This is a genomic window from Enterococcus termitis (assembly GCF_001730305.1).
GTDB lineage: Bacteria > Bacillota > Bacilli > Lactobacillales > Enterococcaceae > Enterococcus_L > Enterococcus_L termitis.
Map to the genome: position 1 here is coordinate 57672 of NZ_MIJY01000002.1, position 85044 is coordinate 142715.

86 protein-coding genes (1 of these 86 cut by a window edge) are annotated in these 85044 nt (G+C 37.6%); 74 read left to right on the top strand and 12 right to left on the bottom strand.

The window, feature by feature from the left end; all coding sequences use genetic code 11:
- The 5 genes from BCR25_RS03290 to BCR25_RS03310 form a co-directional block, all read left to right on the top strand.
- Positions 1-44, top strand: partial view of an AcpB/EbpR/MafR family transcriptional regulator gene (locus BCR25_RS03290; protein ID WP_069662193.1) — the final stretch only. 1462 nt of this gene lie to the left of the window's left edge; 44 of the gene's 1506 nt are visible here — the last part of the coding sequence; its start codon lies off the left edge, out of view; its stop codon occupies positions 42-44.
- Between the two features lie 375 nt (positions 45-419).
- Positions 420-1928: a glycerol kinase GlpK gene (gene glpK, locus BCR25_RS03295; RefSeq protein WP_069662194.1), complete on the top strand. Its 1509-nt coding sequence runs from the start codon at positions 420-422 to the stop codon at positions 1926-1928.
- A gap of 19 nt (positions 1929-1947) precedes the next feature.
- Entirely contained in the window at positions 1948-3780 is a 1833-nt protein-coding gene (glpO, locus tag BCR25_RS03300; RefSeq protein WP_069662195.1) for a type 1 glycerol-3-phosphate oxidase, read from the top strand.
- A gap of 1 nt (position 3781) precedes the next feature.
- Positions 3782-4501: an MIP/aquaporin family protein gene (locus BCR25_RS03305; protein ID WP_069662196.1), complete on the top strand. Its 720-nt coding sequence runs from the start codon at positions 3782-3784 to the stop codon at positions 4499-4501.
- A 302-nt stretch (positions 4502-4803) separates the two neighbouring features.
- Positions 4804-6534: a Na/Pi cotransporter family protein gene (locus BCR25_RS03310; RefSeq protein ID WP_069662197.1), complete on the top strand. Its 1731-nt coding sequence runs from the start codon at positions 4804-4806 to the stop codon at positions 6532-6534.
- Between the two features lie 86 nt (positions 6535-6620).
- On the opposite strand, the gene BCR25_RS03315 is transcribed toward BCR25_RS03310, so the two are convergent.
- Positions 6621-7166, bottom strand: coding sequence for a shikimate kinase (locus BCR25_RS03315; RefSeq protein WP_069662198.1), 546 nt, complete (start codon positions 7164-7166; stop codon positions 6621-6623).
- 261 nt (positions 7167-7427) lie between these two features.
- Here BCR25_RS03315 and BCR25_RS03320 point away from each other — a divergent pair, with 261 nt between their 5' ends.
- The 9 genes from BCR25_RS03320 to BCR25_RS03360 all read left to right on the top strand — a co-directional run bounded on the left by BCR25_RS03320 (position 7428) and on the right by BCR25_RS03360 (position 14053).
- Entirely contained in the window at positions 7428-8348 is a 921-nt protein-coding gene (locus tag BCR25_RS03320) for an alpha/beta fold hydrolase (protein WP_069662199.1), read from the top strand.
- 112 nt (positions 8349-8460) lie between these two features.
- Positions 8461-9000, top strand: a complete 540-nt coding sequence (locus tag BCR25_RS03325) for a 5-formyltetrahydrofolate cyclo-ligase (RefSeq protein ID WP_069662200.1) — start codon at positions 8461-8463, stop codon at positions 8998-9000.
- A 9-nt stretch (positions 9001-9009) separates the two neighbouring features.
- Complete coding sequence (locus BCR25_RS03330; RefSeq protein ID WP_069662201.1) at positions 9010-9720, top strand: rhomboid family intramembrane serine protease; 711 nt, start codon at positions 9010-9012, stop codon at positions 9718-9720.
- 82 nt (positions 9721-9802) lie between these two features.
- Entirely contained in the window at positions 9803-10021 is a 219-nt protein-coding gene (locus BCR25_RS03335; RefSeq protein WP_069662202.1) for a YqgQ family protein, read from the top strand.
- Positions 10022-10993 carry an ROK family glucokinase gene (locus BCR25_RS03340; protein ID WP_069662203.1) on the top strand — a complete coding sequence of 324 codons (972 nt, stop codon included), beginning with the start codon at positions 10022-10024 and terminating at the stop codon, positions 10991-10993. It begins immediately after the preceding gene.
- A 15-nt stretch (positions 10994-11008) separates the two neighbouring features.
- Positions 11009-11407, top strand: a complete 399-nt coding sequence (locus BCR25_RS03345) for a rhodanese-like domain-containing protein (RefSeq protein ID WP_069662204.1) — start codon at positions 11009-11011, stop codon at positions 11405-11407.
- A 139-nt stretch (positions 11408-11546) separates the two neighbouring features.
- Complete coding sequence (locus tag BCR25_RS03350) at positions 11547-11900, top strand: DUF488 domain-containing protein (protein ID WP_069662205.1); 354 nt, start codon at positions 11547-11549, stop codon at positions 11898-11900.
- 40 nt (positions 11901-11940) lie between these two features.
- Positions 11941-13794 (top strand): FAD/NAD(P)-binding protein, encoded by a 1854-nt coding sequence (locus tag BCR25_RS03355; RefSeq protein WP_069662206.1) that lies wholly within the window; start codon positions 11941-11943, stop codon positions 13792-13794.
- Between the two features lie 28 nt (positions 13795-13822).
- Entirely contained in the window at positions 13823-14053 is a 231-nt protein-coding gene (locus tag BCR25_RS03360; RefSeq protein ID WP_069662207.1) for a hypothetical protein, read from the top strand.
- 152 nt (positions 14054-14205) lie between these two features.
- Here the strand turns inward: BCR25_RS03360 and BCR25_RS03365 are convergent, their stop codons facing one another.
- Together BCR25_RS03365 and BCR25_RS03370 are read right to left on the bottom strand one after the other, a co-directional pair.
- Positions 14206-14373: a DUF3042 family protein gene (locus BCR25_RS03365; protein ID WP_069662208.1), complete on the bottom strand. Its 168-nt coding sequence runs from the start codon at positions 14371-14373 to the stop codon at positions 14206-14208.
- 95 nt (positions 14374-14468) lie between these two features.
- Positions 14469-15386, bottom strand: coding sequence for an ArsR/SmtB family transcription factor (locus BCR25_RS03370; RefSeq protein ID WP_069662209.1), 918 nt, complete (start codon positions 15384-15386; stop codon positions 14469-14471).
- A gap of 242 nt (positions 15387-15628) precedes the next feature.
- Between BCR25_RS03370 and BCR25_RS03375 the strand changes: the two genes are divergently transcribed.
- The 11 genes from BCR25_RS03375 (at position 15629) to BCR25_RS03425 (ending at position 28807) form a co-directional block, all read left to right on the top strand.
- Positions 15629-16894: an extracellular solute-binding protein gene (locus tag BCR25_RS03375; RefSeq protein WP_069662210.1), complete on the top strand. Its 1266-nt coding sequence runs from the start codon at positions 15629-15631 to the stop codon at positions 16892-16894.
- Between the two features lie 129 nt (positions 16895-17023).
- Positions 17024-17929 carry a carbohydrate ABC transporter permease gene (locus BCR25_RS03380; RefSeq protein ID WP_069662211.1) on the top strand — a complete coding sequence of 302 codons (906 nt, stop codon included), beginning with the start codon at positions 17024-17026 and terminating at the stop codon, positions 17927-17929.
- Positions 17930-17939: 10 nt separating this feature from the next.
- The gene (locus BCR25_RS03385) at positions 17940-18782 is read left to right on the top strand and encodes a carbohydrate ABC transporter permease (protein ID WP_069662212.1); all 843 of its coding nucleotides are present in this window, start codon (positions 17940-17942) and stop codon (positions 18780-18782) included.
- A complete protein-coding gene (locus BCR25_RS03390; protein WP_069662213.1) occupies positions 18782-19198 on the top strand; it encodes a hypothetical protein in 417 nt (138 codons plus the stop codon). Before BCR25_RS03385 ends, BCR25_RS03390 begins: the two co-directional genes overlap by 1 nt.
- 25 nt (positions 19199-19223) lie before the next feature.
- A complete protein-coding gene (locus tag BCR25_RS03395; protein WP_069662214.1) occupies positions 19224-21014 on the top strand; it encodes a glycoside hydrolase family 2 protein in 1791 nt (596 codons plus the stop codon).
- Between the two features lie 69 nt (positions 21015-21083).
- Positions 21084-22871 (top strand): glycoside hydrolase family 2 protein, encoded by a 1788-nt coding sequence (locus tag BCR25_RS03400; RefSeq protein ID WP_069662215.1) that lies wholly within the window; start codon positions 21084-21086, stop codon positions 22869-22871.
- 86 nt (positions 22872-22957) lie between these two features.
- Positions 22958-24007 carry an aldose epimerase family protein gene (locus BCR25_RS03405; protein ID WP_245792211.1) on the top strand — a complete coding sequence of 350 codons (1050 nt, stop codon included), beginning with the start codon at positions 22958-22960 and terminating at the stop codon, positions 24005-24007.
- Positions 24008-24094: 87 nt separating this feature from the next.
- Positions 24095-25255, top strand: a complete 1161-nt coding sequence (locus BCR25_RS03410) for a galactokinase (RefSeq protein ID WP_069662216.1) — start codon at positions 24095-24097, stop codon at positions 25253-25255.
- A gap of 66 nt (positions 25256-25321) precedes the next feature.
- A complete protein-coding gene (gene galE / locus BCR25_RS03415) occupies positions 25322-26311 on the top strand; it encodes a UDP-glucose 4-epimerase GalE (RefSeq protein ID WP_069662217.1) in 990 nt (329 codons plus the stop codon).
- Positions 26312-26322: 11 nt separating this feature from the next.
- Positions 26323-27804, top strand: coding sequence for a UDP-glucose--hexose-1-phosphate uridylyltransferase (gene galT, locus BCR25_RS03420; RefSeq protein WP_069662218.1), 1482 nt, complete (start codon positions 26323-26325; stop codon positions 27802-27804).
- Positions 27805-27820: 16 nt separating this feature from the next.
- Positions 27821-28807 (top strand): LacI family DNA-binding transcriptional regulator, encoded by a 987-nt coding sequence (locus tag BCR25_RS03425; protein WP_069662219.1) that lies wholly within the window; start codon positions 27821-27823, stop codon positions 28805-28807.
- Positions 28808-28936: 129 nt separating this feature from the next.
- Here the strand turns inward: BCR25_RS03425 and BCR25_RS03430 are convergent, their stop codons facing one another.
- Entirely contained in the window at positions 28937-29956 is a 1020-nt protein-coding gene (locus tag BCR25_RS03430; protein ID WP_069662220.1) for an immunoglobulin-like domain-containing protein, read from the bottom strand.
- A 241-nt stretch (positions 29957-30197) separates the two neighbouring features.
- Here BCR25_RS03430 and BCR25_RS03435 point away from each other — a divergent pair, with 241 nt between their 5' ends.
- The 18 genes from BCR25_RS03435 (at position 30198) to BCR25_RS03520 (ending at position 46843) form a co-directional block, all read left to right on the top strand.
- The gene (locus tag BCR25_RS03435) at positions 30198-31691 is read left to right on the top strand and encodes an AcpB/EbpR/MafR family transcriptional regulator (protein WP_069662221.1); all 1494 of its coding nucleotides are present in this window, start codon (positions 30198-30200) and stop codon (positions 31689-31691) included.
- Positions 31692-31889: 198 nt separating this feature from the next.
- A complete protein-coding gene (dnaX, locus tag BCR25_RS03440) occupies positions 31890-33638 on the top strand; it encodes a DNA polymerase III subunit gamma/tau (protein WP_069662222.1) in 1749 nt (582 codons plus the stop codon).
- A gap of 15 nt (positions 33639-33653) precedes the next feature.
- Positions 33654-33968 carry a YbaB/EbfC family nucleoid-associated protein gene (locus BCR25_RS03445; protein WP_069662223.1) on the top strand — a complete coding sequence of 105 codons (315 nt, stop codon included), beginning with the start codon at positions 33654-33656 and terminating at the stop codon, positions 33966-33968.
- A 113-nt stretch (positions 33969-34081) separates the two neighbouring features.
- Entirely contained in the window at positions 34082-34450 is a 369-nt protein-coding gene (locus tag BCR25_RS03450; protein WP_069662224.1) for a PTS sugar transporter subunit IIB, read from the top strand.
- Between the two features lie 151 nt (positions 34451-34601).
- Entirely contained in the window at positions 34602-35252 is a 651-nt protein-coding gene (locus BCR25_RS03455; protein ID WP_069662225.1) for an HAD family hydrolase, read from the top strand.
- Positions 35253-35311: 59 nt separating this feature from the next.
- Complete coding sequence (locus BCR25_RS03460) at positions 35312-35863, top strand: DUF1697 domain-containing protein (RefSeq protein WP_342715873.1); 552 nt, start codon at positions 35312-35314, stop codon at positions 35861-35863.
- 265 nt (positions 35864-36128) lie between these two features.
- The gene (gene recR, locus BCR25_RS03465; RefSeq protein WP_069662226.1) at positions 36129-36725 is read left to right on the top strand and encodes a recombination mediator RecR; all 597 of its coding nucleotides are present in this window, start codon (positions 36129-36131) and stop codon (positions 36723-36725) included.
- Between the two features lie 239 nt (positions 36726-36964).
- The gene (tmk, locus tag BCR25_RS03470) at positions 36965-37609 is read left to right on the top strand and encodes a dTMP kinase (protein ID WP_069662227.1); all 645 of its coding nucleotides are present in this window, start codon (positions 36965-36967) and stop codon (positions 37607-37609) included.
- A gap of 14 nt (positions 37610-37623) precedes the next feature.
- Positions 37624-37953, top strand: coding sequence for a cyclic-di-AMP receptor (locus tag BCR25_RS03475; RefSeq protein ID WP_069662228.1), 330 nt, complete (start codon positions 37624-37626; stop codon positions 37951-37953).
- Between the two features lies 1 nt (position 37954).
- Positions 37955-38905, top strand: a complete 951-nt coding sequence (gene holB / locus BCR25_RS03480; protein WP_069662279.1) for a DNA polymerase III subunit delta' — start codon at positions 37955-37957, stop codon at positions 38903-38905.
- Positions 38906-38920: 15 nt separating this feature from the next.
- Positions 38921-39760: a PSP1 domain-containing protein gene (locus tag BCR25_RS03485; RefSeq protein WP_069662229.1), complete on the top strand. Its 840-nt coding sequence runs from the start codon at positions 38921-38923 to the stop codon at positions 39758-39760.
- Positions 39753-40109, top strand: coding sequence for a DNA replication initiation control protein YabA (locus BCR25_RS03490; protein ID WP_069662230.1), 357 nt, complete (start codon positions 39753-39755; stop codon positions 40107-40109). The genes BCR25_RS03485 and BCR25_RS03490 overlap by 8 nt, the downstream gene beginning before the upstream one ends.
- A 158-nt stretch (positions 40110-40267) precedes the next feature.
- A complete protein-coding gene (gene rsmI / locus BCR25_RS03495; protein WP_069662231.1) occupies positions 40268-41131 on the top strand; it encodes a 16S rRNA (cytidine(1402)-2'-O)-methyltransferase in 864 nt (287 codons plus the stop codon).
- Between the two features lie 292 nt (positions 41132-41423).
- On the top strand, positions 41424-42641 hold the full coding sequence (locus BCR25_RS03500; RefSeq protein WP_069662232.1) for an ammonium transporter: 1218 nt from the start codon (positions 41424-41426) through the stop codon (positions 42639-42641).
- An 11-nt stretch (positions 42642-42652) separates the two neighbouring features.
- Entirely contained in the window at positions 42653-42994 is a 342-nt protein-coding gene (locus BCR25_RS03505) for a P-II family nitrogen regulator (RefSeq protein WP_069662233.1), read from the top strand.
- A gap of 232 nt (positions 42995-43226) precedes the next feature.
- The gene (locus BCR25_RS03510; RefSeq protein ID WP_069662234.1) at positions 43227-44204 is read left to right on the top strand and encodes an HD domain-containing protein; all 978 of its coding nucleotides are present in this window, start codon (positions 43227-43229) and stop codon (positions 44202-44204) included.
- Positions 44205-44243: 39 nt separating this feature from the next.
- On the top strand, positions 44244-45368 hold the full coding sequence (dinB, locus tag BCR25_RS03515) for a DNA polymerase IV (protein WP_069662235.1): 1125 nt from the start codon (positions 44244-44246) through the stop codon (positions 45366-45368).
- Between the two features lie 62 nt (positions 45369-45430).
- Positions 45431-46843: a cryptochrome/photolyase family protein gene (locus tag BCR25_RS03520; protein ID WP_069662236.1), complete on the top strand. Its 1413-nt coding sequence runs from the start codon at positions 45431-45433 to the stop codon at positions 46841-46843.
- A gap of 45 nt (positions 46844-46888) precedes the next feature.
- On the opposite strand, the gene BCR25_RS03525 is transcribed toward BCR25_RS03520, so the two are convergent.
- The 3 genes from BCR25_RS03525 to nrdD form a co-directional block, all read right to left on the bottom strand.
- A complete protein-coding gene (locus BCR25_RS03525) occupies positions 46889-47662 on the bottom strand; it encodes an SDR family oxidoreductase (protein ID WP_069662237.1) in 774 nt (257 codons plus the stop codon).
- A gap of 308 nt (positions 47663-47970) precedes the next feature.
- Entirely contained in the window at positions 47971-48573 is a 603-nt protein-coding gene (gene nrdG / locus BCR25_RS03535; protein WP_069662239.1) for an anaerobic ribonucleoside-triphosphate reductase activating protein, read from the bottom strand.
- Between the two features lie 153 nt (positions 48574-48726).
- Positions 48727-50919, bottom strand: coding sequence for an anaerobic ribonucleoside-triphosphate reductase (gene nrdD, locus BCR25_RS03540; protein WP_069662240.1), 2193 nt, complete (start codon positions 50917-50919; stop codon positions 48727-48729).
- A gap of 308 nt (positions 50920-51227) precedes the next feature.
- Here nrdD and BCR25_RS03545 point away from each other — a divergent pair, with 308 nt between their 5' ends.
- From BCR25_RS03545 to BCR25_RS03625, 17 genes are all read left to right on the top strand, one after another.
- Positions 51228-51995 (top strand): ABC transporter ATP-binding protein, encoded by a 768-nt coding sequence (locus BCR25_RS03545; protein ID WP_069662241.1) that lies wholly within the window; start codon positions 51228-51230, stop codon positions 51993-51995.
- Positions 51985-54066 (top strand): ABC transporter permease, encoded by a 2082-nt coding sequence (locus tag BCR25_RS03550; protein WP_069662242.1) that lies wholly within the window; start codon positions 51985-51987, stop codon positions 54064-54066. The genes BCR25_RS03545 and BCR25_RS03550 overlap by 11 nt, the downstream gene beginning before the upstream one ends.
- A gap of 404 nt (positions 54067-54470) precedes the next feature.
- Entirely contained in the window at positions 54471-54620 is a 150-nt protein-coding gene (locus BCR25_RS03555) for a teichoic acid D-Ala incorporation-associated protein DltX (protein ID WP_069662243.1), read from the top strand.
- Positions 54621-54637: 17 nt separating this feature from the next.
- Positions 54638-56149, top strand: coding sequence for a D-alanine--poly(phosphoribitol) ligase subunit DltA (dltA, locus tag BCR25_RS03560; RefSeq protein WP_069662244.1), 1512 nt, complete (start codon positions 54638-54640; stop codon positions 56147-56149).
- On the top strand, positions 56146-57351 hold the full coding sequence (dltB, locus tag BCR25_RS03565) for a D-alanyl-lipoteichoic acid biosynthesis protein DltB (protein ID WP_069662245.1): 1206 nt from the start codon (positions 56146-56148) through the stop codon (positions 57349-57351). The genes dltA and dltB overlap by 4 nt, the downstream gene beginning before the upstream one ends.
- A 28-nt stretch (positions 57352-57379) precedes the next feature.
- Complete coding sequence (dltC, locus tag BCR25_RS03570) at positions 57380-57616, top strand: D-alanine--poly(phosphoribitol) ligase subunit DltC (protein WP_069662246.1); 237 nt, start codon at positions 57380-57382, stop codon at positions 57614-57616.
- Entirely contained in the window at positions 57616-58881 is a 1266-nt protein-coding gene (dltD, locus tag BCR25_RS03575; protein WP_139124512.1) for a D-alanyl-lipoteichoic acid biosynthesis protein DltD, read from the top strand. The genes dltC and dltD overlap by 1 nt, the downstream gene beginning before the upstream one ends.
- Positions 58882-59064: 183 nt before the next feature.
- On the top strand, positions 59065-60147 hold the full coding sequence (locus BCR25_RS03580) for a M42 family metallopeptidase (protein WP_069662247.1): 1083 nt from the start codon (positions 59065-59067) through the stop codon (positions 60145-60147).
- An 18-nt stretch (positions 60148-60165) separates the two neighbouring features.
- Positions 60166-60963, top strand: coding sequence for a DUF975 family protein (locus tag BCR25_RS03585; protein ID WP_069662248.1), 798 nt, complete (start codon positions 60166-60168; stop codon positions 60961-60963).
- Positions 60964-61195: 232 nt separating this feature from the next.
- A complete protein-coding gene (locus tag BCR25_RS03590) occupies positions 61196-61936 on the top strand; it encodes an MBL fold metallo-hydrolase (protein ID WP_069662281.1) in 741 nt (246 codons plus the stop codon).
- 13 nt (positions 61937-61949) lie between these two features.
- Positions 61950-62954, top strand: a complete 1005-nt coding sequence (lplA, locus tag BCR25_RS03595; RefSeq protein WP_069662249.1) for a lipoate--protein ligase — start codon at positions 61950-61952, stop codon at positions 62952-62954.
- A 268-nt stretch (positions 62955-63222) separates the two neighbouring features.
- Positions 63223-63903, top strand: coding sequence for an O-methyltransferase (locus BCR25_RS03600; RefSeq protein ID WP_069662250.1), 681 nt, complete (start codon positions 63223-63225; stop codon positions 63901-63903).
- Positions 63904-63982: 79 nt separating this feature from the next.
- A complete protein-coding gene (locus tag BCR25_RS03605) occupies positions 63983-64963 on the top strand; it encodes a zinc-binding dehydrogenase (RefSeq protein WP_069662251.1) in 981 nt (326 codons plus the stop codon).
- Complete coding sequence (locus BCR25_RS03610; protein ID WP_069662252.1) at positions 64950-65576, top strand: endonuclease III domain-containing protein; 627 nt, start codon at positions 64950-64952, stop codon at positions 65574-65576. The genes BCR25_RS03605 and BCR25_RS03610 overlap by 14 nt, the downstream gene beginning before the upstream one ends.
- A gap of 80 nt (positions 65577-65656) precedes the next feature.
- Positions 65657-66514, top strand: coding sequence for an alpha/beta hydrolase (locus BCR25_RS03615; protein ID WP_069662253.1), 858 nt, complete (start codon positions 65657-65659; stop codon positions 66512-66514).
- Between the two features lie 335 nt (positions 66515-66849).
- The gene (gene ahpC, locus BCR25_RS03620) at positions 66850-67413 is read left to right on the top strand and encodes an alkyl hydroperoxide reductase subunit C (RefSeq protein ID WP_069662254.1); all 564 of its coding nucleotides are present in this window, start codon (positions 66850-66852) and stop codon (positions 67411-67413) included.
- A 90-nt stretch (positions 67414-67503) separates the two neighbouring features.
- Positions 67504-69186, top strand: a complete 1683-nt coding sequence (locus tag BCR25_RS03625; RefSeq protein WP_069662255.1) for an FAD-dependent oxidoreductase — start codon at positions 67504-67506, stop codon at positions 69184-69186.
- 197 nt (positions 69187-69383) lie between these two features.
- Here the strand turns inward: BCR25_RS03625 and BCR25_RS03630 are convergent, their stop codons facing one another.
- The 3 genes from BCR25_RS03630 to BCR25_RS03640 all read right to left on the bottom strand — a co-directional run bounded on the left by BCR25_RS03630 (position 69384) and on the right by BCR25_RS03640 (position 71705).
- Complete coding sequence (locus BCR25_RS03630) at positions 69384-70187, bottom strand: SGNH/GDSL hydrolase family protein (protein WP_069662256.1); 804 nt, start codon at positions 70185-70187, stop codon at positions 69384-69386.
- Between the two features lie 103 nt (positions 70188-70290).
- Entirely contained in the window at positions 70291-70824 is a 534-nt protein-coding gene (locus tag BCR25_RS03635; protein WP_069662257.1) for a 3'-5' exonuclease, read from the bottom strand.
- A 122-nt stretch (positions 70825-70946) separates the two neighbouring features.
- A complete protein-coding gene (locus BCR25_RS03640; RefSeq protein WP_069662258.1) occupies positions 70947-71705 on the bottom strand; it encodes an exodeoxyribonuclease III in 759 nt (252 codons plus the stop codon).
- Positions 71706-71891: 186 nt separating this feature from the next.
- Here BCR25_RS03640 and BCR25_RS03645 point away from each other — a divergent pair, with 186 nt between their 5' ends.
- Positions 71892-72806: a Gfo/Idh/MocA family protein gene (locus BCR25_RS03645; RefSeq protein WP_069662259.1), complete on the top strand. Its 915-nt coding sequence runs from the start codon at positions 71892-71894 to the stop codon at positions 72804-72806.
- 71 nt (positions 72807-72877) lie between these two features.
- On the top strand, positions 72878-73780 hold the full coding sequence (murB, locus tag BCR25_RS03650; RefSeq protein WP_069662260.1) for a UDP-N-acetylmuramate dehydrogenase: 903 nt from the start codon (positions 72878-72880) through the stop codon (positions 73778-73780).
- Positions 73781-73857: 77 nt separating this feature from the next.
- On the opposite strand, the gene cbpA is transcribed toward murB, so the two are convergent.
- Positions 73858-74502, bottom strand: a complete 645-nt coding sequence (gene cbpA / locus BCR25_RS03655) for a cyclic di-AMP binding protein CbpA (protein WP_069662261.1) — start codon at positions 74500-74502, stop codon at positions 73858-73860.
- A 1005-nt stretch (positions 74503-75507) separates the two neighbouring features.
- Here cbpA and BCR25_RS03665 point away from each other — a divergent pair.
- Entirely contained in the window at positions 75508-75714 is a 207-nt protein-coding gene (locus BCR25_RS03665; RefSeq protein ID WP_069662263.1) for a hypothetical protein, read from the top strand.
- A gap of 140 nt (positions 75715-75854) precedes the next feature.
- Here BCR25_RS03665 and BCR25_RS03670 read toward each other — a convergent pair whose 3' ends face one another.
- Positions 75855-76085 carry a hypothetical protein gene (locus BCR25_RS03670; RefSeq protein ID WP_069662264.1) on the bottom strand — a complete coding sequence of 77 codons (231 nt, stop codon included), beginning with the start codon at positions 76083-76085 and terminating at the stop codon, positions 75855-75857.
- Between the two features lie 179 nt (positions 76086-76264).
- Between BCR25_RS03670 and BCR25_RS03675 the strand changes: the two genes are divergently transcribed.
- The 11 genes from BCR25_RS03675 (at position 76265) to BCR25_RS03725 (ending at position 84980) form a co-directional block, all read left to right on the top strand.
- Positions 76265-77026 carry a DnaD domain protein gene (locus BCR25_RS03675; protein WP_069662265.1) on the top strand — a complete coding sequence of 254 codons (762 nt, stop codon included), beginning with the start codon at positions 76265-76267 and terminating at the stop codon, positions 77024-77026.
- Positions 77023-77361, top strand: a complete 339-nt coding sequence (locus tag BCR25_RS03680; protein WP_069662266.1) for a hypothetical protein — start codon at positions 77023-77025, stop codon at positions 77359-77361. Before BCR25_RS03675 ends, BCR25_RS03680 begins: the two co-directional genes overlap by 4 nt.
- Positions 77348-77533, top strand: coding sequence for a hypothetical protein (locus tag BCR25_RS03685; protein ID WP_069662267.1), 186 nt, complete (start codon positions 77348-77350; stop codon positions 77531-77533). The genes BCR25_RS03680 and BCR25_RS03685 overlap by 14 nt, the downstream gene beginning before the upstream one ends.
- A 519-nt stretch (positions 77534-78052) precedes the next feature.
- The gene (locus BCR25_RS03690) at positions 78053-78628 is read left to right on the top strand and encodes a recombinase family protein (RefSeq protein ID WP_069662268.1); all 576 of its coding nucleotides are present in this window, start codon (positions 78053-78055) and stop codon (positions 78626-78628) included.
- Between the two features lie 515 nt (positions 78629-79143).
- Complete coding sequence (locus BCR25_RS19770) at positions 79144-80397, top strand: AbiH family protein (RefSeq protein WP_071879552.1); 1254 nt, start codon at positions 79144-79146, stop codon at positions 80395-80397.
- A 97-nt stretch (positions 80398-80494) separates the two neighbouring features.
- Entirely contained in the window at positions 80495-80761 is a 267-nt protein-coding gene (locus BCR25_RS03700; RefSeq protein ID WP_069662269.1) for a DUF3130 family protein, read from the top strand.
- On the top strand, positions 80754-81128 hold the full coding sequence (locus BCR25_RS03705; RefSeq protein ID WP_069662270.1) for a hypothetical protein: 375 nt from the start codon (positions 80754-80756) through the stop codon (positions 81126-81128). The genes BCR25_RS03700 and BCR25_RS03705 overlap by 8 nt, the downstream gene beginning before the upstream one ends.
- Positions 81115-82662, top strand: a complete 1548-nt coding sequence (locus BCR25_RS19775) for a DNA/RNA non-specific endonuclease (protein ID WP_083242577.1) — start codon at positions 81115-81117, stop codon at positions 82660-82662. Before BCR25_RS03705 ends, BCR25_RS19775 begins: the two co-directional genes overlap by 14 nt.
- Positions 82663-82674: 12 nt before the next feature.
- Positions 82675-83136, top strand: a complete 462-nt coding sequence (locus BCR25_RS03715) for a hypothetical protein (protein WP_069662271.1) — start codon at positions 82675-82677, stop codon at positions 83134-83136.
- Between the two features lie 42 nt (positions 83137-83178).
- Positions 83179-83928 (top strand): hypothetical protein, encoded by a 750-nt coding sequence (locus tag BCR25_RS03720; RefSeq protein ID WP_069662272.1) that lies wholly within the window; start codon positions 83179-83181, stop codon positions 83926-83928.
- A 170-nt stretch (positions 83929-84098) separates the two neighbouring features.
- A complete protein-coding gene (locus tag BCR25_RS03725) occupies positions 84099-84980 on the top strand; it encodes a hypothetical protein (protein WP_069662273.1) in 882 nt (293 codons plus the stop codon).
- Positions 84981-85044 lie beyond the last annotated feature (64 nt).

The window sequence follows — 85044 nt, forward strand, 5'->3', positions numbered from 1 at the left end:
GCAGTAGAAGAAACTGGGACGAAAACGATGAACGTGAGAAATAAATTGAAATCAAAGCGCAGTGTAGCAGGAAGTGTTTGCTTCTTTTCCGCGGTTTGTTTGTATTTTAAGTGACTGGGCTGTAACTGGTAGAGTTATGTCACAGTCACTTTAGCTTTGTCCTTATTGAGATTTTGTTAAAAACTTTCAATTATTTTAAAAATAAAAAAAAAGCTGACGTTTTTATGAATCACTTTGCGGTTATGATAAGTTCATAAAAGATAAAGCGTTTTCAAAAAGGCTTGTTAAGCTATAAAATAAACGTTAAGCAAGTCTGGAACATCTGCTTTGAAACGCAACAAATAAATTGGGTTGCTGTTGAAAAGCATATGACTTTAACTGAAGCTGTTGACCATTACCATTATTTAGGAGGAATTACAATGTCAGAACAAAAGTACATCATGGCGATCGATCAAGGAACGACTTCTTCAAGAGCAATTATTTTTGATAAGAAGGGGAACAATGTTGGAAGTTCGCAAAAAGAATTTACGCAGTATTTTCCAAAGGCAGGCTGGGTCGAACATAATGCAAACGAAATTTGGAACTCTGTTCAATCGGTGATTGCTGGCGCTTTGATCGAATCTGGCGTTCGTCCGACCGATATTGCTGGGATCGGAATCACGAATCAGCGTGAAACAACGGTTGTTTGGGATAAGCAGACAGGACTTCCGATTCACAATGCTGTGGTATGGCAATCTCGTCAGTCTTCTCCTATTGCTGATCAGTTAAAAGAAGACGGTCATGAAGAAATGATCCATGAAAAAACAGGATTGATCGTCGATGCATATTTCTCAGCAACAAAAATTCGTTGGATTTTGGATAATGTCGAAGGCGCACAGGAACGTGCTGAAAAAGGTGAACTACTTTTTGGTACGATCGATACTTGGCTCGTTTGGAAATTGACTGGTGGAGATACCCACGTGACCGATTACTCCAACGCCAGCAGAACGATGCTCTTTAATATTCACGATCTAGATTGGGATCAAGATATTCTGGATACCTTAAATATTCCGCGCGTGATGCTGCCAAAAGCAACTTCTAACTCTGAAGTGTATGGTATGACGAAAAACTATCATTTTTATGGCAGTGAAATCCCAATTTCAGGAATGGCAGGAGATCAGCAGGCGGCGTTATTCGGTCAAATGGCATTTGAACCCGGAATGGTCAAAAACACGTATGGTACAGGTTCATTTATTGTTATGAATACAGGAGAAAAACCACAGCTTTCTGAAAATAATTTGCTAACGACTATTGGTTACGGCATTAACGGTAAAGTGTACTATGCATTAGAAGGAAGTATCTTTGTGGCAGGCTCTGCCGTTCAATGGTTGCGTGATGGATTGAAGATGATCCAGACAGCAGCAGAATCTGAAGCAGTCGCAAACGAGTCACACAATAAAAATGAAGTTTATGTTGTTCCAGCTTTCACAGGCTTAGGCGCTCCTTATTGGGATTCAGATGCAAGAGGTGCAGTGTTTGGCCTAACACGTGGAACAACGAGAGAAGATTTCGTTAAAGCAACCTTACAATCAGTGGCGTATCAAGTACGTGATATTATCGACACGATGAAAAATGATACAGGAATCGATATTCCTATCTTAAAAGTAGATGGCGGTGCAGCGAATAACGATTTATTGATGCAATTCCAAGCAGATATTTTAAATACTTCTGTTCAAAAAGCGCAAAACTTAGAAACCACAGCCTTAGGTGCAGCATTCTTAGCTGGTCTTGCAGTTGGTTTCTGGAAAGATTTAGACGAACTAAAAGAATTTTATGAAGAAGGCCAAATTTTCGAAGCTAAAATGTCTGATGAGGAACGTGATGATTTATACGATGGTTGGAAGCAGGCAGTCGCAGCAACACAGATGTTCAAACACAAATCAAAATAAAAGGAAGAAGTGAACAGCTATGGCATTTTCAATAAAAACACGAGAAAAATCGATTGAAACATTGAAAACAGAGCAATTAGATTTGTTGATCATCGGCGGCGGTATTACAGGAGCCGGTGTTGCGTTACAGGCGAGTGCAGCTGGAATGAAAACCGGTCTGATCGAGATGCAGGATTTTGCTGAAGGCACCTCTTCACGTTCGACTAAATTAGTTCACGGTGGCATTCGTTATTTGAAAAATTTTGACGTAGAAGTTGTAGCAGATACGGTACAGGAGAGAGCAGTTGTACAGGCAATTGCTCCTCATATTCCCAAACCGGATCCGATGCTTTTACCGATTTATGATGAGCCTAAAGCAACCTTCAATATGTTTTCTGTGAAAGTTGCGATGGATCTTTATGATCGTTTGGCCAATGTGATCGGAACGAAATACGAAAATTACACATTAACGAAAGAAGAAGTTTTAGAGCGTGAACCGCAGCTTAAAAGTGAAGGACTGCAAGGCGGCGGTGTCTATCTCGATTTTAGAAACAATGATGCCCGACTTGTGATCGAAAATATCAAACGCGCGGCGCACGATGGCGGAGCTATGGTCAGTAAAGTCAAAGCAATCGGTTTTATCTATGATGATGGAAAAATCAGTGGTGTGAAAGCGAAAGACCTATTGACGGATGAAGAATTCGATATCAAAGCGGATGTCGTGATCAATACGACAGGACCATGGTCTGATAAAGTTCGCGGACTGGATGAAAAAGAAAAAATGACACCACAAATGCGTCCGACAAAAGGGGTTCATCTAGTGGTAGACAGCAGTAAGTTATACGTTCCTCAACCAACTTATTTTGATACTGGAAAACATGATGGACGAATGGTCTTTGTAGTTCCTAGAGAAAAGAAAACATATTTCGGTACAACAGATACGGATTACAAGGGCGATTATGAACATCCGACAGTGACACAAGAAGATGTGGATTACTTGCTGGAAATCGTCAATAATCGCTATCCGGAAGCACATGTGACAATCGATGATATTGAAGCAAGCTGGGCAGGATTGCGTCCATTGATTTCAGAAAATGGCGGTTCAGATTACAACGGCGGCAACAATGGAAAAGTTTCTGATCAAAGTTTCGATCAAGTCATTGATATTGTGGAAAAATACCAACAACATTCAGCTACTCGCTTTGACGTAGAAAATGTCTTGAATCACTTAGAAGATTCACTATCTGAAAGCAAAGAAAATCCATCAGCGGTTTCAAGAGGCAGCTTACTGGAACGCTCAGAAGATGGGCTTTTGACTCTATCAGGTGGGAAAATCACAGATTACCGTAAAATGGCAGAGGGTGCGCTTAAAGAAATTCAACGAATCTTAAAAGACGAATTTAATAAGTCGTTTGAGTTGATTGATTCTAAAACATATCCAGTATCAGGAGGAGAAATTGATGCAGGCAACGTTGAAGCAGAATTGGAAGCGTTGACAAAAAATGGTGTGGAACAAGGATTGACCCAAGAAGAGGCTGCATATTTAGCACATCTCTATGGTTCTAACGTGTCACAACTCTTTGAAAAAATCCCAGAAACACAAGCTGTAGAAGGGTTGACCTTAGCTGAAACACTTGGACTGCATTATGCACTTGAAAATGAAATGACGTTAACACCTGCTGATTATCTGTTACGCAGAACGAATCATGTGTTGTTTATGCGAGATACACTTGATACCGTGAAGCAAGGTGTGATTGCTGAAATGACAAATTATTTTGGCTGGTCTGAGCAGCAAAAAGCAGACTATGCACAAGAATTAGATGATTTGATTGCTGAATCTGATTTAACCACATTAAAAGAAGGAGCGAAGTAAAATGGATACTTCCAGTATGACGCAGATTTTTAGTGAATTTTTAGGAACAATGATTCTGATTCTTTTAGGTGACGGTGTGTGTGCTGCGGTTAATTTGAAAAAAAGTAAAGCAGAAGCTTCTGGTTGGATCGTAATTGCTTTTGGCTGGGCGATGGCTGTAACAATGGCGGTCTATATATCTGGCTTTATGGGACCTGCTCATTTGAATCCGGCAGTAACGATTGCGATGGCAATGGCAGGAAACTTTGCTTGGAATTTAGTTGTTCCATTTATTATTGCACAAGTTCTTGGCGCACTTGTGGGAGCTTTCTTAGTTTGGCTGGCTTATTTGCCACATTGGAATCAAACGGAAGATCAAGGGGCGGTACTAGGAACTTTTGCCACAGGACCTGCTATTCGTAATTATTCCGCGAACATGATTACTGAGGTGATTGGTACATTTGTGTTAGTTTTAGGACTTTTATCTTTCTCACAAAACAGTATTGCAGATGGATTGACACCACTGATCGTAGGAGCATTGATTTTAGCAATCGGCTTGTCATTAGGCGGTCCTACAGGTTATGCAATCAATCCAGCCCGAGACTTTGGTCCTCGTTTAGCTCACCAATTATTACCAATTGCGACTAAAGGCGATTCAGATTGGGCCTATTCATGGGTACCGATCGTCGGTCCGGTTATTGGCGCTGCGATTGCTGCGGGTGTGTATATGCTGATGGTTTAAGTGTAAAGATGTGGTAGCAAAAAAATGAAATAAGTGCATTTAGCTTCGAAAAGTAAGTGGAAATTCCTTCTTACTTTTCGGAGTTTTTGGGTTTTAGAATCAGTATTATCTCTCATAGCGTTATACTCTAGTCTCTCTTTTTTATATGCTTCGTCTACTCAAAAGAAGTGGCAGGATGAATTTTTAATGAAAATGCCAAGAATATATTTACAACGCCTTCATTTTTCTGTACTCTTAAAAGGTGAAAACGTTTTTTAGGTGATTTGAAACGAGAAGAAGTTTATTTTAAGGGAGGAACAGGCGTGTCCTATCAAGAAGTACTATTCCCTTTTCTGGGTGGTTTAGGAATTTTTCTGTTTGGCATGAAGTATATGGGGGATGGGCTGCAAAAGTCTGCAGGAGATTCTTTACGAGAAATTTTAAATACGTTTACATCCACACCACTGCGTTCAGTGTTGGCTGGGCTGATCGTAACTGCTATTATTCAAAGTAGTTCGGGTACAACTGTTTTAACGGTAGGGTTAGTTAGTGTTGGTTTTATGTCCTTGCGTCAGGCTATCGGTGTTATCATGGGTGCCAATGTTGGGACAACAGTCACTGCGTTTATTATTGGTTTTAACTTAAGTTCATATGCTTTGCCGATCATTGGTGTCGGTTCTATCTTGCTGTTCTTTTCAAAGCGAGAAACGATCAATACGATCGGTCAAATCCTTTTTGGTTTTGGCTGTTTGTTCTATGGACTAAAATTGATGGGAGACGGCATGGCGCCGTTAAGTGAACTGCCACAGTTTTCCGCATTGATGGTAGATGTTTCTCATCATCCTGTTTTAGGTGTCGGGATTGGAACATTATTGACGATGGTGCTTCAAAGCTCCAGTGCGACGATCGGTATTTTACAGCAGTTGTATAGTCAGGGAAGCTTGGCAATCGGTTCAGTATTGCCGATTTTGTTTGGTGATAACATTGGAACAACGATCACCGCTGTGATTGCTGCCTTAGGTGTGAGTGTTGCTGCCAAGCGGACAGCCGCAGCACATGTGATCTTTAACTTGATCGGAGCCATTATTTTTACTACGTTATTGACGCCTTTCACTGCTGTTGTGGTTCAGATTTCAAATGTATTCAATTTGAAACCAGCGATGCAGATTGCCGTTGCTCATGGCTTGTTCAATGTCTCGAATTTATTGATTCAATTTTGGTTTATCGATAAAATCGAGTTGCTTGTACGTAAAATTATTCCAGGGAAAGATCAAAGTATTGATTTCAAACCTTCAAATCTTAACGAATCTATTATCCAAAATTCAACAACACTGGCCCTTAATCAGGCGAAGATCGAATTACTGCAGATGGGTGACTATGTCATGGGCGCTTTTGAATCGACAAAAGCCTATTATGAAAATCAGAATGCGATCGATAAAGAAAATGCTGGTCAATATGAAACGGCGATTAATGATATGGATAATCGTTTAACTGAATACCTCGTTCAACTGTCAGCTGCTGAGCTGTCGATTTCAGAAAGTCATGAGCAAACCATGCTGCTGGAATTGACCAAAGATCTTGAACGAATTGGGGATCACTGTCGCAATATTATCCAAAACCTAACGGAAGCGATTCATTTAGAGAAGAAACAAAAGGCGAAGGATAAAAAAGCTGGTAAAGTTTCTGAACGAGATTCATTGATTCTACACGATGAAGATGTTATCGATCTATTTGAGAAAGTGATGAAAAACATTCGTGATTCGTTGATCGTTTTTGAAAAAGACGATAAAGAAATGGCTGCCCATATGCTGGATCGAGAAGAACAAATTGATCAAATGGTCAAAAAATTAAGGAAGAAATACATTGCCACGATGAACAGCGGCAAAGGTCGTGCAGCGGATGGTGTTCTGTTCATCGATATTGCATCAAATCTAGAGCGGATGAGTGATCGAACGATCCATATCGCCAAATATATTTTAGGTGAACGTTATGGAACAGAAGAGATTGCAGTAGATCAATCGGTGAGTCCGGTGATCACATTACAATCAGAGTAACAGTTAAATCACTCCTTAAACCACAAGAGAACGAGACAAATTTAGAACTTGAAACAAAACTGATTTTAGTTTTGTTTCAAGTTCTTTTATTGCTTTAATTTCTGGAATTCATCTAGAATGATCTGATACAAAGAAGCTAAGGATTGATCGCTGTTCACTCTTAAAATTGGACTTTTGGAATGTTCCATTTGATAGGCATGTTCTGCGTAAGTTCCTATGTCAGAAGGATTTTCTGCTGTGTGATAGGTTTTACACCATTCTAAAAATTCATTGGTCTGATTTCCTTGATCATCAAGAGATAAGGCAGACTCACCACCTCTAATGATTTCTCTTTTGATTAAACGCTCAAATCGGATATTTTCCTCTAAATAAAGAAAAACCAATAAATCACGATCCATAAATCCGTCAGGGTTCCAAGCAAAAACTGAACCAGAAACGATAAAATCGAAAAAACGCTCGCGGTCTTTTTTATACATGTTCAAGCGCTCTGGAATGGGATAACTATCTGTAAATGTATTGTTTTTCCAAATGTAATGATCTGTATCGATCCATTTTATCTTTTCTTTTTCAGCAATATAGTGTCCTAAGGTACTTTTTCCAGTTCCACTGGCACCGATGATCTGTATTTTCATGATAGGCCTCCTCCTGTCTCAAATGACTATTTATGATTATACGATACCTGGATGATGATTTTCAAACAGCAATTTTTCAATCGTGTGATCAAAAAAATCTGCGGAATCCTGGCTTAAAATTTTAAACGATCACGATGCCCGATTCATTCAAAAGGAAGTGGATTTTAAACAAGATATCTTTGGCGGGAAAATCTTGACTGAGTAGTAATTAATACGTAGATACTTTATAATGGACAATATCAATCGAGAAGAGGGAAGGCAATGAAACATCATACTTTTTTGTCAGCAGATCAAAAAACGGACAGTCATTTTATTTGCTGGCCTACCGATCAAGAACCAATCGCAACGATTCAGCTGATTCATGGCATGGCAGAATATGTCGAACGTTATCATGAGTTTGCCAAATATTTGAATACGTTAGGTTTTGTGGTTGTCGGTCATGATCATTTAGGTCACGGAGAATCACTGGCAGAAAACGGAGCACCACATGGCTATTTCGGCAAAGGAGATTCGGTCAAATTTGTCCTTGAAGACATTGAGCAAGTCAAATTATGGATCGAAGAGCATTATCCGACGCTGCCGCATTTTATGCTTGGTCACAGTATGGGCTCGTTTGCATTACGTACATACTTGCAGGAGTATAAACCGACGATTAGCGGGGCTATTTTTATGGGAACAGGGGCAAAAGCGGCCATGTTGCCTGTAGCATTGTCAATAACAAAGGGATTGAATAAAACTATGCCTAAGAAGGTCAATAACTGGTTGGATCAGCTGGCATTTGGTTCTTTTAGCAAGCAATTTCCAGAAGCGAGCTCGTTTAATTGGTTAAGTAAAAATCAAGAAAATGTCCGCATGTATGAAGCAGACCCATTGACAGGTTTTACTTTTACCAATAATGGTTTCTATACACTTTTCAGATTAGTAGACAGAGCAAATCGACAAGGGTGGGCAGAGCGTTTTGAGCATGACATCCCTGTTTTAGTAATCAGTGGGGAACAAGATCCAGTTGGAGACTTTGGTAAAGGAACAAGAAAAGTAGCGAAAGAATTGGATCAGGCGGGGATCAAGGTTTCGTTGGTTCTATTCGCTGAATTACGTCATGAAATTTTACTGGAAAAAGAGAAAAAGAATGTCTATACAGCGATTGGCAGTTGGCTGAAAAAAAGACTGAAGGATCTTTAAAATCACTGTGGATCTGTTTGCTATTTCATGTATTTTTCTATAAACTACAAGGTAAGGTTAAAAAGAGAAAGAGGAGCAATAGATTAGGAGATTTTTATGTAGGAGGGGTTGGATGGACAAGGCACGTTTAAGAAAAATAGGACTGGCGAATTTAAAATGGCTCCATCAACATCCAGCACTAAAAGAACAAAAAGAACAGGCGATCAGTCTTGAATTATTCCAGGATCCGATGTGGCAGAAAGCGCAGACGATTGCGATCACGAAGCCGCTGGATTTTGAGTTTGATACGCATATTTTGCTGACTGAGGGTTGGTCAGCGGAGAAGCAACTACTAATGCCTGTTACCAATAGTGAACGTCGTTTGACTTTTCACCAGGTAACGCCTGAGACCGTCTTTGAAAAAACTGCTTTTGGAGTTGAAGAACCTGTAAATGGTCTGGAAGTAGGAATTGACAAGATCGATTTATTGGTTGTGCCGGGAATTGTGTTTACACGTTTAGGGTTTCGTATTGGATTTGGCGGTGGTTTTTATGATCGTTTGCTTCAACAGTATCAAGGGGAAACGTGTAGTTTGGTATTCAGCGAACAAATTCAAGAACATTGGACAATCGAATCATTTGATTTACCGGTGAAACGACTATTTATCAGCTAGGAGGAACACATGAACTATCAAACACAAATGAAAATAAAGCGAATACTTAATCAACCATTAATAACGTATATACTACTGGCTATTACCACCGTTGTATTTTTAGGGATGGAATTATCTGGAGGTTCAACAACCAATCAGGTACTGGTCGACTGGGGAGCGATGTCACGTGCCGAGATTTTATTTAGACAGGAATACTGGCGTTTTTTCACTCCAATGTTTTTACATATCGGCTGGCTGCATTTTGCTGTAAACATGGTGACATTGTATTATATCGGTTCTCAAGTCGAAGGCATTTATGGACATTGGCGTTACTTAGTAATTTATTTGCTTAGCGGGATCGCAGGAAATATTCTCAGCTTCACCTTTGGTTCACAGTACAGTATTTCAGCAGGTGCAAGTACATCCTTATTTGGACTGTTCGGTGCATTTGTGATTTTGGGTCGTCATTTTAAAAACAATCCAGCCATTTCGTTTATGGTCCAGCGTTATGCGACGTTTATCGGTATCAATCTAATTTTTAATTTATTTAGCAGTCAAGTGGATATTATGGGGCATATCGGCGGATTGATCGGCGGACTTTTAGTAGCTTCGACTTTAGCTGTTCCAGACCGCTCCGAAGAGTTCAATATTCATGAACGGATTATTTCCGGGATCGTATTTGTATTTTTATTAGGCGTTTGTTTAGCCTTGGGTTTTAAAAAATACGGTTTACTTGTATAATAGTAGAGTGAGTCAATAGCGAGACAGAAGCAGCAGCTCTTTGGTGATTTTTGCCCTAATTTTTATGAGGATGTGCATGTAAATGGAAACGTTATATGATGTGCAGCAGTTATTTAAACAATTCGGTATTTACATTTATGTAGGTGCAAGAATCTACGATATCGAGCTGATGATGATCGAGCTGAAAAATATTTATGAGAGTCACCTGATCGACAAAGACACCTATCTTCACGCAAGAAGTGTGTTGCAAAGAGAGCATCGGATTGAAGAAAGCAGAGCAACTGAGAAAGGAACCGAGTAAATGGATAAGAAACTGATAGGGATTGATTTAGGCGGAACAACGATTAAGTTTGCGATTTTAACTGTAGATGGAGAGATCCAGCAAAAATGGAGCATTGAGACCAATATTCAAGAAGAAGGCAGTCATATTGTTCCAGATATTATTGCATCGATCAACCATCGTATCTCGCTTTACGGAATGAAACATGAAGATTTCGTAGGGATCGGTATGGGGACTCCCGGCAGCGTAGATATTAAAAAAGGAACAGTTGTTGGGGCATATAACCTTAACTGGACGAAAAAACAAAAAGTAAAAGATCAAATCGAAGAAGCAACAGGCATTCCATTTGTTTTAGACAACGATGCCAATGTAGCGGCACTAGGTGAACGCTGGAAAGGTGCCGGAGAAAATAATCCTGATGTTGTTTTTATTACGCTCGGCACAGGAGTAGGCGGAGGAATCATCGCAGAGGGCAATCTTTTACATGGTGTGAACGGTTGTGCTGGGGAGATCGGTCATGTAACAGTTGATCCAGGAGGGTTTGAATGTACCTGTGGAAAACGCGGTTGTTTAGAAACAGTATCCAGTGCAACTGGTGTTGTTCGAGTTGCCCGTCATATGTCTGAAGAATATGCAGGGGATTCTCAATTGAAGCAAGCAATCGATGATGGTCAGGATGTTTCTAGTAAAGATATTTTTGAGTATGCACAGGCAGAGGATCCGTTTGGTTTGATGGTTGTTGACCGTGTGTGTTACTTCCTAGGCTTAGCAGTTGGCAATGTCGGAAATACCTTGAATCCATCGAGCATTGTTATCGGCGGTGGTGTTTCTGCGGCAGGAGAGTTCTTACGCAGTCGTGTTCAAGCTTATTTCGAAGAGTTTACGTTCCCGGAAGTTCGTAATAGTACACAGGTCAAACTAGCTGAATTAGGAAACGAAGCTGGAGTTATCGGAGCGGCTTCTTTAGCATTACAATTTATGGAGAAACAGTAGGAGAGGGATTTTGGAATGAATGTTTTATGGATTATCAATATTGTTTTATTAACGATTTTATTAGCAATGGGAGCTAATGAACTGTATCTTCGAATTATGGCGAAACGTTCTGCCAAAACAATCACCGAAGAAGAGTTCAAAGAGGGCATGAGAAAAGCACAGATCATTGATGTCCGCGAAAAAGATTCTTTTGATGCAGGCCATATTCTTGGTGCTCGCAGTATGCCGTATACAACGATCAAGACAACCTTGAATTCGATCCGTAAAGATCAGCCTGTTTATATTTATGATCAAAAGAAATCATTGAGTATTCGTACAGCGAATCAATTACGTAAAAATGGCTACACTGATCTTTATATCCTAAAAGGCGGCTATGAAGGCTGGTCTGGAAAAACGAAAAAGAAAAATATGTGATAAATAAAAACACAGAAGCAGCAAACGGTGACTCTCTTTCAGAACGGCGTTTGTTTCTCTGTGTTTTTTTTATTTAGCCAATAATCATAATCATTTCTTTTTTTTGTAATTACGATAAAATAAAGAAGAGGTGTTTGGCATGATTCAATTAAAACGAGCGTACGCTTCGGTAGAAAAGAAAGACAGCTATCGAATCCTGATCGATCGATTGTGGCCTAGAGGAATGTCGAAAGAAAAAGAACAGCTTGATTTATGGTTGAAAGATATTGCACCCAGCAAAGAGCTAAGAAAATGGTTCAATCACGAAGCAGATAAGTTTCCAGAATTTGAGGAGAAGTATCGAGCAGAATTGCAAAGTGGTGAAGCCCAGCTTGCTTTACACAAGCTGGAACAAGTCATCAAGGAACATTCCATCATTACGCTGGTATATGGAGCAAAAGATCCTGTACATAACAATGCGGTTGTGCTGAAAAAAGTATTAGAAGATAAATAGGATTAAGATAGACAAGGCATATTGAAAGGAGGGAGAAGAAATGAAAATTGCAATTGTTGGCGGTGGTCCGCGAGGGCTTTCAGCGTTAGAGCGTATTATTGAGTGGTCGAGAGATGAACAAGTGGTGCAGATTACTATGTTTGATCCTTATGGTCCCGGCGGAAAAGTTTGGCGAATTGATCAACCACTATCATTATTGATGAATTCTGTTGTATCCCATGTTACGTTATTTACAGATGAAACACTAAGTACGAATGGACCTGTTGCTAAAGGACCGAATCTGTACGAATGGATAAAAGAAGAAGCCATTTCCTTCATCAGAGACAAAAATATTGAAAATAGTACAGCTTTCATTGAAGAGTGTGAGCAATTAGGTCCAAATGATCACTGCTCCCGCGCACTTTATGGTGTATATCAACAATGGTTTTACCACCATGTACAAACAAGAATGACGGAGCAGACATCCGTAAAGTTTTTCAAAGATACTGTGCGTGCGGTAAGAAGCGAAGCGGATTTCTTTCAGGTGTACACAAGAGCTGTGGAAACGACAGCTGATCAGGTCATCTTAGCTTTGGGACACCAAGAAAATGAATTGACTGGGGAAACGAAAACCTTAGCTGCTTATGCCAGTGAACATCGTCTATATTATTCTTCTCCCAAAAATGCTGCAGATGCTCCTACAGAAGCGATTAAAGAAGGAGAACCTTTGATTATTAGAGGGTTAGGATTGGCCTTTTTTGATTACCTCACATTACTAACCAGTGATCGTGGCGGATTTTATGAGGAAAAGGCAGGTAAGTTAGTGTACCATCCTTCTGGTAAAGAGCCAAAAATTATTGCAGGATCAAGACGAGGGGTTCCTCATCATGCCAGAGGTTTAAATCAAAAAGGCTATGGAGAAGAATACCAGCCACGTTTTTTAAAAGAAAAAAGTTTGAATCGTTTTAAACGTAAAAATAATCTATCTGCAGAACAATTCTTTTTTTTACTAAAGAAAGAAGTTGAATTTGCATATTATTCTACATTGCTCAAGGAACAATACCCTCATGCGAATTTAAAGAAATTTACAGAAGAGTTTACGAGAGCAAAAGGAGCAGCAGCTGTCTTGAAAAAATTTGGTATAAAAGAAGAGGCATACTGGGATTGGACAGTTGTTGAACAGCCGAAGCGATTGGTGAAATCTGAAGAGTCTTTTCAAACATTTTTGCTGGACTATCTATCGTGGGATTTTGAAACTGCTAAAAAAGGAAATTTGTTTGGTCCATTTGCGGCTGCTTTAGATAGTTTGAAAGATTTACGGGATGAAGTACGATTTATGCTGGATCATGATCTTTTTACGGATGATGAGTATAAAAGCTGGCTTTTAGATTGGTTTACACCGTTGAATGCATTTTTATCGATCGGTCCACCGCTTGAAAGAATCGCTGAGTTAGAGGCATTGATCGAAGCTGGGGTTGTAACGATTTTATCTGATGTGATGGAAATTAAAGCACAAAATGAGAAGTTCATTGCTTTTTCACAGAGACAGAAAAAAGAATATGCGGCCCATTTTCTAATCGAAGCGCGTTTGTCATCCACAACGAATCAGCTGAGTTTAAATCCGTTGGTACAGCAGCTTTTGAATGATGAGCTGGCAACGATTCATCAACTAAGACTAGCTTCTGGTGAGGTCTATCAAACAGGAGCGCTGTTAGTAGAACGAAAAACCAATCAGTTGATCGGAAAAAACGGTAAAATGATAGCAGGCTTGTTCTGTTACGGAATTCCAACAGAAGGCGTTCACTGGCTGACAGCTGCAACGGCTAGACCTGGAACGGATCCGTGGAATTTAAGAGAAGCAGATCTAATAGCTGAAACAATCTTTAATCATTTTGATTCACTAAGCAAACGATAGTTACTTGAAAATGAAAGAGAGAGTTTTTATGCACAGTGGACAACAGAAATTTTTAGGATTTTTCTTAGATAATACCTTGCCAGAAAAACAAGACGAGGCAAAAAAATTACTTATGCAAAGCTTTGCTGATCAGCAAAGCCGAAAAATGACGCTGGCTGATTTTAATGAACTACAAGCAAAAGTTTTACCTTTAGTTAAGCCTGAGAAATTGGAAGAAGTCAAAGGAGCAATGGCACATTTTTCAAGAAATCTATCATAAATAATAGCAAAAATCAGCAGATCAAAATAATGATCTGCTGATTTTTTGCTTTGTAAGTAAGTGAAATGAGCTGATGTTGAAAAGTACGAGACTTTCGAAGAAAGTGTCGATCATATCTTTTGAGATCAAAACGCTTCATTCCGCTTTTCTTTTTAACGTGAAATGCGTTTGCGCATTGCTTTTTTACGGTTTTCCTCAATCATATCTTCTTTTTCTTCAATCGGATCGATAACCGTCTTTTTGATTGTTGTAGCAAGACCGACAACTGCGGCACATGTTACGGCAGTTCCGACAAGCATACCTGAAATGAATTTTTTCATACGTATTCTCCTTTCATAACTTTTACACACCTCTATTATGAACCAAAAGTGAGAAAAAATCCAATGGATAGAAATAAATGCTTCAATTTTTCCAGTTATAAAACAGAATCAGAATAATAAAGGTTTAAAAGAATATTTTGCTTATGATTTCCAAAGTTTTCACCAAACAAAGTAATCCCCCCTTTATTAGCTGCATCTTGTTCAATTTCAAACCGTAATTTGATAAAAGGATTATTTTCCAAATCTAGATCCTTGATTGTGATATCAGAATGCTTTTCTCCGTCAATACCAGTGTCTAAGCTGTTGATCCGTAGGTGTTTTAACAAACCATACTGACTGAAATGATCATCCCACCAGTCAGGTGTATAGTTTCCTCTAGTATCTGAAAAATTACCTGGAACTGTATAAACAGCGACTTTTTGATCATTGATATAAATCGAAATATCACTAGGCCAAATATTATTGGACAAAGGAAATTCAGAAGAGACTTCAAAGCTGATATCCAAAAGTTCGGGAATTTGATGTTCTTGAAGTAAATTGGGTACTTTGTATTCCACAAACCCTTCAGAAAACCAAAGCAAAGAAGCATCCACACGGTGACTATCCATAAAATATTTCGGTTCATCTGCCTTACCAACAATCGCTGTGGCAGTAGCAAGTCCGCAGGTGGGCTTGATCTCAAAATCAGTGAAATGACCAATTTTTAAATCGGTTGTGTGAAGTTTATACGCATGATAAATCTGTTCAGGAAAACGAATATGAATATCGTCGATACTCAAAAAAATCATTTTTTGCACACCTGATTTTCCTGGTATTCTCTCTGATTTAACAATACCTGCTTGTTCTAATTTTTGAATATGGCGTGTGATAATGGCATTACTTAAGCCCATTTTTTCTGCCAATTGACTCATGTTCATCTTCTTTTTCCCAATCAATTGAATCATTGTTAAGCGGGTTTCGCTGGCGAGTGCTTCGTAGACCTTTAATGAATGTTTACTGATATCCAACTCCATAAAGAACCTCCTCGATTATTTATTTTACTTTTTAGTTAAATAAACGTTTGTTTTATATAGTGTACCATATCTCTTGTTTAACTTCAATGTAAATCATAGGAAATATTGTTTTAATAGTGTTGACAACGCTTTCTTTAAGTGGTATTTTATTATCGAGTTAACGTTTTTGTTTTTATTTAACTTAATTGTTAATCATTATTTTTTTTGTTATATCTATTAGTTAAAGAAAGGTGAGGAAAAGCGTGAGAAGAAAATTGATTTTGGGAGTATCGATAGCTTTATTAGGAGGATTATTGCTTGCTGGTTGCGGCGGTTCTAAAGGAGATGGAGCCAGTGGTGCAAAAGAGATCACATTTTGGAATCCGTTCACGGGTGCGGATGGCTCAAACATGAAAAAAATGATTGATGAGTACAATAAGACGAATCCAGAATTTAAGATAAAAAATGTGTCACTTAAAGAAACTGATTTATACGCAAAAATCCCGACTGTTGTGAATTCTGGAAAGAATATCCCAGATTTAACGATTGTTCATGCGGAACGAATCAAACAGTTTAAAGATAATGGAATGCTAAAAACTTATGATGGAGTTTTGCAGGAATTTCCAGACATCAAGGCTGAAAATTATGTGGCAGAAGCTTGGAATTTAGGAGAGATCGATGGTGAGCGCTATAGTTTACCTTTAGATATCCATAGTTGGGGAACCTATTATAATAAGGATTTATTGAAAAAATATGCTCCAGATGCTCTAGATGATGATATTTTAACTTATGATGAGATAATCGCTGCTGGTGAAAAAGCGAAAGCTGATGATGTTCGTGGAATTGCAGTTACTTGGGTAAAACCCAATTATTTATCCTTGATGGCACAATACGGCGGGGAACTGACAAGTGATGGGACAGCACCAACGTTAGATATTACAGAAGGAAAGCAAGCGTTTGATATGTGGAATAACATGTATGAAAAAGGTGTAACTACACAAGACGGTGAAGATCCAACACAATTGTTTTTAAGTGAAAAATTACTCTTTTTCCCAGAAGGTATTTGGATCCAAAATAATATCAAAAACGCTACATTCGAGTGGGGCTTGACCAATTCGCCTCAATTAAGTAACGACCTTTCAAAAACAATCAATTGGGCATCCTCGCATCAATTTGTGATGTTTAATTCTAAAGACAGAAGTGAAGATAAAGAAAAAGGGATCGGAAACTTTATCGACTGGCTACGTGATAATTCTCTGGAATGGGCAAAAGCTGGACAAAATCCTGCAACCCTAAGTCTTTTAGAGGATTCAGAATATATGGAAATGCCGCAATCTTTATTCTTAAAAACAAAAGAAGAGCAGGAAACATTAAAGATTTTCGACTACAAATACAATGGCTATGTTTCTGAATACTTAGATGCACATGGTTTTGATACGATTTTTGGCAAAGTACCCGTTGCAGATACGATGAAAGATATGCAAAAAGAAATTTCAGATAAAATCGCTAAAGATGACTCGGGCAAGTAAATGCTGTGTTGATGTGAATCGATAAAAATCAAAGGCTGAGATAAAAGCTGAATGCACGAACTGTATGTGAATTGAAAGATCTTTTGTCTTAGCCTTTGTATGTAAGATTATAGAAAAGGAGTCATTTTTATGCAGTCTGCTATCCGGTTAAAAGGAAAAACAAGCAAGAAGGAACGAAAATTTTTACCTTGGCTTTTTTTAGCACCTCATTTGTTGATATTTGCGATTTTCTTTTTGATTCCAGTATTATTCGGAATTTATATTTCGTTAACAAATTGGGATTTAGTGAATGCGCCAACATTTGTTGGTTTAGATAACTATAAGGAGCTATTACTTAATCAAGACTCGACATTCTATACCCAATTTCATAATGGCTTCAAGAATACATTTTTATTTGTGCTCTTTTCAGTCCCGTTTTGTATCATGGTCCCGTTGCTGATTGCAGCAGCTTTAAATGCGAAACCTAAATTAGGTAAATTATTCCAATCTATTTTTTATTTGCCTTCTCTGTTTGCGATTTCGGCAGTAGTGATTATTTGGACACTGATTTTTAATGTAACGTATGGACCAGTTAATAATATATTCAATGTAGATACGGTTTGGCTGGGAACACAGCCTTATGCTTGGATTACTTTAGTTGTGGTGACAGTTTGGTGGACGATTGGTGGAAATATGGTGATTTATCAGGCGGCTTTGAACGGAATTTCAAAAGATTTTTATGAAGCTGCAGATATTGATGGTGCAACCTCGGTTCAGAAATTTTTTAAAATCACCTTGCCTAGCATCAAAGGTCAAATTCTTTATACAGTAGTTATGACAACGATTGCTCAGTTTAATGTTTATGGACAACCGCTGATGCTGACAGCTGGCGGACCGAATAATTCAACCCGGGTACTGTTGATGTATATTCAGCAAAATGCGTTTGGCTCTGGCCAATCGATTGCTGGGATTGCATCAGCAATGGCTGTTCTTCTGGGGATCTGTATTATGATCGTGGCAGCTCTTCAATTTAAGATTTTAAATAAAAAAGATTAGGAGCTTTCATATGAAAAAGAAAAAAGTTTTAAGCTCAAAAGTTTTATCATTACTCTTTTTACTCTTGATGGCTATTATCTGGCTGATACCGATTTTATGGGGTGTGGTTACATCTTTTAAATCTGAAATGGAATTAATGACTGCTGGATTTAGATTTTTACCTATTGAATGGGTAATGAGTAATTATACAGAGTTGCTCTTTGATAATTCTAGTACTCCTTTAGTACGGTGGTTTATGAATTCATTGCTTATCTCGGTCAGTCACACGTTACTTGTTTTAATTGTCGTTTCATTATCGGCCTTTTCGTATAGCCGGCTGAATTTTAAAGGAAAGAATGTGCTGTTTTCATTTTTGATGGCAACTATGATGTTTCCAAGTGTTGTAAATTTGATTCCGCTATATAAAATCATCGATATTTTTGGCTGGGTCAATTCACCGTTGGCCATGATCGTACCTGGAGCAGCCGGTGTGTTTAATATTTTCTTAGTGAAACAATTCATGGATAATATTCCCAAAGAATTCGATGAAGCAGCACGAATTGATGGAGCAGGTGAGTTCTCTATCTTTTTGAAAGTTATTTTACCATTGATGAAACCAGTGTTGTTGGTCGTGGCACTATTCTCATTTACAGGATCATGGAATGATTTTTTATGGCCGTCGATCGTTTTTAATGATATAGATAAAATGCCAATCACCCCAGGGCTGCAACTTCTTCAAGGAATGTATCAAGCGCAGCCGACCTTATTGATGGCCGGAGCATTAGTTGCAATCATACCGACATTTGTCTTGTATTTATTTGCCCAGAAGTATTTCTTAGAATCTATGTCATTATCAGCAGGAGTGAAAGGATAATGAGTCGAAAAACAGAACGAATCTTGGTTAGGTTGTTAGGCTGCTGGCAAGTGATCGATGGTGTGATCACCATTCTCTTATACAGCATGTATAAAAGAAATCAATTAAGCGGAGTTACTAATCTATCAAATGAACACGCGAAAGCGATCGATGCAGCGTTTGGCAATATATTTATTTTTATCGCAATGTTTGGAACGTTGCTGATCGGCTGTGGTTTGTTTAATTTAGTAGTTGCAAAAAGATATATCAAAGATAATCAAATGAATCAAAAAGTTGGTATCTGGTTGATCGCCTTAAGTATCTTTTCTTATTTTTCAATGGATCTGTTGAGTGTTGTGTTAGGAATGAGCGCGGCAGTTATTTTACTATCGAAAAATAAAGGAATTCGGCGGCACCAAGAGCTTACAACCGGCTGATTTAAAAGAAAGTTGAGTGCAGTTGATGATGAGAAAAGAATACCCAAGACCACAGTTTGTAAGAGAGCAGTGGCAAAATTTGAATGGTACATGGCGATTTGCATATGATGATCACAATGTTGGTAAAAAACAAAGATGGTATTTGAGTGAAAAAAACTTCACGAAAGAAATCCAAGTTCCTTTTGTTTATCAAACTGAATTAAGCGGAATCAATGACCGAACTATTCATGAATGTGTCTGGTACCAAAAAGAGTTTGAGTTAGCTTCTTTAGAAGAAAATCAACGAGTGCTTCTACATTTTGGCGCAGTGGATTATGAAGCAGAGGTCTATATCAATCAGCAGTTTGTCGGACGTCATGAGGGCGGACATACTTCATTTTCCTTTGATATTACGGAGGCGCTTACAGCACAAGGCCAAATAGTGACAGTCCGAGTTTGGGATCCGCATGAAGATGAAACGATTCCGAGAGGCAAACAATTTTGGGAAACTGAATCACGCGGGATTTGGTATACAAATTCAACAGGTATTTGGCAAACAGTCTGGCTGGAAATCGTCGATCAAACATTTATTGAAAGTGTGACCTTCACACCAGATCTAGACCGAGGTATTGTCGATTTTTTAATGAATATCTCTGATTTAGTCGATAATCTATTTTTGCATTATAAAATCAGCTATAAAGGGCTGTTGCTCCTTGATGAAACGATGAAAGTCATGACTAAAACCAGTCGAGTTGGTTTAGATGTTTATCAAAATCGAATTTTCAGAAGTAATTTTCATGATAAAGGCTGGACCTGGAGTCCAGAAGAACCCAATCTCTTCGATGTAGAGCTAACATTGAGTAAGAATGAACAAATCATCGATCAAGTGACCAGCTATTTTGGAATGAGAAAAATCCATACGGAATCAGGAATGACCTTTTTAAATAATCAACCGTATTATCAAAAATTAGTTCTTGATCAAGGCTATTGGGAAAAAGGACTATTAACAGCTCCAACAGATGAAGATTACAAAAAAGATATTTTGTTGGCAAAAGAAATGGGCTTCAACGGCTGCCGAAAACATCAAAAAACATCTGATCCACGATTTCTCTATTGGGCTGATGTCTTGGGTTTTATCGTATGGGGAGAATGTGCTTCCGCTCCGAGCTATACAGAAAAAGCAGCAGAACGTTTAACAAAAGAATGGCTAGAAATCATTAGTCGTGATTACAACCATCCATCGATCATTACATGGGTTCCGCTTAACGAAAGCTGGGGCGTACCGGAGATTCATCATGATCAACAGCAGCAGCATTTTTCCGAAGGGCTGTATCATTTGCTTCATGCATTAGACAAAACCAGATTAGTGATTTCAAATGATGGCTGGGAAATGACTATTTCAGATATCTGTGCGATCCACAATTATAATCATGGCTCGAAAGAGGAAACCAAAAAATATGAATGGTATAAAGAAACATTAGCAACAAAACAAAATTTACTCATGTATCCTGCTGGGAAATGGGCAATTTATGCGAAGGGATACCAACATCAAGGAGAGCCGATATTATTAACCGAATTTGGCGGAATCGGTTATCGTATTTCTGAACAAAAAGGGTGGGGCTACACCTCTGTAGAATCCTCAGAGGAATTTATTGAAGAATACCGCCGAATCATGGCAGCTATTTATGCATCTAAGGGACTTTGGGGCTTTTGTTATACGCAACTGACTGATGTTGAGCAAGAAATCAACGGGCTTTTAGGGTATGATCGCAAACCAAAGTGTGATTTGTCAGAAATCAAGAAGATCAACGATCAGTTTTTTCCAGAACGAATTTAAGCAAATACGTAAGCTCGTTGAACGTTGCTGATCGTCTATATAATTGTATAGGATGAAAGGAAGTAAGTTATGCAAGAATTAAGAAAAATCCACCCAAGACCTCAATTTATCCGGAAAAATTGGCTATCTTTAGATGGAGAATGGGACTTTAGTTTTGATGATAGTGATAGTGGCTTGGACGAGCAATGGCACAATCACTTTCCAGAGAGTGAAAAAATTATTGTACCCTATACGTATGAAACGAAAATGAGTGGAATTGCTGATTCAACGCATCACTCGATCGTTTGGTATCGAAAAAAGCTTGAACTTGAGAATCAAGAAAATTGGGTGCTTTATTTTGAAGGAGTAGACTATCAAGCCAAAGTCTGGGTCAATGGGCAAATGGTTGGCGAACATAGCGGTGGATACGAGCGTTTTTACTTTGATATTTCTACGTATCTCACGGCTGCTGATAATGAAGTTGTTGTTCGTGTCGAAGATTCCTTAGCGTGTGAACAGCCTAGAGGGAAACAGCGTTGGTTAAAAGATAATTTTGGCTGTTGGTATGTTCAGACTACGGGGATTTGGAAAAGTGTTTGGCTAGAACAAGCGAACGCTCAGCGTTTGGGTCATGTAAAAATGACACCGCAGCTGGATGAGGATCAGATACGCTGTGAAATAGAGCTGCATGATCAAAAAGTAACGCCAGAGCCTGAGGAATTATGGCTTGAAATTGAAGTGTTTTTTGAATCACAAAAAGTTCAAGCATATAAAGGTCTACTTTATCATGAAATGACGCCAATCACTCTTGATACGCGAGTTAAAGAAGATGCCTGCTGGGGCACGAAAGTTTGGCGACCAGAAACGCCGCATTTATATGATATTGTTTTTAAATTATACGATGAGAATCAGCAGTTGATCGATGAAGTAACTTCTTATTTTGGCATGCGAAAAATTTCGATTGAACATGGTCGAGTTCTGCTTAATAACACTGAATTATATCAACGATTGATTCTGGATCAAGGGTATTGGGAGGAATCTGGTTTGACTCCTCCATCAGTTGAAAAATTAGAATTGGACATCGATAGAATTCTTGAAATGGGCTACAACGGCTTACGTAAACATCAAAAAATCGAAGATGAGCGGTTTCTTTATTTGTGCGATTCTAAGGGGGTATTGGTTTGGTCAGAAATGCCTTCTACCTATATATTCAATGATACAGCAATAAGGAAATTTACAGACGAGTGGCTAGAGATCGTTAAACAAAATTATAACCATCCCTCAATCATTACCTGGGTTCCATTCAATGAATCATGGGGAATTAAAAATATTGGACGTGTAAAAGAACAGCAGCGTTTTACAGAGGGAATCTATTATTTAACAAAAGCAATTGATTCTGACCGACCTGTGATCACAAATGATGGCTGGCAGCATACTGTTTCAGATATCATTACATTGCACGACTATGAAGAAAATAGTGAAGCCTTTTTTGACCGATATCACGATGTATCAGCTATTTTACCAGAACAAACTGTCCCAAATAGCAAGGCAACGAAGCAGTTCAACAAAGATTTTTTTGCCTTTGCAGATGGCTTCAACTATCAAGGGCAGCCTGTTATTATTTCTGAATTTGGTGGGATTGCGTTCAATTCTGATGAGGGCTGGGGCTATGGAAATACTGTGAAAGATGAAAAAGAATTCTTAAAGCGGTTTGAAGCGATTCATCAAGTGATCCAGGATATGCCTTATATCAGTGGTTTTTGTTATACGCAGCTGACGGATGTGGAGCAGGAAGTGAACGGTCTACTGACGACGCAACGTGAGGCTAAAGTTGACTTGGAAGAAGTGAAACGAATCAATTTAAAAAGAGTGGATTAAGTATTGAAATGAATGAAGTTATTGGGAAATAAGAACCAATAACTTCTTTTTTTAGCAAAAATAAAGTAGTGAAGGGACTCAATAAAATGATAAAAATACAACAAAAAGCATTTGGTAAAGGTAGTACATTATATACGCTTCAAAATAAAAACGGGTTGGTTTTAGAGGTAACTAATTTTGGTGCTAGGATCGTCCGTTTATCTGTACCCACTACCAAGGGACAAAAAAATATCGTACTAGGCTTTGACTCTGCAGAAGAATACGCTGAAAAGGATTTGTATTTTGGTGCAACGATCGGCCGTGTAGCTGGAAGAATCAAAAAAGGAACTTTTTCGATAGATGAGCAAGAGTATCAATTAGAAGTAGATCCGATTTATGGAAATGTACTTCATGGTGGTGCGTCTAGCTTTGAAGAACGACTTTGGTCGGCTCGTGTAGTAGCAGAAGAAAAAAGTAGTTCAGTGATTTTCACGTATGTCAGTCCAGCTGGTGAAAATGGATTTCCAGGACGATTAACAGTGTCCGTTCAGTATACGCTAAATGCTCTTAACGAATGGTCGGTCGCTTATTCTGCAGTAACGGATCAGCCGACGTTGTTTAATCCGACCAATCATGTGTATTTCAATTTATCAGGGGATGCAGCGACATCAATAGCGGAACATGAACTCTTCATTGATGCAGATCATTTTGCTGTTGTTGCAGAGGATACAACAGCAACAGGAGAAATCCGTTCAGTATCAGGTACGCCATTTGATTTTCGGAGGTCTCAAAAGATCAAGCAGGTATTTGAGACGAGTTATCAGCAAAATCTTTTAGTCGATGGATTGGATCATCCGTTTCTATTCAATAAAACAAGGAAAGACCGACCGAACGCCATATTAAGCTATCCTGAAACAGGAATTTCTGTAGAACTTTATACAGATCAGCCCGCAGTAGTTATTTTCACTGGACAATTCGGAAGTGCTGGACCGGTTGTTTCTGGGGGAAAAATGATCAATCATGGTGGCATAACATTGGAAACGCAGGTCAGCCCAGGAGCTGTGGAATTTGATGAACTTGGGTCGATCATTTTGAGACCAGAAGAAGTGTTTAAAAGCAAAACGATTTATAAAATCTGTATGAATGCGGATGGTTAAATGATTGAAGGTATGTAAAAACACCTTGTAAAAATTTAGTAAATATTTTATAATTAATTTACTAAATAAAGTGAGAGGAGAAATAGAATGAATAATGAACTGAAACAATTATTTCAAACGATTTTTGGAGAAGGAGAGCAGGGGCACTATTTTGCTCCCGGGCGAATCAATTTGATCGGTGAGCATACTGACTATAATGGTGGTCATGTATTTCCAGCCGCAATTACGATCGGAACGTATGGTTTAGCACGAAAACGAGAGGATCAGCTGATTCGGTTTTATTCAGAAAATTTTTCAGATAGGGGAATCATTGAAGTTTCCTTAGACGAACTGACTTATGCTGATATTCACGATTGGGCGAATTATCCTAAAGGGATGATCCATTATTTGATAGAAGCCGGAAGCCAGATCGATCAGGGTATGGACATTCTATTTTATGGAACGATCCCCAATGGTGCTGGATTGTCGTCTTCTGCTTCGATCGAACTATTAACAGGTGTTATTGTAAACGATTTATTCGACTTAAATATTCCGATGCTGGACTTGGTAAAAACAGGAAAAAAAGTAGAAAACCAATTTATTGGAGTCAATTCAGGAATCATGGATCAGTTTGCGATCGGGATGGGGAAAAAAGATCAGGCTATTTTATTAGATACGAATACATTAGCCTACGAATTGGTTCCCGCTGCTTTTGGAGAATATGTGATCGTGATCATGAATACCAATAAACGTAGAGAGCTGGCAGATTCTAAATACAACGAGCGTCGTTCAGAATGTGAAACAGCGCTCGAACGTTTACAGAAGCAATTACCGATCAGCTCATTAGGAGAACTGTCAGAAGAGACGTTTGAGGCAAACAAAGCACTTATAGGAGAAGACATCTTGATCAAGCGCGCCAAGCATGCAGTTACTGAAAATCAACGAACGATCAAAGCGAAAAAAGCGCTGGTACAAAATGATTTGGCAGCCTTTGGTCAACTACTAAATGCCTCTCATGCTTCTTTAAAAGACGATTACGAAGTGACTGGTGTAGAATTGGATACATTAGTCGAAGCAGCGCAAAAACAAGCTGGTGTCCTTGGTGCACGTATGACAGGTGCTGGTTTTGGTGGCTGTAGTATTGCTTTAGTAAAAGAAAGCCACGTCGAAGCTTTTATTCAGCAAGTAGGACAAACATATTCAGACCAGATTGGTTATGCAGCCGACTTTTATGTAGCAAATATTGATGATGGTGCGAGAAAGCTGTAAAATAGGATGTATGTTACTATTAGAAAAAATAGATAAGCGACTAAAGCTTATTAAGGAGGCAATAATATGTCAATTTTAGTTTTAGGTGGTGCAGGATATATTGGTTCACATGCAGTGGATCAGTTGATTCATAAAAATTACGAAGTTGTGGTGATCGATAATCTTCAAACTGGACACAAACAAGCAGTTCATGACAAAGCAGTCTTTTATCAAGGGGATATTCGAGATAAAGCGTTCATGCAAGAAATTTTTACAAAGGAATCCATTGATGGGGTTATTCATTTTGCCGCAAGCTCACTTGTCGGGGAATCTGTTGAAAAACCATTGATGTATTTTAATAACAATGTTTACGGCACACAAGTTTTATTAGAAGTAATGGAAGAATTTGGCGTGAAACAAATCGTATTTTCTTCAACTGCGGCAACCTATGGAGAACCAAAAGAAATGCCGATCGTTGAAACAATGCCTACAAATCCGGAAAATCCTTATGGAGAAAGTAAGCTGATGATGGAAAAAATGATGAAATGGTGCGACCGAGCTTATGGCATGCGCTATGTTGCTTTGCGTTATTTCAATGTAGCTGGAGCGAAGTCTGACGCATCGATTGGTGAAGACCATGATCCAGAAACACATTTAGTTCCGATCATTTTACAAGCTGCGCTAGGACAAAGAGAATATTTAGGCATTTACGGTGATGATTACGACACACCAGATGGCACGTGTATTCGTGATTATGTTTATATCGAAGATTTGATCGCTGCTCATATTGCCGCTTTAGAATATTTACAAAAGGGCAATGAAAGTAATATTTTCAATTTAGGCAGCAATAATGGCTATTCAGTAAAAGAAATGCTAGAGGCAGCCCGTGAGGTCACAGGCAAAGAAATCCCAGCTAAAATTTTACCCCGCCGTGCCGGTGATCCTAGTAAATTAGTTGCTTCTAGTGAAAAAGCCAAACAAGTATTAGGCTGGCAGCCAAAAGTGACGGACATCAAAGAAATCATCAAAACTGCCTGGGACTGGCATATCAGTCATCCAAAAGGATACGAAGACTAGGAGGAACTGTAATGTCGATAAGTCAAACAATTACCGATTTTGTGACATTAGCGATCCAAGCAGGCGGCTGGATGGAATTAGACCGTCTGTATTTACAAAATAGAATACTTGGTATGATCGGAGCGGACTCTTTTGAAACAGTTGCCCCACAACGTGTTTCTAGAAGTTCCTTAGACTTGCTGGATGAATTGGTCGATGCGGCAGTAAAGCATGAAGCTGTAAAAGATGAACCAGCAGCGCTAGAAATTTTTGAAGCCCAACTGATGGACTTTTTAACTCCGCCTCCATCAGTGGTCAATGCTTTTTTTGCTAAACATTACGAAAAAGAACCTAAAGCTGCAACAGATTACTTCTTTAAACTGAGTAAAGAAAACGATTATATTAAAACACGTGCGATTGCTAAAAATATTATTTTTCCAGCAGAAACAGAGTATGGAGAGCTTGAGATCACCATCAATTTATCCAGACCGGAAAAAGATCCTAAACAAATCATGGCTGAACGTCAAGCGGTTCATGTTGATTATCCTAAATGCTTATTATGTATGGAAAATGAAGGGTATAAAGGTCGTCTTAATCATCCCGCAAGAACCAATCATCGAATCATTCGGATGAATTTAGATGGAGAAAGCTGGGGTTTTCAGTATTCTCCTTATGCTTATTATAATGAGCATTCGATTATCTTGTCAGAAGAACATCGTCCGATGGTGATTTCAAAAGCAACCTTTCAACGTCTTCTGAAAATCACAGAAGTGTTACCGCATTATTTTGTAGGCTCCAATGCAGATTTACCTATTGTTGGCGGTTCGATTTTAAGCCATGATCATTATCAAGCTGGCAGACATGTATTTCCCATGGAAAAAGCAGAAATCGAACAGTATTTTGAGCTAAGTGATTATCCTTTGATGAATGCAGGAATCGTAAAATGGCCAATGTCAGTCATTCGGCTGCAAAGTCCTGATGCTGAAGAGTTGATCAATGCTGCCACTGACATTTTAGAAAAATGGCGTAACTATTCTGATGAAACTGTATCGATTCAAGCCTTTTCAGCAGACGGTACTCCCCATCATACAATCACGCCGATTGCTAGGCGTAAGGGGCAGTTATTTGAGCTGGATCTAGTTTTACGTGATAACTCTATTTCAGATGAGCATCCAGATGGTATTTTTCATCCGCATAAAGACGTACAGCACATCAAAAAAGAAAATATTGGCTTGATCGAAGTTATGGGGTTAGCAGTATTGCCGCCGCGTTTAAATAATGAACTGAAAGAAGTAGAAAAATACGTTCTTGGTGAATCTAATCAGATGGCTGATCACCACAAAGAATGGGCAAACCAGATGAAGATGACGTACTCATTTGATACTACAAATGTGACAGAGATCATTCAAAAAGAAGTAGGACAAATTTTTGCCCGTGTTTTGGCGGACGCAGGAGTGTATAAACGAACGACAGAAGGACAAGCTGCCTTTAACCGATTTATTGATACCTTATGAGAAGGCAGGTGAAAAAATGGCAACAATCAAAGATATCGCAGCCTTAGCAGGTGTTTCACCGGCAACGGTGTCCAGAGTATTGAATTATGATCCTGACCTTTCCGCAGGCTTTGAAACAAAGCAAAAAATATTCGAAGCAGCCGAAAAGTTAAATTATACAAAGCATAAAAAAAATAGTAAAAAAGCAAAGGCAAAGCTTCTCTTTGTTCAGTGGTATGATGAAGCGGAGGAATTAGAAGATATCTATTATCTATCGATTCGGTTAGGGATCGAGAAAAAAGCGGAAGAACTTGGCATTGAACTGATCAAACGATCACTGGAAGAACGGACGGATGAAAACGTGGATGGAATTTTGGCTTTAGGGAAATTTGATAAGGAACAAGCGGATTTTCTATTCAAACAAAATGCTATTCTTTTATTTGTTGATTTTGATGCGCTAGCCTGGGGATATAACTCGTTAGTTATTGATTTTCAGCAAAGTGTATCGAATGTTTTAAATCATTTTATTGAGCATGGGCACCGAGAGATCGGAATTCTATCAGGAGAAGAGTTCACGAAAGGAAATCCGAAGCCTCTTGAAGATAAACGTTTGACAGTGTTTAAAGAAATTCTTGCATCTAAAGATTTGCTGAATGAGCGTTATATCTTAAAGGCAGCCTTTACTGTGACCAGCGGTTATGAAGCGATGAAGCATTTCTTGAAGCAGCATCCCAACGATCATCCAACAGCTTTCTTTGCCTCAAGTGATGCACTTGCAGTTGGAGCCTTGAAAGCTATTCAAGAATTGGGGTATCAAGTACCAAAAGATATTTCGATCATAGGTTTTAATGATATTAGTGTTGCCAAATATGTTAGCCCGCCGTTGACAACAGTCAAAATCCATACAGAATGGCTGGGAGAGTTAGCAGTAGAAACGATGGGGGCAATGATCCGAGAAACCGCCCCAACAGCTAGAAAAATAACCATTGCAACCGAATTAATTGAAAGAGACTCAACGAGATAAACGTAGGAAATGGGTGGGACATAACTCGAAGAGTTATGTCCCACCCATTTTAAAACGTAATAAACGGTATCAAAAGTCAAGTTTTTCAGCAATTGCTCAAACCTAGTCGACTTTTGCTTCAACCTATTTTTATTTATAAGCTATGACAAACAAATTGATATCATCATTGATACAGCTTTGTAGTGTGATTCGTTCACCGCCGCCAGTACCCACAGTGAAATCCCAATAGCTTGTACCAGTGCCAACTTCATTTCCATAATCATCTAGTTGAAGTAATGTCTGTACAGTATAAGTGGTTGGTGTGCCGTTAGCATCTGTAACAACGATCTGACTGCCAGCTCCTAAAGAGAATACGGCTGAGAAAATACCAGGATTATGACCAATGAAATGAGTGTTTTGACCATCATCACCGGATTGAACAGCAGCTCCGCCCCAGGTAGAAGCGACACCGCTAGGATTTGAATCGATAATACTTTGACCACTGCCTTGACCGCCGTTTTGATAAGGGATGCTTTGACCGTTCATAGTAAGAGTCATCGGTGCATAACTAGGTTCAGCAGGCGTTTCAGGAATTGGTGCAGAAGCAGTAGCTGGTTGTACTACTGGAGCTGTTTCAGCAGGTGTTTCTTCTGGTTGAACAGGTGCTTCTGCTACAGGTTCACTTTTGGCTACGATAGTAAATAGTCGATCTGCACTACCTGTATTGCCGCTTTGATCAGTCACAGAGAAATGGATCGTTTGAGTCCCGACGACTGAAGTATCGATCATATCTGCTGTAGCTATTTTTGCAGAAACGTCTCCATCACGGTCATCTGTCGCTGTAACTCCCTCATATATATCGACAAGAGCATCTTGTTCAACTATTACCTCAGGAGCATCGATAGTAGGTGCTTTAGTATCTTTGACGTCGACGGTAGGAACGAGATTTTGTTTTGCTGATTTTTTATTTGCTGTTGCTACTAATTGACTTAAATCTTTATCTGTCGGCACAGTGTTTTTTTGACTGACTTTTTCTGTTTTGGCGGATTGATTCAGAGGATTGGCTCTACTAACGCTGTCTGTCCAAATGTAACCACTGATAAATAAGGCAACACCTAAGATACTGATGAAACCGATAATAATTGTTTGTTTGATTGTGTTTTTTTCCATGTCGAATCCCTCCAAAAAAAGTGGTGAGATTTTCCATTTATCGATAAACGTTAAATCCTTGTTTCTATACTTCTATAATAAAAGCTGTTTTTAAATAAACCAATCGAGTTGCGCTTTCAATTGATTCAAAAAAAGGCAATAAGATGCTATACTTATTGTTAAATAAGGATTTCTTCAAAAAAATCTTCATGATTGGAAAAATTTGAAGAACAACATCATTGGCAAGAAAGAGGAGTGGAAAATGGAACGATTATTGTCTCCAGCGATGCATCGCAGAGTCCTGTTGTTGAATTTATTAAATGAACCAAATGGTTGGGTAACCTCAGAAGAACTGGCTGAAAAGATCAAATGTTCCAAAAAAACGGTAATATTAGATTGCCAATATATAGAGGATCGTTGGTCTGATTATTTTACCTTGGAAGTTTCGAGAAAATACGGCATTCGTTTGATTGCCTCGCCGTATCAATCGATCCATGAGATTTACATAGAAATCATCAAAGAATCAAATGCGTTTAGCTTCTTAGAGTCAATCTTTTTTTCACCAAATCAGTCGGCGGCATACTGGGAAGAAAAATTTTATTTGAGTAACTCAAGCTTGTATCGTTTATCTAATTTGATTTTGTCCGCTTTAAAAGAACGAAAAATCGAGTTGAGCCGGTCACCTTACTATGTGTATGGAAAAGATGAGAGAAAGGTTCGCTATTTTTTTACTTCTTATTTCATTGAAGTTTATGGAAACAGGGATTGGCCGTTTCCATTTGATAAAGACAAACTTTTTGCACTAGCAGATAAAATTGCAGCAAAATTTGAATTAGAATTGAATGATGGTCAAATTGTTCATTTAGTCAATTCGATAGCAGTCACGATTATTCGTGAGTCACAAGGCTTTTTGATCAAAAAGAAAAGAGACCCGATTAATAATTATGTAAAAAAAATGATCGATATTAAAAAATATCAAAAAGAAGTGGAAGAAATATTGGCCCCTCTTGAAATCGTCTTGCCTAAAAATTGGTATGAAGATTTTTGTTATTCCCTTTTCTGGTGGGACTTCGGCTGGGATAATCTGCAAGAAAAAGAAAATGTCCTCACTCAGGCGAATCAGTTGGTCGATACGATCAAAGAGGCGTTGACCATTGAAATTTCTGACAGCAGTAGAGAAAGTATTGTCCGTTTGATCGAACATGTTTATGCAAAACACAAAATGTTTCCTTATAAAAAATATATGGTTTATGATCGATTTTTGTATTCAAGTAAAATCATTAGGCAAACCTATTTGGTTTTAGGTGCTGTTGTAACAAAAGCGTTGAGAGATCTGGAGAAAAAAATGAAATTTCCTTGGGAGTCGATGTATTTGAATGAACTTTTACATGAGATATCCATTCGTTGGGATCAGCTGACTGAACAATCAGATGCCAAACGTCATCAAATTTCTGTTTTAGTTCTTAGTGATTTGGGAAAAGATCATGCCAAATTATTAGGCTCGATTCTGGCTGACAACTTTAGGGACAAGATCGCTATCACTGTGCAAAAATACCCATATTATGATCAACCGGCGCAAACAATAGATAACACATTTGATTTATATGTATCAAATTATGCGCTGAATCATATAGATGCTGGCATCAATATGATTGTCGAAGATATTCCTTCCTTTAAAAACATTATGGATTTGCGAGGATTTATTGATAAGAAACGACTAGTTTTACCAAAAGATGTTCCTTACTTAAATGTTTAGGTCTATTTTATTGATCTTAAAATAACGTTTGTCATTTTTCGCAGAATTTTTAGGTATCAAAGGCTGGGAGAACGATAGAAATAAGAATCCTAAAGTTGTTGTTGGGAAAACTCTCGCTCATTTAACATTTTTTTAATGCCTTATCTGAAAAAATCACGTATAATAGTAACTAGTGAAAATTCGAGGGAGGGGTAAATCATGGCTTATCAAGCTTTGTATCGTGTTTGGCGTTCACAGCGCTTTGATGATGTGGTAGGACAAAAAGCAATTACTCAAACATTAAAAAATGCGATCGTACAACAGAAAACCTCGCATGCCTATTTATTTACCGGCCCAAGAGGAACAGGAAAAACCAGTGCAGCAAAGATTTTTGCGAAGGCGATCAATTGTAAACATAGCGTTGATGGTGAACCATGTAATGAATGTGAAACGTGTATCGCGATTACAGAAGGTCGTTTGAACGATGTCATTGAAATCGATGCAGCAAGTAATAATGGTGTCGAGGAAATCCGTGATATCCGTGATAAAGCAAAATATGCACCCACACAGGCTGAATATAAAGTTTATATCATCGATGAAGTCCATATGCTGTCAACAGGTGCGTTCAATGCCCTATTAAAAACATTGGAGGAACCGCCGCAAAACGTGATTTTTATTTTGGCGACGACTGAACCGCATAAGATTCCATTGACGATTATCTCTAGAACCCAACGATTTGATTTCAAACGTATTGGTACACAGGATATTGTCGATCATATGGCATATATCCTAAAGCAAATTAATGTAGACTTTGAAGAGCAAGCGTTGTACGTGATTGGACGGGCTGCAGAAGGCGGAATGCGTGATGCATTAAGTATTTTGGATCAAACCATTTCCTTCAGTGATGAAAAAGTGACCCTAGCTGATGCCATGCAGGTGACTGGAAGTCTAACGTATGAAATGATGGATCAATACATTTCTAGTTGTGCAACAGGTGATGTGGAAGCCGCTCTTGAAACATTAGAAAGTATTTTGAGCTCTGGAAAAGAAGCTCGTCGCTTTTTAGAAGATCTGTTACTATATTGCCGTGATCTGTTGATGTTTCAACAAGCACCTAAGCTATTAGCTGAGAAAGTCGGTCACTTGACAGATCGCTTTAAGGAACTAGCTGGACAAACTGCAGCTGAAAAAATCTATCAAATGATCCAAATTCTGAGCGAAACTCAAAATGATATTCGTTTTACCAATAACGCGAATATTTATTTAGAAGTTGCAACCGTTAAATTAGCAAAATCAGTCAACCCTGTAGCCATTTCGAGTGAAACGGCACCACAAGCAGCAACTGAAGATATCGCAGCATTGCAGCAGCAGATCGAGCATCTTCAAAAAGAATTGATCGACTTAAAGAAAAATGGCGTAGCTGCAAAAGAGTCAGAACCAGCGAAACCAACTCGAACAGTGAGCAATAAAAGCACGTTGCGGATTCCAACTGAGATGGTCTACAAGGTCTTGAATGAAGCAACGAAAGATCATTTATTGAATGTCAAAAATGTCTGGGATGATCTGTTGCAAATGATGTCAGTGACACAAAGAGCTATGTTAAAAGCCAGTGAACCTGTTGCTGCAGGACCAAAAGGATTAGTCATTGCCTTTGAATATGAAATCGTCTGTGGTAGAGCGATGGAAGATGAGGAGCTTCAACTAGCGGTTCATAACAATCTCAGCCGCTTAGTCAACTATGCCCCGGATATGGTGTGCATCACAAAAGAAAGCTGGCCAAAATTACGCCAATCATTTATCCATCAGAACAAAGATACAAGTAGCGAACAGTCGACGAATGAGCAACCCGCAGCAGATGAAAATCATTTATTGGCAGATGAACAACCGCCGCAAGAAGTAAATAATCAAGTAGTAGACGAAGCGATTGCCATCTTTGGCTCAGAGCTCGTTGAAGTAATAAACGATTAAGAGGAGACGATAATAATGATGCGAGGCATGGGAAATATGCAAGGGATGATGAAACAAGTCCAAAAAATGCAAAAAGATATGGAAAAGGCACAGGCTGAACTAAACGAAAGAGAATTTGTTGGTGCTTCAACGAATGACTTAGTGACGGCAACTTTTACAGGCGATCGTAAAATGAAGGATATTTCAATCAAAGAAGAGGTTGTAGATCCGGAAGACGTAGAGATGCTACAAGATCTTGTGATCATGGCAGTCAATGACGCTTTAGCTAAAGTTGACAAGGAATCAGAAGCAACAATGGGCAAGTATACGAAAGGTTTACCAGGATTTTAATATAAAGTAGATAAAAATGTAGAACAGATTATGTAGTTGATCTTGTTCTGCATTTTTTTGCTACTGTGCAACGAATGGGTTAAAAATCCTACTAATAGAGAGGAAGAAAAAAGATGAAAGATTTTAATAATCAAGAAAAACAACCTACAGCTGCTGTTTCTAATGAAGCTAGTAAAAAGAAAATCGTTATCTTTGGCATAACTTCGATGAGTACGGAAAGTTCACCACATACCAATTTATTAGTGACAAAAATGAATAATGAAGCAAAAAAAAGAAAGTTAAACGTAATCGTTCAAGCGCATAGTATTTCCAAACTCAACGAAAAAGCTCAGGAAGCAGATGTATTATTGTTATCACCAGAACTCTATTCTGAAGCAAAAGATATCAAGCAACGATTTCCAGAAAAGATAGTAGCTGTCATCGATAAAAAAGAGTACGGATTGTTAGATGCAGCAAATATACTGCTGTCTGTAAATTCGTGATTTGATAGATAAATAAGTATCTATCAGTGGAAAAAGAGAGTGCTCTGATTGACTAACAACATTATCCCCAATTTTGCTGTTGTAGTTTTTTACTACGCGTTTGTATTATAATGAAGCAAACGATATATTTTTAATTAAAAGGAGAACGAAAATGAAGGTTAATTGTGTGATTTTTGATTTTGATGGAACATTAGGCGACTCTAAAGAGTGCGGCTTTGAAGCAACAAAAGAAGCTTTTAAAGCATTACAGCTGAAAGCTCCTGAACATGATGTCATTGAGTATTATATGGGGATTCCAATTGAAAAATCCTTTAAAGAAATGGCAGATCGTGCACTTTCTCAGTCGGAATTTGATCAACTACTGAAACTTTTTCGGGAATATTATAAAAAATATGAAGATAAATATCTTAACATATTTCCCGGCATCAAAGAGCTATTGGACGAATTGAAATTGAAAAAAATATTGATGTTTGTCGTATCAAGCAAAAAAACGAATGTCTTGCGAAGAAACTTAGAGTCATTAGAAATTAGTGACTATTTTGAAGAAATTGTCGGATCAGATAAGGTAACAAACTATAAGCCAGATCCAGAAGGAATCAACTATCTCATAAATAAATACAGCTTAAGTGCTGATGACACGTTGATGATTGGCGATGCAACCTTCGATATGCAAATGGGAAAAGCTGCGAAAGTCAATACATGTGCCGTAACATGGGGGAGTCATACCCGTGAAGAACTAGCAAAGGAACAACCAAATTGTTTAGTCGACAAACCTGAAGAAATTAATTCTTGGATCAGTTAAGCAGGAGAAAAATAGTACTAGCTAAGAAAAACTTAAAAGGAAGATACTAAGATAGGAGGGTGTTATTGTTGGAGAAATATGTTGCGCTATTACGAGGTGTAAATGTCGGAGGTAAAAATAAAATAGCGATGCCAGTGTTAAAAAAGGCATTTGAAGATCATGGATTTTTAGATGTCGTCACGTATATCAATAGTGGGAATATAGTTTTTACAAGTCCCAGTCAAGAAATCAGGACATTGATAAAGAAAAGCGAGAGGATCATAAAAGAGACCTTTGGGTTAGATATTCCTGTTATGATCGTGTCAAAAAATGAGTTAGAGGATCTTTTACAGCATACACCAAAATGGTGGGGAGATTCGAATAAGGAGATTATTCACTATGCTATTTTTTTGATTCCGCCGATTTGTATAGAAGAAGTATTTGAAGCAGTCGGTGAAATAAAACCAGAATATGAACAAATTACTCATCACAATAATGTCATATTTTGGTCTGCACCGCGCGAAACGTTTTCTAAAGCAAGATGGTCAAAAATTGCTAGCTCATCAGTAAACAATCATGTGACGATCAGAAATGCTAATACGATCTCTAAATTGTTGTCTTTAACAAAGTAGAAAAGATTGTTAATGAGCAATGTTGCAAAGAAGTTAAAAGTTGAATAAATAAAAACAAAAAAGTATTCTGAAAAATGTGGAATGCTTTTTTGTTTTTGGTAATGAGAGTGTGTTAAAATGAAATCCGTAACTAAAAGCAAACAGATAGATGATTAGACCTTCAAATATTTATAGATGAAAAAATGATCGGATAAGAGGCACTAGCTATTCTGTGCCTAAGCGATTATAGACTAGCTACGTTTTACGAAAGGAAGTATAAAGAAATATGCATTATCCTGAACCTATTGCTAAATTAGTTGAAAGCTATATGAAATTACCGGGTATTGGTCAAAAGACAGCGGTTCGTTTGGCTTTTTATACACTTGATATGAAAGAAGAAGATGTTAATGCTTTTGCCAAAGCCTTGATCAGTGTGAAACGTGATCTGCATTTTTGTAGTATTTGTGGAAATATAACAGAAGAAGATCCCTGTGAAATTTGTCAGGATAAATCTAGAGACCGCAGTATTATTTTAGTTGTCGAAGAGCCGAAAGATGTGATGGCGATGGAAAAAATGCGGGAATATCATGGATTGTATCATGTATTGCATGGTGTTTTGTCTCCAATGGAAGGAACTGGACCGGAAGATATCAACATTGCTCCCTTGATCCAGCGCTTGCATGATGATGAAGTGAAAGAAGTGATTATTGCAACAAATGCAACGACAGAAGGAGAAGCGACAGCTATGTATCTTTCTCGTTTGATCAAGCCAGCAGGTATCATTGTTACTAGGCTAGCACATGGCTTATCTGTAGGCAGCGATATTGAATATGCGGATGAAGTGACACTTTTAAAAGCAGTCGAAGGACGACGAGAGCTTTAAAAAAACAGCAGCCGAAAGACTGGCGGCTGTTTTTTATTTTTTAACTTAATTAGAGAAGTAGTTGTGTTTGTAATACGTTTTCAATTAGTGTAAAGTCAGATGCTCGCTTCTATTTTTGCTTCATCCTCGTCCCTGTGTTCATCAATAAATTTTTAATAATAAGGAATTCAATTAGACTGATTGTGACAGATAAAGTATAATAGATAAAAGGAATCAAAGTAAGTTAGGGGATTAGTAAAGTGCAAGGTATTTTTATAACGATCGAAGGACCAGATGGTGCTGGAAAAACAAGTGTGTTAAATGAATTATACCCAAGATTGGATCTAGCAGCAGAAAAGAGTATTGTCAAGACGAGAGAGCCAGGCGGGATTCCGATTGCTGAGAAGATCCGTAAAATCATTTTAGACCCAAAAAATCAAGAGATGGATGAACGGACAGAGGCATTATTGTATGCTGCAGCTAGACGTCAGCATTTGATGGAAAAAGTATTACCTGCACTTGAACAAGGAAAAATCGTTCTATGCGATAGATTCGTAGACAGCTCTTTGGCTTATCAAGGAGCAGGACGGCGGATCGGAGTTGAGGCGATTGCATCGATCAACGAATTCGCGATCGAAGGAACTGTTCCAGATTTTACCATCTACTTAGATGTAGATTCTGATACGGGGCTAAACCGAATAAGAAATAATCGACAGCAGCAGATTGATCGATTGGATTCTGAAGGTTTGGAATTTCATCAGCGTGTACGCCATGAATATTTAAAACTAGTTGAAGACAATCCACAGAGAATCACAAAAATCGATGCGAGAATGAGTTTAGAGAATGTAGTAGAAGCAACATTCCAAGCAATTGTAAATCGTTATCCAGAATATTTTAGAAATTAGGAAGGTGTTTGATTATGAAAATTATTTTAGCGATTGTTCAAGACAAAGACAGCAACCGTTTAGCCAATGAATTTATTGATGCTAATATTCGTGCAACAAAACTTTCTTCAACCGGCGGCTTTTTAAAAGCTGGAAATAGCACATTTATCGTTGGGATCGACGATGAGCGTGTAGAAGAAGCGTTAGAATTGATCAAGCAAACCTGCCAGTCTCGTAAACAATATGTGTCCACTCCTGTGACCTTAGATATTACGATGGACGGTCAAGTACCTTATCCTGTAGAGGTCGAAGTTGGAGGCGCAACAGTGTTTGTCCTTCCAGTTGAAGGATTCCATCAATATTAATATGAGTGAAGCGAAATGTTTAAGTGAGCAGCAGCCGTTACTTTACCAACAACTTCAAAAAAGTTTTGAGCATGGTCGTCTTGCCCATGCTTATCTTTTTGAAGGAGATACAGGAACTGGTAAACAAGAATTCGGTTTGTGGATGGCGAAGCATGTTTTTTGTACTAATTTAATCGAAAATACTCCTTGCAATCAATGCAACAACTGTTTACGAATCAATGAAAATGAACATCCAGATGTTCTGCGAGTGGCGCCGGACGGTCAAACAATCAAAGTAGATCAAATCCGTGCCTTAAAAGCCGAATTTAGCAAAAGCGGTGTAGAAACAGCTCAAAAAGTTTTTTTGATTGAACAGGCAGATAAAATGAGTGTTGGTGCAGCCAACAGCTTATTGAAATTTTTAGAAGAGCCCGAAGGAAAAATACTGGCTATTTTAGAAACTACGTCGCTGGCAAAAATTTTACCAACGATTCAGTCCCGCTGTCAGGTGTTGCATTTTCAGCCGCTTGTGAAAGAGAAATTAGTTAATACTTTAATAGAATCAGGCATCAGCAAAAATAGTGCAACTCTTTTAGCAGAACTCACAAATAGTTTCGACAAAGCAGTTGAAATATCGCAGGATGAATGGTTTAATGAAGCTAGGGAAATTACGCAGCAATGGTTTGATTATATGATCAAAGATGATCTACAAGCCTTTGTTTATGTTCAAAAAAAGATGGTCAAAGTCTTTAAGGAAAAAGAACAGCAAGCGTTGAGTTTCGATTTATTACTTGCATATTACCGTAAACAACTCGTTGATAGTGTGTCTCAAGAACAGCTGAAACGTGTGATTGAACAACAAGCACAACGGATAGAACTGATTTTAAAGGCACGTCAAAAATGGGAAGCCAATGTTAGTTGGCAAAGTGTTTGCGAGCAATTAGTGATACGAATGATCCACCCTAAAACCTAAATTAGGAGGAAGAAAATGGTAGAAGTAGTAGGAGTTCGCTTCCGTGAAGCTGGTCATATCTATTATTTTGCTCCTGGAAAATCAGAGTATTTTTATAACGAAAAAGTTCTTGTGGAATCGCAGCAGTCTAAACAGCTGGCCACAGTTGCAGTACCTAAAAAAACAGTCGATCCAGAAGACTTACCAGAAGAGTTAAAACCCATTTTAAATAAAGCATCCGAATCTGATTTGGAAAAAGAACAGAAAAATGTGGATGATGCTCAAGCTGCGTTAAGCGTAGCCAAAGAAAAGATTCGTGCGCATGAATTAGAAATGAAATTGATCCGTGTGGAGTATACCTTTGACCGCAGCAAAATGATTTTCTATTTTACAGCGGATGGACGAATCGATTTTCGTGAGTTAGTTAAAGATTTAGCGGCGATTTTCCGTACAAGGATCGAATTGCGCCAAATCGGAGTTAGAGATGAAGCGAAAATTTTAGGCGGCATTGGACCTTGTGGTAGACAGTTATGCTGTTCGACATTTTTAGGTGATTTTATGCCAGTTTCGATCAAAATGGCAAAAGATCAAGGACTGTCATTGAATCCTGTGAAAATTTCTGGTTTATGCGGGCGCTTGATGTGTTGTTTAAAATACGAAAATGACGAGTACGAAGCAGCGAAAAAAGAACTGCCGGATTACGGCAAAGATGTAATGACACCAGATGGAAAAGGCCGAGTAGTTGGGCTAAATCTTTTAAGCAGAATCATTAAAGTACGTTTAGTTGGACGTGAAATTGCGGTCGAATATGAGTACGAAGAGATCAAAGAAGCAACAGAAAAAGCTCAAGCTGAAAAAGGTGATCAGAATGGATAAGCGTTCTTTATATGATGGACTGAGTTCTCTTGAAACAGATTTACAAGGAACGTTGGGACAATTATCCGAAATCAAAGAAGCATTGCATGAGTTAGTTGAAAAAAATACCACACTTGAAATAGAGAATCAGCGCTTGCGGGAGCATTTGCAGGAAGTGACGAAGCTAGCAGCAGATGCTAACGATCTTACTGATCCAGCGAAGCAAGAACTTTCTAAGTCTCGTATGAACTTGGAAAAACTCTATGAAGAGGGGTTTCATGTATGCAATATTTTGTACGGCTCTCGTCGTGAAAACGATGAAGAATGTGCCTTTTGTCTAGATGTTATTTATGGTGAACGTTACAAATAAATCATTGAAATGGATAGTGTGGGGCAAAACGATTGAATCGTTTTGACTCACACTTTAAATCTGAATAAGGGATGAAAGAAAGAGATTTTCTTCAGAACGAATTACTTTTGTCCCGACCGTATTCTGCATGGAATCTATAATACAAAAAAGGAGACAGTATGCAAAAGCAAAAAAGTTTCGATTCATCTGGTCTCGGACAACTATATTTAGTACCTACACCGATCGGAAATCTGGAAGATATGAGTGTTCGCTGCATCCGGATGTTGAAAGAGGCAACTATAATTGCGAGTGAAGATACTAGAAATACACAAAAATTATTGAATCATTTTGAGATTTCCACTCCTCAAATCAGTTTTCATGAACATAACTATAAAGAACGGATTCCCCAGTTTATTGCGCGATTAGAAGCAGGAGAAATAATTGCTCAAGTCAGTGATGCAGGGATGCCGTCAATCAGCGACCCAGGGCACGAGCTAGTAGCAGCGTGTATTCAACACAATATCAAGGTAGTTGCTTTGCCTGGACCAACCGCAGGAATCACAGCCTTGATCGCATCAGGTTTATTACCGCAGCCGTTTACTTTCTATGGCTTTTTACCTAGAAAGAAAAAAGAGCAGATGGATACGTTAGAGCAGTTAAAGCAAAATAAGCCGACTCAAATCTTTTATGAATCGCCTCATCGAATTGGAACAACTGTCAAACATTTTGCGGAGGTTTTTGGAGAAGAGCGCCATGCGGTAATTTGTCGAGAGTTGACAAAGCTGCATGAAGAATATTTGAGAGGTACATTGGCAGAATTGAGCGATTATTTGTCAGAGCATACGTTAAAAGGTGAATGCTGTCTATTGGTTGAAGGATTTACAGGAGAAGTAATAGAGCATGAAGAGCTTAATTTATCGGTGAGAGAACACATAGAGCATTTAATCAATGAAGGATTCTCATCTAAGGAAGCAATTAAGGAAGTCGCGAAACAGAGAAAATTGAAAAAGCAGGACGTTTATAAAGAATATCATGTGGATTAGGATAGAGGCGAGAGAAAAGCATTTAGCTCCGAAGGGGTTGCTTTTTTCTCGTTTTTTATATTGTCCTAGAGTTTGTTTTGCTTGTGAGAAAAAAATCCTGATTTACTAGATATTAAAGATGAAACCGTTCTATTGGTATAGATGTCACTTTTCATTACTTAAATTGTCAGAAAAATGAAATTATTTTTCATTTTCAAGATATTTTCATTAGGAAAATGAAAAGAAGGGTGCTAAAATAACCCACAAAGCTAAAGTGAAGGTTGGCTTAATCTAGAATAATGGAGGGTTTGTTATGGAAGCGGGAAATAGTGCATTTATTTTGATTTGTTCGGGAATGGTATTTTTGATGACACCAGCCTTAGCCTTTTTCTATGGTGGTTTAGAGCGTCGCAAAAATATCCTGAATACGATGATGATGGTAATTTGTGTCATGGGATTGGCATCTGTTTTGTGGATCATGGTTGGCTATACCTTGTCGTTTAGTGGAGAAAATGAGTTTATCGGGAATTTAGATAAGTTGTTTTTCAATCAAGTGTCATTGACAGAAGGAGAGCAAATCCCGGAAGCTCTGTTTGCGGCTTTTCAAATGATGTTTGCATTGATCACGACAGCGATCATCACAGGTTCTGTTGTTGGCAGAATGCGTTTTTCAGCGATATTTTTATTCATCGGAATTTGGTCTCTTGTTGTCTATTATCCAATGGCTCATATGGTTTGGGGCGGCGGTTTCTTAGATAAAATTGGGTCGATCGATTTTGCTGGAGGAAATGTCGTTCATATTAGTTCAGGCATTTCAGGTTTAGTTTTGGCATTGGTTTTAGGACAGCGGCGAGAATATAGGCAAACAGAATATCGACCACACAACATTCCATTTGTTGTTTTAGGGGCAGGGTTACTTTGGTTCGGCTGGTTTGGCTTTAATGCAGGGTCTGCTTTGGCTGCGGATAGCTTGGCAATTCATGCGATGTTGACCACAAACACCGCAGCAGCTAGTGGAATGCTTTCATGGATGCTGTTGGAAAAATGGAAGATTGGTAAGCCAACTGTTGTAGGTGCCTGTACAGGAGCAGTTGTTGGACTCGTTGCTATCACACCGGGAGCGGGCTTCGTATCTCTTTGGAGTTCGTTTGTGCTAGGTGCACTGGTCAGTCCGTTTTGTTATTTCTTTATTTCATTCGTCAAACATAAAATCGGTTATGATGATGCATTGGATGCCTTTGGCTGCCATGGAGTTGGCGGGATTTTTGGCGGCATCATGACAGGGATTTTTGCTGATCCGGCGATTGGTGGAAAAACAGGCCTACTTTACGGCGGAACTGAATTATTTTTGGCACAAATTGAAAGTATCGTGTTTACGGTAGTGTTTGCAGGTGCAGCTAGCTTTTTAATCATTAAAGGAATTCAATTGTTGATGCCGATTCGTGTTTCTGCAAAAGAAGAAGCAGTTGGTCTAGACAGGATCGAGCATGACGAAACAGCCTATCCAACATTTATGGGATTAGATTCATAGGAGGAATTGAAATGAAAAAAGTAGAAGCAATCATTCAATTAGAAAAGTTGGAAGAATTAAAATGGAGCTTAGATAAAAATTTTGATACGACAGGGATGACTGTGACCCAAGTCTTAGGTTGCGGTAATCAAAAAGGCTTAAAGGAATATGTACGTGGTCAAGAAATCATTACGACTCTACTACCAAAGATCAATGTCAGTTTTGTTGTTTTAGATGAAGAAGTAGACACGATCGTTGCGTTGATTTTAGCTATCTGTCAAACAGGAGAAGTTGGGGACGGAAAAATTTTTGTTTCTTCAATAGAAGAAGCGATTCGAATTAGAACAGGCGAACGAGGAAAAGAAGCAATATAGCTTAAAAAGTAAGCAAGGTTACAGAATTCAGCTCCGAGAGGTAAGTTGAAGAAGTGAATTTTTATTACCGTTTATTCGGATTTCAGGTGAGTAGGATATGACTCGAAGAGTGATGTCCCGCTCATCTTTTTTTATTTTCCAGGCTATTTTCTGGAATCAGCTATAGTTGATAATGAACAAACGTTCGTATATAATGGATATAATAATAAGGAAAAGATCAGGAGAGTAGTCGATGATAGTTGGAGATAGTTTATATGGGGATGTTGAAATAGAAGAAGTTCTTGAAAAATTGATCTTATCTGATGAGATCCAGCGTTTGAAAGATGTACATATGGCGGGGCCTGCTTTTTTACTCAACCCTTTATGGAATGAGACACGTTACGAACATTCGATTGGTGTTATGTTGTTGATCAGAAAATTAGGCGGTTCACTTGAAGAGCAGATCGCGGGCTTGCTTCACGATGTATCTCATACTGCTTTTTCACATGTGATCGATTTAGCTTTAGAAAATGAAGCAGATGATTATCATGAACATATCAAGTCTGAATTACTTACACAATCAACGATCCCTGAATTGTTGTTAACATATGGCTATGATTATGAAGAGCTGCTAGTTGACGATACGAAATGGACACTTCTAGAGCAATCAGCGCCGTTATTGTGTTGCGATCGTATCGATTATACCCTAAGAGAAGTCCAGCGTTATTTTGATGTACCTGTTTCTGAAATAAAGCAATTTTTACAAGATATCAAAATAGTTGAAGGGAAAATCGTATTAAGAACAACCAAGTGGGCACTTTGGTTTATCGATCAGTATCGAAAAGTAGTGATTGACTTTTTTTATGATCCCAAAAATATTTGCAGCTATGAATGGATGGCTGATATTATTCGCCTTGCTTTAGCTGATCATCTGATTTCATTAGCTGATTTGATGGTGACAGATTCAGCATTTATGCAAACGATTCGAGCAATTGATTCACCGAATATTCAACAACTGATTCAAAAGTTAGAGGCTCCAGTTTCTTGTCTCCGTTGTACAGAAGAGGATTCCTATGATATTTATCAAAAAAAGAAAACCCGAGTTGTTGATCCATTGATTGTGAGAGATGGGAAATTAATTGCAGTATCGTTGGTTTCAGATGAAGCAAAAGAAAAAATCGAGCAGCTACGCTCTGATAGTGAAAAAGGGATTTATCTTAAGATTACGTAATAGTCGTTTAGTCAAGTTTGAGTGAAGGGAGAGAGTACGATGATCAGTGAATTACGTTTTCCCTTGAAAAAGGATACATCGCGTAAAATCATTCATATTGATATGGATGCCTTTTTTGCCTCAGTTGAAGAACGTGATCATCCCGAATTGGTTGGTCACCCGTTGGTCATCGCTCGTCATCCCAGTGATACAGGCGGCAAGGGCGTTGTGACTACGGCAAACTATGAAGCTAGAAAGTTCGGCATCCATTCTGCTATGAGTGCTCAAAAGGCCTTTGAGCTTTGTCCTCAGGCTATTTTTAAAGCTGGTAATCATCAAAAATATTCTGAAATTTCTCAGCAGATCCGTGCTATTTTTCGTAGATACACAGATGTGATTGAGCCAGTTTCGATCGATGAGGCTTATTTAGATGTTACTGTCAATAAAATCAATAGTAGATCAGCAATCAAAATCGCTAAGCTGATTCAATTTGATATTTGGAACGAGCTGCACTTAACTTGTTCGGCGGGTGTCAGCTACAATAAATTTTTGGCAAAATTGGCTTCCGATTTTCAAAAACCTAAAGGCTTGACTGTGGTGATGCCTGATGAAGCAGAAGCGTTTTTGAAAGCTTTGCCGATTGAAAAATTTCACGGTGTGGGGAAAAAGACTGTTCCTAAAATGCATGATATGGGCATTTTTACAGGAGCCGATCTTTACGATAAAGCTGAAATGGAATTGATCCGCGCATTTGGTAAAATGGGCTATTCGCTGTATCGAAAAGTGCGCGGCATCCATGATTCGCCAGTAAATATCACAAGAGATCGTAAATCAGTGGGTAAAGAACATACCTATGGGACGCCATTGACTACCCAAGCTCAAGTAACTGCCCAATTACGACAACTGGCAGAACGAGTTGAAGCATCTTTAGAACATGTTCAAAAGCATGGGAAAACAGTTGTTTTAAAAGTACGGTATGCAGATTATACAACAGTGACCAGACGTCAAACTTTACCAGAATATATTTCAAAAAAGGAGGAATTATTTTATCAGGCGAACTTGATTTGGGAAGAAGTTCTAGGCTTGGAACAAGGGATTCGTTTGTTAGGAATAACGCTAACCAATTTAGATCCGATGGCATACGAAAATATTGTTTTACCTCTATGGGAAAACGATGAAAAATAAAGCTAAGATTTCGTTAGATGTGATTTTTTATGCTAAACTCCATAATAAAGGTGGGGAACTAAATGAGTAAAATAGTTATGTGGTTTCGTAAAGATCTTCGCTTAGATGATAATACTGCATTCAGCCATTTGTTAAAGCAAAGTAAAGAAACAGATGAGGTTATGTGTATCTTTCAACTGAACCCAAGTCAGTTTATAAAAAAGAGTTACAATCATGATGCTTTCTTTTTAAGCGTGCAGACATTTTATAAAGAGCTTAGAAAAAGACAGATTCCGCTTCATTTTTTATATGGAGATCCAGAAGAAAATTTTACAGCTTTAAAAGAAACTTTTGATGATTGGGATGCTGTATATTTCAATAAAGATGAACGAGGATTTGGTAGAGTAAGAGATCAAAAACTGGCAGACTTTTTTGAGCAGCACCAGATTCAAATACATGCATATCAAGATAGTCACTTGCATGGTGTTGAAGAAATCACAAAGCCTACTGGTGAGAGCTATAAAGTATTTACACCGTATTATAAGCAATGGCAGTTGCGGTCTAAGAGACCTTACAAAAAACAGCAGGTGATCGAAAGAATTTTCCCTGAAATTGGTCATCCATTATTTGATGAAGGGAAAAAGCAATTCAATGAAATCATAAAACAAATAAAATTACCTTTTGATTATGAATGTGGTGAAACAGTAGCAGAGGATTATTTGAAAAAATTTATAACGAATGGCTTGCATGAGTACCAAAGTAAACGAGACTATCCATTAGCAGATCAAACTAGCAAATTATCTCGATTTCTGAGAACGGGTGAATTATCTATTCGTAAAGTATGGCATGCCATTCAAGCAGAACCAGAATCAACTGGCCGTCAAACATTTATCTCTGAACTTTGCTGGCGGGATTTTTATAATATGATCTATTTTAATCATCCAAAGCAAAAGGATCAAGAAATCAAAGAGCAGTACCGTGAGCTTCAATGGCATTATGATGAGCAGCTATTTGAAAAGTGGCGGGAAGGAAAAACAGGATATCCAATCGTCGATGCAGGCATGAGGCAGCTTAATCAGACTGGCTGGATGCACAATCGCTTACGTATGATCGTGGCTTCTTTTTTGACAAAAGATTTAATGATCGATTGGCGAATGGGGGAACGCTATTTTCAAGAAAAATTGATTGATTATGATTCTGCCAGTAACATCGGCGGCTGGCAATGGGCTGCTTCAACTGGAACAGATGCAGTTCCGTATTTTCGGATTTTTAATCCTACGACTCAAGGCGAAAAGTTTGATCCAACTGGGGCTTTTATTCGAATGTACCTTCCAGAGTTAAATGATTTGCCGAATGAATATATTCATTGTCCAAGTAAAATGTCAAAAAAAGTGCAAGAATCTCTAGGCTTTTATTTGGGCGATCATTATCCTAAACCCATGGTGGATCATCAAAAGATTCGTCCTGAAATACTTGCTTTTTTTAAAAACAGTTAACTCGTTGGCAGACTAAAATAAGAAAATGGAGCAGAATCTTTAGTTTTAAAGCAAAGATTCTGCTCCATCAATATATAGTTCAGTTCCAGTAATATTTTCTGCTGCTTCACTTGCTAAAAAAAATACTGCTTCAGCGACTTGCTTTGCTGTACCTGTTTCTTTTTTTAAGGGGCGATTTCCTTCTGGATATTCAACCTTTATTTGAACTTCTTTTAAGGTTTCAGCATAAGTGGTTTGCTCATTGATCGCCGTATCGATAGCACCTGGACAAATAGCATTAACTCGGATATTGTAACGGGCTAACTCTAAGGCTGCCATTTTTGTAAAGGCGATTTGTCCAGCTTTTGAAGTACTGTAGGCAGAGGCACCAAAATTATTGAAAATCCTTGTTCCGTTAATCGAACTTGTTATGATGATTGAGCCACCATTTTCTTTCAAATGAGGAATGACAAATTTAGTGCAAAGAAAAGTGCTTCTTAAATTGGTCTTCAGTGTTTGATCCCATTCGTCTATGGATAAGGACTCAATGGGAGCCCAGGTTCCATTGATCCCAGCATTACTGAAAAAGACATCCAGCCCATGTAAGCTTTCTGTTAACGCATCAAGTGCTGCTTTTAAGTCTACTTCGTTGGTTACATCGACACTGCGGCAAAAACAATCTTGTCCGTCTTTTTTTAATTCTTTAGCGATCTTTTTCAATTTTGCTTGATCTGCATCAATTAAACCGACAGAAAATCCTTTTTTAAAAAATAATTTAGCAGCCGCATAACCAATTCCGGAGGCGGCACCAGTGATAATGATCTTTTTGGGTGAACGCATAGCAGTCTATCCTTTCAAAAAAATTTTTGTCTTAATAACGAAGAAGGGTTGTTTGATTTATTGTAATATAGCAGCTAAAGGAGTGCTAGCGATATGATCAAAGAAGCCTTGACCGCAACTTTACTAGTCGTATTCCAGAATCTTAAATTTCAAGTAAGTGATGAGACAAAAAAATACGAAACAAAACGAAAAATCAGTTTTGTTTCGTACTTAAAACGTAATAAACGGTGGCTAGAAGCTAGATTCCTCACAACTGGAGTAAAACTCGATGTTTGTCTCAACCTCAAACACTGTCGTCTCATCTTTTGTTAAATGAGATCCGCTTTTTTGATTTGTTCATATGCTTGTTCACCATCATGACATTTTGACCAAATTACAGCTTGACCGCAAGCCAACGATTTTTTTACATCAATGATTCGTTGATTACTACTCCCTCGAAATTGTAAATTCAAGTTTTTCTTCGATAATTCAAAACGGCCATCCACTAAAATATCAATTTTATTTAATAACTCTAATTTGTCAGCAGAATCCAGCAATAGTTCTTCAAAAGTATATCCTGACCAAGACCAAATATCTTTCTTCGTACCAAATTCTTTGTGGACACGATCGACGACAGCTAAGCAAACAGATGTATTTAAAAATGGCTCTCCGCCTAATAAAGTCAACCCCTGAACATAATCATGAGAGAGGTCTTCAATGATTTTGTCTTCTAGTTCTTTCGTAAATGGGGTGCCGTAACGAAAGTTTTGTACTGCTTGATTAAAGCAACCTTCACAGGCAAATAAGCAGCCGCTTACGTATAAGCTGTTTCGCACACCTTCACCATCAACAAAGTTAAATGCTTTATAATCAGCGATATAATTTTGACTAAGCTCATCAGCTAACCATTCGTGGGGCTTAGGATTTCTCATGGATCATCCTTCTTTCAAATAAAAACTTGAAGATCTATTTATTTCAGCACCTAAATAACTCTTTCAATCTTAAGGAGTAAAACTCCTGCGATAAAAAGCATCGCAAAATTTTCCTTCCTTAAGCTTCAAGAGCTACCCGGAGCTTTCTGCTTTTTATTTCATATGTTTTACGCGTGAAGAGATTTCTTTATGGCGTCCGTGGACCATGGGTCTTGCTTGCGGGTTACCAAGGTAACCGCAGGTACGTTTTACGACATCACATGATTTAGGATCGTGGTTGCCGCATTGTGGACATTCAAATCCGCGTTCTGTTGGATTGAAGTCTCCTTCAAATCCGCATTCGTAACAATGATCGATCGGAGTATTTGTTCCTAGATAGCCGACACGGTCATAGGCATAATCCCAAACAGATTCCAGCGCTTTAGGATTTTGTTGTAAAACAGGATATTCACAATAATGGATAAATCCACCAGAACAATATTGCGGATAATCTTTTTCAAAATCTAGTTTTTCAAACGGCGTTGGATTTTTACGCACATCATAGTGGAAGCTGTTTGTGTAGTATTCTTTATCCGTGACATTTTCCACTAATCCAAATTTTTCAGTGTCTAATCGACAGAAACGGTCAGTTAAGCTTTCACTTGGTGTTGAATAGACGCTAAAATGATAGCCATAATCATTGCCCCATTGATCTGCATGAGCTTTTAAATCTTTAAGGATAGCAAGCGTGAAATCTTTTGCTTCAGAATTTTTTTCCCACTCTCCGCCATAAAAAGCAGCAGCAACTTCGTATAAACCAATATAACCTAATGAAACAGTCGCACGTTTATTTTTGAACAATTCGTTAACGGAATCTTTTCTAGATAAACGTTTGCCGAAAGCACCATACATATATAGGATTGGTGCATTGGCTGGAATCGCTTCTTTACAACGTTCAACTCGATAAACTAAAGCGTCTTTCATAGTGTCTAAACGTTCTTCTAAAAGAGACCAGAATTTATTTACATCTCCATTCGCTTCCATTGCGATTCTAGGCAGATTCAATGTAACGACACCAAGGTTCATACGACCAACATTGATTTCTTCACCTTGTTCATCTTTCCAGCCTTGTAAGAACGAGCGACAGCCCATGGGAACTTTGAAGCTGCCAGTTAAGTCGACGATTTTGTCATAGCTTAAAACATCTGGATACATCCGTTTTGTGGCGCATTCTAAGGCAAGTTGTTTCACATCGTAGTTTGGATCAGTTTCATTTAAGTTGACGCCGCGTTTTAAGGTGAAAATCAGTTTAGGGAAAATAGCCGTACGTTTTTCACTACCTAAGCCATTGATTCTAATTTGGAGAATCGCTTTTTGAATTTCACGCTCAAACCAGTTCAAACCCAAACCAAAGCCTAGAGAAGTGAACGGTGTTTGTCCATTTGATGTGAAGAGCGTATTGATTTCATATTCTAAACTTTGCATTGCATCATAGATATCTTTTCTAGTCTTTGATTTTGCAAATTCTTCTTGGCGTTCTGTTCCATCGATCCATTCTTTGGCATCTGCAAGATGTTTTTCATAGTTTAATTCAGCAAAGGGTGCCAGTAATTCATCTACCCGATCAGCAGAACAACCGCCATATTGGCTAGAGGCAACGTTTGCGATGATTTGAGAAATTTGAGCAGTAGCTGTTTGGATCGATTTAGGCGATTCAACTTCTGCATTTCCAATTTTGAAACCATTATTTAACATGCCTTTGAAATCGATTAGGCAGCAATTCGTCATTGGTGTATACGGATGATAATCTAAATCATGGTAATGGATATCACCTTTTTGATGTGCATTGGCAACATGAGGAGGAAGCATTTTTAACCCAATCGACTTGCCTACGATACCTGCAGTTAAGTCACGTTGAGTATTGAAAACATCACTATCTTTATTGGCGTTTTCATTGACAACAGTTTGGTCCTTGTTGATCAATTTACCGATGGTGAAATTGATATCTGTCGATTTACTACGCTCAAAATCACGTCGTGTCCGATAATTGATATATTCTTCTGCAAGTTCATATTCATTTTTAGCCAGTAAAATATGCTCAACAATGTTTTGGATTTCATAAATTTTGACATTATCAGTAAATCGATCAGATATTTCTTGATCGATTCGTTCCACGATCTCTTGAATACGCTCATGAGCAAGTGGATCTAATGAACCACGGATTTTTTGTTCAGCTTTGATCAAAGCTTCGTAAATCTTCTGGTCATTAAAATCAACTAAACGCCCATCTCTTTTGACTATCTTCATCGTGTGTAATGGCGAATCAGTAGCACCCACGTCATTTTTAGTTTGCTTAATCTCCATCATTTACTACCCATCTCCTCATAAATTATTCCTTCACTATCATAAAACAATTCCTTGAAACTTTCAACTATATATAGTGTCATATTTTTATTTTCTATCACTTGAACAACTATATATAGTGTTTATTAAAAATGAAAAAAGAATGAAAACGACTGCCTAAAAGGTTTGTGGAAATTGTCACAACATTTCAGTACAAAAACGAAGAACTTTATAAAAATTTTTTTATCATTACTTAATTGTAAGAGGAATCGATGTTCACCGGCCCAAAATATTGGTAGAATAGGAACAATGAATAAACTGGAGCGAATAAGATGAAAAAAATTTTAGAAGTGAATCATTTAAGTAAGTCATATGGCTATCGAAATAATAAAGTTCAAGTCCTAAACAACATTTCTTTTTCTGTCGATCAAGGTGAATTTGTTGGCATTATGGGTCCAAGTGGCGCGGGGAAATCTACTTTATTGAGTACCATTTCAACAATTGCATTGCCTTCGACTGGAACGGTGCGTATTGATGGACAGGATATATTAAAAATGCGCAACGATCAAATCAGTGATTTTCGTCGGAAAAAATTAGGATTTATTTTTCAGGATTTCAATTTGTTGGATACCTTAAATGTCAAAGACAATATTTTACTGCCGCTGGCGGTCGATCGCATTCCACTTGAAAAAATGGAACAGCGTTTGACGCATGTTGCTAGTGTTTTAGGGATCGAACAATTATTAAAAGAGTTTCCCAATACGATTTCGGTAGGTCAAAAGCAGCGAGTTGCCGCTGCCAGGGCTTTGATTACTGAGCCAAAAATCATCTTTGCGGATGAACCTACTGGCGCTTTAGACTCTAAATCAGCAGCTGAACTTCTCCAATATATGACAAACATGAATTTGGAAGACGATGCTACGATCATGATGGTAACCCATGATCCTTATACGGCAAGTTACTGCAATCGAATTTTGTTTATTAAAGATGGGGTAATTTTTTCAGAGGTCGTTCGTCAAGGCTCTAGAAAAGATTTTTTCAATCGCGTGATCGATATGCAAGCAACGATTGGTGGAGGTGGTCGTGCCAATGATTTTTAAGTTGTCTTGGAAAAATTTCAAAGGACAGTTTTTGAATTATTTAGTTTATTTTGTGAGCATGACCTTTGCAGTCGTTGTGTATTATTGTTTCAGTGCAATCACTTATAATCGGTCTTTGGCAAACAGAGTTGGGCAAGAGATCCATATTAATGGAGCGATGAATTTAGGCGGCATTTTAGTCGTGATCATGATTTTAGGTTTCATGTTTGCGGCGAATCATTTCTTTTTACTAAAACGCAGAAAAGAAATCGGTCTTTATCATTTGATTGGTATGAAAAAAAGGCAAATATCTTTGTTGTTTTTTACTGAGACATTAGTTTTAGGTGCTGTTTCTTTAATTACTGGGTTATTTTTAGGTGTGATCTTCTCAAAACTATTTTCCATGATTTTAGCTAAAGCAATGTTTTTACAAGTAGAAAGCTTATTTTTTATTTCGATCCCATCGATGATTCAAACGAGTGTTGTCTTTGTTTTTATGTTGCTGGCAGTTTCTATTCGAAGTACCTGGTTGATCTATCTGTACCAAGTGACGAATTTATTAAAAACGGAAAGTAAGCAAATCAGCGAGTTGGATCGTTTTTCTAAGATAAAAGCTGTTTTGGGCGTTCTTGGTGTGTTAATGATTGGTTTAGGGTATCTTTTGTCCTATAATGTCGTTCGTTTTGCAACGTTTTTGATGAAAACAAAGATTGGTTTTGCTGGTTTTCTTATTGCTCCGCTGATCATTTTAGTTATTTGTGTAATAGGTACTTATTTATTCTTTAAATATACGATGTTTTTGACTGTGCGGCTGTTTGCAAAGAACAAATTCAATTACTATCGGCATTTAAATATGGTCGCTATTGGCAATACCAAATTACATGTGACAAGAGTGAGCAGTACGCTATTTGCAGTTACTATTTTTATTGCGATTGCTTTAGGGATGATTGGAGGAGCGGCTTCTTTTTATACAATTGGAATGAATTCGGTGAATATAATAGCACCGAATGATTACATTGTAGCTGAGGAGGACTTCGGTAAATTGATGGCAACTATCAAAGCAGAACCAGACACATCAGTAGCATCTTCAGTTAAATTAGATTATAAATTGACAGGCAGCAAATATAGTTTGAAAATTGGTCAAGATGATAGTGAAAATGATGTAAGTCCAGTCAATATATTAGCCCTTTCAAACTATCGTGAATTTCAAAAATACAATCCTTACTTAAAAAATATCGAATTAAAAAAGCCAAATGATTTAGTTGTCTTGGACAGTATTTTGAACACGTTTGATGGTTTCATTCGTTATGGTTCGGAATTTATTTTTTCAGAGAATATCACGTTTCATATTTCTGATGTTCGTCCAGATTATTTAGGACAGGATTTACTGCGTTATAATTTTCCAACGGTGATTATGACAGATGAACAGTACGATAATATAGATTCCGGATTGATCTACTCTGTTTATGCCATAAATGTTGAGTCAAAGAATGAAGAAGCGCTGTCTAATAATGTAGCTGAAACAATAAAACCGCAATGGATTACCCCCATTTACTATAAATATCAGTGGAACGATGGCAAAATTGAAGGCTATATGTCGAAGAAAAGTCGGGAACCTGAAAAAAGAGAAACACAGGTGTATTCTCCTTCAGATGAACAGGAATATTGGAAGTTAAATTATACTAATCGTTTTTCAGATTTGAGATACAAAAGACGAGAAATGGGACTATTTATTTATGTAGCGATGTTTCTTGGTATTTTAGCCTTGATCATTACAGGAAGTATTCTAATGCTCCATCAATTTTCAGAAGCAGAAAGAGAGAAAGAGCGCTACGATCTCTTAAAAAAAATCGGGATTTCTGAAAAGGAAATCATCAAGCTCGTCTATCAACAAAACAGCATCATCTTTTTCCCGCCAATGATTATTGGTGTACTTCACGCAAGTTTTGCTATATACGTTTTTAGTAAAATCATTACCAGCTCGGGGTATTGGTTAGCGTACTTAGCATGTGGTTTATTGATTTTAGTCTATCTAGCTTATTATTTTTTGACATCAGCAATATACACTCGTATTGTACGTGGGAAAGACTAAGTGTGATAGTGGTTAAAAAATGGAGTAAGTGAAAACTTTGCTTCATTTTCTAACCATTCAAGTATATAATAAGAAAATATGATTGAGGCATAACATCATGAGAGACAACCCCGTCATTTGGAATCCTAGTAAAAACTTCTATCGTGACCTCAAAAAATTGACGCGGAACTTAATCTTTTCTTATAAAATAGATGAGTTGAAACAATACATTTCTAGCATTTCCAAATACTCAATCCAGGGTAGGACAGAGCTTACGTCTTTTGTCCGCCTTTTTTATGCCGAAGTGACAAAACTGTTAGTATAAAAGGGTGTTTTGTTAGCGGATTGGATTTGCTTTTTTAGTTGATTTTATTACAATGACCTTACAAAAAACGTAGTGGTTGAAAGTTTAGGAGGGATAAAAAATGAAACAATTTTTTGCTAGACCTAATGTCCAATATTGGAGCAAATTCATTGGAAAAACCATTTTTTATTTTGGCATCTTACTGATGTTGATTTACTTGTATCATTATAAAAATATTGATGGTGGCTCATTTATTTATAATGAGTTTTAGAAAGGAGCGACATCAAAATGATTTCTGATGTTATAAAATCGATTGATCGATGGGCGTTGAAAGAACCGAATCGCCCTGTATATATTGAGGCCGATCAAACATATACTTACGGAGAACTGAAAAGTTATTCTGATGCTATCGCTGCATACTTGCAGCAAAACATAGAGCGGTCACGTCCAATAGTTGTTTATGGAGAACTTGAATTTGAAATGCTAGCATGTTTTCTAGGCGCTTCAAAAGCAGGACATGCATATATACCAATTGATGCTCATACTCCTAAGGAGCGTGTAGAAATGATTTTAGCTGTTGCTGACCCAGCGCTGGTTTTCTCAATAGGAGAATGGCCCTTAGCTAATACTGATCCTGCTATCGTTTCCTTGAAAAAAATAAAAGTGATTTTCAAAGAAACTACATCAACAGACGATTTTAAACCAATCGAAGGTTCAGAAACCTATTACATTATTTTCACTTCTGGGACGACAGGTGTTCCTAAAGGAGTTCAAATCAGCCATACAAATTTGCTAAGCTTTGTTCAGTGGGCTTTGTCTGATTTTGGTATAACAGAAGGGATGCGCTTTTTATCGCAAGCTCCTTACTCCTTTGATTTGTCTGTGATGGATTTATATCCAGCTTTAGTATCTGGAGGCTCACTGACTCCCATGCGTAAAGAGGTCATCAATGATTTTAAACAGCTCTTCAAGACACTACCTGAACTGGAAATTGAAGTGTGGGTTTCAACGCCATCATTTATGGATATTTGTTTGATGGAGCCAACGTTTAATCAAGAAAATGCAAAAAGTTTGAAAATTTTCTTGTTCTGCGGAGAAGAACTCACCAAGATGACGGCACAAAAATTATTGGAGCGTTTCCCAGAGGCACATATATTTAACACCTATGGTCCAACTGAAGCTACTGTAGCAATTTCTAGTGTTGAAATGACTAAAGAGTTGCTCCAACAATATGACCGAATCCCCATTGGCAAGGTAAAGCATGATACAAATGTTTATATCATGAATGAAAATGAATTGTTGCCTGAGGGCGAAGTGGGCGAAATTATTATCGCAGGTCCTAGTGTGTCCAAAGGATATATGAACAACAATGAAAAAACAGCAGCCGCTTTCTTTGCTTATCAAGGACAACCTGCTTACCGCACAGGTGATGCTGGAAAAATACAAGAGGGCATGTTGATTTATGAAGGTAGAATTGATTTTCAAGTGAAAATGCATGGCTATCGGATTGAGCTTGAAGACATCGATCATCATTTAGCAAGTGTTTCTTATGTAAAACAGGCAATGGTTGTTCCTAAATATCATGAGCATAAAGTCCAGCAGCTAGTGGCCTTTATCGTTGCCCACCCTAATGATTTTGAAAAGGAGTTTAAATTGACGAAAGCGATCAAAGAAGAATTGGGTCGTTCAGTGATGGATTATATGATTCCGCAAAAATTCATTTACGTGGAGCAATTACCGCTAACACCAAATGGAAAGATCGATCGGAAAGGATTGATGAATGAGGTGAACGCAACATGATGGGCTTTCCACACATGATTCCATACGCGAATCCACTTTATTTTATCTATTTATTGGTTGCATTAACACCAATGATCGTAACATTATTGCTGAAAGGAAAGCGCTGGTCATGGTATCAGGTGCTTGTTACTTTATTTTTCTTGTATATGAGCTTTGGCGGGGAGGATTGGAAACAAGGGATTGCACTGATTGGTTATGTTATTTGGCAGACGATCCTTGTTTGGTTTTACTTTCACTATCGTCAAAAACAAAACGCAGCTTCTGTCTTTTACTTAGCAGTCTTTTTAGCTATTTTACCATTAGTATTGGTCAAGGTCGTTCCGTTTGTTTCAGGTCATGCTTCAATACTGGGATTTTTGGGCATTTCCTATTTAACATTTAAATCGGTACAAATCATCATCGAGATGCGGGATGGGTTGATCAAAGAGTATCATATTTTTAGATATATTCAATTTCTTTTGTTCTTTCCGACTATTTCTTCCGGACCAATCGATCGTTATCGCCGTTTTGAAAAAGATGTAGTAAATCCGCCAACTCCAGAAAAATACGTTGATTTCTTAGGCAAAGGAATCCACAATTTTTTTCTTGGCTTTTTATACAAATTCATTATCGGTTATTATTTTGGGCAAGTATTGATGCCTGTGGCTGCAAAAATAGCTGTCAAAACTGGCGGCTTTTCGTGGGCGTTAGTTGCTTACATGTATATTTACAGTATGTATTTGTTTTTTGATTTTGCTGGTTATAGTTTATTCGCAGTTGGGACGAGTTATTTGATGGGTTACGAGACACCAGTCAATTTCAATAAACCTTTCTTGAGCTGGAATATCAAAGAATTCTGGAATCGTTGGCATATGACGCTGTCGTTTTGGTTCCGTGATTATGTCTATATGCGCTTGATGTTTACATTGATCAAAAAGAAAGTGTTTAAAAGTCGAATTGTGGCTTCAAATGTCGGTTACTTTGCCCTATTTCTATTAATGGGTGTTTGGCATGGCTTGACCTGGTATTATTTAGCCTACGGTATGTATCATGCCGCGTTGATTTGCTTGACGGATGCTTGGCTGCGTTTTAAGAAAAAGCATAAAGAAAAAATTCCGTCAAATAGATGGACACATGCATTCGCAGTGTTTTTGACCTTTAATGCTGTATGTATTAGTTTCTTGATTTTTTCAGGTTTTTTGGACACATTGTTTTTTAAATAAAATATAGAAGTTAAGAGGAGAATGGATCATGAATATAGAAGAAACAGTTTTAGCTATTTTAGAAGAAATCACTGGTACTGATGAGGTAAAAGAAAATAGAGCAGTCGATTTATTTGAGGAAGGGCTGATGGATTCATTGGCGACGGTACAATTATTAGTTGAAATTGAAGGACAATTGGGCGTTCAAGTACCTGTTTCAGAATTTGACCGCGAATTATGGAATACACCCAATAAAGTCATTGAACAAGTGAAAGCATTGCAATAATGTCGATGAAGAAAAAGCTATTTGCAATCCTTGGACCGATCTTGGTTTCCGCGGTTCTGTTGGCTGTATTTTTCTTTGCACCCTTCAAAATAGATCTGGACAGTAAACATGTACTGGCTGATTCATCTACATCTATGGCGACAAATGTTTTAAAAGGAAATGCCATCAAAAATAAAGCGATCGGTTCAAAAGACTATGTCCCTTTTTTCGGTTCTTCTGAATTGAGCCGAATTAGTCCATTTCATCCTTCTGTACTGGCAGAAAAATATGACCGTAACTATCGGCCGTTTTTGCTAGGAGCACCTGGTACGCAATCTTTGACTCAAGCGATGATGATACACTCTATGGGGAAAAATCTTTCTCATAAAAAGGTTGTCTTTATTCTTTCACCGCAATGGTTTGTTGAGCAGGGAGTGACCAATGATTATTTTAACGTCTATTACTCGGAGTTGCAGACGTATCAATGGGTCAGCGATCTAAAAACCATAACAGATGATGATCAGTATTTTGCTGAACGTTTGTTAAGCTTTCCAAAAGTGAGAGACGATAAACGATTAACAAGTGCTTTAAAAAATATCCAAACAGGTAAACAGCCCGAACATTCTGATAAACAGTATATCGAGTTGATGCTGAATATGTTTTCTAGAGAAGACGAATTGTTCAGCAAAATCGGTATGGTAAGTAAAGCGGCAGCGATCCAAAAAGCTGAAAAACGTTTGCCAAGTGTGTATGATGAGCAAGTACTTGATGATTTGGCTCTTACGATTGGTCAAAAATCCACAAGTAATAATCCGTTTGAAATCTCCAATCCGTTTTACAGCAAACGAGTGAAGAAAAAATTAAAACATCTTGAGAACTCTCAAAAGAATTGGAATTACCTTTCTTCACCGGAATATGCAGACTTACAATTGGTTTTGAGTCAGTTATCTCAAGAACATGCAGAGGTTTTATTTATCATACCGCCAGTCAACAAGCGTTGGACAGATTTTACAGGCTTATCTCAAGAAATGCTGCAAGGTTTTTCTAAAAAGATCAAGTACCAATTAGAGAGTCAAGGCTTTACTACTATTGCTGATTTTTCAAAAAATTGTGATACACAGTATTTTATGGCAGATACGATTCACTTAGGCTGGCGCGGCTGGTTAGCTGCTGATCAGCAAATTCGTCCATTCCTTGAAACACAAAAGAAAAATACACCGAATTATCAGTTAGATCCAGCATTTTATTCAAAAGAGTGGCAGGAAAAAGATCCTGCCGATTTATAGAAAGCTGAAAGAAATGAGACTATGAAATAACGTTTTGCGTTAAATGATAGTCTCATTTTTTGTATTTAAACATTCATCAAAATAAAAGAATAGATTCTAGAATCAAAAACTCTTTCTTATATTGATAATGCTAGATAAATGGTATAATACAAAAGGAACTATTCAAGAAGGGAGTTTTATGCTTTGGATCAAAAAGAAGAACAAATGTTGATTGAACTTACAAGTGCTAAAGGTGTACCCGGGAATGAAGGTGAGGTTAGAGACCTCTTTAAAAAATACGCAGAGCCTTTTGCAGATAAAATCATATATGATGGCCTGGGGAGTATTATTGCCAAACGTGTAGGTGACAAAGAGGGACCAAAAGTCTTTTTCTCAGGTCATTTGGATGAAGTTGGCTTTATGGTCACTCAGATCACAGACAAAGGATTTATCAAGTTTCAAACCTTAGGTGGTTGGTGGGGTCAAGTAATGTTGGCACAACAGGTACAAATTAAAACAGCCAAAGGAAAACTATTTCACGGTGTGATTGGTTCGAAACCTCCTCATGTACTGACACCAGAGGCTAGAAAACAGCCATATGATGTCGCTGAAATGTTCATTGATATAGGTGCCCAAAGCGCCGAGCAAGTAGCTGAATGGGGAATCAGACCAGGTGATATGATCACTCCTTATATCGAGTATCGTCGCATGAATGATACAAAATTTATGCTGGCAAAAGCTTGGGATAACCGTATTGGTACGGCTGTGTCATTAAAAGTATTGGAAAATCTTGCTGAACAGGGACATCCGAATATTTTGTTTGCCGGAAGTGACGTGCAAGAAGAAGTCGGCTTGCGTGGCGCTCAGACAAGTACTCATTTAGTTGATCCCGATATTGCTTTTGCTTTAGATACAGGAACTGCTGGTGATACACCTGGAATGACTCCGAAAGAGGCTGACTCAGAACTTGGAAAAGGACCACAAATTTTGATTTTTGATGCATCGATGATTCCTCATAAAAAATTACGTGATTTTGTGATTCAAGTAGCGGAGGAAAATAACATTCCTTTTCAATATACTGTGATCACAGGAGGCGGAACAGATGCAGGAAGAATGCATTTGACAAGAAATGGCGTTCCATCCCTCGCTATCACTGTTCCAGTCAGATATCTGCATTCTCATACGTCAATGATTCATGAAGACGATTATTTGAATACAGTGAAACTGGTAACAGAAGTGATAAAACGATTAGATCAAGAAACAGTCGCAAAGATTCGCGAGTACTAAAAAGAGGAGTTTAACGATATGAAAAGTAAAATAACCAATGCAATGCATAGAGAGCAGGCACGAACCTCCTTGAAAAATCAATGGGGAACAATGGCTTGGATTACCTTTTTAGCTGTGTTTATCCGTTTTATTATTAGTTCAGTAGTGGGAGGAGTCGCTAATTTACCACAAGATAGTGCTGGAAATAATGTGATGTCCTTTCTATTGAACAATTTCTTATTTTTTGCAATCACTTACGGCACCTATTATTGTGCGCTGCAGGTTCTTAGAGGCAAACGAGTTCAAGCAAATATGCTGACAACGATCTTTCAAGGCAAGTTTTATCTGCCGATGCTGCTGATCAATTTTATTCAGTACATTATTGAGCTTGTCTTGAATCTACTTGTCTTGCTGCCTATCCTGATTTCATACGGGGCAACGATTTATTTTGGTTTGATGTTTAACACAGTTACTGTCGGCCAATTTCAATCAGAAATGACAGGCGATCTTTCATTAGCTTTATTATTGATCATTTTTGGCTTTTTAATGATTTTAGTGAGTGTCTTTGTCAGCGGTGTGTTCCAATTTGCTGTTTGGGTGAAAATCGACGATCCTAGTTTATCCGTTTCTGATGCAATCAAATATGCTCTTTATTTGATGAAAGGTCGATTCGGACAATATTTATTATTACAACTGTCATTTGTCGGCTGGTTCATTATCGGAACTTTAGTTTTCGGGATTGGTTTACTATGGGTGATTCCTTATCATGATGTCGCTATCGCAAGCTTTTACGATACTGCTCGTAATGAAAAGGACGCACCAGCAATTTTTGACTAGTCATGGAAAAAAGACGATAACAATTAGCCTGATTCTTGTACGCAATTTTACAATGTAGGATAAAATTCGTTTTGTTTTGATTTTAAAGTTGAATAGAAGCTGAGACAAAAGCAACCCTTTGGGACTTAAAGGCGTTTGTCTCGGCTTCTTTTTTTATTCAGTCGATTCGTTGTCTCTATTTTCTTTTTTTATGTTACCATAAGGATGAGTCTAATTGAGGAGGTCGATGAAGTTGAAGATTACCGTTTTAGGTTGTTTAGGAGCTTATCCCTATAAAGGAGAAGGAACGAGCTCTTATTTATTAGAAGCTGACGGATTTAAGCTTTTATTGGACGCAGGAAGCACTACACTAGTGAATTTAGAAGAGCATGTCGATCCATTAAGCCTGGATGCAGTGATTTTATCTCATTATCATCATGATCATATCGCGGATCTAGGCGTGCTGCAATATTACCGCCAACTGTATCCTGTACAAGAGCCTACACCTGTTTTGCCGATTTATGGACATACCGATGATCAGATCCATTTTGATGCATTGAATCTGCCAGGTGTTTCAAAGGCAGTTCCATATTTTGAAGCAGAAGAGTTAAAATTAGGGCCGTTTCTGATTACTTTTATGAAAACGATCCATCCAGTTCCTTGTTATGCGATGCGTTTTGTTGAAGAGAAAACAGGAAAAGTCTTTGTGTTTACTGGCGATTCCGGATATTTAGAAAGCTTTGTCGAGTTTGCTGAAAAGGCAGATGTCTTTTTGGCAGATACGTATTTATTTGAAGGAAATGAACGTCACCATGCTCATTTTACTTCAAAAGAATCGGGCGAAATAGCCAAAGCAGCCCAAGTTAACAAACTAGTTTTAACACACTTGCCTCAACACGGTTCATTGGAAGAATTGAAAGCACAAGCTCAAAAAGCAGCTGGAGATCAAGTAACTGTTTGTTTAGCAGAAAAAAATTTAGAAATCAATATTTAAGGAGTGAATAATTGTGATTTTTGTCCCAAATGAAAACAATGATCCAAGAGTAAACTTAGCGATTGAAACGTATCTATTAAAAGAAAAACCACTAGACGAACCCATCTTACTTTTTTATATCAATGATCCTTCGATCATCATCGGTCGGAATCAAAATACAATCGAAGAAATCAACAAAGAGTATGTTGATGAAAAAGGGATCCATGTTGTTCGTCGTTTAAGCGGCGGCGGAGCTGTTTATCATGATCATGGGAACTTAAATTTTAGTTTTATTATGCCAGATGACGGCAATTCCTTCCGTGATTTTGCCAAAGTGACTCAACCGATTATTCAAGCATTGCATGAATTAGGTGTTTCTGGAGCAGAATTAAAAGGACGTAATGATCTAGTCATCGATGGGATGAAATTCTCGGGCAATGCGATGTATGCTACTGCAGGTAGAATGTTTGCTCATGGAACCTTGATGTTTGACAGCGATATTGATGAAGTAGTTAACGCATTAAAAGTCCGTAAAGATAAAATAGAATCTAAAGGGATCAAATCCGTTCGCTCACGTGTGACAAACATCAAACCATTCTTACCAGCAGATAAACAAGAGATGACTACAGAAGAGTTTCGTGAAGATATTTTGTTGAAAATTTTTGGTGTCGATTCTGTCGATCAAGTAAAAACCTATGAACTAACAGATGAAGATTGGGAGAAAATCAATAAAATCTCTGATGAATACTATCGTAATTGGGATTGGAATTATGGAAAATCTCCTGCATTCAACTTAGAACGTCGTCATCGTTTCCCAATTGGAGCGATCGATGCGCAGATGAATGTAGAAGATGGTGAAATCAAGGAGATTAAAATTTTCGGTGATTTCTTCGGGTTAGGTGAAATCAAAGATGTAGAAGATATTTTGACAGGAACAAAATATGAAAAAGCAGCGATTGAAGCAGCTGTAGATAATATTGATGTAAAAAAATATTTTGGTAATATTGAAAAATCTGATTTAGTTGATTTGCTCTATTAAAATAAATGAGTGATAAACCTACGGCATTACCTAAGTCATTTGAAATTGAATAATCGATCAAATCAAAGTAATTTCTATACTGAATTTCGTTCATATTAACGCAAATCACATAAAAAAATGTACATTGATGATACACAACATGCCTTTCAAATCTTAGCGCTTTAGCCTTTAGATTTGAAGGCTGTTTTATTTTTGAACCTCCGTTCCTCCTTCTTTTGACATCATTGATATCTCTTCGTATAATAAAGAAGCGAAAAGGAGCGATAATATGCGAAACGAAATGATGCATCGGCCAGTGGTTAAAAAAGAACTTGTCGACTTTATGCGAAATAAACAAAAGAAAATCGACGGCGAATTAGGTGTGATCGAAGAGGAAGCTCATGAAGCTGGTGTTCCTATCATTCCTCATGAAACAGTAGCCTTTCTACAGTTTTTCCTAGGTCAGCTAAAACCCAAGGATATTCTGGAAATCGGAACAGCAATCGGTTTTTCTTCCAGCCTAATGGCACAATATGTGGGAGAAGAAGGACAAGTAACAACAATCGATCGTTTTGATGTAATGATCAGAAAAGCTAAAGTGACGTATCAACGACTAGGACTTGAAGATAAAGTGACTTTATTGGAAGGGCAAGCGGCTGAAATTTTGCCAACCTTGACTGGTCCGTATGATTTTATTTTTATGGATAGTGCCAAATCAAAGTATATTGAATTTTTACCTGATTGTCTTCGCTTATTACGTGTGGGCGGAGTGTTGATGGTAGACGATGTATTTCAAGCGGGAACTATATTAGATCCAATCGAAGAAATCCCCCGCAGTCAGCGGACGATCCACAGAAAGCTAAATCAATTTTTAGACACTGTGATGACCCACCCAGATTTAACATCGACTCTGCTGCCTTTAGGTGACGGAGTAATAATGATCACGAAAGATAGAGAATTAACTGAATAATAAAAAAAAGGCTCAGATCAGAATAGCACTATTTTGGTCTGTCTTTTTAGATACAATCTAAATAAAGGAGGCGTTCTCAATGAAAGCAGTTGTTGTCTATGAAGCAGGAGGTCCTGAAGCTTTAATCTATAAAGAAATTCCAAGACCATCTTTAAAAGAAGGCTGGTCTTTAGTCAAAGTTAAAGGCTTTGGAATCAATCATTCAGAAATTTTTACTCGAGAAGGAAAATCGCCATCAGTGAGTTTTCCTCGGATTTTAGGGATTGAGTGTGTGGGTGTGATTGAGCAAACCACTGAGCCGAAAAGTTTACCGATTGGACAAAAAGTTGTTTCGATCATGGGAGAGATGGGTCGTGCGTACGATGGAAGCTACGCAGAATACGTTCTTATACCAAATGAACAGATTTATCCTGTTCATACAGCGCTGGGCTGGAAAACGTTGGCAACGATCCCTGAGACCTATTACACGGCGTATGGTTCATATAAAAATTTGAAGATCCAGCCCTCTGACCGTATTTTAGTAAGAGGTGCAACAAGTGGTGTTGGTATAGCTTTTCTCAAATTGATAAAAGGAAAGTATCCGAATCTGGTAGTAACTGGAACAAGTAGAGATATGGACAAACGAGAAAAATTACTAGATGCAGGTTTCGATCGAATAATTGAAGATCGGCGAGGCGTGCTGCAGACACATACTTCTTACGACAAAATTTTTGAATTGATCGGTCCTGCAACTATAAAAAATAGCTTTAAACATCTCAATGAAGAGGGGATTTTATGCAGTACGGGCCAGTTAGGAGGACAATGGTTCCTTGAAACGTTTGACCCGATTATTGATATCAAAAAGAACAGCTATCTTACAAGTTTTTATTCGGGAAATGTTGATAAAGAGACGTTAAATGACCTTTTCGCTTACATTGAAGAACACGAAATCGACATCAAGCCAGAAAAGGTTTTTCAACTCAAAGAACTAAAAAAAGCACATGAATATTTAGAAAGTGCAGCTAGTTTTGGCAAGGTGATTATATTGAATGAAGGAACAATGGACGATGAAAACAGATAAACAAAAAATCAAGCTTTTAAATAATCTCGTTGAGCACTATGGTTATCAATATTGGTGGGAACAGGAAAATCGACTCGCAGATTGGGTCTCAATGATCTTGATCCAGCAAACCACTGAGAAAAATGCCAATAAAGCTTTGGCGAATTTAGAACCTTATTTAAGCGTGGAAAAGCTTTCAGCAATTGATTTAGAAAAATTACAGGAGCTTATTCGTCCAGCAGGATTTTATAAGCAAAAAAGTAATTATATTAAAGCATTGATCCACTGGTTTATAGCACATGGCGCAGATCTTGAAACTTTTCGTTCCTACTCGACAGAAGAGCTGAGAAAAGAACTACTGAAGATCAAAGGAGTAGGAGGAGAAACTGCGGATGCGATGCTTTTATACATTTTTGAAAGGAATGTATTTATTGCAGATCAATATGCAATGCGCTTGTTTACGCGCTTTGGCTACGGACCGTATAAAAATTACGAAGGAATGCGCAAAGAATTCAATCATCTCACTGAGCAAATTCCACATCAACTGTGCAAAGAGTGGCATGCAGCTATTGATGTTCATGGCAAGCACTTCTCTAAGAATAAAAAAATGGACGAAAGTTTCTTGCTGCTGTAGAAAAATGATCCAGAGATCACCTTTTTAATGTTTGTTTAAGTTTCAAGGCATATGCTTTTCCGAGAGAGGGAGGCATTGCAATGAGAAACGATAAAAGTAGAATGAAACGTTCTATCCAAATCTTTTCAGCGCTCGGGATCTTACTAGTAATTTGCCTGTTAGGGCAAAAAAGCTTAACAGTATTTGCCGATAAATTTCCCATAACGAGCCAACCAGTCGAAATACAAACACCTACAATTATGGTGCCGGGGACGAATGGAACTGTCGATCGTTTTGGCGGGTTGATCAAATCACTGAACACAGAGGAAGATGTAGAAGTATTGAAAGTAACGGTTGCATCAGATAACACGGTACTTTCTAAAGGAAGACTCTCTGCTTCTTCAACACATCCAATCATTGTGATCGCCTTTGAAGACAGCAGTACTGATACGCTATCTGTTCAAGGAAAATGGTATCAAATCGCTCTAGCTTATATTCAAAAAAGCTATAGTTTTAAGACCTATAACTATTTAGGGCACTCTAACGGTGGCTTGGTAATTACTTCTTATTTGGAAAATGATCAACAAGTAACAGATCCAGAGTTAAGCAAACTAATCACGATAGGTACACCATACAATGATTTATCCAGTGCTTACAATAATACTGCAACGAACGTTACTCAGGTTAAAAAAACAAGTCCTTTACTAAATGGCTATCTGAAAAATCTTGATCAGATCCCCTCAAACATACAAATGCGAAACATCGCTGGTGAAATAAAGCATAGTGCTTCTGATGGTACAGTACCAGTTCAAAGTGTTTTTGCAGGCAGGTCTATTTATCAAGATCGTATTGCAGACTACCAAGAGCTATTGATTCAAGGAGAGCAAACGAATCATAGTGCATTGGTTGAAAATACTGAAATAATCGATCAAATAAAAACTTTTTTTTGGCAAAACTAGAACAACAAGAGCTTCGGGATTTAAAGAATCCTGTTGACTTCTGTTGTTTTTTTACTCAAAAAGACTACGGATCTTTCGTTACATTATGTAAAAATAAGCCTGTCGCCTATTTAGTAAAGCCTTTCAGTGTTATTGAGAATGAAGAGAGAATTTTCTCAAAGAGAAGTAGAAAAGGGATAAAATAAAATAACTAAATTATAATAATTCTATTGACACAATTATTTCAAACTGATACGCTAAGACTGTAGGAAAAAGAGTTTGCTGAATGGAGTATGTATTTTATTTTTAAGAAAAATACGATTCTATCAGCATATAAAAATTAGGAGGAAAAATAGATGAATTTAATCAACACAAAATTATTGGACTTTGAATGTGATGCATACCAAGATGGAGACTTTATTAAAGTCAGCACGGCAGATGTTTTAGGTAAGTGGAGTATTTTCTTCTTTTATCCAGCTGATTTTTCATTTGTTTGCCCAACAGAGTTAGGTGACATGCAAGATCACTACGATCACTTGAAAGAATTGAACTGTGAAGTTTATTCTGTATCTGAAGATAGCCACTTTGTTCATAAAGCATGGGCAGATGCGACAGATACGATCGGTAAAATCAAATATCCGATGCTAGCAGATCCGAATGGAAAAATCGCTCGTTTCTTCGGTGTTTTAAACGAAGAATTAGGTCAAGCATACCGTGGAACATTTATCGTTAGTCCTGAAGGCGAAATCAAATCATATGAAATCAACGATATGGGCATCGGTCGTAATGCAGAAGAATTAGTGCGTAAATTAGAAGCATCTCAATTCGTTGCAGAACATGGAGACAAAGTTTGTCCAGCAAACTGGAAACCAGGCGAAGAAACTATCGCACCAAGCTTGGATTTAGTTGGTAAAATCTAAAACGTATAAATAGCAAAAAAATAGAGGCTGAAACAGAAGCAAACAAACTTCTGATTCGGCTTCTTTTAAAAAGGAGACAGGAGAAAATATATGAGTCAAGAAATTTATGATTTGATCGTGATCGGCGGCGGTTCTGCGGCCTTATCTGCGGGAATTTATGCAGGTCGTGCGATGCTGGATACCTTGATTATCGAAAAAGATAAAATCGGCGGACAAGTAACAACCACTTCTGAAATCGTTAATTACCCAGCGATTCGAGCAACAACTGGTCCTGAATTGATGGAAGAGATGCGTTTACAAGCGCTGGACTTTGGAGTTGAATTTACCACCGATGAAATTATCGATGTTGATTTGAGCCAAACAGTAAAAACAGTGAAATCTGCGACTAAAACATATCAAGCGTATGCGGTGATTATTGCTACAGGTGCATCTGCACGTAAAATTGGTTTCCCTGGTGAAGTTGAGTTCACTGGCCGCGGCATTGCGTATTGCTCTACTTGTGATGGCGAATTTTTCCAAGGTTTAGATATTTTCGTACTAGGCGGCGGCTATGCAGCAGCAGAAGAAGCTGTTTATTTAACGCGTTACGGTAAATCAGTCACAATGATCATTCGTGAACCTGATTTTACCTGTGCTAAATTAACCGCAGAGGCTGCTAAACAGCATCCGGATATCAAGATTGTCTATAATACAGAAGTTAAAGAAATTACCGGAGACGATTTTGTTCGTAAAGCAGTTTTCTTCAATAATGAAACAGGTGAGGAAACAACCTACGAAGCACCAGAAGGTAGTACATTTGGCATGTTTGTCTTTGCAGGAAACAAACCAAGTACGGAAATTTTTGAAGGAAAAATCGAGTTGGATCGCGGGTATGTGCCTACGAATGAAAACATGGAAACGAACGTACCAGGTGTTTATGCAGCGGGTGATTTACGAATCAAAGAATTGCGCCAAATCGTTACAGCTGTTGCTGACGGTGCGATTGCTGCAACCAATGCGCAAAAATATGTGACAGAAGAAAAAACGAAAGCCGGTTTACCAATCGTCAATGCGCGTTTAGAAACTCGTTTGGCGAAACAGCATGAAGCAAGCAAAGAAACAAAACCAAAAGAGAAACAGGCAGTAAAATCAAGTGGGAATAATACTTGGTTTCCAGATGCAATGAGAGAACAGCTTGGGGGAATCTTTGGCAAGTTGACAAAAGATGTAACGCTATTGCAAGTTATGGACAGCAGCGAGGAAAAATCACTTGAGCTGAATTCATTCTTAACAGAGTTTGCTTCATTAAGTGATAAGATCTTATTGGAAACGATCCAAAAAGGTGAAAAAGCAGATTTAGTAGAAGAATACGGCATTGATAAATTACCAAGTGTGGTTGTATTAAATGATCAAGGAGAATATACAGGAATCAAATTCAGCGGTATTCCAAGTGGTCATGAAGTCAACTCGATCGTCTTAGCTGTTTATAACGTAGGTAGTGCAGGTCAGCCGATTGAAGAACCTGTTGTTGCTAAGATCAAAGAGCTTCCTAAGAAGAAAGTTCAAATATTCGTTTCTCTAACGTGTCATTATTGTCCAGATGTCGTAGCTTCATGCCAAAGAATAGCTTCTTTGAATCATAATGTTGAAGCAGAAATGATTGACATTGGTGTCTTTCCAGAATTAAAAACGGAGAAAAAAATCATGAGTGTTCCAGCGATGATCATTGATGACGAAGAAATTGTGTTTGGCTCTAAAAACATGGAAGAGATTATTGAAATCTTAGAAAAATAGAGTAGATAAAAAGGATATTTGCACGCTTGTTTGAGCGTACAAGTATCCTTTTTTCTATACACACAGCAAAAACTAGAGATGACAGACCGCACTGAGGATGAGACAGAAATGCTTGTTTTCGAAGGGATTGCTTCTGTTTCTACCGTTTATTCGGATTCTAAGGGACTGGAGTGTTTCTTTTTTAGCTTGCTCTTGTTTTAGTAGGTTGATTTTGTAGATCCATATTTCTCATCTAAGTAATTAGAAAATGGAGTTTCGATCGTTTGGAAAATGCGCTTGGCAATTTCTGCATGCCCTTTAGTGTTCGGATGCATGTCCTTTTCGAGTTCCTTTTTATCAAGGATATTCGGATACTTTTTAGGATCGATAGTATCCGTTTCGGTGGTCCATAACCCACGAATATTAGCGACTGGAACCTCATATTTTGCTCCGACTTTGAAGAGCACATCATCATAACGCTGCGATAGCTTTTGTTCTCGGTTCCAAGTGGTAACCAAAACGATAAAAATATTATCTGCTTTCAATTCTGAAACGATATGAGAGATGTTTGCTTCAAACTGGATAAGGTCTTGATCGTCCTTATAAGCCAAAATATCATTTGTTCCATATTCGATAGTTACCAGATCTGGTTTTTGTTTTTTGATTTCTTCAATACTTGAAATACCTAAACCACTCGCTTTTTCTCCAGCTTTAAAAACGCCTTGCTGGTCGATTTTCACATCAAAACGCTTAGAAAGCTCTTTAGATAGAACAGAAGTGAATTTTTCTTCCTCTTTTTCAACAATCCAGCCTGCGCTTAGACTGTCACCCATGGGAGCATAGACGAGCTTGTCCGGTAAGCTCGTTTCTCTTTCTTCAGTTGTAGTCGAAGTCGTTTCAAACGTGCTAGTTTCTGCTGCTGTTGTTTTTTCCTTTGGCGGCGTTGGAACGAGAAAATAATAAAGGAGAAAAAGGACAACTGGAATAGCAACACCAGCTAATAAGTAGCCAAATCTTTTCATAATAGAACATCCTTTTATGTTATGTAATACTCTAGAGTATACCAAAAAAAGTCCGCTTCCTACAACTAAAATTTTAGTGAAAGGAAGCGGCTTAAACAGTAGCCTATTTGATTGTCACAAGTTTTTTTAAAGGCTCAACACCGAAATGCTTTTCTTGATAAAGTAAAATTTCAGCACATGCTCGGCTGTCTTCAAGAGCATCATGATGGTTGGTTAGCTGAATATTTAAATTCTCACAAACCGTATTTAGTTTATGATTTGGCATTTCCGGGAAAAGTTTCCGGCTTGTTTTGACCGTACATAAAGATAAATAATTAGGCTGATTCAGTCCATAATAATCTAAACAACCCGCTAAAACACCGCAGTCAAATGGCGCATTGTGCGCAACAACCAAACTGTTTGGTTTGAAACAAGCTTGAATTTGTTGCCAAACATCAGGAAATTTAGGCGCATTTGTCACATCTTCTGGTTTAATGCCGTGAATCTGAATGTTTTTCCAGAAAAAATCTGTCTCCGGTTTGATCAATGAATAGTACTCATCGACGATCTTGCTATTTTCTACTTTTACAATAGCGACTGAACAAGCACTATGCTTAGCATAACTTGCGGTTTCAAAGTCTATGGAATAAAAGTTCATTTTCATTATCCCTTTCAATAAACAAAATTAATTCATACACGCAGTATATCAAAAGATGATGAGAATGGTAAGTCTAATTGGAAAATATTAACAGAAATGAAATAAAATTAGGTAAAGTGGATTTATGAGAACGTTAAATCCACTTCAACAGGACAATGGTCACTTCCTGTGATTTCTGTATGGATCTTTGCATCATTTAATTGCTCTTTTAATCCATCTGAAACAACAAAATAATCAATTCTCCAACCAGCATTATTTTTTCGAGCGTTAAATCGATAACTCCACCAAGAATAGACACCCTCTTGGTCTGGATTGAAGTAACGATAGGTATCAATGAACCCACTGTCTAAAAGCTCAGTAAATTTTTGACGTTCCTCTGGCGTAAACCCAGCATTTTTTTGATTAGTTTTCCAATTTTTTAAATCGATATTTTTGTGAGCAACATTTAAGTCACCACATAAAATCACGGGTTTTTCCTTGCTCAATGTAGATAAATACTCACGAAACGCATCTTCCCAAGTCATACGGTAATCTAAACGTCTCAGTTCATTTTGTGAATTAGGCGTGTAACAAGTGATCATAAAAAATTCTGGGTACTCTAATGTGATCAAACGTCCTTCTTGATCATGCTCTTCAAGGCCCATCCCATAGCGAACACTCATTGCTTCTTGCTTGGCAAAGATAGCTGTTCCAGAATAGCCTTTCTTTTCAGCATAATTCCAATATTGATAATAGCCTGGTAAATCTAGATCAATCTGTCCTTCTTGTAATTTTGTTTCCTGTAGACAGAAAAAATCTGCATCTAATTCATTAAATACTTCCATAAAGTTTTTTTTCACAACAGCTCGTAGGCCGTTGACATTCCATGAAATACATTTCATATTTACAGCACCTTCCTAGAGTTAAGTTACATAATAGTTCTATACTAATAGTTTAACACAGACAAGAGCAATAATAAGGATCTAAAACTTTTTGTCGGTTTCTTGCTTTTTTGAAAACTAGAAGTGGTATTGCGGAAGAAAAATATAGTATGATAGACCTATCAAAGAAGGATTGAGGGGACGAACATGAAAATTGGGGTTATCGGTTTAGGAAATATTGCGCAAAAAGCTTACTTACCTGTTTATGCCGAACTAAGAGACCAAGCAACATTTATACTATCGACTAGAAATGAGCAAACACGCAATACAGTGAGTGAAAAATATGGTTTTACTGACGCGGTCTCATCAACAGAAGAATTGATTGAAGCAGGAATCGACGCCTGTTTTGTTCACGTCGCCACCAAAGCGCATGCCCAAGTTGTAAAACAACTGCTTGAAGCTGGGATCCATGTGTTTGTGGATAAACCTTTAAGTGAAAATCTAGCAGAAATTCAAGAAATACAAGCATTGGCAGCAGAAAAAAACGTATTATTAATGGTTGGATTCAATCGTCGTTTTGCGCCATTAGTCGAAGAAATGAAGGCAGTAAAACATAAAAATATGCTATTGGTCCAAAAAAATCGCATCGCTGCCAAAGAATCAACTGATTTTGTCATTTATGATTTATTTTTACATTTAGCTGATACGGTGGTGTACTTATTGGATGATGGGATAAAGCAAGTCCATACCAAAGTCATTGAAGAAAACGGCTTTTTAAAAAGAGCGGTGCTGCAAGTTGAAACAGACACAACTACAGCAATAGCTGTGATGAACCTTTTTGCGGGAGCGAACACAGAAACCTATCAGTTAACGAGCGATGAAGGAACCTATATTTTAGAAAATTTAACGGAACTAACGATCAAGAGTGAAAATGGAATTGAACAAAAAACATTTGGAGATTGGACGCCAACACTAGAAAAACGTGGGTTTCATCAAATGGTTACGACCTTTATTGATGGAGTAAAAACGCGAGAAGCAAAATCATTGAGACAGGAAGATATTTTCACCAGTCATGAATTATGCGCTAAAATGATCCAACAGCATCAGCAACATATTTTATAGAATCAGACTAGAAAGTTTTTCCTTGGCATGCTAGAATAAATAGGATGTTTGAAAGAAAGGAACGGCTTTCGATGAATAAAAATGAAATGATCACTGAACTAAAGGATATAACGTTGCTGTTTGACGAACCATTGATGAATTTTACCTTTACTAAAACAGGGGGACCTGTAGATGTTCTGGCTTTTCCTAAAACAAAAGAAGAAGTCAGCCGATTGGTTGCCTATTGCCAAAAGAATGATCTTCCTTGGCTTGTACTTGGGAATGCGAGTAACTTGATCGTACGTGACGGCGGTATTCGCGGCATGGTAATCATGTTAGAAGAGATGAAACAAATTTCTGTTTCAAATAATAAACTGACAGTTGAGGCAGGAGCAAAACTGATCGATACAACTTATGTAGCGCTGGATCATGATTTAGCTGGCTTTGAGTTTGCTTGCGGAATTCCCGGAAGTGTGGGTGGCGCTGTCTATATGAATGCCGGTGCATATGGTGGAGAAATCAAAGATGTTTTTTCATCTGTAGATATTTTACTGGAAGATGGTACGATTCAAACCTTCTCAAATGAAGAAATGAACTTTTCCTACCGTCACAGTATGATTCAGCATAAGCACTGTATCGTTCTTGAAGCAACATTTACTTTGACCAAAGGCGATCATGAAACAATTAAAGCGAAGATGGATGAGTTGACAGAGCTTAGAGAATTAAAACAACCGCTGGAATATCCTTCTTGTGGCAGTGTATTCAAACGTCCGGAAGGGCATTTCACTGGCAAGTTGATTCAAGATGCAGGGTTGCAAGGCTTGAAATGGGGCGGAGCCCAAATTTCAGAAAAGCATGCAGGTTTTATTGTTAATATCGACCATGCGACTGCAACTGATTATGTAGAACTGATTGCCCACATTCAAGCAGTCATCAAAGAAAAATTTGATGTCACACTAGAAACAGAAGTCCGAATTATCGGTGAGGAACAATAATTATCGTTGAATTTCTAAATAAAAAGCGCCCGCAAAAGTTAAGCCAAAATGCTAACTTTTTGCGGGCGTTATTTTTATTACTCTGCATTCGCTTGTAAATCTTCAATCTCAACAACTTTTAGATTTTTACGTTCTAAATTTTCAACGATTAAGGCACATGTTTCTTCTGTTGTCTCAGCTGGTAAGGTAATCAGCGTACGACGGATAAATTCATCTTCACCAATATCTAAAGTAATACAGCTGGCAATACTACTGTGTTTAGCAATGATTTTAGTCATTGCAGCAAGATCACCTTGTCTTCCAGTTGTAGCAATGGTTAACACATAGCTGCCGCGTTGGATGTTCCAAGATTGTGCTAAGATATTTAATAACGTGCCGTGTGTTAAAATGCCGTAGAAATAATTGTTTTCATCTAATACAGCAATATAAGGCAATTCTTTGATCGTGAAAAATACTTTGAAAAATGACGTGTTCACAAAAATAAATTTTGTTGCATTTTTCAATAAATAAGTGACTGGTAAACTCATGTCTCCGCCATTCGCTTTGTGGCGGTAAATGTGCATTTTATAGATATTTCCTCGGAAAATTTTCTCTGATTCATCTAGGATCGGCACGCAACGATACCCTGAATCTTCAAGGATCGTCAAAGCTTCTTCTAAAGTACAAGATTCATTGACAGTTGTAAGATTTTTCTTTTTGATAACAACGGATTTTAATAACATGATAAGCCCCCCGTAGGATAAATTCTTCTGACAAGCTTATCATACCATATTTGCTTTGAAAACCATAGTTTATTGACGTAGTGGAAGGTTTTTGCCGGTGAAATGAGAATTTTCTCATTTTATGAGATAGACCTAAATTAGAAAAAAAGATTAAATAACACGTATAGAAATAGAAGTCGTAAGAAGAAAATTCTTATGGCTTTTTTGCTTACTGTTTTGTTGAAAAGAATAGACAAAATAAGTAGCAAGAGACAAGTTGCTAACTCAGCCGGTTGCCATAAAAATAATTATGAGTGTCGCAGGAATCAAGTGGACAGGTTCGTACAGCCATTTCGGGAAAAGCCAAAATGTACCGAGGATAGAAGATAAGCGATCTATTCCTTGCCAATTAGGTGACGACAACCAAGCTCCAAAGGTCGGCGGTGGAAGCCCTCTGCGTGCTTCTGTTTGCTTTGTAGGATTGAGTGGCGAACAAGAAATCCTTTCAAGAAAGTATTCGCAAAGCTACCTCAATGAGGTTTTCTCAAGGGTTAGGGTGAGAGAAGTAAAACGGAAGTTAAACCTGCAAGCTCGTCTTGTAAAATTTTTTTTCGCAACTTTGTAGGGCATCCCCTGCCCACCGTGCCGGAGGGAAAAAAGGAGTGAGCAAGCTCACAAATTATAAAAAAAGGTGTGCTACGCACAATTAGAAATAGGGGCGTTGCCCCTAAAACCCCAGCCAAACTTCCTGCTACCGAAATACATGAGTCGAGGTACTTTGTCAACGTTTTTGTTCAGCAATCATTCGGCTAATACAATCTAAATCATAACCTGGAGGAAAGAAAGGGTAAAATGCACGAGCAAGCTCGCCCTTTCCTTCCACCAGAACATGATTTTTAACGATTGTGCCGAACGATAGCTGAACGAAATAAACAGTTAAAAAAATAGAGAAAAAGAAATAGTGATATTGGGGGTGGCGGGGGACTGTGTCCCTCCGTCCATGAATTAAGAGAAGGAGTGAATAAAATGCGTACAATGTTAACTTATTTAATAGATTTCCTTGTTTGGTTTAATAATGTTATTACAAGTCTGCAACTCCATCTAAATAGAGTTTTAGAAAAAATATTATTTTTAGGTGGTTTGTCATTTCCTGTTTTGGTTATCTTGGCAGTCGTATGTGCTGCTTGTATAGGGTTATTATTCTATCAATTATTGATTCAATCAGAATCATAGAAATTTGAGTAAGAATTATACACAACATTTTTTAGCATTAGGTGGTCTGAAGAAAGGTTCGATTCCTTTCAATGCTGTTGGGAGAACTCTCTCAAAAAGTCAGACAATTTAACAAAAAAGAGAGCTAAAGCTCTCTTCAATTAAGCAGAAATAGTTTTTTTCCGCTTGAAATTATGCCAGATTATGAATAATAAGCCGGCGATAATAAATTGATGCGGATAAAAAATAAATCCACCGATAGTCATAATACAGCCATAAAATGAAGCTGCCAGACTATCCTCGGTAACCACTAGTTTTAGTGCATAGATTCCTGTAAGGAATCCAGCAATCAAAACAATATGTATGATTACTTGTATAAACAAATCGAACATGAGAAACACCTCCGTTCTTTATGGAGTTTTAAGTTGTAGCTAGGCACTACAACTTAAGAGTAGTATAACAGAAATTGTTGAACTAAATGACTGATTTTTTGAGAGAGAACCCCTATAGAATCAATATTGCGCAAGATTTATACACAAGAAATTAAATAAAAAATAAGGAGAGTGAAATGATGAAGTGTATTGTTTGTCAATCTACTAATTGTTCTGTTCAACTGATGAATGGAACGCCAAAAAATGAGTTTATTCGACAATATAAATGTGAAGAGTGTCAATGTTTATTTGAAACGGTTGAAAGTATGACACGGTTAATTGAACAGAAATTTATTGTACCAACTGAGCAACAGTTACAGGAGAAAAGACGACGCTTACAGGAACTAGGACTTACAACTGAAGAAATGTATACATTACAACGATGTGAAGAATTAGCCTGTATTGAATGGTTGAAGGAAATCCAACGACAAAAAGGAATTTCATGGAATCAAGAAGAAGCAGATTTTTTAATCCAACTGCAACAGCAAACTATTCTTCCGGAGCAAGTAATTAATCTGATCATTTATTATGTGTTATTGATTCGTAATAGACACTATTTGCATAGTGGAAAAACAAGTTTGACCGTATTGAGGGATTGGGAGCAGAAAAAAATAGTCACTGCTGAACAGGGATTTGAACAATTAAAGGCACATGATCAAAAAATTAAGAACAAAGGGCAGAGAAAAGTTATTCGACAAGAAACGATGCCCAAGTTTAGTAAAGAGGAAGTATTAACTGAAGAAGAGAAGCTTCATTATGAATTAGAAATATTAACATTTATGGATTTTAAAACGACTTCAGACGAAGTGAAACGTTGGTTAGTCTATAAAGCGACAGAAAAAATCGGTTCAACAATGGGAGAACTTGAAGAAGCATTTAGAACATGGAGAGAAAATCAATGACCAAAGGATTACAGGTAACAGAACGTGATGTTAGGAAGTATGGCAAAAAATTTCGGTTATTTTCTGGTGAGCAAGGGAGAATTGTTGGTTATTTAGTTTCTTACCAGAGAGTGAAAAATACAAAAGGAAAATCAGTAAAAGTGAGAGAAACAATTCACGAGGAGCTATATAGAGTATTTCCTGAAATCAGGTATGTTTTCGATCGTCATGGAGTAAAAATTGCGGAAAGAAGAAAACCAGGAGAACCGTTATATTCTACCGGGAGAGGATATTTTAGGAATATAGAGCAAAAAAACAAGAAAACAGGAGAGGAGAAAAAGAATGGGAAGAACTAAAAGTAAAATTAAAAAGAGGAAAAGGAAAGTAAAGGCAGCACGTGCATTACATGACCTTGTTTCAAGAAATGGTTATACACCAGAACTTAAGTTAGAAGTCCTTATTTCAAGAAATGAAATAACCGAACGAGAATACAATATGTATAAACGTGAACTAGAAACAAATGACTGACGAACAACTTCCTCTTCTTTTGCTTGCTGATGTATAGCAAGCACATAAATTACTTGATCGATTGACAACTGAATATCACCTTTTTCTATCAGCGCAGCTACTAAAGGGAAAAGGGAAGGCGCACACCAAAATACGCGCATGCTGCATACACTTTACCACTTGGAGGTAGAATTTTATATTTCCATTTATCCGAGGTTGGATAGACCCGATAGGTAGAGAGAGTTTGAGGTTACGGATGCTATAAACCTTGCGACTATTATTTTAGATCAGTAAGCAAAAGAAGAGGAAAAATCGTGTGTAAAAATTATACACACGATTTTGTACAGACTTGATACAGTGTACCATTAACAAAATAGAATTATGTAAAATTAGAAACTCAATAAATTGCGTAAGAATTATACACAACATTCTCATAGCTAGTAGTCAACAACTTATGAGTTATTGACTATAGCAAGGCTGCCTTGAAAATAAAGAAGTCAAGAGTAGTCAATAACTATAGTCAGGAAGTGAGGACAAAAAATGACGATTTTTGGCTATGCCAGAGTATCGACACGGGGACAAGATTTGAGCGAACAAAAATATCAGCTGGCAGAAGCTGGAGTCGATTCAAAAGATTTATATGCAGAAAAATACACTGGAAAGCGAATCGAACGTCCAGCCTTTGAACAATTATTAAGCCAGGTTAAGTCCGGAGATTTTATTGTTGTTACCAAATTGGATCGATTTGCTAGAAATACACGTGAAGCGTTGGAAGTGATCGAACCACTACTAGAAAATCAAGTGACGATACGAATTTTAAATTTAGGGACGATTGAAAACACTCCAATGGGAAGAATGATTGTTCGAACGCTGCTAAGTGTAGCAGAAATGGAAAGAGATATGATCATTGAGCGGACACAGGAGGGGAAAGAGTTTGCGAAACGTATGAATCCAGAATATAAAGAAGGTCGTCCGACAGCCCGAATAACTCCTCAGAAACGCCATGCATATGACTTACTTATGGAAGGTAAAAGCTACAAAGAAGTTTCTCAATTAACTGGTTTCAGTAAAAGTACCTTGCAAAGAATCAAAAGAAAAATAGATTCTTCGAAATGATTACTCTAAGAACTTTATATTAATAGTATGGAAGCATATAAGAAACCATGTAATAGGCATAAAAAATAAGCATTCGAAGTTTTAAAAATAGTAGGTATACAGATTAAAAATAATTTATACTTACTAAAAGGAATTAAATATTGTTTAATCAGCAAATTATTTATATACTTAGTGTTATAAGAAATAACTTGGAGGTGAGTATCAATAATTAGAGAAAAAGAACTAAGAAGAACAGATTTAGTTGAAGGAGAAATTTTACGTTATCTTAGAGCAAGAATTTATTCATCAGGAGGGCTTCCAAAAGAAACTGTTCTAGAAGAAAATACACCAGATAGTATTATGTGTGAAATAAATATAATATTTGGTAGTTTTCAGGAAGCTTTGAAACAAGCACTATATACAGCTCAGTATAGGAAGTGAGTGAATACTTTTATAAGTAGAGGCAAGTGTTTGTGCTTATAAAAGTATCGGTTAAAGAAGTTAATTTAGAAAAAGTGAATTGAGGGCTTAAACAGATGAGTAATGTAAGACAATTAATAGTAATTGGGAATGGTTTTGATTTATATTGTGGTATAGGTTCAAGCTACTATAAATTTTTTATCAGTAAATATAAGAATGATTTTGGAAGGAAAGTTAAAAAAATGTTATTTGAAGAGGAAAAAGAGGCGTTAGCTGAACTTAACTGTTTTGATGTCATTTTTTCTTTTATTGAGCAATTAGATATGAACTATTGGTTAAGCCTGCCGCAAATGGATTTAAACAATTTTTGTTCACCAAAAGATTTGTATTGGCAAGATATAGAGGCTATATTATCAGATTATTTATCTGTTATTTTCTCTGAAAAAGGAGGGGATATATATCGATTTATGTGTTCTTTAGATACTAAAGAATACATAATTTCTGAAGAAATTTATCGCGAATGGAAGATCGCTGTATTCCCTAAGGATCAACCTAAAATGTTACATGACAAGTGGAAATTGGTGGCGTTCTCTTTGGCTAAAGTGTTACTTGCTAAATATGGTAGACCTGAATCTGAATTGAAATTTGATTATAAGTTTGCTTCTAATCAAAGAGTTGTTAAAGAATTCACTGAAAAGTATCTATTGCCCATGATTTTGAAAGAACTGAATCAATTTGAAGATTCTTTTACTTCTTTCTTATTCGACAGAATAGAAGTTAAAAATCCAAAATTTAATATTGCATCAAATTCAGAAAAAACATTAAGTAGTCTTGTATGGGATGATTCGGAAATTTCTACTGGAGAAACTTCAGTTCTATCTTTTAATTATACGGGAATACCTGGTGAAAACTTCTTATACAGATTGAAAAATGTACATGGCAGTATAAACAAGCGAAATATAATTTTTGGTGTGGATTTTCAAAAAAATAAAAGTATACCGATAGAGTTTACGAAAACATATAGAACTCTAAGCTTAGAAAACAGGGACGATGAAAAAGAGTTGTTTGGAAAGGAAACACATATATTAAAATTTTTTGGACATTCTCTAGGAGAAGCAGATTATTCTTATTTTCAATCGTTATTCGATTCGCTGAATTTATATTCTAGTAAAATCAAATTATATTTTTATGTAGTGGAGTATGGTAATAAAACGATCAGGGAAGTAAAAGAAGAGACTTTTCGGAGAGTTACTAAACTTTTGAACGTTTACGGCAGTACTTTTCATAATCCTGATCATGGTAAAAATTTAATGCACAAATTGATACTAGAAGGTAGAATCTTTATCAAAGAATTGAAAATAGTTCAGTGAATGCATAAAACTGATCGCTTAAACAATAAATAGTGAAAAGTAATCTATTAAAATAATTAATGAGTTATAAAATGAATTTTCAAAAGGAGTTGTTGCTATGATAAAAAATGATATGGACAAGGCACAAGCAATCGCAAAGAAAATCGCTTCGGCAAATGATGTAAGCATTGATATGCGGGCGAAAATTTCTTATTCCTCCAGTTCTGCTGTTTCTGAATTAGAAAGTTGTGTATCGGATCTTACAGCGTTGGTTCAACAATTTTCAGCTAACACAAAAGTAGATAGTGTCAACGTGATCCAAGTAGCTCTTGCATTGAAGCAAGCCGATAAGAAATCCGCTGAGGTGGTGGCAGGTCATGAATAAATTGCCACCACAGGAAGAATTAGAAACGTTGAATGTAGAATATCGACAATTAGACGAACAAATCGATACTCATAAAAGAGACAAAATAAAATTAAACACGTATCTTTCTGATTGGCAAAGGATCAATCAAGAAGAACAAGAATTGTTGAATAGAATTCTTTCTTTAAGTGAAGGAGCAAATGCTGCAACTCATGCAGGACAAGCATTAGACGATCGAGAACTATTTGCTAACCATAGTCGATCCGCTATGGAGGAATGCATAGAAGAGTTTGAGCAGACAGAAAAGAAGTTAACTACTCAGCTTACGGAAGTGGAAGAAGAAATTCAAGTTCAAAAAAAGGCGGTACACGATTATGCCAAAGATTGATTATGCTGAATTAACTACCTTTTCGAGTCACTTGAATAACGCTGTTAGCCAAATTCACTCCGGACTTCAGTCAGCCAAAGAGGGTGCAAATGAGTTGATCAATTGTACAGAATTAGATAGTACCTCATGGCGAACTACAAAGAATTATTTTCAAGCGTATCCTGTTGTATCTGATGGTATTTGGAATAGCACCGCTACCTTAGCGGAAACGTTGACGGCATACTTATCTGCTTTTCAAGCGGAAGTAGGTGCACCGAGAAATCAACTGAATACAGATGAATTAGAAGACTTACAAAGCCGTTTACAAAGTATTCAACGTGCCCGTAGTGACTTATTATCTGAAATGGCTGGAGAAAGTAATTATGAGCTGAATACGCTCTCCAATCGACTGTCTAGCCTTGATTCAGCAAGCAATTATTTTGTTAAAGAAATCAAGCTTCTTGAAGATTATCGAAATTTTGAATCGGGCCATGCAAATGATTTTTCAGGAATTCATGGAACCATAGGAGAACTCAAAACGGCACTCGCTCAATTAGGGACACAAAAACATTTCAATCCTGTATCTGGTTATGCACCAAGAAATTATAAGAACATGAGCTGGTTCAACAAGCTGTCAGAGTTCAATGCCCAGCAACCTGAGACTCGTATTTTTAAAGTCACTATGAAATCGCCTGGTGGAACGTATACCACATTTAACGTCTATAAAAACGGAAAATATGATTTAGGCATGAGTGAAAAATTAACGTGGCTTCATGCGCAACAAGGGATAACTGATCTTATTAACCTACTGGGAGAAATTTCTCCAGTCTATGACGGCGTACGCTTCTTTGTTGGCGTTGATCCTGTAACAGGGAAAAAGATTTCCTTGGAGGAATGGCTGCAAGCTGGATTTTGGACTGCTTTAGAAGGGCTATCAGGGGCTAAGTTGTTGGCGATGTTTAAGAATATCAAACTCAACAAAAAACTGTTAGACGGCGTTTCATTGACTCAAAAAGACTTAGAATTATTTAACAAATTAGGCGATTTAGGTGATTTTAAAGTTGCTGGAAAAACTGGGGAAATGAAGAGTGCTGAAATTATCTCAGATGGTTCACATTATGTAGACGGAAAATTAAAACCAAACGTTGTCTACATGACTGGAGAGTATAAATATTTATATGAAACTGATAACTTAGGGCGAATTATAAATGCTAATGCAGAAGAGTTGAAATGGAAAAGCCATGAAGGACGGTTGCCACACAATCCTAATACGGCTGAAAAGCTCCCTGATGATCACGCAGGACATTTATTTGCGGATATGTTTGGTGGTTCTCCAGAGCTAGATAATCTTATTTCTCAAGCGAAAGATATAAATAAAAAAGATTTTTATAGGCTTGAAATGCAGTGGAAAAAGGCATTAGAAAATGGTCAGAAAGTGTCTGTAGATATAAAAATTAATTATACAGGAACTTCAAAACGTCCTACTTCATTTGAAGTATCTTATACAATAGATGGTGCGGACTATTATAAAAAATTAAATAATACAAACGGTTAGGGAGTTGAGTAGATGACGAAGGCTTTTGAAGATTTATTTATGGATATACAAGCAGACATGGTAAGTATTGCAATGGAATATATAGAAAATAGAGCCGACAAAATTTATATGTACGGAACGATTGAAGGTGACAGTTTTTCTTTCAACCTCTTTTATGAAATCAATGGAAAAATAGTAAAAATGCATGAAGTAAATTCAGCACTCAAATCATTTGATAAACCATTTGATACAAGCCGTGAACGTAAAGTTGAGGTTTTAAAAATTGGCACACAAGATTTAGAAGAATTAAAGCAGTTGTGTACTGAACATCATAGAGATACTCCGACAGAGCTAAAAATAATTTTTGAAGTAGCTACGAACCACCTTGCTACGGAATATAAATATGAGCCTGTCTATGAAAATAATGACGATATAATATTTATGCAAGTATTTAATGATTGGTATAACGATATGAAGAAGGAAATCGAAGGATAAAAATAACTAGTGATATGAAACATATCTTTAAGGAGTGAAAGTATGAAACTATCAAAAAAATCAATTATTATTGGCGTAGCAGCAGTATTACTTGTTGGTGGGGGGACTGGAGGATTTATTTTACATAATAATCAAGTACAAGCCCAACAGCTGAAGGAAAAAGAAGAAAAGAAAGCAGCATATGATCAGCTAAAAAAAGACGTGGAGGCTGCCATTGATAAAGCCTACGAGACACGAAAAGAAGAGGATTTGAAAACAGCTGAAGAAGCAATCGGCAAATTGAAAGAAAAAGACCAGGAGAAACCGAAAGAGCGTTTTGCGAAGCTTCAGTCTTTTCTAGTAAGAATCAAAGCAACTGATACAGCAGTTACAAAAGCTGAAAAAAGTAAGTCTGATGAAGATATCAAGTCTGCACAAGCCTTAATTGATACTGAAACAGATGATTATTTGAAAGAAGATAAAAAGGGACACCAAGCTCGTTTAGATAAAGTGAAAAAAGCTGTTTCTGATGAAAAGGCGAAAAAGGACAAAGAGGCAGCAGCTAATGAAGCTAACACTGCTACAAACAATAATTACGTAGAAGAAACACCTGCACCAGCTACAGAAGTACCTACGTATCAAACACCACCACAACAGGCGGCTTCACCTGCTCAACCAGCACAGCCAGCTACACCGGCACCAAGCACACCTGCTGGAAACAGTGGAGGATCGACAGGAGCAGCTACTACAGATGAACTAAATCAATCAGCACAAGATGCGGCTAATTCTGATTGGTCTGGTTTTTATAAATAAGAATAACAAATTTTTTTAAGCACGTATTCAATTATTCTTGAATACGTGTTTTTTTGTTTGTCAATTGAAAGGAGGGATAAAAATGCACGTTTTATTCTATCAGTATAGTGTGCGTCCGCCATGAAATGTAGAAGTTAGAGCTATTTGTTATTACTAACAAGGAGGAAACTATGAATATTAAAGAAAAATATAGGGAAAAGATCAAAAAGAAATTATTTAATGCTAGTTTACTTGCTGTATTAGTAGGTGGTGGGATTGTTTCATCTGTTTCAGAGATTATTACGAATGAAGCGCCTGTTTATGCAGAAGAATCTAGTAAAGAGATAAAAAATGGTGTTACAGTTGAGAAATCTGGTACTTCTAGTTATGCGTTGAGCCTACCTTCTGGCAATACTCAAATTGGTTCGCTTGATGGTGTGCCAGTCATTAAATCTGGAACAAAGGATATGTCGAGCCAAGCCTTTCAAGATTTAGTAAATTCAATTGTCGCAGAAACAGATGCGCAATATATTGTTAATGAAACATTTTGGGGATCGAATACGCAATTAGTAGGAGGAACTCCTATTTCTAACATGCCTTCAGGTCAAAGTTTCTGGCTGAAAGCAGACGGATTTACAAATTCAGATAATTATGTGGAACTGTCAAAGAATGGTAAAGCGTTAATCAAAGCAGTTGGACATGCAACTGATACAGAAAGCGGCAATCAAATTCCTTTAGATTTAGGGATTATTTATCGTGATTCAGATACATCAAATGCATCAAGGACTGGTGAAAAAGTTTACATGAGTGCGAAAAGTCAAAACGGTGTGATCACTTTAGGTTGGGTTGCACCAGCTGACGCAGGTTCTACAGATACCGGAGGATCTTCTGAAGGTGGGGGAAGTACTGGTGGTAGCGGTAGTGGAGATATGGCAAGCTATCTTAACAGAATTCGATTTGATGTTGTTCTACTAAATGCTAATACTGGGCAACCACTTCCAGATGATAAAACATTAATGGCTATGAAGTTATCAGATATCGATGGTGCGACACGTTTCACTATAAGTGTATAACACGAAAAGTGAGGACTTACTGAAGGTTAGTAGGTTACAACTAATGATTTGACAGTTGGAATGA

Coding starts and splice junctions, on each gene's coding strand:
- BCR25_RS03630 (WP_069662256.1), bottom strand. CDS start 70,187: ATGAAAAGATTTGGCTACTTATTAGCTGGTGTTGCTATTCCAGTTGTC.
- holB (WP_069662279.1), top strand. CDS start 37,955: ATGAGTGAAGCGAAATGTTTAAGTGAGCAGCAGCCGTTACTTTACCAA.
- BCR25_RS03445 (WP_069662223.1), top strand. CDS start 33,654: ATGATGCGAGGCATGGGAAATATGCAAGGGATGATGAAACAAGTCCAA.
- BCR25_RS03605 (WP_069662251.1), top strand. CDS start 63,983: ATGAAAGCAGTTGTTGTCTATGAAGCAGGAGGTCCTGAAGCTTTAATC.
- BCR25_RS03350 (WP_069662205.1), top strand. CDS start 11,547: ATGATTCAATTAAAACGAGCGTACGCTTCGGTAGAAAAGAAAGACAGC.
- dnaX (WP_069662222.1), top strand. CDS start 31,890: ATGGCTTATCAAGCTTTGTATCGTGTTTGGCGTTCACAGCGCTTTGAT.
- BCR25_RS03550 (WP_069662242.1), top strand. CDS start 51,985: ATGATTTTTAAGTTGTCTTGGAAAAATTTCAAAGGACAGTTTTTGAAT.
- BCR25_RS03400 (WP_069662215.1), top strand. CDS start 21,084: ATGCAAGAATTAAGAAAAATCCACCCAAGACCTCAATTTATCCGGAAA.
- BCR25_RS03505 (WP_069662233.1), top strand. CDS start 42,653: ATGAAAAAAGTAGAAGCAATCATTCAATTAGAAAAGTTGGAAGAATTA.
- BCR25_RS03385 (WP_069662212.1), top strand. CDS start 17,940: ATGAAAAAGAAAAAAGTTTTAAGCTCAAAAGTTTTATCATTACTCTTT.
- galE (WP_069662217.1), top strand. CDS start 25,322: ATGTCAATTTTAGTTTTAGGTGGTGCAGGATATATTGGTTCACATGCA.
- nrdD (WP_069662240.1), bottom strand. CDS start 50,919: ATGATGGAGATTAAGCAAACTAAAAATGACGTGGGTGCTACTGATTCG.
- BCR25_RS03330 (WP_069662201.1), top strand. CDS start 9,010: ATGAACTATCAAACACAAATGAAAATAAAGCGAATACTTAATCAACCA.
- BCR25_RS03485 (WP_069662229.1), top strand. CDS start 38,921: ATGGTAGAAGTAGTAGGAGTTCGCTTCCGTGAAGCTGGTCATATCTAT.
- BCR25_RS03600 (WP_069662250.1), top strand. CDS start 63,223: ATGCGAAACGAAATGATGCATCGGCCAGTGGTTAAAAAAGAACTTGTC.
- BCR25_RS03475 (WP_069662228.1), top strand. CDS start 37,624: ATGAAAATTATTTTAGCGATTGTTCAAGACAAAGACAGCAACCGTTTA.
- dinB (WP_069662235.1), top strand. CDS start 44,244: ATGATCAGTGAATTACGTTTTCCCTTGAAAAAGGATACATCGCGTAAA.
- BCR25_RS03675 (WP_069662265.1), top strand. CDS start 76,265: ATGAAGTGTATTGTTTGTCAATCTACTAATTGTTCTGTTCAACTGATG.
- BCR25_RS03435 (WP_069662221.1), top strand. CDS start 30,198: ATGGAACGATTATTGTCTCCAGCGATGCATCGCAGAGTCCTGTTGTTG.
- BCR25_RS19770 (WP_071879552.1), top strand. CDS start 79,144: ATGAGTAATGTAAGACAATTAATAGTAATTGGGAATGGTTTTGATTTA.
- dltD (WP_139124512.1), top strand. CDS start 57,616: ATGTCGATGAAGAAAAAGCTATTTGCAATCCTTGGACCGATCTTGGTT.
- BCR25_RS03315 (WP_069662198.1), bottom strand. CDS start 7,166: ATGAAAATACAGATCATCGGTGCCAGTGGAACTGGAAAAAGTACCTTA.
- dltB (WP_069662245.1), top strand. CDS start 56,146: ATGATGGGCTTTCCACACATGATTCCATACGCGAATCCACTTTATTTT.
- BCR25_RS03645 (WP_069662259.1), top strand. CDS start 71,892: ATGAAAATTGGGGTTATCGGTTTAGGAAATATTGCGCAAAAAGCTTAC.
- glpK (WP_069662194.1), top strand. CDS start 420: ATGTCAGAACAAAAGTACATCATGGCGATCGATCAAGGAACGACTTCT.
- BCR25_RS03545 (WP_069662241.1), top strand. CDS start 51,228: ATGAAAAAAATTTTAGAAGTGAATCATTTAAGTAAGTCATATGGCTAT.
- BCR25_RS03405 (WP_245792211.1), top strand. CDS start 22,958: ATGATAAAAATACAACAAAAAGCATTTGGTAAAGGTAGTACATTATAT.
- BCR25_RS03370 (WP_069662209.1), bottom strand. CDS start 15,386: ATGGAGTTGGATATCAGTAAACATTCATTAAAGGTCTACGAAGCACTC.
- BCR25_RS03700 (WP_069662269.1), top strand. CDS start 80,495: ATGATAAAAAATGATATGGACAAGGCACAAGCAATCGCAAAGAAAATC.
- BCR25_RS03635 (WP_069662257.1), bottom strand. CDS start 70,824: ATGAACTTTTATTCCATAGACTTTGAAACCGCAAGTTATGCTAAGCAT.
- BCR25_RS03555 (WP_069662243.1), top strand. CDS start 54,471: ATGAAACAATTTTTTGCTAGACCTAATGTCCAATATTGGAGCAAATTC.
- BCR25_RS03670 (WP_069662264.1), bottom strand. CDS start 76,085: ATGTTCGATTTGTTTATACAAGTAATCATACATATTGTTTTGATTGCT.
- rsmI (WP_069662231.1), top strand. CDS start 40,268: ATGCAAAAGCAAAAAAGTTTCGATTCATCTGGTCTCGGACAACTATAT.
- BCR25_RS03640 (WP_069662258.1), bottom strand. CDS start 71,705: ATGAAATGTATTTCATGGAATGTCAACGGCCTACGAGCTGTTGTGAAA.
- galT (WP_069662218.1), top strand. CDS start 26,323: ATGTCGATAAGTCAAACAATTACCGATTTTGTGACATTAGCGATCCAA.
- murB (WP_069662260.1), top strand. CDS start 72,878: ATGAATAAAAATGAAATGATCACTGAACTAAAGGATATAACGTTGCTG.
- BCR25_RS03665 (WP_069662263.1), top strand. CDS start 75,508: ATGCGTACAATGTTAACTTATTTAATAGATTTCCTTGTTTGGTTTAAT.
- cbpA (WP_069662261.1), bottom strand. CDS start 74,502: ATGTTATTAAAATCCGTTGTTATCAAAAAGAAAAATCTTACAACTGTC.
- BCR25_RS03430 (WP_069662220.1), bottom strand. CDS start 29,956: ATGGAAAAAAACACAATCAAACAAACAATTATTATCGGTTTCATCAGT.
- BCR25_RS03425 (WP_069662219.1), top strand. CDS start 27,821: ATGGCAACAATCAAAGATATCGCAGCCTTAGCAGGTGTTTCACCGGCA.
- BCR25_RS03690 (WP_069662268.1), top strand. CDS start 78,053: ATGACGATTTTTGGCTATGCCAGAGTATCGACACGGGGACAAGATTTG.
- BCR25_RS03410 (WP_069662216.1), top strand. CDS start 24,095: ATGAATAATGAACTGAAACAATTATTTCAAACGATTTTTGGAGAAGGA.
- BCR25_RS03395 (WP_069662214.1), top strand. CDS start 19,224: ATGATGAGAAAAGAATACCCAAGACCACAGTTTGTAAGAGAGCAGTGG.
- BCR25_RS03450 (WP_069662224.1), top strand. CDS start 34,082: ATGAAAGATTTTAATAATCAAGAAAAACAACCTACAGCTGCTGTTTCT.
- BCR25_RS03705 (WP_069662270.1), top strand. CDS start 80,754: ATGAATAAATTGCCACCACAGGAAGAATTAGAAACGTTGAATGTAGAA.
- BCR25_RS03340 (WP_069662203.1), top strand. CDS start 10,022: ATGGATAAGAAACTGATAGGGATTGATTTAGGCGGAACAACGATTAAG.
- BCR25_RS03380 (WP_069662211.1), top strand. CDS start 17,024: ATGCAGTCTGCTATCCGGTTAAAAGGAAAAACAAGCAAGAAGGAACGA.
- BCR25_RS03585 (WP_069662248.1), top strand. CDS start 60,166: ATGAAAAGTAAAATAACCAATGCAATGCATAGAGAGCAGGCACGAACC.
- BCR25_RS03390 (WP_069662213.1), top strand. CDS start 18,782: ATGAGTCGAAAAACAGAACGAATCTTGGTTAGGTTGTTAGGCTGCTGG.
- dltC (WP_069662246.1), top strand. CDS start 57,380: ATGAATATAGAAGAAACAGTTTTAGCTATTTTAGAAGAAATCACTGGT.
- BCR25_RS03365 (WP_069662208.1), bottom strand. CDS start 14,373: ATGAAAAAATTCATTTCAGGTATGCTTGTCGGAACTGCCGTAACATGT.
- BCR25_RS03305 (WP_069662196.1), top strand. CDS start 3,782: ATGGATACTTCCAGTATGACGCAGATTTTTAGTGAATTTTTAGGAACA.
- BCR25_RS03720 (WP_069662272.1), top strand. CDS start 83,179: ATGAAACTATCAAAAAAATCAATTATTATTGGCGTAGCAGCAGTATTA.
- BCR25_RS03345 (WP_069662204.1), top strand. CDS start 11,009: ATGAATGTTTTATGGATTATCAATATTGTTTTATTAACGATTTTATTA.
- BCR25_RS03615 (WP_069662253.1), top strand. CDS start 65,657: ATGAGAAACGATAAAAGTAGAATGAAACGTTCTATCCAAATCTTTTCA.
- glpO (WP_069662195.1), top strand. CDS start 1,948: ATGGCATTTTCAATAAAAACACGAGAAAAATCGATTGAAACATTGAAA.
- BCR25_RS03325 (WP_069662200.1), top strand. CDS start 8,461: ATGGACAAGGCACGTTTAAGAAAAATAGGACTGGCGAATTTAAAATGG.
- BCR25_RS03725 (WP_069662273.1), top strand. CDS start 84,099: ATGAATATTAAAGAAAAATATAGGGAAAAGATCAAAAAGAAATTATTT.
- BCR25_RS03625 (WP_069662255.1), top strand. CDS start 67,504: ATGAGTCAAGAAATTTATGATTTGATCGTGATCGGCGGCGGTTCTGCG.
- nrdG (WP_069662239.1), bottom strand. CDS start 48,573: ATGAGAAATCCTAAGCCCCACGAATGGTTAGCTGATGAGCTTAGTCAA.
- BCR25_RS03355 (WP_069662206.1), top strand. CDS start 11,941: ATGAAAATTGCAATTGTTGGCGGTGGTCCGCGAGGGCTTTCAGCGTTA.
- BCR25_RS03685 (WP_069662267.1), top strand. CDS start 77,348: ATGGGAAGAACTAAAAGTAAAATTAAAAAGAGGAAAAGGAAAGTAAAG.
- BCR25_RS03715 (WP_069662271.1), top strand. CDS start 82,675: ATGACGAAGGCTTTTGAAGATTTATTTATGGATATACAAGCAGACATG.
- BCR25_RS03525 (WP_069662237.1), bottom strand. CDS start 47,662: ATGCGTTCACCCAAAAAGATCATTATCACTGGTGCCGCCTCCGGAATT.
- BCR25_RS03610 (WP_069662252.1), top strand. CDS start 64,950: ATGAAAACAGATAAACAAAAAATCAAGCTTTTAAATAATCTCGTTGAG.
- recR (WP_069662226.1), top strand. CDS start 36,129: ATGCATTATCCTGAACCTATTGCTAAATTAGTTGAAAGCTATATGAAA.
- BCR25_RS03510 (WP_069662234.1), top strand. CDS start 43,227: ATGATAGTTGGAGATAGTTTATATGGGGATGTTGAAATAGAAGAAGTT.
- dltA (WP_069662244.1), top strand. CDS start 54,638: ATGATTTCTGATGTTATAAAATCGATTGATCGATGGGCGTTGAAAGAA.
- BCR25_RS19775 (WP_083242577.1), top strand. CDS start 81,115: ATGCCAAAGATTGATTATGCTGAATTAACTACCTTTTCGAGTCACTTG.
- ahpC (WP_069662254.1), top strand. CDS start 66,850: ATGAATTTAATCAACACAAAATTATTGGACTTTGAATGTGATGCATAC.
- BCR25_RS03335 (WP_069662202.1), top strand. CDS start 9,803: ATGGAAACGTTATATGATGTGCAGCAGTTATTTAAACAATTCGGTATT.
- BCR25_RS03680 (WP_069662266.1), top strand. CDS start 77,023: ATGACCAAAGGATTACAGGTAACAGAACGTGATGTTAGGAAGTATGGC.
- BCR25_RS03500 (WP_069662232.1), top strand. CDS start 41,424: ATGGAAGCGGGAAATAGTGCATTTATTTTGATTTGTTCGGGAATGGTA.
- BCR25_RS03360 (WP_069662207.1), top strand. CDS start 13,823: ATGCACAGTGGACAACAGAAATTTTTAGGATTTTTCTTAGATAATACC.
- BCR25_RS03520 (WP_069662236.1), top strand. CDS start 45,431: ATGAGTAAAATAGTTATGTGGTTTCGTAAAGATCTTCGCTTAGATGAT.
- BCR25_RS03320 (WP_069662199.1), top strand. CDS start 7,428: ATGAAACATCATACTTTTTTGTCAGCAGATCAAAAAACGGACAGTCAT.
- BCR25_RS03455 (WP_069662225.1), top strand. CDS start 34,602: ATGAAGGTTAATTGTGTGATTTTTGATTTTGATGGAACATTAGGCGAC.
- BCR25_RS03490 (WP_069662230.1), top strand. CDS start 39,753: ATGGATAAGCGTTCTTTATATGATGGACTGAGTTCTCTTGAAACAGAT.